104 protein-coding genes and 2 pseudogenes (1 of these 106 cut by a window edge) are annotated in these 113659 nt (G+C 72.7%); 49 read left to right on the forward strand and 57 right to left on the reverse strand.

Going from position 1 to position 113659, the window contains the following annotated elements; all coding sequences use genetic code 11:
* Both M8J74_RS11900 and nicT read left to right on the forward strand, forming a co-directional pair.
* On the forward strand, positions 1-317 hold a 317-nt coding region (locus M8J74_RS11900), incomplete at its 5' end, for a lysylphosphatidylglycerol synthase domain-containing protein (protein WP_249836337.1).
* Between the two features lie 113 nt (positions 318-430).
* Positions 431-1582, forward strand: a complete 1152-nt coding sequence (gene nicT, locus M8J74_RS11905) for a Nickel transporter NicT (RefSeq protein ID WP_249836338.1) — start codon at positions 431-433, stop codon at positions 1580-1582.
* 12 nt (positions 1583-1594) lie between these two features.
* Here nicT and M8J74_RS11910 read toward each other — a convergent pair whose 3' ends face one another.
* Both M8J74_RS11910 and M8J74_RS11915 read right to left on the reverse strand, forming a co-directional pair.
* Positions 1595-2554 carry a hypothetical protein gene (locus M8J74_RS11910; protein ID WP_249836339.1) on the reverse strand — a complete coding sequence of 320 codons (960 nt, stop codon included), beginning with the start codon at positions 2552-2554 and terminating at the stop codon, positions 1595-1597.
* A 14-nt stretch (positions 2555-2568) separates the two neighbouring features.
* Positions 2569-4041, reverse strand: coding sequence for an APC family permease (locus M8J74_RS11915; RefSeq protein WP_249836340.1), 1473 nt, complete (start codon positions 4039-4041; stop codon positions 2569-2571).
* Between the two features lie 334 nt (positions 4042-4375).
* Between M8J74_RS11915 and M8J74_RS11920 the strand changes: the two genes are divergently transcribed.
* Positions 4376-4852, forward strand: coding sequence for a DUF5709 domain-containing protein (locus M8J74_RS11920; RefSeq protein WP_058921289.1), 477 nt, complete (start codon positions 4376-4378; stop codon positions 4850-4852).
* 29 nt (positions 4853-4881) lie between these two features.
* On the opposite strand, the gene sthA is transcribed toward M8J74_RS11920, so the two are convergent.
* Positions 4882-6285 (reverse strand): Si-specific NAD(P)(+) transhydrogenase, encoded by a 1404-nt coding sequence (gene sthA / locus M8J74_RS11925; protein WP_249836341.1) that lies wholly within the window; start codon positions 6283-6285, stop codon positions 4882-4884.
* A gap of 153 nt (positions 6286-6438) precedes the next feature.
* Here sthA and M8J74_RS11930 point away from each other — a divergent pair, with 153 nt between their 5' ends.
* Complete coding sequence (locus M8J74_RS11930; RefSeq protein WP_249836342.1) at positions 6439-7566, forward strand: sulfite oxidase; 1128 nt, start codon at positions 6439-6441, stop codon at positions 7564-7566.
* Here the strand turns inward: M8J74_RS11930 and M8J74_RS11935 are convergent.
* Entirely contained in the window at positions 7563-7769 is a 207-nt protein-coding gene (locus tag M8J74_RS11935) for a hypothetical protein (protein ID WP_058921286.1), read from the reverse strand. The two genes, M8J74_RS11930 and M8J74_RS11935, sit on opposite strands and share 4 nt — an antisense overlap.
* Before the next feature lie 178 nt (positions 7770-7947).
* Here M8J74_RS11935 and M8J74_RS11940 point away from each other — a divergent pair, with 178 nt between their 5' ends.
* Positions 7948-10212 carry an MMPL family transporter gene (locus M8J74_RS11940; RefSeq protein WP_249836343.1) on the forward strand — a complete coding sequence of 755 codons (2265 nt, stop codon included), beginning with the start codon at positions 7948-7950 and terminating at the stop codon, positions 10210-10212.
* Here the strand turns inward: M8J74_RS11940 and M8J74_RS11945 are convergent.
* Together M8J74_RS11945 and M8J74_RS11950 are read right to left on the reverse strand one after the other, a co-directional pair.
* A complete protein-coding gene (locus M8J74_RS11945) occupies positions 10184-11293 on the reverse strand; it encodes a PP2C family protein-serine/threonine phosphatase (protein WP_249836344.1) in 1110 nt (369 codons plus the stop codon). The genes M8J74_RS11940 and M8J74_RS11945 overlap by 29 nt on opposite strands.
* Before the next feature lie 73 nt (positions 11294-11366).
* A complete protein-coding gene (locus M8J74_RS11950) occupies positions 11367-12260 on the reverse strand; it encodes a Gfo/Idh/MocA family protein (RefSeq protein ID WP_249836345.1) in 894 nt (297 codons plus the stop codon).
* Between the two features lie 219 nt (positions 12261-12479).
* Here M8J74_RS11950 and M8J74_RS11955 point away from each other — a divergent pair, with 219 nt between their 5' ends.
* Together M8J74_RS11955 and M8J74_RS11960 are read left to right on the forward strand one after the other, a co-directional pair.
* On the forward strand, positions 12480-13337 hold the full coding sequence (locus tag M8J74_RS11955; protein ID WP_249836346.1) for an aldo/keto reductase: 858 nt from the start codon (positions 12480-12482) through the stop codon (positions 13335-13337).
* A gap of 29 nt (positions 13338-13366) precedes the next feature.
* On the forward strand, positions 13367-15136 hold the full coding sequence (locus tag M8J74_RS11960; RefSeq protein WP_249836347.1) for an ABC transporter ATP-binding protein: 1770 nt from the start codon (positions 13367-13369) through the stop codon (positions 15134-15136).
* Positions 15137-15156: 20 nt separating this feature from the next.
* On the opposite strand, the gene M8J74_RS11965 is transcribed toward M8J74_RS11960, so the two are convergent.
* Entirely contained in the window at positions 15157-15495 is a 339-nt protein-coding gene (locus M8J74_RS11965) for a hypothetical protein (RefSeq protein ID WP_249836348.1), read from the reverse strand.
* 170 nt (positions 15496-15665) lie between these two features.
* On the opposite strand from M8J74_RS11965, the gene M8J74_RS11970 reads away from it, so the two are divergent.
* Positions 15666-15917, forward strand: a complete 252-nt coding sequence (locus tag M8J74_RS11970) for a DUF5133 domain-containing protein (protein WP_249836349.1) — start codon at positions 15666-15668, stop codon at positions 15915-15917.
* A 35-nt stretch (positions 15918-15952) separates the two neighbouring features.
* On the opposite strand, the gene M8J74_RS11975 is transcribed toward M8J74_RS11970, so the two are convergent.
* Entirely contained in the window at positions 15953-16921 is a 969-nt protein-coding gene (locus M8J74_RS11975) for a GlxA family transcriptional regulator (RefSeq protein ID WP_249836350.1), read from the reverse strand.
* 178 nt (positions 16922-17099) lie between these two features.
* On the opposite strand from M8J74_RS11975, the gene M8J74_RS11980 reads away from it, so the two are divergent.
* The gene (locus M8J74_RS11980; protein WP_249836351.1) at positions 17100-17549 is read left to right on the forward strand and encodes a DUF2269 family protein; all 450 of its coding nucleotides are present in this window, start codon (positions 17100-17102) and stop codon (positions 17547-17549) included.
* Between the two features lie 126 nt (positions 17550-17675).
* Positions 17676-17891 (forward strand): hypothetical protein, encoded by a 216-nt coding sequence (locus M8J74_RS11985; RefSeq protein ID WP_249836352.1) that lies wholly within the window; start codon positions 17676-17678, stop codon positions 17889-17891.
* 7 nt (positions 17892-17898) lie between these two features.
* Here the strand turns inward: M8J74_RS11985 and tgmB are convergent, their stop codons facing one another.
* The 3 genes from tgmB to M8J74_RS12000 form a co-directional block, all read right to left on the reverse strand.
* Complete coding sequence (gene tgmB, locus M8J74_RS11990) at positions 17899-18882, reverse strand: ATP-grasp ribosomal peptide maturase (RefSeq protein ID WP_249836353.1); 984 nt, start codon at positions 18880-18882, stop codon at positions 17899-17901.
* 17 nt (positions 18883-18899) lie between these two features.
* Positions 18900-19091, reverse strand: coding sequence for a putative ATP-grasp-modified RiPP (gene tgmA / locus M8J74_RS11995; protein WP_058921277.1), 192 nt, complete (start codon positions 19089-19091; stop codon positions 18900-18902).
* 84 nt (positions 19092-19175) lie between these two features.
* A complete protein-coding gene (locus M8J74_RS12000) occupies positions 19176-19511 on the reverse strand; it encodes a DUF1232 domain-containing protein (protein ID WP_058921276.1) in 336 nt (111 codons plus the stop codon).
* A gap of 229 nt (positions 19512-19740) precedes the next feature.
* On the opposite strand from M8J74_RS12000, the gene M8J74_RS12005 reads away from it, so the two are divergent.
* Positions 19741-20763 carry a hypothetical protein gene (locus tag M8J74_RS12005; protein WP_249836425.1) on the forward strand — a complete coding sequence of 341 codons (1023 nt, stop codon included), beginning with the start codon at positions 19741-19743 and terminating at the stop codon, positions 20761-20763.
* Positions 20764-20813: 50 nt separating this feature from the next.
* Here M8J74_RS12005 and M8J74_RS12010 read toward each other — a convergent pair.
* Positions 20814-22218, reverse strand: a pseudogene (locus M8J74_RS12010) (xanthine dehydrogenase family protein molybdopterin-binding subunit); the annotation flags it as partial.
* A gap of 45 nt (positions 22219-22263) precedes the next feature.
* Positions 22264-23439, reverse strand: coding sequence for a hypothetical protein (locus M8J74_RS12015; RefSeq protein ID WP_249836354.1), 1176 nt, complete (start codon positions 23437-23439; stop codon positions 22264-22266).
* 338 nt (positions 23440-23777) lie between these two features.
* On the opposite strand from M8J74_RS12015, the gene M8J74_RS12020 reads away from it, so the two are divergent.
* The 5 genes from M8J74_RS12020 to M8J74_RS12040 all read left to right on the forward strand — a co-directional run bounded on the left by M8J74_RS12020 (position 23778) and on the right by M8J74_RS12040 (position 27923).
* On the forward strand, positions 23778-24158 hold the full coding sequence (locus M8J74_RS12020) for a PadR family transcriptional regulator (RefSeq protein ID WP_249836426.1): 381 nt from the start codon (positions 23778-23780) through the stop codon (positions 24156-24158).
* Positions 24155-25159 (forward strand): hypothetical protein, encoded by a 1005-nt coding sequence (locus M8J74_RS12025; protein WP_249836355.1) that lies wholly within the window; start codon positions 24155-24157, stop codon positions 25157-25159. Before M8J74_RS12020 ends, M8J74_RS12025 begins: the two co-directional genes overlap by 4 nt.
* A gap of 25 nt (positions 25160-25184) precedes the next feature.
* Positions 25185-25715 carry a PadR family transcriptional regulator gene (locus tag M8J74_RS12030; RefSeq protein ID WP_249836356.1) on the forward strand — a complete coding sequence of 177 codons (531 nt, stop codon included), beginning with the start codon at positions 25185-25187 and terminating at the stop codon, positions 25713-25715.
* Positions 25716-25800: 85 nt separating this feature from the next.
* Positions 25801-26979 (forward strand): DUF2306 domain-containing protein, encoded by a 1179-nt coding sequence (locus tag M8J74_RS12035; RefSeq protein ID WP_249836357.1) that lies wholly within the window; start codon positions 25801-25803, stop codon positions 26977-26979.
* A gap of 41 nt (positions 26980-27020) precedes the next feature.
* Positions 27021-27923 (forward strand): hypothetical protein, encoded by a 903-nt coding sequence (locus tag M8J74_RS12040; protein ID WP_249836358.1) that lies wholly within the window; start codon positions 27021-27023, stop codon positions 27921-27923.
* On the opposite strand, the gene M8J74_RS12045 is transcribed toward M8J74_RS12040, so the two are convergent.
* The 7 genes from M8J74_RS12045 to M8J74_RS12075 form a co-directional block, all read right to left on the reverse strand.
* Positions 27907-28401, reverse strand: a complete 495-nt coding sequence (locus tag M8J74_RS12045; protein WP_249836359.1) for a lamin tail domain-containing protein — start codon at positions 28399-28401, stop codon at positions 27907-27909. The genes M8J74_RS12040 and M8J74_RS12045 overlap by 17 nt on opposite strands.
* A 111-nt stretch (positions 28402-28512) precedes the next feature.
* Positions 28513-29478, reverse strand: a complete 966-nt coding sequence (locus M8J74_RS12050) for a DUF1152 domain-containing protein (protein WP_249836360.1) — start codon at positions 29476-29478, stop codon at positions 28513-28515.
* Positions 29479-29506: 28 nt separating this feature from the next.
* The gene (locus tag M8J74_RS12055) at positions 29507-30667 is read right to left on the reverse strand and encodes an FAD-dependent oxidoreductase (RefSeq protein ID WP_249836361.1); all 1161 of its coding nucleotides are present in this window, start codon (positions 30665-30667) and stop codon (positions 29507-29509) included.
* 174 nt (positions 30668-30841) lie between these two features.
* Positions 30842-32206 (reverse strand): FAD-dependent oxidoreductase, encoded by a 1365-nt coding sequence (locus M8J74_RS12060; protein WP_249836362.1) that lies wholly within the window; start codon positions 32204-32206, stop codon positions 30842-30844.
* A gap of 137 nt (positions 32207-32343) precedes the next feature.
* Entirely contained in the window at positions 32344-33189 is an 846-nt protein-coding gene (locus M8J74_RS12065; RefSeq protein WP_249836363.1) for a chitosanase, read from the reverse strand.
* 154 nt (positions 33190-33343) lie between these two features.
* Positions 33344-36136 carry a SpoIIE family protein phosphatase gene (locus M8J74_RS12070; RefSeq protein WP_249836364.1) on the reverse strand — a complete coding sequence of 931 codons (2793 nt, stop codon included), beginning with the start codon at positions 36134-36136 and terminating at the stop codon, positions 33344-33346.
* 132 nt (positions 36137-36268) lie between these two features.
* Positions 36269-38866: a SpoIIE family protein phosphatase gene (locus M8J74_RS12075; RefSeq protein ID WP_249836365.1), complete on the reverse strand. Its 2598-nt coding sequence runs from the start codon at positions 38864-38866 to the stop codon at positions 36269-36271.
* Positions 38867-39311: 445 nt separating this feature from the next.
* Here M8J74_RS12075 and M8J74_RS12080 point away from each other — a divergent pair, with 445 nt between their 5' ends.
* On the forward strand, positions 39312-39947 hold the full coding sequence (locus tag M8J74_RS12080; protein WP_249836366.1) for a GNAT family N-acetyltransferase: 636 nt from the start codon (positions 39312-39314) through the stop codon (positions 39945-39947).
* A gap of 15 nt (positions 39948-39962) precedes the next feature.
* On the opposite strand, the gene M8J74_RS12085 is transcribed toward M8J74_RS12080, so the two are convergent.
* A complete protein-coding gene (locus M8J74_RS12085) occupies positions 39963-41639 on the reverse strand; it encodes a dolichyl-phosphate-mannose--protein mannosyltransferase (RefSeq protein WP_249836367.1) in 1677 nt (558 codons plus the stop codon).
* Between the two features lie 494 nt (positions 41640-42133).
* Here M8J74_RS12085 and M8J74_RS12090 point away from each other — a divergent pair, with 494 nt between their 5' ends.
* Positions 42134-45136, forward strand: a complete 3003-nt coding sequence (locus tag M8J74_RS12090; protein ID WP_249836368.1) for a glycosyl hydrolase — start codon at positions 42134-42136, stop codon at positions 45134-45136.
* Between the two features lie 159 nt (positions 45137-45295).
* Here the strand turns inward: M8J74_RS12090 and M8J74_RS12095 are convergent, their stop codons facing one another.
* Complete coding sequence (locus M8J74_RS12095; protein WP_249836369.1) at positions 45296-45829, reverse strand: DoxX family membrane protein; 534 nt, start codon at positions 45827-45829, stop codon at positions 45296-45298.
* Between the two features lie 263 nt (positions 45830-46092).
* Here M8J74_RS12095 and M8J74_RS12100 point away from each other — a divergent pair, with 263 nt between their 5' ends.
* The 8 genes and pseudogenes from M8J74_RS12100 (at position 46093) to M8J74_RS12135 (ending at position 56208) form a co-directional block, all read left to right on the forward strand.
* Positions 46093-48252 carry a DUF1996 domain-containing protein gene (locus tag M8J74_RS12100; RefSeq protein ID WP_249836427.1) on the forward strand — a complete coding sequence of 720 codons (2160 nt, stop codon included), beginning with the start codon at positions 46093-46095 and terminating at the stop codon, positions 48250-48252.
* 68 nt (positions 48253-48320) lie between these two features.
* Positions 48321-48773 carry a flavodoxin family protein gene (locus M8J74_RS12105; protein WP_249836370.1) on the forward strand — a complete coding sequence of 151 codons (453 nt, stop codon included), beginning with the start codon at positions 48321-48323 and terminating at the stop codon, positions 48771-48773.
* 58 nt (positions 48774-48831) lie between these two features.
* Positions 48832-49470 (forward strand): annotated as a pseudogene (locus M8J74_RS12110) (sodium:solute symporter family transporter); the annotation flags it as partial.
* A gap of 78 nt (positions 49471-49548) precedes the next feature.
* Positions 49549-51144 carry a serine/threonine-protein kinase gene (locus M8J74_RS12115; protein ID WP_249836371.1) on the forward strand — a complete coding sequence of 532 codons (1596 nt, stop codon included), beginning with the start codon at positions 49549-49551 and terminating at the stop codon, positions 51142-51144.
* 109 nt (positions 51145-51253) lie between these two features.
* Positions 51254-52429, forward strand: a complete 1176-nt coding sequence (locus M8J74_RS12120; protein WP_249836372.1) for a serine hydrolase domain-containing protein — start codon at positions 51254-51256, stop codon at positions 52427-52429.
* An 81-nt stretch (positions 52430-52510) separates the two neighbouring features.
* Entirely contained in the window at positions 52511-54151 is a 1641-nt protein-coding gene (gene pgm, locus M8J74_RS12125) for a phosphoglucomutase (alpha-D-glucose-1,6-bisphosphate-dependent) (protein ID WP_249836373.1), read from the forward strand.
* 137 nt (positions 54152-54288) lie between these two features.
* The gene (locus tag M8J74_RS12130; RefSeq protein WP_249836374.1) at positions 54289-55119 is read left to right on the forward strand and encodes a PP2C family protein-serine/threonine phosphatase; all 831 of its coding nucleotides are present in this window, start codon (positions 54289-54291) and stop codon (positions 55117-55119) included.
* A gap of 60 nt (positions 55120-55179) precedes the next feature.
* A complete protein-coding gene (locus M8J74_RS12135) occupies positions 55180-56208 on the forward strand; it encodes an MASE1 domain-containing protein (RefSeq protein WP_249836375.1) in 1029 nt (342 codons plus the stop codon).
* Here the strand turns inward: M8J74_RS12135 and M8J74_RS12140 are convergent.
* From M8J74_RS12140 to M8J74_RS12150, 3 genes are all read right to left on the reverse strand, one after another.
* Positions 56190-56651: a hypothetical protein gene (locus tag M8J74_RS12140; protein WP_249836376.1), complete on the reverse strand. Its 462-nt coding sequence runs from the start codon at positions 56649-56651 to the stop codon at positions 56190-56192. The genes M8J74_RS12135 and M8J74_RS12140 overlap by 19 nt on opposite strands.
* 115 nt (positions 56652-56766) lie before the next feature.
* The gene (locus M8J74_RS12145) at positions 56767-57132 is read right to left on the reverse strand and encodes an ArsR/SmtB family transcription factor (protein ID WP_249836377.1); all 366 of its coding nucleotides are present in this window, start codon (positions 57130-57132) and stop codon (positions 56767-56769) included.
* A gap of 193 nt (positions 57133-57325) precedes the next feature.
* Positions 57326-57700 (reverse strand): roadblock/LC7 domain-containing protein, encoded by a 375-nt coding sequence (locus tag M8J74_RS12150; RefSeq protein WP_142145747.1) that lies wholly within the window; start codon positions 57698-57700, stop codon positions 57326-57328.
* A 307-nt stretch (positions 57701-58007) separates the two neighbouring features.
* Here M8J74_RS12150 and M8J74_RS12155 point away from each other — a divergent pair, with 307 nt between their 5' ends.
* A complete protein-coding gene (locus M8J74_RS12155; RefSeq protein WP_249836378.1) occupies positions 58008-58421 on the forward strand; it encodes an SRPBCC family protein in 414 nt (137 codons plus the stop codon).
* A 36-nt stretch (positions 58422-58457) separates the two neighbouring features.
* On the opposite strand, the gene M8J74_RS12160 is transcribed toward M8J74_RS12155, so the two are convergent.
* Genes M8J74_RS12160 through M8J74_RS12180 form a run of 5 tightly spaced genes read right to left on the reverse strand, consistent with a single transcriptional unit; the run spans position 58458 to position 63908 of the window.
* Positions 58458-59924 carry an HAD-IA family hydrolase gene (locus M8J74_RS12160; protein WP_249836379.1) on the reverse strand — a complete coding sequence of 489 codons (1467 nt, stop codon included), beginning with the start codon at positions 59922-59924 and terminating at the stop codon, positions 58458-58460.
* 53 nt (positions 59925-59977) lie between these two features.
* Positions 59978-61054, reverse strand: coding sequence for an ABC transporter ATP-binding protein (locus M8J74_RS12165; protein WP_249836380.1), 1077 nt, complete (start codon positions 61052-61054; stop codon positions 59978-59980).
* A 3-nt stretch (positions 61055-61057) separates the two neighbouring features.
* On the reverse strand, positions 61058-61873 hold the full coding sequence (locus M8J74_RS12170; RefSeq protein WP_249836381.1) for an ABC transporter permease: 816 nt from the start codon (positions 61871-61873) through the stop codon (positions 61058-61060).
* The gene (locus tag M8J74_RS12175) at positions 61861-62760 is read right to left on the reverse strand and encodes an ABC transporter permease (RefSeq protein ID WP_249836382.1); all 900 of its coding nucleotides are present in this window, start codon (positions 62758-62760) and stop codon (positions 61861-61863) included. The genes M8J74_RS12170 and M8J74_RS12175 overlap by 13 nt, the downstream gene beginning before the upstream one ends.
* Positions 62757-63908 (reverse strand): ABC transporter substrate-binding protein, encoded by a 1152-nt coding sequence (locus M8J74_RS12180; RefSeq protein WP_249836383.1) that lies wholly within the window; start codon positions 63906-63908, stop codon positions 62757-62759. The genes M8J74_RS12175 and M8J74_RS12180 overlap by 4 nt, the downstream gene beginning before the upstream one ends.
* A 214-nt stretch (positions 63909-64122) precedes the next feature.
* Between M8J74_RS12180 and M8J74_RS12185 the strand changes: the two genes are divergently transcribed.
* The gene (locus tag M8J74_RS12185; RefSeq protein WP_058921241.1) at positions 64123-64863 is read left to right on the forward strand and encodes a GntR family transcriptional regulator; all 741 of its coding nucleotides are present in this window, start codon (positions 64123-64125) and stop codon (positions 64861-64863) included.
* A 16-nt stretch (positions 64864-64879) separates the two neighbouring features.
* Here M8J74_RS12185 and M8J74_RS12190 read toward each other — a convergent pair whose 3' ends face one another.
* Positions 64880-65521, reverse strand: coding sequence for a hypothetical protein (locus M8J74_RS12190; protein ID WP_249836384.1), 642 nt, complete (start codon positions 65519-65521; stop codon positions 64880-64882).
* Between the two features lie 21 nt (positions 65522-65542).
* The gene (locus tag M8J74_RS12195) at positions 65543-66262 is read right to left on the reverse strand and encodes an FAD binding domain-containing protein (protein ID WP_249836428.1); all 720 of its coding nucleotides are present in this window, start codon (positions 66260-66262) and stop codon (positions 65543-65545) included.
* 196 nt (positions 66263-66458) lie between these two features.
* Between M8J74_RS12195 and M8J74_RS12200 the strand changes: the two genes are divergently transcribed.
* Positions 66459-67139, forward strand: a complete 681-nt coding sequence (locus M8J74_RS12200; RefSeq protein WP_249836385.1) for an alpha/beta fold hydrolase — start codon at positions 66459-66461, stop codon at positions 67137-67139.
* Between the two features lie 9 nt (positions 67140-67148).
* On the opposite strand, the gene M8J74_RS12205 is transcribed toward M8J74_RS12200, so the two are convergent.
* Positions 67149-68474 (reverse strand): lipase family protein, encoded by a 1326-nt coding sequence (locus M8J74_RS12205; RefSeq protein ID WP_249836386.1) that lies wholly within the window; start codon positions 68472-68474, stop codon positions 67149-67151.
* A 306-nt stretch (positions 68475-68780) separates the two neighbouring features.
* Between M8J74_RS12205 and M8J74_RS12210 the strand changes: the two genes are divergently transcribed.
* Positions 68781-70256: an MFS transporter gene (locus tag M8J74_RS12210; protein WP_249836387.1), complete on the forward strand. Its 1476-nt coding sequence runs from the start codon at positions 68781-68783 to the stop codon at positions 70254-70256.
* An 849-nt stretch (positions 70257-71105) separates the two neighbouring features.
* Here the strand turns inward: M8J74_RS12210 and M8J74_RS12215 are convergent.
* Positions 71106-71531 carry an ATP-binding protein gene (locus tag M8J74_RS12215; RefSeq protein ID WP_249836388.1) on the reverse strand — a complete coding sequence of 142 codons (426 nt, stop codon included), beginning with the start codon at positions 71529-71531 and terminating at the stop codon, positions 71106-71108.
* Positions 71532-71838: 307 nt separating this feature from the next.
* On the opposite strand from M8J74_RS12215, the gene M8J74_RS12220 reads away from it, so the two are divergent.
* The 4 genes from M8J74_RS12220 to M8J74_RS12235 all read left to right on the forward strand — a co-directional run bounded on the left by M8J74_RS12220 (position 71839) and on the right by M8J74_RS12235 (position 75494).
* Positions 71839-72414, forward strand: coding sequence for a hypothetical protein (locus tag M8J74_RS12220; RefSeq protein ID WP_249836389.1), 576 nt, complete (start codon positions 71839-71841; stop codon positions 72412-72414).
* Positions 72415-72583: 169 nt separating this feature from the next.
* Complete coding sequence (locus tag M8J74_RS12225) at positions 72584-74113, forward strand: APC family permease (RefSeq protein WP_249836390.1); 1530 nt, start codon at positions 72584-72586, stop codon at positions 74111-74113.
* A 170-nt stretch (positions 74114-74283) separates the two neighbouring features.
* Positions 74284-75198, forward strand: coding sequence for an SGNH/GDSL hydrolase family protein (locus M8J74_RS12230; RefSeq protein WP_079077807.1), 915 nt, complete (start codon positions 74284-74286; stop codon positions 75196-75198).
* Between the two features lie 119 nt (positions 75199-75317).
* On the forward strand, positions 75318-75494 hold the full coding sequence (locus tag M8J74_RS12235; RefSeq protein ID WP_203237620.1) for a hypothetical protein: 177 nt from the start codon (positions 75318-75320) through the stop codon (positions 75492-75494).
* A 24-nt stretch (positions 75495-75518) separates the two neighbouring features.
* Here M8J74_RS12235 and M8J74_RS12240 read toward each other — a convergent pair whose 3' ends face one another.
* Positions 75519-75950 (reverse strand): MarR family winged helix-turn-helix transcriptional regulator, encoded by a 432-nt coding sequence (locus M8J74_RS12240; protein WP_249836391.1) that lies wholly within the window; start codon positions 75948-75950, stop codon positions 75519-75521.
* A 148-nt stretch (positions 75951-76098) separates the two neighbouring features.
* On the opposite strand from M8J74_RS12240, the gene M8J74_RS12245 reads away from it, so the two are divergent.
* From M8J74_RS12245 to gap, 3 genes are all read left to right on the forward strand, one after another.
* Positions 76099-77508 (forward strand): DHA2 family efflux MFS transporter permease subunit, encoded by a 1410-nt coding sequence (locus tag M8J74_RS12245; protein ID WP_283948084.1) that lies wholly within the window; start codon positions 76099-76101, stop codon positions 77506-77508.
* A gap of 81 nt (positions 77509-77589) precedes the next feature.
* Entirely contained in the window at positions 77590-78546 is a 957-nt protein-coding gene (locus M8J74_RS12250; protein ID WP_249836392.1) for a GlxA family transcriptional regulator, read from the forward strand.
* Between the two features lie 115 nt (positions 78547-78661).
* Complete coding sequence (gene gap, locus M8J74_RS12255) at positions 78662-79657, forward strand: type I glyceraldehyde-3-phosphate dehydrogenase (RefSeq protein WP_249836393.1); 996 nt, start codon at positions 78662-78664, stop codon at positions 79655-79657.
* 67 nt (positions 79658-79724) lie between these two features.
* Here the strand turns inward: gap and M8J74_RS44480 are convergent, their stop codons facing one another.
* The 4 genes from M8J74_RS44480 to M8J74_RS12270 all read right to left on the reverse strand — a co-directional run bounded on the left by M8J74_RS44480 (position 79725) and on the right by M8J74_RS12270 (position 82476).
* On the reverse strand, positions 79725-79859 hold the full coding sequence (locus M8J74_RS44480) for a hypothetical protein (RefSeq protein WP_283948070.1): 135 nt from the start codon (positions 79857-79859) through the stop codon (positions 79725-79727).
* Between the two features lie 85 nt (positions 79860-79944).
* Positions 79945-80508, reverse strand: coding sequence for a hypothetical protein (locus M8J74_RS12260; RefSeq protein ID WP_249836394.1), 564 nt, complete (start codon positions 80506-80508; stop codon positions 79945-79947).
* 226 nt (positions 80509-80734) lie between these two features.
* Positions 80735-81949, reverse strand: a complete 1215-nt coding sequence (locus M8J74_RS12265) for a chitinase (RefSeq protein WP_249836395.1) — start codon at positions 81947-81949, stop codon at positions 80735-80737.
* A 128-nt stretch (positions 81950-82077) separates the two neighbouring features.
* Complete coding sequence (locus tag M8J74_RS12270; RefSeq protein WP_249836396.1) at positions 82078-82476, reverse strand: OsmC family protein; 399 nt, start codon at positions 82474-82476, stop codon at positions 82078-82080.
* Between the two features lie 208 nt (positions 82477-82684).
* On the opposite strand from M8J74_RS12270, the gene M8J74_RS12275 reads away from it, so the two are divergent.
* The gene (locus tag M8J74_RS12275) at positions 82685-82984 is read left to right on the forward strand and encodes a hypothetical protein (protein WP_058921227.1); all 300 of its coding nucleotides are present in this window, start codon (positions 82685-82687) and stop codon (positions 82982-82984) included.
* Between the two features lie 55 nt (positions 82985-83039).
* Here the strand turns inward: M8J74_RS12275 and M8J74_RS12280 are convergent, their stop codons facing one another.
* The 5 genes from M8J74_RS12280 to M8J74_RS12300 all read right to left on the reverse strand — a co-directional run bounded on the left by M8J74_RS12280 (position 83040) and on the right by M8J74_RS12300 (position 91026).
* Complete coding sequence (locus M8J74_RS12280; RefSeq protein WP_249836397.1) at positions 83040-84788, reverse strand: cellulase family glycosylhydrolase; 1749 nt, start codon at positions 84786-84788, stop codon at positions 83040-83042.
* An 86-nt stretch (positions 84789-84874) separates the two neighbouring features.
* Complete coding sequence (locus tag M8J74_RS12285; RefSeq protein WP_249836398.1) at positions 84875-86383, reverse strand: glycoside hydrolase family 43 protein; 1509 nt, start codon at positions 86381-86383, stop codon at positions 84875-84877.
* Positions 86384-86633: 250 nt separating this feature from the next.
* Positions 86634-87362 (reverse strand): NPP1 family protein, encoded by a 729-nt coding sequence (locus tag M8J74_RS12290; protein WP_203237818.1) that lies wholly within the window; start codon positions 87360-87362, stop codon positions 86634-86636.
* Between the two features lie 83 nt (positions 87363-87445).
* On the reverse strand, positions 87446-89629 hold the full coding sequence (locus M8J74_RS12295) for an RICIN domain-containing protein (protein WP_249836399.1): 2184 nt from the start codon (positions 89627-89629) through the stop codon (positions 87446-87448).
* Between the two features lie 26 nt (positions 89630-89655).
* Positions 89656-91026, reverse strand: coding sequence for a chitinase (locus M8J74_RS12300; RefSeq protein ID WP_249836400.1), 1371 nt, complete (start codon positions 91024-91026; stop codon positions 89656-89658).
* Positions 91027-91238: 212 nt separating this feature from the next.
* On the opposite strand from M8J74_RS12300, the gene M8J74_RS12305 reads away from it, so the two are divergent.
* Both M8J74_RS12305 and M8J74_RS12310 read left to right on the forward strand, forming a co-directional pair.
* Complete coding sequence (locus tag M8J74_RS12305) at positions 91239-91721, forward strand: flavin reductase family protein (protein WP_249836401.1); 483 nt, start codon at positions 91239-91241, stop codon at positions 91719-91721.
* 103 nt (positions 91722-91824) lie between these two features.
* The gene (locus tag M8J74_RS12310) at positions 91825-92520 is read left to right on the forward strand and encodes a DUF899 domain-containing protein (protein WP_249836402.1); all 696 of its coding nucleotides are present in this window, start codon (positions 91825-91827) and stop codon (positions 92518-92520) included.
* A 63-nt stretch (positions 92521-92583) separates the two neighbouring features.
* Here the strand turns inward: M8J74_RS12310 and M8J74_RS12315 are convergent, their stop codons facing one another.
* Both M8J74_RS12315 and M8J74_RS12320 read right to left on the reverse strand, forming a co-directional pair.
* Entirely contained in the window at positions 92584-93039 is a 456-nt protein-coding gene (locus M8J74_RS12315; RefSeq protein ID WP_249836403.1) for a hypothetical protein, read from the reverse strand.
* Between the two features lie 137 nt (positions 93040-93176).
* Positions 93177-94208, reverse strand: a complete 1032-nt coding sequence (locus M8J74_RS12320; protein ID WP_249836404.1) for an ArsR/SmtB family transcription factor — start codon at positions 94206-94208, stop codon at positions 93177-93179.
* Between the two features lie 227 nt (positions 94209-94435).
* Here M8J74_RS12320 and M8J74_RS12325 point away from each other — a divergent pair, with 227 nt between their 5' ends.
* From M8J74_RS12325 to M8J74_RS12335, 3 genes are all read left to right on the forward strand, one after another.
* Positions 94436-95248 carry an SAM-dependent methyltransferase gene (locus M8J74_RS12325; protein ID WP_249836405.1) on the forward strand — a complete coding sequence of 271 codons (813 nt, stop codon included), beginning with the start codon at positions 94436-94438 and terminating at the stop codon, positions 95246-95248.
* 238 nt (positions 95249-95486) lie between these two features.
* Positions 95487-97058, forward strand: coding sequence for an MFS transporter (locus M8J74_RS12330; protein WP_249836406.1), 1572 nt, complete (start codon positions 95487-95489; stop codon positions 97056-97058).
* A 237-nt stretch (positions 97059-97295) separates the two neighbouring features.
* Positions 97296-98891: a hypothetical protein gene (locus tag M8J74_RS12335; protein WP_249836407.1), complete on the forward strand. Its 1596-nt coding sequence runs from the start codon at positions 97296-97298 to the stop codon at positions 98889-98891.
* Positions 98892-98921: 30 nt separating this feature from the next.
* On the opposite strand, the gene M8J74_RS12340 is transcribed toward M8J74_RS12335, so the two are convergent.
* On the reverse strand, positions 98922-99326 hold the full coding sequence (locus M8J74_RS12340) for a DUF302 domain-containing protein (RefSeq protein ID WP_249836408.1): 405 nt from the start codon (positions 99324-99326) through the stop codon (positions 98922-98924).
* A 179-nt stretch (positions 99327-99505) separates the two neighbouring features.
* Here M8J74_RS12340 and M8J74_RS12345 point away from each other — a divergent pair, with 179 nt between their 5' ends.
* From M8J74_RS12345 to M8J74_RS12355, 3 genes are read left to right on the forward strand one after another with little or no spacing between them, the layout of a single operon-like run.
* Positions 99506-100870 carry a rhodanese-like domain-containing protein gene (locus M8J74_RS12345; RefSeq protein ID WP_249836409.1) on the forward strand — a complete coding sequence of 455 codons (1365 nt, stop codon included), beginning with the start codon at positions 99506-99508 and terminating at the stop codon, positions 100868-100870.
* Positions 100871-100929: 59 nt separating this feature from the next.
* Entirely contained in the window at positions 100930-101310 is a 381-nt protein-coding gene (locus M8J74_RS12350) for a rhodanese-like domain-containing protein (RefSeq protein WP_249836410.1), read from the forward strand.
* A complete protein-coding gene (locus M8J74_RS12355) occupies positions 101307-102053 on the forward strand; it encodes a sulfite exporter TauE/SafE family protein (RefSeq protein WP_249836411.1) in 747 nt (248 codons plus the stop codon). The genes M8J74_RS12350 and M8J74_RS12355 overlap by 4 nt, the downstream gene beginning before the upstream one ends.
* A 21-nt stretch (positions 102054-102074) precedes the next feature.
* Here M8J74_RS12355 and M8J74_RS12360 read toward each other — a convergent pair whose 3' ends face one another.
* Positions 102075-102362, reverse strand: coding sequence for a metal-sensitive transcriptional regulator (locus M8J74_RS12360; RefSeq protein WP_058921210.1), 288 nt, complete (start codon positions 102360-102362; stop codon positions 102075-102077).
* Between the two features lie 79 nt (positions 102363-102441).
* Between M8J74_RS12360 and M8J74_RS12365 the strand changes: the two genes are divergently transcribed.
* On the forward strand, positions 102442-103029 hold the full coding sequence (locus M8J74_RS12365) for a rhodanese-like domain-containing protein (protein WP_249836412.1): 588 nt from the start codon (positions 102442-102444) through the stop codon (positions 103027-103029).
* An 81-nt stretch (positions 103030-103110) separates the two neighbouring features.
* Here the strand turns inward: M8J74_RS12365 and M8J74_RS12370 are convergent, their stop codons facing one another.
* The 7 genes from M8J74_RS12370 to M8J74_RS12400 all read right to left on the reverse strand — a co-directional run bounded on the left by M8J74_RS12370 (position 103111) and on the right by M8J74_RS12400 (position 111096).
* On the reverse strand, positions 103111-104832 hold the full coding sequence (locus M8J74_RS12370; protein ID WP_249836413.1) for an aminotransferase class V-fold PLP-dependent enzyme: 1722 nt from the start codon (positions 104830-104832) through the stop codon (positions 103111-103113).
* A gap of 131 nt (positions 104833-104963) precedes the next feature.
* Complete coding sequence (locus M8J74_RS12375) at positions 104964-105569, reverse strand: class I SAM-dependent methyltransferase (RefSeq protein ID WP_249836414.1); 606 nt, start codon at positions 105567-105569, stop codon at positions 104964-104966.
* 74 nt (positions 105570-105643) lie between these two features.
* Positions 105644-107065 carry an MBL fold metallo-hydrolase gene (locus M8J74_RS12380; protein ID WP_249836415.1) on the reverse strand — a complete coding sequence of 474 codons (1422 nt, stop codon included), beginning with the start codon at positions 107063-107065 and terminating at the stop codon, positions 105644-105646.
* 126 nt (positions 107066-107191) lie between these two features.
* Complete coding sequence (locus M8J74_RS12385; RefSeq protein ID WP_249836416.1) at positions 107192-108418, reverse strand: NAD(P)/FAD-dependent oxidoreductase; 1227 nt, start codon at positions 108416-108418, stop codon at positions 107192-107194.
* Between the two features lie 59 nt (positions 108419-108477).
* Entirely contained in the window at positions 108478-108804 is a 327-nt protein-coding gene (locus M8J74_RS12390) for a rhodanese-like domain-containing protein (RefSeq protein ID WP_249836417.1), read from the reverse strand.
* Between the two features lie 68 nt (positions 108805-108872).
* Positions 108873-110411, reverse strand: coding sequence for a sensor histidine kinase (locus M8J74_RS12395; protein WP_249836418.1), 1539 nt, complete (start codon positions 110409-110411; stop codon positions 108873-108875).
* Positions 110401-111096 (reverse strand): response regulator transcription factor, encoded by a 696-nt coding sequence (locus M8J74_RS12400; RefSeq protein WP_249836419.1) that lies wholly within the window; start codon positions 111094-111096, stop codon positions 110401-110403. The genes M8J74_RS12395 and M8J74_RS12400 overlap by 11 nt, the downstream gene beginning before the upstream one ends.
* A 176-nt stretch (positions 111097-111272) precedes the next feature.
* Here M8J74_RS12400 and M8J74_RS12405 point away from each other — a divergent pair, with 176 nt between their 5' ends.
* The gene (locus M8J74_RS12405; protein WP_249836420.1) at positions 111273-111956 is read left to right on the forward strand and encodes a ferritin-like domain-containing protein; all 684 of its coding nucleotides are present in this window, start codon (positions 111273-111275) and stop codon (positions 111954-111956) included.
* Between the two features lies 1 nt (position 111957).
* On the opposite strand, the gene M8J74_RS12410 is transcribed toward M8J74_RS12405, so the two are convergent.
* Together M8J74_RS12410 and M8J74_RS12415 are read right to left on the reverse strand one after the other, a co-directional pair.
* Positions 111958-112479 carry a DinB family protein gene (locus tag M8J74_RS12410; protein ID WP_249836421.1) on the reverse strand — a complete coding sequence of 174 codons (522 nt, stop codon included), beginning with the start codon at positions 112477-112479 and terminating at the stop codon, positions 111958-111960.
* A gap of 92 nt (positions 112480-112571) precedes the next feature.
* The gene (locus M8J74_RS12415) at positions 112572-113249 is read right to left on the reverse strand and encodes an ArsR/SmtB family transcription factor (protein ID WP_249836422.1); all 678 of its coding nucleotides are present in this window, start codon (positions 113247-113249) and stop codon (positions 112572-112574) included.
* Positions 113250-113340: 91 nt separating this feature from the next.
* Between M8J74_RS12415 and M8J74_RS12420 the strand changes: the two genes are divergently transcribed.
* Positions 113341-113659 carry the 5' portion of an MFS transporter gene (locus M8J74_RS12420; RefSeq protein WP_249836423.1) on the forward strand. The gene runs 941 nt beyond the window's last position, so the window shows 319 of its 1260 coding nt (coding positions 1-319); it begins with the start codon at positions 113341-113343; the stop codon falls past the right edge of the window.

The following is a 113659-nucleotide window of genomic DNA, read 5'->3' on the forward strand; positions in this document are numbered from 1 at the left end:
TGTGGGGCGGCTCGGCGGCCTTCGTCGCGCTGCACGCCCTCGTCCTCGTCGCCGTCACCCGGGCCGTCGCCCTGCCGCTGGCCGCGGACCGGGTGGCACTGCTCTACCTCGCCGCGAGCGGCGCCGCCGCCCTGCTGCCCACCCCCGGCGGTCTCGGCTCCCTCGACGCGGCCCTCGCCCTCGCCCTCACGGCCGCCGGCGCCCCGGCCCCCGCGGCCGCCTCCGTCGTCCTCGGCTACCGCCTCCTGACCGGCTGGCTGCCCCTGCTGCCGGGCCTGCTGATCCTGGGCGTGCTGGTGCGACGTCGCACGCTGTGAGACCGCGCCGGGCGTCTCCCTGGCCGCAGCCGCCCGGACCCTTTCCCCGCCCATGGTGAAGATCTGCCGCGGGCTTTACTGCAACCAATGTGCAAGTACGGGAGGATGGCATCATGTTGCCCGCCGCGACCGTCACGCACCCGGAAGAGAGAACCACCCGTATGACCTGGCACCGCGTCCGCACCTCCATGACCCGCGAGGAGTGGACCAGGGTCGGCGGCATGGCCGCCTTCGTGATCGCCCTGCACGTCATCGGCTGGTTCACGCTCGTCGGGATCGTCGCGCCCGAGCACTACAGCATCGGTGAGAAGTCCTTCGGCATCGGCATCGGCGTCACCGCCTACACCCTGGGCATGCGGCACGCCTTCGATGCCGACCACATCGCAGCCATCGACAACACCACCCGCAAGCTCATGGGCGAGGGCAAACGGCCCCTGTCGGTGGGCTTCTGGTTCTCCCTCGGCCACTCCAGCGTCGTCTTCGTCCTGGCGCTGCTGCTGTCCTTCGGGATCAAGGCGGTCGCCGGACCGGTCCGCGACGGCGGCTCGGAACTGCACGACGTCACCGGAGTGATCGGCACGACCGTCTCCGGGACGTTCCTCTACGTCATCGCGGCCATCAACCTCGTCATCCTGGCCGGCATCTGGAAGGTCTTCCGCCAGATGCGCTCCGGCCACTTCGACGAGGCCGCCCTCGAAGAACAGCTCGACAAACGGGGCTTCATGAACCGGCTGCTGGGCCGCGTCATGAAGTCGATCACCAAGTCGTGGCAGATGTACCCGCTCGGACTCCTCTTCGGCCTCGGCTTCGACACCGCCACCGAGATCGCGCTGCTCGTGCTGGCCGGCTCGGGCGCGGCCTCGGGCCTGCCCTGGTACGCCATCCTGTGCCTGCCGGTGCTGTTCGCCGCCGGAATGTCGCTGCTCGACACCATCGACGGCTCGTTCATGAACTTCGCCTACGGCTGGGCCTTCTCCAAGCCGGTCCGCAAGGTCTACTACAACCTCACCATCACCGGCCTGTCGGTCGCCGTCGCCCTGCTCATCGGCACCGTCGAACTCCTCGGTCTGCTCGCCCAGAAGCTCGGCCTGCACGGCCCCTTCTGGGACCGGGTCGCGGGAGTCGACCTCAACGTCGTGGGGTTCGTGATCGTCGGCCTCTTCTTCGCCACCTGGATCGTCGCCCTGCTGGTGTGGAAGTTCGGCCGCATCGAGGAGAAGTGGACGGCGGGCCTGGCCCGGCCGGCCGAGCAGGCCGCCGAGTAGACCCGCCGCACCTCAGCCCCGCAGCCGCAGTTCCTTGCGCCACTTGACGAACTGCTGCTCCGCGTCCCCGGTGTACGACCAGGGCGTGCGCGTCGCGCGCCGGCCCAGCATCCGCATCAACGGCCCCGCGACCTCCTTGTCGCCGGCCAGACAGGCCGCGTGCGCAAGGTAGTTGAAGTCGCGCAGCTCGCCCGGGGCGATCTCGCTCTCGACCCGCCCCATGATCCAGCGCTGCCAGGTGCGCCGCACGTCACCGACCGCACCGTCGTTGGTCCAGTGCTGCCCGAGACCCACCGCGCTGCGGCCGCTGTGACCGGCGTCCAGGGCGAAGCGGTACTCCTCCACGCGCGCGTACTGCACCAGCACCGGCAGCGCGCAGCCCGGCGGCGCCACTCCGGCGGCGTCGCGGGCGAAGTCGTACATCAGACCGTGGCTGCCGTGCCAGCGGGCCGAGTAGTAGTGCAGGACCTGCAGATGACCCTCCACGCTGTACGGGTCACGCTGGTGCAACTCGTCCCACCAGCGCGCCAGTTCCTGCCGGCGCACCCCTTGCGGGTACAGCCGCGCCACGGAGATCAGCGAGATCCACGGCGTCGGATCGTCCAGATAGGCCTCCGCCGCCTGCAGGCACGCCGTCACCGCGGTGTCGATGCGGTGCTGGTCGATCGGCGCGCCCCGGCCCGCGGCGATGGCCACGTTGAACGCCCGGGCCGTCTCCGTCGCCGCCCGCAGCACCAGCGCGTCCGCGCTGTACGGTTCGGCGGCCACCCAGGTCTCCGCGGTCGAACTGCTCGCGCAGGCCTGGGCGAGCGTGCGGACCCGGTGGCCGCGGGCGAGCCACTCGGGGCCGGTGGTCCGCAGCAGGTCCCTGAGGCCCTGCCAGCGGCCGATGACGATGTCGTGCGAGGCGTTGCTGAGGGCGGCGTCGCCGCAGTCGGGGTCGAAGTCGGGGGCGAAACGGTCGCGCGCCATCGGGGGAGTCTCCCTCAGAAGTCGGTCGGGAGACCCTCGTAGGCATGGTTGCTCGCCACCGCCAGGTCCTCGGGCACGTACTCCGCCTCCACCGTGCGGCTGGCGTCCAGCCGGGCCGGCCGGTAGTAGTCGCTGCCCTGTCTCCAGTACCAGAGCATCGGCACGAGACCGACGGCCAGGCCGCCGATGCCGATGGCGATCGCCGCGGGGTCGAGCTCGCCCAGCGACTCGACGAAGATCCAGAACATGAACAGGGCGCCGAACAGCGGCCACAGACCGCCGAGCACGAAGTTGCCCACCGACTTCAGCAGCATCTTGCGGTACGCGACCACCACGGCCAGGCCCGCGAGGCCGTAGTACACGGCGATCTGCAGACCGATCGCCGAGATCGCGTCGCCGAGGATCTCCCCCACGGAACCGAGGGCGTTGGACGCGATGAACATCGCCAGCGCCACCCCGCCGACCACGGCGATCGCCACCCACGGGGTGTTCCAGGTGCGGTGCACCTTGCCCAGCGCGGAGGGCATCGTGCGGTCGCGGCCCATGGCGAACAGCGAGCGCGTGACCTGGATGAGGGTGGTCTCCAGCGTGGCGATGGTCGACAGCATCACCGCCACGATCAGCAGCTTGCCGCCCCAGCCCGGCCAGACCTCCTCGCCGAGCACGCCCAGCACGTTCGCGTCGTTGTCCTCGATCTGCTTCGACGACAGGATCACGTTCACCGCGACGGTGAACACCTCGAACAGCAGGAAGACGATGCCGACCCCGATCAGGCCCGCGAGTCCCGTCGTACGACGGCTGTTGCGGGTCTCCTCGCTCAGGTTGCTGGTGACGTCCCAGCCCCAGTAGTAGAAGGCCGCGACGAGCGCGCCCGAGGCGAAGCCGGCCACCCCGTCGAAGTGGGAGAAGCCCAGCCAGGACCAGTCGAAGGCGCGGGCGTTGCCGGTGTGGAAGAAGGCGAGGACCGCGAACAGCGCCAGAACGGCCAGCTCCACGCCGGACATGACGAGCTGCGCGCGCACGGTGAGCCGGGCCCCGCCCAGCACCACCAGCAGCATGATCACGAACCAGGCCGCGCCGACGACCGTGGACAGCGCCGTGTTGTCGGCGAGCCCGGAGTCGAACAGGGCCAGGGTCATCGAACCGGCCGGCAGCGATCCCGCGACCATGAAGATGGTCGCCGAGATCACCAGCGCCCAGCCGCTGATGAAGCCCAGGAACGGATGAAGCGTGCGGCCCACCCAGGAGTAGCTGGCGCCCGCGTTGACGTCGATACGGCTGAGGTAGCTGAAGGCGAGGGCGATGCCCAGCATGGGTATCGCGCAGTACAACAGCGCGGCCGGGCTGGCGAGCCCGACCGCGCCGACGAGGACCGCCGTGGTGGCGGCGATGGAGTACGCCGGGGCGCTGCCCGCGACGGCCATCACCACGGTGTCGAACGTACCGAGGGCATTGGCCTGCAGCCCTCTGCCCCTGTTGATGCTCATGGTTGCGCTGCTTTCCGTATTGCGCGACGCGAGGCCGGCCCGGCCCCGACGCCGTAAGGGAGGTGGGGGGTGGTGAACCAGCTTCTGCCCGACGGGGGTTGACCTCGGGGCAGAGGCAGGCGAAAGGCGTGGTGGATCGCGCCCGGCCAGTGCGTCGCCGGGTAGTCACAGCGTGTGTGCGAGTGATGATAGCCCCACACTTTGAGCTTTCAAGATTGACCAATGGGTAATCTCATGAGCCGCACGGGGCCGGGGAGGTTGGACGGCGCACAACGGGAAACGCGGATCAGGACACCGTACGAAGCGATCCGCCGCAGTGCGCCAGGAGGTACTCATGGGCACCGACCCGATGGCCGACGACGCCTACCAGCCCACCGGAACCAACGAGGAGCAGGAGGACGCGGCGCCGCTCGACCTGCAGGACGCCCTCGACGAACGCGACTACGACACCACCCTCGACGAGGGCTACTCCCCGCCGGAGAAGCCGCTGGGCGTGAACAAGCACGGCACGACCGCGGCCGAGCAGCACGACGGCGAGAGCCTCGACCAGCGGCTCGCCGAGGAGGTCCCCGACGTGACGGCGCCGCCCGGCGACGAGATCGGCGACCTCCCCGGCGGCGAGGGCGAACCGCTCGACCCCGAGGCCGGCACGGACCGCGCGGGCCGGCTGGTCGCCCCCGACGAGGGCGCCCACCCCGACACCACCAAGGAGACCATCGCCTCCGACGTGGGCATCGACGGCGGCGCCGCCGGCGCCGAGGAGGCCGCCGTCCACGTCGTCGAGGACGACACGGAGCTGCCGGGCGGCTGACCCGGAGCCGGCGGCGGCCGGTCCGGCGCTCAGTCGCCGATGTGGTCGATCTGCCGCAGCCGGTTGGTGGCGTCCAGGGCGGCGACCTTGTACGACTCCGCCAGCGTCGGGTAGTTGAACACCGCGTCGATCAGATAGTCCACGGTGCCGCCGCAGCCCATCACGGTCTGCCCGATGTGGATCAGCTCGGTGGCGCCGGTGCCGAAGCAGTGCACGCCGAGCAGTCTGCGGTCCTCGGGGGAGACGAGCAGCTTCAGCATGCCGTGCGAGTCTCCGATGATCTGGCCGCGGGCCAGTTCGCGGTAGCGGGAGATGCCCACCTCGAACGGCACGCTGTCCTCGGTGAGCTGGTCCTCGGTCCGGCCCACGAAGCTGATCTCGGGAATCGTGTAGATGCCGATGGGCTGCAGGCCGGCCATCTGCCCGACCGGCTCCCCGCAGGCGTGGTAGGCGGCCGAACGGCCCTGCTCCATCGACGTGGCCGCGAGCGCGGGGAAGCCGATGACGTCACCGACGGCGTAGATGTGCGGCACCTCGGTGCGGTAGTGCTCGTCGACCGTGATCCGGCCGCGCCGGTCGGCCGTCAACCCGGCCTTGTCGAGGTCGAGTTCGTCGGTCAGGCCCTGCCGGCCGGCCGAGTACATCACGGCGTCGGCGGGGATCTTCTTGCCGCTCTCCAGGACGGTGAGCGTGCCGCGCGCATGACGCTCCACCGCGGCGACCGTCTCGCCGAACCGGAAGGTCACGGCGAGGTCCCGCAGGTGGTACTTGAGCGCCTCGATGATCTCGACGTCGCACATGTCGAGCATCCCGGGCCGCTTCTCCACCACCGTCACCTTGCTGCCCAGCGCGGCGAACATGGAGGCGTACTCCATGCCGATCACCCCGGCGCCCACGATGACCATGGAGCGCGGGACGCGTTCGAGCTCCAGGACGTTGTCGGAGTCCATGATCGTACGGCCGTCGAACTCGACGCTGTCCGGCCGCGCCGGCCGGGTGCCGGTGGCGATGATGATGTTCTCGGCGCTGAGCAGGCGTTCGTTGCCGGTCACCTCCCGCAGCGCGACGGTGTGCGGGTCGACGAAGCGTCCCGTGCCCGCGAAGAGGTCGACCTGGTTGCGGGAGAGCTGGCTGCGGATGACGTCGACCTCGCGGCCCACGACGTGCTGGGTGCGGGCGGTCAGGTCGGCGACGGTGATGTCCTCCTTGACCCGGTAGCTCTGCCCGTACAGATCCCGCTGGGTCAGGCCGGTCAGGTACAGCACGGCCTCGCGCAGGGTCTTCGAGGGGATGGTGCCGGTGTGGATGGAGACCCCGCCGACCATGTCGGGGCGGTCGACGACGGCGACCCGGCGGCCGAGCTTGGCCGCGGCGATGGCGGCCTTCTGGCCGCCCGGGCCGGATCCGATGACGAGTATGTCGAAGTCGGGCACCCTCGGGAGTCTGTCAGTCCGAAGGCCCTCTTAGAAAGGGCGAACGGTCAACGGATGTCCTTTGATCGATCCGAACCCCGCCCGACCGTCCGGCAGTTGCCCGCCGGCATCCGAGGAGGTGCCGATCCGCCCGGCGAGCGCGAGAATGCGCCCATGGGCCATCGACTCGCCGACACAAGCAGCCCCGCCCGGCTGGCCGCCCCCGACGAGGGCATCGGCCGGGACGAACTGGCGCTGGCCACCCGCAACCACGGTCTGCCGCTGGAGGCGCTCCGCTACGACGTCACCCCGCCCGGTCTGCACTACGTGCTGACCCACTACGACATCCCCTATGTCCCCGACGACACGGCCTGGGAGCTGACCGTCGCGGGCCGCGTCCGCCGTCCGCTCAGGCTGAACCTGGCCGACCTGAAGGCGTTTCCCCAGGTCACCACCCGGGTGACGCTGGAGTGCGCGGGCAACGGCCGCGCGCTGCTGACGCCCCGCCCGGTCAGCCAGCCCTGGCTGGTCGAGGCGGTCGGCACCGCCGAGTGGACCGGCGTACCGCTGCGGCTGCTGCTCGCCGAGGCGGGAGCGGACGCGGACGCCGTCGACGTGGTCTTCACCGGCGCCGACCACGGCGTGGAGCGCGGGGTCGAGCAGGACTACCAGCGGTCCCTGCCGCTCGACGTGGCCACGGGCACCGAACCCGAGGTGCTGGTCGCCCACGCGATGAACGGCGCCCCGCTGCCGCCGCAGCACGGCCGCCCGCTGCGGCTGATCGTGCCCGGCTGGTACGGCATGGCGCACGTGAAGTGGCTGCGCGAAGTCACCGTCACCGACGCGCCGTTCACCGGCTTCCAGCAGGCGGTCGCCTACCGGTTGCGCCAGGAGTCCGGCGAGGACGGCGAGCCGGTCACCCGGATCGTGCCGCGCGCGCTGCTCGTCCCGCCCGGCTTCCCCGACTTCATGTCCCGGGCCAGGGTGGTGCGGCCCGGCCCGGTGCCGCTGGAAGGGCGCGCCTGGTCGGGACGGGCCCCGGTGACCCGCGTCGAGGTCAGCACGGACGCGGGACGCAGCTGGCAGGAGGCCGAGCTGGACCCGGAGGACGGCGGGCCGTGGGCGTGGCGCCGCTGGCACCTCGTGTGGACGGCCACCGAGGGCGAGCACGAACTCAGCGCCCGGGCCACCGACGCCGAGGGCCACACCCAGCCGCTCCAGCAGCCCTGGAACCGGGGCGGGTTCGCCAACAACCTGGTCCAGCGGGTCCCGGTGCTGTGCCTGGCGAAGGACACGCCTTAGGGCAGCAGCTTCTCCATGGCGGCCTCGCCCTCGCTCTCCAGCTTGTGCCTGGCCCATTCCAGGCTGCGGGGCGTGATGTCCTTTCCTGCCGCGAGGACGAGGTCCTCGGGCGAGACCTCGGTGCCGGTGCGGGTGTGGAGCAGGGCGTCCGGGGTGACGCGGTCCTCGGACGACGCGGACGCGTCGGGCTGTGACATCGGCATGATCTCTGCTCCTCGTGTCCGGGGCTGTTGCGCGGTCCCGGTGCTGTACCCGGTTCCGATATCACCATTCAACGCCCGGGCCTCTTGTGCATCCGGAAGGTGACCCGAGATGCCGGAGTGACGGGGCGGGCGTCTAATGATGAGGACGATTGTCTGGCCCACGGGAGAGACCAAGGCCATGCCACCGAGGCACACCACGAGGGGGGAAACGGGGACCGCCCGCGGAGGCGTCCTGCGGCGGCTGGGGGAGTGGTGCGCCCGGCATTTCCTGATCGTGATCGTGGCCTGGCTGGTCGCCCTGGTCGTCCTGCAGGTCCTCAACCGGACCGTGGGCGGCGGCTTCTCCGACAACTTCTCCCTCCCGGGAGTCCAGTCCCAGCAGGGTCTGAACGTCCTGAAGAAGCACGATCCCGCGGCGGGCGGGTACAGCAGCCAGATCGTCCTGCACGACGGCGACAAGTCCTTGAACGCCCTCAACTCGCAGATGTCGAGCACCGTCGGCGACCTGCAGAAGCTGCCGCACGTGCTGTCCGCGCAGAACCCGCTGTCCACCCCCGCGTCCGAGGTCGGCCCGCTGTCCTCGGACGGCAGGACCGCCTACATCACCGTTCGCTTCGACACCCAGCCCTCCACCCTCGGCGACAGCTACCTGAACGGCGTCGACAAGGCGGTGCAGCCGCTGCGCTCCGCCGGGGCGCAGGTCGAGTACGGCGGCCCGCTCGGCGAACTGGCCCGGCCCGCACCCGACGACCGGGTGAGCGAGCTGATCGGCTTCGGCGTCGCGATCGTCGTGCTCCTCATCGGCTTCGGCAGCGTGGTCGCCGCCGGCCTGCCGCTGCTGACCGCGCTGGTGGGCGCGGTCGGCGGCCTCGCCTGCCTGGGCCTGCTCGCCGCGGCGTTCGAGTTCGCCACCGTCTCGCCGACCCTGGCCACGATGATCGGTCTCGGCGTGGGCATCGACTACGCCCTGTTCCTGGTCACCCGGCACCGCCAGAACCTCATGAACGGCGCCGACCCGGTGCGCGCCGCCGGGCACGCCACCGCCACCAGCGGGCGGGCCGTCCTCGTCTCCGGCTGCACCGTGATCATCGCGCTGGGCGGCCTGTACGCGTCCGACGTGAGCTTCATCGGCAAACTCGGCCTGGCCGCCGCCGTCACGGTCGTCTCGGCCGTCGCCGCGGCGCTGACCCTGGTCCCCGCCCTGCTCGGGCTGCTCGGCACACGCATCGACCGCTACCACGTGCGCCGGCCCGTCGCCGAGACCGACGCCGAGCCCGGCGCCACACCGCACGGCACCTGGCACCGCTACGCGCAGCGCGTGGAGCGCCGGCCCTGGCAGTTCCTGGCGGTGGGCGTGGCGACCGTCGTCGTCCTCGCCATCCCGGTGCTGTCCCTCCAGCTCGGGCACATCGGCGACGGCGCCGACCCCACGTCCTTCACCGACCGGCGCGCCTACGACCTGATGACCGACGCCTTCGGTCCCGGCTCCAACGGCCCGCTCACCGTCGTCATCGACCAGAGCACCGTCCCCTCCTCCCAGCGCTCCGGCCTGTCCTCCCAGGCACAGAAGACCCTCGACGGCGTCTCCGGAGCCTCCACGGTCACCCAGCTGACGCCCACCAAGGACGGAGACGTCCTGGTCGGCACGGTGTACTCCAAGGAGTCCCCGCAAAGCGCCACCACCACGGACCTGACCAACCGGCTGGTCCACCACACCCTCCCCGACGCCGTCTCCGGCACCTCCGCCAAGGGCTACGTCACCGGCACCACGGCGGCCCAGGTCGACTTCCGCGACATCGTCGCCAGCCGGCTGCCGCTGATCATCGCCGTCGTCGTCGGGCTGGCCTTCCTGATCATCCTGGCCGTCTTCCGCGGCCTGCTCGTCGCGGTGAAGGCGGCCGTCCTGAACGTCCTGTCGATCGGGGCCTCGTACGGCGTCGTGGTGGCCGTCTTCCAGTGGGGCTGGGGCGGGCCCGCGCTGGGCGTCAACGGCAAGGTGCCCATCGAGAGCTATGTGCCGATGATGATGTTCGCCATCATCTTCGGGCTGAGCATGGACTACGAGATCTTCCTGCTCTCCCGCGTCCACGAGGCCTGGCTGCGCACCGGGGACGCCAAGGCGTCGGTCGCCCACGCCCTCGAGATCACCGCCCGGGTGATCACCTGCGCGGCCCTGATCATGGTGAGCGTCTTCGCGGCCTTCATCGTCAGCGACAACATCGTCGTCAAGATGCTCGGACTGGGCCTCGCGGTGAGCGTGCTGATCGACGCGACCGTGGTGCGGCTGCTGATGGTGCCGGCCGTGATGACGCTGCTGGGGCCGCGTGCCTGGTGGACACCGCGCTGGCTCGACCGGATCCTGCCGCACATCGACGCCGAGGGCGACCAGGAGCAGGCCGCCGCCCGGGGCGACGTCAGCGGCCGACCGGTGACGCGGGCGTGAGCACCAGCATCGTCACGTCGTCCACGACGGCGGGGCAGTGGCGCAGAAGGTCCGTCCAGACCCGCTCGGCCAGTACGGCGGGGTCGCTGTCGGCCAGCGCCGCGAGGCGGTCGGGCAGCGGGTAGAAGGCGCCGTCCCCGTCCCGTGCCTCGCTGACGCCGTCCGACGCCAGGAATAGACTGTGCCCGGGCTCCAGCCGCAGGGTGAGCCCGGCGGGCGGGCCCCCGCCGGGCAGGCCGAGCCCGAGCGGCAGGCAGGCCGTCAGCTCGACCTCGGTGGCCTCCCGGCCGCGCAGCAGCAGGGGCGCCGGATGCCCGCAGGAGACCAGCCGCACCGAGCGCGCGTCCGGTGAGAACTCCAGCAGGACGGCGGTCGCGAACAGTTCGGGGTACCGCGACGACGCGGAGTCCGTCACCAGCCTGCGGTCGAGCCGGGCGGCGACCGACTCCAGGTCCGGCTGGTCCAGGACCGCCTCCCGGAAGGCCCCCAGCAGGGAGGCCACCGTGGAGATCGCGGACAGCCCGTGCCCCTGCACGTCGCCGAGCACGGCCCGTACGCCGTAGGGCCCCTCGCGCACGTCGAAGAAGTCGCCGCCGACCAGGGTGCCCCGCTGCGCGGCCCGGTACAGGCCTGCGCAGCGCACCGCGCCGACGCGCTCCGGCAGCGGCGGCACGACCGCGCGCTGCGCCGCCTCGGCGACCGTGCTCTCCAGGTCCAGCTGGGCGTCGCGGTGACTGCGCACGTAGGACACGAACACGCTCAGCACCGCGACGAAGACGATGGTCAGCAGGTCGGTGTTGCCGGGGCTGTCCAGGTGGAAGGCCGGCACGTTGAGCACGGCGACCACGGCGACACCGAGGAGCGCGGTCGCCCAGGGGCCGTACGAGAGAACGGCCAGCGGCGGGATCGCGCCCAGCAGGAAGCCGATGTCGAGCGGGTCGGGGCTGATCAGCGTCGCCGTGCACACGCCCGCGATCAGGACGACCGGCAGAGCCCTCACCCACCACGGCGGCGGCGCCCCCCGCAGCCAGCCGCGCCGGCCTCGGTCCCGGCGCGCCGGCTCGACGGTCACCCTGTTCACACCACCACGCTCCTACGGCGGGCCGGTGCGCGCATGCCGGAGGAGCGGGGCAGGGGTCGGGCCGCCGCGCCCCTCAGCCGGTGCGGCCCTCCAGCAGGGCCTCGGCCTCGGCCAGGATCTCCGTGACCCGCAGCCCGAACGCCGCGTCGCAGGCGTGCGGCCGCCCGGTGCCGACGGCCGTCAGCAGGGCGTCGGCGGCGTGGGCCAGAGCGGTGACGGCGTCCTCGTCACTGGTGGGCAGTACGGCCACGCCCGGCTCGCCGCGCAGTTCGACGGCGGCTCCCGCCGCCGCGGGCGGCGCCGAGAGGCTGAGCGTGAGGGTGCTGGACGCGCCGCCGGCGTGGGCGAGGACCAGGTGGACGGTGTCGCCGGGGCCGGGTGCCGCGGCCGTCACCGCGCGGGCGTCGCCGAGGACCGGCAGCAGCACGGACAGCGCGTGCGGGCCCACGTCCCACAGCGCGCCCTTCTCCCGCCGCCACGGCGAGTCGGCGAACGGGCTGCCGCTGTCGTGGCCGAACAGCGCCCCCAGCCACTGCGCGCGCCCGGTGAACCAGCCCCGCGCACCGGCCTGTTCGGCGATCCACGCCGCGGGCTCCGTCTGGAAACGGGTGGTGAAGAAGACCACCGACGCCACTCCCGACTCCCGCACGGCGTCCACCACGGCCCGCCCCTGCTCCACCGTCGTCGCGAGCGGTTTGTCCAGCAGCAGATGACGCCCCGCCCGCGCCGCGCGCACCGCGAGTTCCGCCTGGACGGCCGGCGGCAGCGCCACGGCCACGGCGTCCACCTCGGCGAACAGCGCGTCGACGTCGTCGTAGGCACGCGTGCCGAACCGGTCGGCGAGTTCCTTCGCGGCCGACGGACGGCGCCCCCACACCCCGGCGAAGTCCACGCCGGGATGCGCGCCGAGGGCGGGCGCGTGTGCCATGGCCGCCCAGGGGCCGGTACCGAGCAGTCCGATGCGCATGCCGCCGCCTCTCCGCCGTGCCGCCCCTCGCGGCGGCCGTCCGGCAGTGAGCGTCGCACACCGGCCGGCGCCGCGCGCAACCGCGCCGGCGGACGCCCTGATTCAGCGCCCCGGCTGCTGAATCCGTTCTCGTTCCTCTATTGGACCTCCGACCCGCGGGCGGTCCAGGCTGGAGGAGTTCCGGTACCCCCACGCCCAGGCGAAAGAGGTCACGACCACATGCACACCCGCCGCATCGGGGACGTAGAAGTCAGCGCGATCGGGCTGGGCGCGATGCCCATGTCGATCGAGGGCCGGCCGGACGAGGCGCGCTCCCTCGCCACCCTCCACGCCGCCCTGGACGCCGGTGTCACCCTGATCGACACCGCGGACGCCTACCACCGCGACGCCCACGAGGTCGGCCACAACGAGACCCTGATCGCCAAGGCCCTCGCCTCCCACGACCGGGGCAAGGACGTCCTGGTCGCCACCAAGGGCGGTCATCTGCGGCCCGGCGACGGCAGTTGGACCCTCGACGGCAGCCCGCGGTACCTCAAGGAGGCCTGCGAGGCGTCCCTGCGCCGGCTGGGCGTCGAGGCCATCGGGCTCTACCAGTTCCACCGCCCCGACCCGAAGGTGCCCTACGCCGAGTCCGTCGGCGCGATCCGCGACCTGCTCGACGAGGGCAAGATCCGCATGGCGGGCATCTCCAACGCCGACCCCCAGCAGATCAGGCAGGCCCAGGAGATCCTCGGCGGGCGGCTGGTCTCCGTGCAGAACCAGTTCTCCCCGGCGTTCCGCTCCAGCGAGCCCGAGCTCGACCTGTGCGACGAGCTCGGCATCGCCTTCCTGCCCTGGAGCCCGCTCGGCGGCATCTCCCGGGCGAGTGAACTGGGCTCCGCCTACGCGCCGTTCGCCCGCGTCGCCGACGCGCACGGGGTGAGCCCGCAGCGCGTGTGCCTGGCGTGGATGCTCGCCAAGTCGCCGGTCGTCGTGCCCATCCCGGGTGCCAGCCGCCCGGAGACGATCCTCGACTCCCTCGCCGCCGCCGACCTGGAACTGAGCTCGGAGGAACTCGCCCAGCTGGACGCCGTCTGACACCCCGTCACCCCGGAGGACCCCCGCCGATGGCGTCGTCGTCGGAAAGACCCCTCGACCACCGCTACCGCGACGAACACCCCGTCCGCACCCTCGGCTACCTCTTCCGCGCCGACCGCCGCCGCCTGTGGGCGGCGGTCGGCGTGTTCACCGTCAAACACAGCCCCGTCTGGCTGCTGCCCCTGATCACGGCGTCCATCATCGACACGGTCGTCCAGCACCAGCCGATCGAACACCTCCTGCTGAGCACCGGGATCATCCTGTTCATCCTGGTGATCAACTATCCGCTGCACGTCCTCTACGTCCGCCTCCTGTACGGCAGCGTCCGCCGCATGGGCACCGCGCTGCGCTCGGCGCTGTGCACCCGCATGCAGCAGCTGTCCATCGGCTACCACTCCCGCGTCAGCGCCGGCGTCCTGCAGGCCAAGGTCGTCCGGGACGTGGAGACGGTCGAGCAGATGGTGCAGCAGACCGCCGAGACGGGACTCGGTGCCCTCACGGTCCTGACCGGCGGACTGGTCATCATCGCCGTGCGCACACCGGAGTTCGTCCCCGTCTTCGTGATCGTCGTCCCGGCCGCCGCGCTCGTGGTGGCCCGGCTGCGGGCCCGCCTGCGCACGCACAACGAGCGCTTCCGGCACGAGGTCGAGACCCTCTCCTCGCGCGTCTCGGAGATGACCCGCCTCATCCCGGTCACCCGGGCCCACGGTCTGGAGGGCAAGGCGCTGCACCGCATGGACGGCACCCTGAGCAGGCTCCTGACCTCCGGAATGCGCCTCGACCTCGTCAACGGCCGCTTCGGCTCGCTGGCCTGGGTCGTCCTCAACGTGGTCGGCGTGCTGGTCCTCGCGGGCGCCGCGCTGGTGTCGTACTACGACGTCTGGGGCGTCACCCCGGGCGACGTCGTGATGCTCAGCGCCTTCCTCACCACGCTCACCAACTCCACGACGACGCTGGCGGGCCTGGCCCCCGTCATCACCAAGGGCCTGGAGTCGGTGCGTTCGGTCGGCGAGGTGCTGCAGGCGCCCGAACTGGAGGACAACGAGGGCAGGGCGGAGGTGACGTCGGTGCGCGGCGCCGTCGTCTTCGAGAACGTCGCGCACGCCTACGAGGACGGCGACCGGCCCGCCGTACGGGACTTCGGCCTGTCCGTCCGGCCGGGCGAGACCGTCGCCCTGGTCGGCGCGTCCGGGGCCGGCAAGTCCACCGTGCTCAACCTCGTCATCGGCTTCATCCGGCCGACCGCCGGCCGGCTGCTGCTCGACGGCACCGACATCAACACCCTCGACCTGCGCACCTACCGGCGCTTCGTGTCGGTCGTACCGCAGGAGTCGATCCTCTTCGACGGCACGATCCGCGAGAACGTCGCCTACGGCATGGACGACGCCGACGAGGAGAGCGTGCGGGCGGCGCTGCGCGACGCCAACGCGCTGGAGTTCGTCGACCGGCTGCCGCAGGGCCTCGACACCCTCGTCGGGGAACGCGGGGCCCGGCTGTCGGGCGGCCAGCGCCAGCGCCTCGCCATCGCCCGGGCCCTGATCCGCGATCCCCGGGTGCTGATCCTGGACGAGGCGACCTCGGCGCTCGACACCCGCTCGGAAGCCCTGGTCCAGCAGGCGCTGGTCCGGCTGCTGCGCGGCCGGACCACGTTCGTGGTGGCGCACCGGCTGTCCACGGTGCGCGGCGCGGACCGGATCGTGGTGATGGGCGAGGGCCGCATCCTGGAGACCGGGACGCACGAGGAACTCCTGCGCCGGGGCGGGGCGTACACGCAGCTGCACGGCGGACAGGTGGCCTGACACGGGCGGCGCCGCCCGTCTCAGGCGGCGCTGCTGCGCGGCACCCGGTGCGGGCAGACCGCGTCGTGGGCGGTGCCCAGGCTCGTCCACCAGCGTTCGCAGCACGCCGCCTCCAGCTTCTCGCGGACGATCTCGTCGGCGGCCGAGCGCGCGGGCCGGCGCCGCCCGGCAGCGGCCGTGCGCAGTTCGCCGATGAGCGTCTCCCGTACGACCGCGATCACCGGAACCAGGGTCGCGGCGGCGCACAGGAACACGGCCCACAGCGGACCGCCGCCGCGGTACTCGAGGGCCGTGGTGCAGGCGAGCCCGCCGCTGGTGGCGAGGTACAGAGCGCAGAGGAGGCGGCCGGATCCGTCCATGATGGTCACCCTTCGTGCCGAGACCGTTGCTCTGCGTACAACGACCCAGAGGGGCTGGAGACTCGGATTGAGGGCGATATTGCGTCAATTGTGATGCGAGTGACGGTGGATGGGATTGAGACGGCTCTGCCCGGGAACACGAGGCGAAAACCGAGAGAAGGGGCGTTTTCGTGCTCAGTGCGGACCCGAAGGCCGTCAGATCGCTGCTCACCCGCTACGCGTCGCTGCGCATCGCGCAGGCCGAACGCAGCACACCGCGTACGACGAAGGAGCTGGCGGACGTCAGCCGCAGGCTGTGCGCCATGACCGGGGCCACGGACGTGCGGGACGCGATCGAGCGCGCCGACTCCCTGCTGAGCGCGGCGCGCCGGATGGGGACGAAGACCGCCTGCGGCGACGACTGCGTGTCGCGGGCCGCCTGACGGAGACCGGCCGTCTGACGGAGCCCGGCGCGGCCTCAGGGCCGTGCGCCCGCGAGGGCCGCGCGCCCGTGGAACGCGGCGCGGTACGCCTGCGGAGTGGTGCCGACCACCCGGCGGAACCGCTCGCGGAACGCCGTCGGTGAGCCGAACCCCGCCTGCTGCGCGATCCGTTCGATCGGGCGGTCGCTGTTCTCCAGCAGGTACTGGGCCCGCCGCACCCGGGCCCGCAGCAGCCATTGCAGCGGCGTCGTGCCCGTCTGCTCCCGGAAGCGCCGGCTGAAGGTGCGCTCGCTCATGCCGCAGCGCGCCGCCATCGCGCCCAGGGTGATCTCGCCCGCGAGGTGGTCCTCGATCCACTCCAGGACCGGTTCCAGGGTCGAGCCGCGCGGCACCGGGGGCTGCTCGTGGACGATGAACTGGGCCTGCCCGCCCTCCCTTTCGAGGGGCATCACACACATGCGGGCCGCGTCCGCGGCCACCGCCGAGCCGAGGTCCCGGCGGATCATGTGCAGGCACAGGTCCAGTGCCGCCGCGGCGCCGGCCGAGGTGAGGATCTGGCCGTTGTCGACATAGAGCACGTCCGGCTCGACCTTCACCTCGGGGTGGAGGCGCGCGAGCTCGGGGGCCGCCATCCAGTGCGTGGTGGCCCGCAGGCCGTCCAGCAGGCCCGCCTCCGCCAGCACGAACGCGCCGGCGCACACCGACGCCACGCGGGTGCCCGCGGCGGCCGCCCGGCGCAGCGCCGCCAGCACCGGCTCGGGGGTCGGCCCGGCTCCCGGCGCCCGGCCCGGCACGATGATTGTGTCGGCGTCCGCCAGCGCCTCCAGCCCGCGGTCCACCCGCAGCACCAGACCGTCCCCGAGCACGTCCGGCGACTCGGCGCACACCCGCACCCGGTAGGGGCGGCGGCCGTCCGGCAGCCGTGCCCAGTCGAAGACCTGCAGGGGGGCCGCCAGGTCGAACGGCACCACCTGGTCGAGTGCGAGGATCGCGACGGAGTGCATGGAGGCCACCCTAGGCGGATTCACGCCACGGCCCTGACCTGGGCACCGATTGGAAACCACTGGCGACGGCTTTGGCGAGAACCCGTTGGAAGCTGTCGATTCAGCCTCTGTGGGGCGGACCTGAAGATCCTTAGCGTGAGCGCGGACCCGGCCCCCGCACTCCTTCGAAAGGCCCCCGATGACCAAGCTGCTGCTCACCCTCCATGTCCTGGCCGCCATCGTGGCCGTGGGGCCGGTGGCCGTCGCCGCGAGCATGTTCCCGCCCGCGGCCCGCCGGGCCGACGGGGAGGCGGTGCACACGGTCCGGCTGCTGCACCGCATCTGCCGGGTCTACGCCGGCATCGCGGCCGCCGTGCCCGCCCTCGGGATCGCCACCGCGGCCGCGATGGGCGTCCTGGGCAGCGGATGGCTCATCGCGTCCCTCACCCTGACCGCCGTCGCGGCCGGCCTGCTGATCGCCTTCGTGCTGCCCCGCCAGGACGAACTCCTCGCGGAACTGGACGCGGGGCGGCCCGTCGAGCGGCCGGTCACCGTGCGACTGGCCATGTTCACCGGGGTGTTCAACCTGCTGTGGGCAGCCGTGACCGTGCTGATGATCGTCCGCCCGGGCTCCACCACGGGAGCCTGACCCCCGGCCCGGCCCGAGAGCCGTGGCCCGGGCGCTCCGGGGAATTCACACCGCGGTCTGCCGAGACGCTTACACTCGACAACTGTGCCCATACCTATGGGCCGGCATACGAAAGGCGCGTCGAGGGTGTTTCAGGATTCCCCCATCTACGACCGGCTCGTCGCCGAACGCGGCGACATCCCCCTTCAGACCCGCAGGGAGGCCGAGCGCGTCAGCCGCGAACTGGAGTACGCGATGCGACCGTTGTCGTCCTTCGGCGCGGGACTGACGCCCGAGCGGCCCGCCTCGCCGGGCGCGGGATGGCAGCGGACGGCGCTGCTGCCCGGCTCGCTGCCCCACTGACCACCCGTCAACACACCGAGGCGTCCGCGTCGTCGACCCGGTCGCCGGATTCCGGACCGGGCCTGGCGAGCCACTCCGCGACGGCACGGGCGATCGGCTGGCCCGTCTCCACCTCGACGAAGCCGAACTGTCCCGACTGGTTGCACTCCAGGAACCACCACGTCCCGTCGGCGTCCTCGGCGAAGTCGAAGGCGCCATAGGCCAGTTGCGCCCGGTTCAGGTAGGAGCGGACGGCTTCCGCCACGCGCGGCGGCACCTCGGTGGCCCGCCACGGCACGTCCCCCGGCGCGAAGCGCACGTCCACCGCGTCCGGGTCGGCGCCCGCGGGCGTCTCCTTGCGGGCCGCCAGCATCCGCCCGCCCACCACGGTCAGCCGGATGTCCGCCCGTTTGGCGACGCGCCGCTGCAGCAGCGTGGGCCCGAAGGCGACGGCGGAGAAGTCCGTGTCCGGCGCCACCCTGCTGGTCGGCACCGCCCGGGGCGGATCCTGCGGGTGCGCCCCGGAGACCGGCTTGACCACCAGGTCCGGGAAGCGCTCCGCGAACTCCCGCGCGGCCTGCGGGAACGTCGTGATCAAAGTGGCCGGCACGGGCAGCCCGCAGTCCTGCGCCAGCCGCAGCTGCCACGGCTTGTGGCGGGCCTGCCGGGCCGCGTCCGGATGGTTCATCCAGCGGGCCCCGCTGCCGCGGAGCATGCCGTACAGCGCCTGTGAGGACTCCTCGGTCAGCCAGCCGGAGGACTGCGGAGCGCGCGCGGCCGGGGCGCCGGGCCTGCGCACCCAGATGGAGCGCAGGCCGGCGATGCTCACCAGCCGGCCCGCGGACTGCAGGTGTCCGCGGAAGGCCCCGTGCACATACTCGCCCGACAGCGCGACACCGCCCGGGAGGTCCGCCGGGTCCAGGCGGACCACCGGGACCCCGGACGCGTTGAGGTGCACCACCACCATGTCGGCGGTCACATCCTCTTCACAGGTCAGGATCAGGACGGTCATCGTGGGCGGTTCCGCGTTCAGTCGTCGAAGTGAGTCTTGGAACCGGCCGTCGAGGTCGTGGTCCCCAATTCCCTCAGCAGAGCGAGGTCGCTCGCGGCGACCCGGCCGTCCATGAGCACGTTCAACTGCAGCGCGCCGTCGTAGGCGTACGGAGTCGTGGCCTCCAACTCCACCGCCGGACGTGCGTAGTTGAGCGCGAACGGTTGCATCGTGTCTCCCTCGTCGGTGCTGCGCCGACCGGGCCGTCCCCCCTCCGGGACGGCGCCGGTCCGCCGACTGCCTTGCCCTTCCAGTCACTTATACGAATCGAACGGGTGATTGGTTTCCTTACTCTGCGTAGTCAAGGGGGATTTGTGACCATAGATCCCGCGAAGTGGCGCACGCAGATGATGCAGGGCGAGGAGAAGGACGCCGATGTCGTCCAGATAGACGGGGTCGGGCAACAGGTCGACGGGCAGGACGAAGTAGAGGACGGCCCCCCAGAAAACCCAGCGCGGCCCGGTCGGCAGGCCCGCTCTGCTCAGATCGCGCCGCGTCCGCACCAGGCGGACCAGCACGGCGACGGCCGCCGCGAGCACGAGTGCCGCGAGGACCGCGGCGATGACGATCACGGTCGTGGTCGTATCCACGGATCTTCCTCCGTCCGGCGCGCCGAGCGGCCCGCCACTGGACGGATTCCCGCATCCGGCCGTCGTACGTCCTGCCGCCTTACCCGTGGCACGCGCGGCCCGCACCCCCGGGTCACCCGAGTGACACGGTGCGGTGGTGACAGGTGGTAGTTGCACGTAACGTCGCGTCAACCGTGTCGACGGCCCGAGAGCTGCCGAACCACGCCCTTTCTTGCATGGAGCACAGCACATGAGCGTCCGCTCGTCGTCCCCCGAACCCAACGGCACCTCCATAGCCGCCCCCCACAGCGACCCGGTCGGCGCTCTGGTGCACGCCGCGGTCGCCGACCGGCCACTGGAGGAGGTCGCCCATCTGATCACCCTCCTGGAGCAGTCCCCGCAGTACGCCCAGGCCACCGTCGACGCCCTGCGCGCGGTCGGCACCGACCGCTCCGTGGAGGACGTCACCCGTCTGGTCGCCCTCCTGACCCGGCCGCCACGCGATCCCGACAGCGCCGACGAGGCGATCCGCGCCGCCGCCGGGTCCCGCCCGGTGGAGGAGGTGACCCGGCTGATGGCGCTGCTGCACCGCACGCCGGTCGAACCGCACTGCGGGCAGGAGGCGGCACGCGTGGCCGCCACGGCGCGGCCGGTGGAGGAACTGGTCGAACTCATCGGCCGCCTGAGCCAGGAACGCGACGCGCGGGCGGCCCTGCCCGAGGCGGAACCGCGGGACGCGCCGGAAGCCGACACGGACGGCGCGCCGCCCGGCCCCGATCCCGAGATCCCGGACACGCCCCACGAGAGCGGGACACCGCGCCGGTTCACCCCCACACCGCCCCGGCCCGCCGCGCGCCACGCCTGGCCGGCCTTCGCCGCCGCCACCGCGCTCCTGCTGTGCGCGATGCTCTGGTTCCCCGTCCACCGCGACGACGTGACACCGCGCACGTACGGCATCGCGCTCGGCGTCTCCGCCCTGTGCGCGGTGGTCGCCGCACTGCTGATCCTGCGGCCCACGTTCGCCGTGCTCGTGGTGGCCGTCGTGGTGCCGGCGGTGCTGGCCGCGGGCCAGCTGTACGAAGGACGGTTCCGCTCGGACCAGTTGTCCCGGGCGCTCGGCCTCACGCTCGCGCCGGGCTGGATCGCCGGCCTGGCCGCCGTCTGCGCCTGCCTGACGGCCCTTATGGCACTGGGCGTACGGCTGGCCTCCTCCCAGGCGCCGCTGCTCGACGCTGCGGTGCGGCCGCTGGAGCCGGCCCGCCGGGCGGAGTGAGCGCGCCGGGGCGACTTCGGCCGCGCCGGACCGGCCGACCACGGCCGGCCCGACGCGGCCGCGCGCAGCACCCGGTCCGGTGTGAGCGGCAGTTCGCGCAGCCGCACACCCGTGGCGTGATGGACGGCGTTGCCGATGGCGGCGGCCGTTCCGACGATGCCGATCTCCCCGATGCCCTTGCTCCCCATGGGGTTGAGGTGGGGATCGTCCTCGTCGATCCAGTGCGCCTCGATGTCGGGCACGTCGGCGTGCGCGGGCACGTGGTACGACGCCAGGTCGGACTCGGTGAAGTCGCCGAAGGCCGCGTCCACGGTGCTGCCCTCGGTCAGCGCCATGCCCAGGCCCATCGTCATGCGAGCGTCGGCCGCGACCTGCGCGAGCATCGTGCGCGAGCCGGTGCCGATGTCGGTGGCGTTGATCCGCACCGGAACGTCCCGTCGGGCAGTGCCCTGGCCGCCGCCGTGGACGGCTGCGTGAGGACCGGGTAGACGGCGGCGGCCACGCCCGTGCCGAGGAGCAGCGGACCCGCGCGGCGGGAGCGCGGGCGAGGGTCGCGGCGCGCCCAGTCGAAGCGGCGGGCGCCCTCGCGCAGACACTCGACGAGATGCCTGCTGCTGAACGGCTTGCCGCTGTCCGGTTCGGTCTCCGGCTTGTTGACGATCCGCAACTCCACCGGGTCCATGCCGAGTTCGGACGCCAGCTCGTCCATGGCGGACTCCAGCGCGTACATCCCGGGGGCCTCGCCCGGCGCCCGCATCCACGACGGCGTGGGCACGTCCAGGGGCGCCACGCGGTGCAGGGTGCGGCTGTCCGGCGCGGCGTACATGATCCGTGCGGGCACGGCCGCCTGCTCGACGAACTCCTTGACCCGGGAGGTGTGCGTGGTGACCTCGTGGATCAGGGAGGTGAGCCGGCCGTCGGCGCGCGCCGAGGCGCAGCCGGTTGCAGCGTGGGAGCCCGGTGCCCGACCACGGCCGGCAGGTACCGGCGCGGCAGGGCCACGGTGACCGGGCGGCCGGTCCGCCGTGCCGCGGCGAGCACCACGTCGGGGCGCGGAGTGCCCTTGGAGCCGAAACCGCCGCCCACGTGCTCGGCGACGACGGTGACCCGCTCCTCGGGAAGGCCGAAGAGGGCGGCCAGCGTGGCACGGACGACGTTCGAGCCCTGACTGGAGGTGTGCACGGTCAGCCGCTCACCGTCCCACAGGGCGGTGCTCGTGTGCGGCTCCATGGGGTGGTTGTGCAGCGGCGGCACCCGGTAGCGGACGTCGACGCGGACGACCGAGGAGCCGAACGCGCCCTCGGGGACGCCGTGTTCGCGGCTCGCCGGGTGGCCGCCGTTGGCCTTCTCGGGGACGTAGGCGCCGGGATGCGTCTCGGTGAGCGTGACGTCGTGGTCCTCGGTGTCGTACGAGACCCGGACCGCGGCGGCGCCGGCCCGGGCCGCCTCCCGGGTCCAGCCTGCGCCGCCTGACACGTGCGTCCCGGGAGGTGACGCGGGTCAGCCGTCCGTGGGCCGGGGACGCTCGTCCGTGCCGTCCCCGGCAGGGTCCCCGGCCTCGCGGTCGCCGCCGGCCGCGGGCCGCAGTGCCTTGGCCGAGAACTTCAGGCGCTCGAAGGTCCGGGTGAGCTGCTGCAGGGGGGAGCCGGCCGGCGGGGTCGCGGGAGGCTGCGGCTGTGCGGGGATCTCGACACCGGCCTCCCGGTAGACGGCCAGCGCCTCGTGCGCGCGCTCGGCGGCCTCGCGGTACAGGTCCCGCGACTTCGTCATGGCCTCCAGTGCCTCCGCGTACATGGCGACGAGCCTGCGCTCGTGGTCGAGCTGCTCCTCCAGCGTCATCAGCCGCCACTCGTCGCGCAGTTCGGCGACGGCCCGCTCCGCGTCCTGCGGCAGCGGCTGGGGCAGCGCGGCGTAACGGATCAGCGCGTCGACGAGCTCGTCCGGGCGCGAGCCGTCGAGGAAGACGGTACGGATCGAGAAGTCGTCCGCCTCGAAACCCTCGGGCGCGGGGTCCGGCGGCAGCACGACGGCACCGCCGCGCGGGACCTGCACACCGAACTCGCGCAGCGCGCGGTTGACGATGCGCAGCTGCTCCGGTGCGGCGCGATGCTCCACGACCCGGTGGCGCAGACCCGGCGGCAGGAAGGTGCCGAGCGGACGCCGGCCGCGCTCGTCGGGCGTCATCGCCTCGTGCACGACGAAGTTCACGCTCCAGCCGCCGCGCACCGCGCTCCTCAGCAGCCGCCGGATCTCCTTGTCGTCGTCCGCCGGCAGATGGGTCGCCTCGCGGAAACGCACTCCGGTGCCGGGCTCGTGGTCCCAGGCGACGTCCGGGTCGTCGGGCCAGAACATCGTGGCGGGCGAGGGCCAGCCCTGGTCCCAGGCGGCTTCCGCCTCCGCCGCCAGCACCCAGTCGCGCCCGTCCTCGGCGGGCGGGGCCAGCGTCAGCCGGGCGCGCACGGTCACCGTCCCGGCGACCTTCCAGCGTGCCTCGAAGACCTGCCGCGCCTCGCCGTCGGCCTGGGGCACCTCCATGTGGTCGTCGAGGACCTCGTCGCTCTTGAGCCGCTGGAGGGTGCGGCGTACGACGTCTGCCGCGTCGGGGCCGGTGTGCCGGCCACGGGCCAGCCACAGGGTGGTCGAGGGGGTCGGGCGTGCGGTCGGGGAAGTGCGCATGAGTCCATCTGAGGGCGGGGGCATGTGCGGACACCAGTATCTCTGCGCCGCTCGGCCGAGATCATGCGGGGTCGGGCACTCGGGACGCGGGCCGCGCACTCGGGGTGCGCGCGGTCCACGTCAGGCCCCGGTGCTTCACACGTCCCCCGGCGGCACCGGCCCGGCCACAATGGCGCCGCGAACAGGACCCGCCCACCATCCGCTTAGGGGCGGGTCCTGTTCCGCACGCGCCGTTGCCGCGACTCGCCTCCGCACCCGCCACCCCGACACGCCGCCATGCTCGCCGCCGCGCTATATATCGGAAGGCGAGATATCATGGCCGTATGGCATCGAGGAACATGACCCAGGCGGCGTTCTTCGTCCTCACCGCCCTGGCCGACCAGCCCCGGCACGGCTACGGCATCCTGCGCGAGGTCGAGGAACTGTCCGGCGGCGACGTGCAGTTGCGCGTCGGCACCCTGTACGGCGTGCTCGACCGGCTCACCGCCGACGGGCTGATCGCACCGGACCGCGAGGAGGTCCACGACGGCCGGCTCCGGCGGTACTACCGCGTCACCGACGACGGGACACGGGCCCTGGCCGCGGAGGCGGAGCGGATGGCCGCCGGAGCGAGCGCCGCCAGGCAGCGCATCGCCGAGGGCCGCAAGGCCCCCGCGCAGCCGGTGAACCCGGCCGCGAACCCCTCCACCGGTCCCGGACTCGCAGGAGGCATGGCGTGACGACCCTGCTCGAAACCCGCTACCGCGCCGTGCTGCGCCTGCTTCCCGCCTACTACCGCGAGGAGCGCGAGGAGGAGATGGTCGAGGTCTTCCTGTGGGACGTCGACCGCGACACGCAGGACCAGAGCAGGCCCACCCTCGGCGAGATCGCGAGCGTGGCCGCCCTGGCCGTGCGCAGCAGACTGGCCGCCGCCGGCGCGCCGCGGCCGTACGCCCTGCTCGGCTCGGCCGTGCGCCACTTCGCGCTGTTCGGCGTCCTGCTGCAGGCGGCCGCCGTCGTCGTCGACCGGATCATGAACTTGACCTGGGCCTCGACGCACGGCGCGCGCCAATGGGACATGTTCCTGTCGGGATTCACCGGTCGCGGAGCGCCGCTGGGCGCGGTCGCGGTCGCGCAGTGGGTGCTGCCCCTGCTGTGGACGGTCGGCTTCTTCGCGCTCGTCCACGACCGCCGGCGCCTTGCCCGCACCGCCGTGCTGCTCGCCGCGCTGCCCACCCTGTGGCCGCTTCTCGAGCCCCTCGTGAGCGCATGGGCGCCGTCGGAACCGTGGTTCGCCGTCGCCGGCGCGCTGCTGGCCTGGCTGCCGGCGGTCGCCCTGTGCGCCGCGTTCCACCGGGACGCCCCGCCGGCCGCCCTGCCCGCGGGTACCCCCGGCCTGCTCTACACGGCCTGCTGCGTGGTGATGGGCGGATCGCTCGTGCTGCTGCCCGCGCTGGCCGACGCGGCCTGGGCCCCGGCCACCTGCTTCGTCCTCGGCGCGCTGGGCTGGCTGCTGCTGCGGGCCCGCCGCGCCGACGCGGCGAGCACCGGCTCCGGCGCCGTGGCCCTCGCCGCGCTCGGCCTGCTGCTGCTGGCGCTCAGGGTGGCCGCCCTGTTCCCGTGGCTCGGCGTTCCCCTGCCCGTCGCCTTCGTCGGCGGCGCGCTCGCGCAGACGGCCGCGCTCACCCTGCTCGTCGTCGCCCTCGCCCTCGTGGCCAGGCGCGACCTCGCGGCACGCTGACCGAAGGGGGCGATACGGTCGCCCCATGTCTGACCCCCGGTTGACGACCTCCTCGTACCTCGTGCTCGGCGTCATCGACAAGCTGGGCGAGGCCAGCCCGTACGACGTGAAGGTGGAGGCGGCCCGGACCGTGGCCCCCTTCTGGACGGTGCCGCACGCGCAGGTCTACGCCCAGTGCGACCGCCTCCTCGACGCCGGACTGCTGTCCCAGGTGCGGCAGGAGAGCGGCCGCAACCGGCGCGTGCTGACCCTCACCGAGGCCGGCCGCGCCGCCCTGCGGCGGTGGCTCGACGACCCGGAGTTCGTGCCCGTCGAGGCCCGCGAGCGCGGCATCCTCAAGCTCTGGTTCGGCGGCCGCCCCGAACTGCTCGCCCCGACCCAGCTGGAGGAGCACGTCCGCACCCTGGGGGAGTACGAGGAACTCGCCGACGACGTCGGTGAGTTGCTGACGCCGGGGCAGCGCGAGGCCCTGGAGTTCGGGATCCGCTACGAGCGGATGATGGTCGACTTCTGGCAGTGGGTGGAGCGACGCGGGGAACGCACGACGGACCGTTGACCGCGGCCGCGGTCCGGCCCTACCGTCTCGATAGTCCAGAAGAGACTATCGAGCGGCCGGAGTGCCGCCCCGGCAGGGGGTCGTCGTGCGTCGTGTGACGAAGGGCGGTTGGCGGCGGGGCGCCGCCGTCGCCGTGACGGTCCTGTGCGTGGCGTACGCGCCGATCGCGATGACCGAGCTGTGGCCCTACGCCCGCCCGGGAGCACCCGCGTTCGGCGAGTGGCTGCTGGGCCGCGCGGTCTCCCCGCGCTACGTCGCCGACGCGCTGGCGACCCGGATCGGGCCGTACCGGCACAGCCTCGTACCGATGATCGTGCACTCCGTGCTCGGCGGGGCGCTGATGCTCCTCGGTCCCGCGCAGCTGCTGACGGCGTCGCGCCGGCGCACCCGGCTGCACCGCGTCCTCGGCGTGGTCTTCGCCGTCACCGTGTACGCCTCGATGGCCGGCGCCGCCCTGTACCTGGCGCGTACCGCGCCCGAGGACGCCTTCAGCGGGGCGGCGTTCTGGATCGTGCTCGCCACCATCCTGGCCGGCACCGTGCTCAGCGTGACCTTCGGCGTCCTCGCCGCCGTCGGCGGCCACCCCGACCTGCACCAGCGCTGGATGCTGCTGTGCTACGGCTACCTGCTGACCGCCCCGCTGCTGCGCCTGGAGTGGGGCGCCCTGCCCTGGCTGCTGCCGGGCCTGCCCATGACGGAGATCAACCTGGTCGCCATCCAGCACCTCGGCTCGCTGGTGGTGTTCGGCGCGCTGATCGCCTCGCGCGCCCTGGACCGGCGGGGCGAGGTGCGCGGGGTGACGGGCTCCTGGGCGCCGCTGCGCGTCCTGGTCGCCGCCCAACTCGCGGGCGCGGCGGCCCTGGTGTGGATCGTCCGCGCCTACCTGGACCTCGGCGCGCGGGGCGACCGTCTGCTGGTCGCCTATCTCCTGCCGTACGCCGTCGCCTACGCGGTGATGGCGTACGGCGCCCGGCGGGCGGGCCGGGAGGGGCGCGGCTGGGCCCGTGAGGAGTGGCGGCTGCATCTGACGGGCCTCGCCCTGGCGCCCGTGCTGTCCGTGGGCGCCGTCTCGGTGCTGCAGCGCGGCCTGGACCTCGACCGGGGCACCGCGCTGTCCGCGGGGGTCGCCGTCGGCTGCGGAATGCTGGCGTTCGCCGCGACCGCCGTGGTCAGTCTGCGCGTCCTGTACGCCCGCGAAGTGCTCAAGCGCGCGGTGCCGTCCGGACGCGCCCCCGCCGTCGACGTCACGTCCCCCGTCGCCTAGTTCGCCTCCGTGTCATCTCCCGCCCGGGAAAGGGAAAGGCCATGTCCCCCACGTCCGAGGTTCCCGAGTCGGCCGCACCTGCCGCCGTCGCGGACACGTCCGGCGGGCGCCCGCTCACGGCCGGGACGGCGATGCTGGCCACCGCGGTCGCGGTGATCAGCCTTCCGGTGGGGGGAGTGCTGACGGTGGTGAACCTCACCGGGCACGTCTTCGGCGCCTGGCCCTCGCCGGACTCGCTCAGCCAGGGGCTCGTCGGCGCCGCCATGCTCGGCACCGCCCCGGCGCTGTTCACGGTCCACCGGGCCCGCCGGTGGCAGGAGGCGCGAACCCTGCTGTATCCACTGGCGGTCGTGCTGGTCGGCCTGTTCGGGGTCAGCGTCCTGCACGCCGGCGACCTCTTCATCGCCCAGGGCGGGTCCATCGTCCCCGTCCTGTTCAGCGTGGGCTGGCTGCTGACGACGGGAGTCCTGGCGGTCGCCGCCGTCGCCCTGCTCGCGTGGCAGCACCTGGCCCCCGCGACGCCGCTGCCCGCGCGCACCGCCCCGCTGCCCGGCTGGTCGAAACCGGCGCTCGCCGTGCTCGGTTCGTCCTGGCTGGGTATCGGGGCGGGCCTGCTGACCCGCCCCGGCTTCTGGTCCGGCTTCGTCCCCTGGAGCACGAACCGCCTCGACGCCCAGGCCCTCGGCGTGTGGGCTCTCGCCCTCGGCGTCGGGGTGCTGGGCGCCCTCGCGGAGGACGACCTCGACCGCACCCGCCCGGCCCTGCTCGCCCTGCCGGGGACCGGGGCCGCCCTGACGCTCGTCCTGGCCTGCCGGGCCACGAGCGTCGACTGGTCCTCCGGTCCCGCGGCAGCGCTCGTCTGCATGGTCGCCGGGCTGCTGTTCGCCGGCGCGAGCGGGCGGGTGCTCCTCGCCCGCTCCTCCACCGTCACCCGTGGAACGTGATGTACCCGTTGCCGTCGCCGTCGTTGCCGCTCTTGGTGTACGCGTGCGAATCGGCACCGCTGCCCGAGGGCTTGTACACGTAGATCGTGTCCTTGTCGTTGTTCCACATGAAGTTGCAGTTGTTGCGGTACACGACGTTGCGCGCGTCCGAGTCGGTGCCGTGGCCGCCCCGGAGCTTCACGTAGTCGCCCGGCTGGAGGTAGTGGTTGCGGGTGAAGGTGAACTTGTTGCCCGCCTTGTCCTTGACCACGTACCCCTTGAGGTTCACGGTCGTGCGGGACGAGTAGTTCTTCAGCGTCAGGTACTCCTCGTCCGTGTTGCCGGTGGAGCAGCTGTTGGAGTCCCGGCCGGGCGCGTCGTACTGGACGCCCTTGATCTTCAGCGCGGACTGGTACTCGGTGGCGTGCGCCGGGACGGCGGCCAGAACGGCGAGCGTGCCCGCGGCGGTGGCGGTCGCGGCGACAAGACGTATACGCATGGAGAAGTCCCCCCCTGTGTGCATGTTTCGTGAAGAATCTGGAGCGTATGCGACGGGGCGGAAGTGTGTGGTCGGTTCACCGAAATCGCGTCGTCCGGTTGCCCGGCCGTGTCAGTGGGGATAGGCCCGCGGTGGCCGCTGACGCGCCAGTCCGTCGCGGAACTCCGCGACGGCGGTGCTGATCTGACGCATCAGCGCGGTGTTCTCCAGCCGGTCGAGATAGAGGTTGCGGCGGGCCAGGGCGACGGCGTCCGCACAGAAGTACACGGACATCAGCGGATTGATGAACAGCTCGCTGTCCTTGGTCCGTTCCGTGAAGCGGACGTCACCGAAGTCGCCGCGCACGGCGGCCGCGACCGAGCCGTTGACGATGCTCGGATACGCGGGCGTGGCGCGCTGGGCGTGGGCCACCGCGTCGAGGTAGAGCGCTCCTTCGCGGCTCTCGCGCGGCAGGGAGAACGCGCCGAGATAGCCGCCGTCGCGGTCCAGCGCGGCCAGGTTCTCCAGCACCAGGGAGTGGTTGACGCCGTGGTGGGCGTCCACCCCGAACCCCAGGCAGGCCACGAGCCGTTGGGGTATCTCGTCCATGCCGTGCACGGCGGCCAGGCTCGCCATGTCCTCCTCCGGCGTGCCCAGTCCGTGCTCGTCGCCCCGCATCAGGATGTCGGTGCCGCCGTCCACCAGCACCACGGCGTCCACTCCGCCCAGATGCTCCACGAGCGCGCGGTAGGCGGCGCGCAACGGCTGCACGCCCGTCTGCGGGAACGCGTACACCGTGGCCGGCAGCCCCTGCTCGTCGAGCCAGCGCGCGAGGGTGCGTTCCGGGAAGTAGTCGCCGCGCGCCGGGGTGTCGGGCCGCACGGCCGCCACGTCCGCCTCCAGCCACACGTCCAGGTCGAGGCCGTACAGGTCGGCGAAGGAGAGGTTGGCCAGATGGACCTCCTTGCCCGCCGACCGCAGCGCGAGGGCCAGCGGTAGCCCGGCGTACACGTCGAATCCGCCGCCCGCGCCGGCGACGAGGATGCGCCGCGCCTCGCGCAGACGAGTGAAGAAGGGGGGTTCTGTGAGGGTGAACACCGGGGGACGGTAACAGGCTGAGGGAATTTCAGGGCCGTGCGCTCAGGTCGGCCGTCCAGTCCAGCAGACGCGCGAGTTCCTCCTCGCCGGGGCGTGAGGGCGCGGCGCCGGTGCCGGCCGGGGACGGGGAGCTCACGCCTCGGGAGATGTTGCCGCTGACGGTGATGTTGTGCTCCACCCGCGGCCGGCGCAGCTCCTCGTAGCGGGCGAGGGCCGCGTCCGTGCCGGGGAGGTCGCGCAGGCACTTGGCGAGGACCACCGCGTCCTCCAGCGCCATGGACGCGCCCTGGCCGGTGGCCGGGGAGGCCGCGTGCGCGGCGTCGCCGACGAGCAGCACGCGGCCAGAGCGCCAGGGGCTGCCGGGCGGGATCTCGGTCGCCCGGGTGACCAGGACGTCGTCCCCGGTGGCCGCGACGATGTCCGCCGCCGGGGTGTCGTCCTCGCGCAGCAGCGGAAGGAGGGTCTCGCGCCATCCGGCGGAGGTGCCGTCGCCGATCTCCGAGGCGGGCAGCGGGTCGCCGCTCACGCGCGCGAACCAGTACGTCTCGCCCTCGGGGGAGACCGCGAAGCCGAAGGCCGCAGCGCTGCCGCGCACCATCGTGATGCAGGCGTCCCCCGCGGGCAGCCCCACCGCGGACGCGTAGCCGTAGAAGACCTGCTGGCCCGCGTAGCGCGGCCGGACGGCGGGCGCGAAGGCCGCGCGGACGGCAGAGTTCAGGCCGTCGGCGCCGATCAGCAGGTCGCCGCTCGCCGAAGTGCCGTCGGCGAAGCGGGCGGTGACGCCATTGGTGTCCTGCTCGACGGAGGCCAGCCGAGCGCCGTGCCGGACGGTGACGCCGCGGCGCACCGCCTCCGCCTGCAGCGCCGAGCCGAGGTCGCCGCGGCGCAGGCAGCGGTAGCGCAGCAGCGGGTCGGCCGCCTCGCCGAGCGGCACCTGCGCCACCTGCGTGCCGGCGCCGTCCAGGACCCGCATCGAGGTCAGCGGGAAGCCGAGGGCGGTGACCGCGGCGGAGGCGTCCAGCGCCGCCAGGGCGCGCATCCCGTTGCTCGCCAAAGTCAGGAAGGCGCCCAGGTCCTCGGCCGAGTCCGGGTGCGCCTCGTAGACACGGGCGTCCAGCCCCGCCCTGTGCAGTGCCAGAGCCGTCGCCGCGCCCGCGATCCCGCCGCCGATGACCAGCACCCGAGCCACGCCCACCCCCGTGTGTCGGTACGGCCCCCGTGGTCGTACGCGCACCGGTATGAACGCTCCCTCGGCGGCGGAGGTTCCGCGGAGGGCGGCGAACGGGCCGGTTCACACACCGGACACGCCGAAGCCGGTGGAGTCACGCCGTTCGTCCGCGTGGCCCCACCGGCTTCCGTGAGGTCAGGCGCCGCTCTCGCGGAGCATGTCCTCGCGCTCGACGATCTTCACGCGCTCGCGGCCCTGCGGCTCGCCCAGCGCCTTCTCCGCCGCGTCCAGCCGGTACCAGCCCTCCCAGGTGGTGAAGCGGACGTTCCGGTCGGCGAGGAAGGCGTCCACGGCCGCCGGCTCCGGCGCGGCGGGGGTCTGCAGACGCCCGCCCGCGTAGTCGGCCAGCAGGTTGGCCACCGTCTCGTTGGCGTCGCCCTTGGTGTGGCCGATCAGGCCCACCGGACCGCGCCGGATCCAGCCGGTGACGTACGTCGACTGCAGGTGCTCGCCGGACTCCTGGACGACCCGGCCGCCCTGGTCGGGGACCGTGCCCGAGTCGATGTCCCAGGGCAGCTTGGGGAGTTTGTCGGACAGGTAGCCGACCGCGCGGTAGACGGCGGTGACGTCCCAGTCCTTGAACTCGCCGGTGCCCTTGACGTTGCCCGTGCCGTCCAGGGCGGTGCGCTCGGTGCGCAGCCCGACGACCTTGCCGTCCTCGCCGAGGACCTCGACGGGCGACTCGAAGAAGTGCAGGAACAGCTTGTGCGGGCGGTCACCGACGTCGCGGATCGCCCAGTTCTCCAGGGTCTTGGCGACCATGTCGGCCTGCTTGTTGCCGCGCCGGGTCTCGATCGAGCCCGCGTCGTAGTCGATGTCCTCGGGGTCGACGACGACCTCGATGGTGGGGGAGTGGTCGAGTTCGCGCAGCTCCATCGGCGAGAACTTCGCCTGCGCCGGGCCGCGGCGGCCGAACACGTGGATCTCCAGCGCCTTGTTGGCCTTCAGGCCCTCGTAGACGTTCGGCGGGATCTCCGTCGGCAGCAGCTCGTCGGCCGTCTTGGCGAGGATGCGGGCCACGTCGAGGGCGACGTTGCCGACGCCGAGCACGGCGACCTTCTCGGCCTCCAGCGGCCAGGTGCGCGGCACGTCCGGGTGGCCGTCGTACCAGGACACGAAGTCGGCGGCGCCGTGGGAGCCGTCGAGGTCGATGCCGGGGATGCGCAGCTCACGGTCGGCGGTCGCGCCCGTGGAGAAGATCACGGCGTCGTAGAAGGCGCGCAGGTCGTCGAGGCTGATGTCGTTCGGGTAGTCGACGTTGCCGAACAGCCGGATCTGCGGCTTGTCGAGCACCTGGTGCAGGGCCGTGACGATGCCCTTGATGCGGGGGTGGTCGGGGGCGACGCCGTAGCGGATCAGCCCGAACGGCGCGGGCATGCGCTCGAAGAGGTCGATGGACACACCGGGCTCGGCGGCCACGTCGGACTTGAGCAACGCGTCGGCGGCGTAGATCCCGGCGGGGCCGGCACCGACGATGGCTACCCGCAGGGGGCGGGGCATGATCAGGTTCCCTTCGAGCGGCGAAAAGATCGACTCGAACAGGAAGCCTAAGCTAAGGCAAGCCTAAGTCGGTACGCGGGTCCGGTCTATGGGCTCATAAGCCGGGCTTATGAGCCCACAGAGTCCCTCCGGCGGTGTCAGCCGATGTGGTAGCTGTCGCCGTAGACCTTCCAGTCCAGCGGGGTGTTCAGGCACAGGTTGCCCTTGCGCAGGAAGACGCGCTGCTCGGTGTCGACCCGGGTGGTGTCGCTGTGGGCCTCCTCCTGCTTCATCGCCCACACCCGGGCGTCCAGGAAGGCGTTGAGCCACGCCGTCTCGTCGCCGCCCTGCGCCGGCGGCTTCGCCTTGTTCAGGGCGCGCTTGCGTATGTTGCGGAAGCTGGTCGGGTCGTTGCCGTCGCCGTGCATGACGATGGCGTCGTAGTACGCGAACTGCCCCAGCGTGCCGATCCCGTCCGCCTTGCCCTGCTTGACGGCCGGGTTGAAGTACACCCGGTCCCGCTCGTCGTTCTGCGCCTGCTGGAACGCGCTGTCCTGGGCCGCCTTGCGCCAGTCCTTGGGGAAGTTCGGGTCGAGGCCGTCGTGGGAGTCGGAGCCGTTCACGTCGCGCAGGGCGGGCAGGTACTTGGCCAGGACGTTGCCGGGCTTGCGGTCGGTGTAGAGCTGGACGAGGTCGAGCATGTCGCCGGTGCCCGAGCAGAAGCCGATGATGCCGGCGGTGTAGCCGCGCCCGTCGCCGATGTCCTCGATGTACTTGTACTGCGCCTTCCAGTCGAGCGAGGAGTTCTCCGCGCTCGACACCAGCTGCATGGCGATCTCCTTCTTGGCGGGGTCGTCCAGCCCCACGCAGCCCGCGGCCGCCGGGGCCGCCGAGGCGTGGGAGGGGCGCAGCAGCAGCGGGGCCGCGGCCAGGGAGGCGCCGAACAGGGCGAGGAGCGTACGGCGCGAGGTGTGGACGGCGGTGGAGTCGGAAGCGTCTGTCACGGGTGCTCCAAAGGGGAGTGGGGGGTGGGGAGTTGGCCGTGCTTCACTCTGATAGGAAGGTTTCCTATCAGAAGCTGGCCGCGAGGGACACCCACTGCGGAGAAGTTCGCGGGAAACGGGGAGAACTTCGTAGGGAACGACGAAGCCCGTGCCGTCAGGGCAGCGGCTGCTCGGCCCAGATGACCTTGCCTGCCGGCGTGTACCGCGTGCCCCAGCGCTCGGCGAGCTGGGCCACCAGGAACAGCCCCCGGCCGCCCTCGTCCGTCATCGCCGCGTACCGCAGGTGCGGCGAGGTGCTGCTGCCGTCGAAGACCTCGCAGATCAGGGTGCGGTCGAACAGCACGCGGACGTGGATGGGATCGGCGCCGTAGCGGATCGCGTTGGTCACCAGCTCGCTCAGGATGAGCTCGGAGCCGAATCCCAGCTCCTCCAGCCCCCACAGCTCCAGCTGCCGGATCAGCGCGGCCCGCACCCCGGCGACGGCCGCCGGATCCGGCGGTACGTCCCACTCGGCGACGCGGTCGGCGGGCAGGGCCCGGGTCCGGGCGACGATCAGCGCGACGTCGTCGCTCGGCCTGGACGGCAGCAGCGTCTCGAGCACGGACCGGCAGGTCTCCTCCGGCGACTTGCCCGCCCGCTCCAGCGCGTCCCGCAGCAGGTCCAGCCCCTCGTCGATGTCCCGGTCCCGGTCCTCGACCAGCCCGTCGGTGTACAGCACCAGCCGGCTGCCCTCCTGCAGCTCCAGCTCGGCCGTCTCGAACGGCAGACCGCTCAGCCCGAGCGGCGGACCGGCGGGCACGTCGGGGAACGTGACACTGCCGTCCGGCCGGACCACGGCCGGCGGCGGGTGGCCCGCGCGGGCGACCGTGCAGGTCCGGGCCACCGGGTCGTAGATCGCGTACAGACAGGTCGCGCCGGTCACCGGGGAGCTGCCGTCGTGCGCCGCCTCGTCCTGGTCGATGCGGGCGACCAGCTCGTCCAGGAGCGCGATCAGTTCGTCGGGCGGCAGGTCCAGCGCGGAGAAGTTGTGCACCGCCGTGCGCAGCCGTCCCATCGTGGCGGCGGCGTGCAGCCCGTGCCCCACGACGTCGCCCACGACGAGCGCGACCCGCGCGCCCGACAGCGGCAGCACGTCGAACCAGTCGCCGCCCACCCCGGCCTGCGCGGGCAGATACCGGTAGGCGATGTCCAGCGCCGACTGCTCGGGCAGCCGGCGCGGGAGCAGACTGCGCTGCAGCGTCACGGCCATGCTGTGCTCGCGCGTGTAGCGGCGCGCGTTGTCGATGGAGACCGCGGCGCGGGCCACCAGCTCCTCGGCCAGGGCCAGCTCCTCGGGATCGAACGGCTCGGGCTTCTCCGAGCGCCAGAAGCTGACCACACCCAGCACCAGGGACCCGGCCCGCAGCGGCACCGTGATCAGCGAGTGGATGCCGTACTCCACGACCTGCGCGGTCCGCTCCAGGTCCTGGGCGTGCCAGCCCGGCGCCAGGTCGAGGTCCGGTTCCAGCACGGGCTGCTCGGAGCGCAGGCTGCGGGCCTGCGGCGAGGTGTCGACGAACCTGATCTGCCGGCCCACCGGATACAGCGGCGCGTCCTCCCGGATCCCGCTGACCGCGGTACGGCGCAGCGGCGTCACCGCCTCCGGCTGGCCGCCGCCGAGCACCGCGTCGAACAGGTCGACCGTCGCGAAGTCCGCGAACCGGGGCACGGCCAGCTCCGCCAGCTCCTGCGCGGTGCGGGTGACGTCCAGACTGGTGCCGATGCCCACACCGGCGTCGTACAGCATCTCCAGGCGCTCGCGGGCCGCCTCCGCCCGGCCGGACAGGGCGCGCAGCTCGGTGGAGTCGCGCAGGGTGGCGACACTGCCGGGCGGGCCGCCCTGGACGTCGGTGGGCCGCTGGTTGACCGCCAGCAAACGGTCCTTGACCAGGTGGACCTCGTCCGTCGCGACGCGGCCGGAGGCCAGCAGGTCGGCGGTGTCCGCGGGCAGGCCCAGCTCCAGGACGTGCCGGCCCTCGGCGTCCTCCGGCAGGTCGAGCAGCCGGTGCGCCTCGTCGTTGGCGAGCAGCAGCCGACCCTCGCCCGTGGCGATGAGCACGCCCTCGCGCACGGCGTGCAGCACCGCGTCGTGGTGTTCGTACATCCGGGTCATCTCGTGCGGCCCGAGCCCGTGCGTCTGCCGCAGCAGACGTCTGCTCACCAGCGCCGTGCCGCCCGTGGCCAGCGCGAGGCCCACGGCCGCGGCCAGCAGGACGAGCGGCAGCTGCCGGTTGGCGGCGCCGCCGATGTTGTGGGTGGTGACGCCGGCCGACACCAGGCCCACGACCTTGCCGTCGGGCGCGGTGATCGGGACGACCGCCTGGTCCAGCCGCCCGATCGTGCCGTTGATCTCCTCGACCACGGTCTTGCCGGCCAGCGCGGGCCCGATGGTGCCGACGAACTTCTTGCCGATCCGGTTCGGCTTGGGGTGGGTGTAGCGGATGCCGTCGGTGTTCATGACGACGATGAAGTCCACGCCGGTCGCCTTGCGGGCCGCCTCCGCCCGCGGCTGCAGGATCACCGTGGGCCGGGGGCTGCTCAGCGCCTCGCGGGTGCCCGGCGCGTTGGCGAACGCCTGGGCGACCGCGACCGACCGTCTGCGGGCCTCCTGGGTGCTGTCGTGCCGTACCTGCAGGTACAGCGAGACCACCGCGGCGACCACCAGCAGCAGCACGATCACGACCTGCAGGACGAACACCTGCCCGGCCACGCTCCGCCCGGTCAGCGCCGACCGCAGTCTGCCGGTCCGCTGCGGCTCCTCGGGGTCGGTGCGCCCGCCCGGGCGGAGGGCCGCGCCCCGGGTCCGCCGTCTGTGCGTCGTGCGGGCATGGTCGGCCACGTGCCGGGCACGGGGACCGCCGGGACGCCGGGTGGACCGGGTCCCGGAGCGGTCCGGAAGTCGGACCATGTGCCCATGTCTACACTGCCGGGCCCCAGGAGGCGAGAGGCGTCACAGACGGTGACAAAGCCTCGTTCCGGCGGAAAGCGGTCTCACCGGCGTGCCGTGCGGGCTGCCGCCGTGATCCTCGGAGAGGGTTCGTCAGCTCGGCGGCGCCGGCGGATGGGCGCCGCGTCGGCTGTTGCGCGCCGCGACCCGCCGCGTGGCCAGGAGCAGGGCGATGTCGTCGGGCCGGTCGGCGGTGTGCCGGGCCTTGGCGGTGAGCCGGTCGGCGACCCCGGCGAGCGGCCGCCGGCCCGGACGCGCGGCGGAGGCCCCCGCTCTCGCCAGGGCCACACGCAGGGCGGTGATGCCGTCGTCGATGTCCACGCCGGGCCGTTCCACGAGCCCGTCCGTGTACAGCGCGAGCACGGCGCCCGGCTCGATGAGCAGCTCGGTGACCGGGTAGCGGGCCTGCGGGTCCACCCCGAGCACGACACCGCCGGGCAGGTCCACGACCTCCGTGTGACCGTCCGGGCGGCGCAGCAGCGGCGGCGGGTGGCCCGCGTTCGCGGCCCGGGCCCGTCCCGAGACCGGGTCCAGCCGGATGTAGCAGCAGCTCGCGAACTGCCCCGGGTCAAGGTCGATGAGCAGGTGGTTGATGCCGCTCAGCACCTCGTCGGGCGGCCGGTCGCCGAGTGCGAACGCCCGCACCGCACTGCGCAGTTGCCCCATGGTGGCCGCCGCCGACACCCCGTGCCCCTGCACGTCGCCGATCACCAGCGCCAGACCGTCACCGGCCTCCACGACGTCGTACCAGTCGCCGCCCACCTCCATGCCCTGGGTGCCCGGCAGATACCGTCCGGCGGTGTCCACCTGCGGGTGGACGGACAGCCGGCGGGGCAGGAGGGCCTGCTGCAGTCCGCGGGCCAGCGCGGCCTCGCTCTCGTAGCGCTGCGCCTTCTCCATCGCGTGGGCGATCAGTCCGGCCAGCGCGGTCAGCACCGCCCGCTCCTCGGTGCTGAAGGTGCGCGGGACGTCGAAGCCCAGGATGCAGGAGCCCACCGGCCGGCCGGAGGCGATCAGCGGCAGGAAGGCGCGCGCTCCGCGCGTGGCGTCCAGCGGGATGCCGGGGTAGGCGTCCGTCAGCTGCTGCATCGAGTCGAAGAACAGCGGCCGTCCGCTGGTCAGCGTCTCCACACCGGGCAGATGGGCGTCCAGCCCCACCCCCTCGAAGGGGGTCAGGAACCCCTTGGGGAAGCCGGACTCCCAGGCGAGGTACAGATGCCGGTCCTGCAGCAGGTAGATGGCGAGGCGGCGGCCGCCGAACGCGGGCAGCAGCTCCCGCATGACCACGGCCGCCACCTGGCGCGCCGTGACCGCCTCGGTGAGCGCGATGGCCAGCACGATGGGCCGGTACAGCGGCGCCAGCGACGCCGCGCGGGGCGCCGCCTCGGGGACCGACTCGTCCGGCTCGGACGGGGGAGGCAGCCCGGCGGCCTCGGCGACCCGGCTCGCCGGGCGGAGGGTGCACGCCAGGACGTCGGGCCCCGGGAAGACGCACACGTCGAGCCAGGCGCCCTCGTACAGCGCCCCGTCGGCCCCGCCCTGCTGCGGTGGCCCGGCGCCGCCGGCCGGGCGGGCCACGTGGAAGCGCACGGGCTCCGGCGACAGCAGGGCACCGCGCAGGTGGTCCTCGCAGGTCGGCTGGTTCAGCCAGGGCACGCCCTCCCACAGCGAGCGGCCGAGCAGCTCCGCCCGGGGGCGCTGCAGGAGCTGCGCGGCACGCGGGTTGGCGTAGTGGATCACGCCCAGCCGGTCCAGGCACAGGACGCCGTCCGGCAGCAGGTCGGCCGCCGCGTCGGCCGCCGCTCCGGGGCCCGGATCGACGACGAACCCCCGGACGGGGTGGGCGCCCGACGGTGGGCCGGGCAGGGAGGGCGCGGCGTACGGGCTCCACAGCTCCACCAGCCGCAGCGCCTCGTCCTCGGCCCGCACGTACAGCGGCAGCGGCGGCGGTCTGCCGGCGGCCGTCTCCCGCAGCGCGGCCAGCACCTGTGACGGGTCGGCCGGGGCCACGGCCGCGGCGAGCGCGTGCACACCGGAGACGAATCCCTCGGCCGGCACCCCGAGGAGCGCGGGCAGCCGTTCGTCGACGGTCACCACGTCGGTCACCGGATCCCAGGCGAATCCCCCGGCCCGCCCGGCCGGGGGGCGGGTGCCGGGCGGCCGTGCGCTCAGGGGTTCGCCGTCCCAGGCCAGGGGCGGGCCGCCGCCGCTCTTCTCCAGCCGCAGCAGAGCCGCGCCCAGCTCCTCGGCCAGCGTCATCATGCGGTCGCGGTGATGCATCAGCTCGGCGGCGTCGGCGGCGGAGGGGCGCAGCACGGTCAGCACACCGTAGGTGATGCCCCCGCCCACCACCGGGACGTACAGTGAGCCGAACTGGAACGGCAGCCCCGCGGCGAACTGCGGATAGCGGCGCATCGTCTCGGTGGCGTTCGGCAGCACGACCTGTACGCCGAGCCGGTAGGCGTCGGCCACCGGGAACGGCCGGTCGACGTGCATCCGCCACCAGGGCCGGAACAGCGGCCCGGGCAGTCCGGCGAGGACCGCCAGCCGGAGCAGTCCGGGCGTGCCGGAGCGCAGGTAGACGCCCCCGGAATGGCCGCCGGCCACGCTGATCGCCTCTGCCGAGGCGTCGATCAGCAGCGCGGCCAGCTGCCCGGACGTCTGTTGTGCGTCCTCCGCGCTCCCAGTCATCGGCCCTTCCTCGTCCGTGCCGCCCAGCGGATGACACAGCAAGAATGCGCCACCAGGGGCCTCGGGCGCACCCGGGCGGACGGTGTGGAATCGGCGACGGAAGGGAGACAGGCGGTACGGGGGACTGGGCCGGGCGCCCGGAAAACCCTCCCGGGCGCCTCCGACCAGGGCTTTTCCCGCCGCCCGCGCACATCCCGGGCAGCCTTGCCCGGCGCGTCCGGCGGGACCTTTCGAGCGACCGGCGCCCCGGAGCCGGGAGGGCGGGGACGTCGGCGTGGCCGGAATGTGGTTCCCGCGGAGGCGACGATCATGGCTGAGCGGCACCCCGTGGACGGCCTGCGGGACCGATCGGCGCGCAGGCGTCGGCCGGGGCGGTGACGCCCGAGCGGACAGATCCGGCTCCCACGGGCTTGTGGGAGCGCTCCCAAGAGGCCAGGATACTGCGATGACCTCGACGACTCCCACCGTCCGCCCCTACCGGCCCGAGGACCGTGCTGCCCTCGACGACATCTGCGTCCGCACCGCCCACGTCGGCCAGGACAGCCGGGGCGTGTACGAGGACCCCTCGATCTTCCCGGCGACGTTCGCGGCGCCGTACGTCCATCTCGAACCCGAGCTGGCGTTCGTCCTCGACGACGGGCACGGGCAGGCGGTCGGCTACATCCTCGGCACCGCCGACACCCCGCGCTTCGTCGCGGAGTTCCGCGCCAAGTGGCTCCCCCTCGTGGCGGACCGCCACCCGGAGCCCGCCGGGCCGCCGAAGACCCCCGACGAGGCGATCGTCCTGCTGCTGCACCACCCCGAGCGGATGATCGTCCCCGAAGTGGCCGCCTACCCGGCCCACCTGCACATCGACCTGCTCCCCGACTGGCAGGGGCGCGGCCACGGCCGTGCGCTGATGCGGGCCTTCCTCGATGCGCTGCGGGACCGGGGCGTGGCGGCGGTCCACCTCACCATGGTCACGGCCAACACCCCGGCCCGGGCCTTCTACGACCGCATGGGCTTCCACGAGATCGCGGTGCCCGACCCCGGCCCGGTCACGTATCTCGGGCGCACGACAGGCGACTTGGACGCCCTGTGAGGTGCGATACGGCCGTCAGATCCACGTGTCCAGCCACATCCGCGCGTGCCAGTCGGCGTAGGGGATCGCCCGGCCCGCGTACAGAGGGAAGAAGTAGATGAAGCTCCAGGCGATGAGCAGCACCAGGGCCCCCGCCGACACCGCGCCCACCACGCGCCGCCCCTCGCGCGCCCCCGGCGGCCCGAGCAGCGCGCCGACCAGCATCGCGACGGCCAGGCACAGGTAGGGCACGAACGCCACGGCGTAGAAGGAGAAGATCGTCCGGTCCTGGAAGCCGAACCACGGCAGATAGCCGGCCGCCACCGCGCACAGCACGGCTCCCGCCCGCCAGTCGCGGCGCAACGCCCACCGGAAGAGCAGGTAGACCAGCGCGGCGCAGGCCGTCCACCACAGCAGCGGCGTGCCCAGCGCGAGGATCTCCTGGGAACAGGGGGAGGTGCCGTGACAGCCCTCGCGTCCGGGCTGCGGTGTCTCGTAGTAGAACGACACGGGCCGGCCGAGGACCAGCCAACTCCACGGATTCGACTGGTACTTGTGCGGCGAGTGCAGGTTCACGTTGAACTGGTAGACCAGGTACTCGTAGTGCCACAGGCTGCGCAGCGGGGCCGGGACCCACGACCAGGGGCCGCCGCGGCCGTCCGCCCAGTGCCGGGCGTAGCCCTTGTCGGACAGGAACCACCCCGTCCAGGTCGCCAGATACGTCACCACGGCGACCGGTATCAAAGACAGCACCGACCAGCCGAGGTCCCGGCGCAGCACCGCGCCGTACGGGCGGTCCGCGCCGGCGACCCGGCGTGCGCCGACGTCCCACAGCACGGTCAGAGCGGTGAAGAACACCAGGAAGTACAGGCCGTTCCACTTGCCGGCGGCCGCCAGCCCCAGGAACACACCGGCCGTGAGCCGCCACGGGCGCAGCCCCAGGCGCGTGTACGTACCCGTGTCGTGGTCGGGCCCGGCCGAACCGTCCGCGCGCGGCGGCAGCGCGGCCGCGAGCCGGGCCCGGGACCGGTCGCGGTCGATCAGCAGACAGCCGAACGCGGCCAGCGCGAAGAACATGACGACGATGTCGAGCAGCGCGGTACGGCTCATCACGAAGTGCAGGCCGTCGATGGCCATCAGCGCCCCGGCCAGACAGCCCAGCGCCGTCGACCGGAACAGCCGGCGTCCGATGCGGCACAGCATGAGCACCGACAGGGTGCCGAGCAGCGCCGTCATGAACCGCCAGCCGAACGGGTCCAGCCCGAACAGCTCCTCCCCGAGGGCGATCACCCACTTGCCCATCGGCGGGTGCGCGACGAAGGAGGGGGTGTCGGAGAGCGGGATCACCTGGGGATGGGCCAGCAGCTGCGGATCGGTGACCTTGCGGTCCGGCCAGGTCCCCTCGTAGCCGAAGCGCAGCATCGACCAGGCGTCCTTGGCGTAGAACGTCTCGTCGAAGACGACCGCCCGGGGCTGCCCGAGCCGCCAGAAGCGGAGCACCCCGGCGAGGACGGCGACGAGGACCGGCCCCAGCCAGCCCGCCGCGGCGCCCGCCCGCCCTCTCGGCCGGGGGAAGGGCGGCACGAGACGCTCGCGGATGTCGGTGCGGGGTAGGGCCAGGTAGCCGAAGCGCCGCAGCCGCTCGGCCCACGCGGTGGCCTCGGGCACGACGGCCGCGCGCACGTCTTCGTCGACGCCGGTGTCACTCGTCATCCGATCATCGTAGGGAACGCGCGTACGAGCCGTGACGACCTCCCCGGCAGTGACCGGGCCATCCCCAACCGCCCGTGCGCGTAACCGGTTTCGTTGGCGCGTGCCCTCCCGCCCCGCCCTGATGCGGCCGACCCGAAAGCCGCCGTGCGTGACGGGCGGCCGTCGTCGTCCCCGGCTTCACGGCGGCCGCCCGTGCCTCCGCCAGGTGAAAGGGGAGAGTCGGGCAGGTCGGCCTGGTGAAGGCGGGGTGAACGGTGCGGCGCCGCGCGGGTGGTGGACGCGGGGTGACGCGGCGCTGCTGCAACTCCGGCTCCGGCGCGCGGGGTTCTGGCTCAGGGCGTAGCCCGCAACCCAGGTCGCGCGGCACGTGTCCGGTCGCGCTGCTCGGGATCACTTGCCGCCGACCTCTTGACCTTCGACGAGCGAGCGACCTAACGTTCCGGCGTTTACATCGCTTTGAAACGATTCAATCCATCGACTCCAGGGGCACAGCCATGCACGAACTCGTCTCGCGCGGCGGGATGTCACGCCGTACGGTCCTCGCCACGGGCCTCGCCGTGGGGGCCGTGGCCGCCCTCGGCACCATGGCGCCCGCCGCGGCCGCGCTGCCCGCCGGTGCCGAACAGCGGCCGGACGCCGACTGGTTCGCCCGGCCCGCGCGTTCCGTGCGCCCCCGGTTCCGGTGGTGGTGGCCGGACGGCCTCGTCGACCCGGACGAGATCGCCCGCGAGATCGACCAGATCGCCGACGCCGGCTTCGGCGGCGTGGAGATCGCGGGGGTGCACCACAGCATCAAGGACAAGTCCGTCCTCGACACCGAGCACCACGGGTGGGGCAGCAGACCGTGGCTCGACGGTGTGGAGGCGGCGCTGCGCCGGGCCGCGCGACGCGGCCTCACCGTCGACCTCACCCTGGGCCCGAGCTGGCCCGTGGCCGTCCCCGGCGTCACCCCCGACGACGAGTCCGCCGCCCAGGAACTCGCCTACGGACGCGTGTCGTTGGCCGCCGGAGCGACCTACCGGGGCCCGGTCCCGCCGCCCGCGCACGCCCCCGCCTCCGGCGTCACGCGCCGGCGGCTCCTCGCCGTCCAGGCCGCCCGTGTCGCGCCGGCGAACTCCACCCGCAAGGAGACCGGCCTCGACCCGTCGACGGTCGTAGACCTCACCGCGACCGTCGCCGACGACGTCCTGACCTGGACGGCGCCCGCCGACGGCGACTGGGTCCTGATCTCCTACTGGCAGCGCGGCTCGGGCCAGCAGCCCGAGTCCGGCCCGCACACCGCGCCCGCCGCCTACGTGGTCGACCACTTCAGCCCGGCCGGCACCGCCGCCGTCACCGGCCACTGGGACGACATGCTGAACCGTGACCTGCGGCTGCTCCTGAAGGCCGCGGGCGGTTCCTTCTTCGAGGACTCCGTGGAACTGGAGACCGACGGGCTGACCTGGACCTCGCGCCTGCCCGACGCCTTCGAGGAGCACACCGGCCGAGCACTGCTGCCGTACCTCCCGGCACTCGTCCTCGACAAGAGCAACCAGGTCTTCGCCTTCGACGCCCAGCTCACGCGGCAGATCCGGCACGACTTCTGGGAGACCGTCTCCGGCCTCTTCAACCGCCACCACCTGGGCGCCCTGCGGGACTGGGCGCACTCGCTGGACATGACCCTGCGGTCGCAGCCCTACGGCCTGCAGACCGACGCCATCGCGTCGGCGGCGCTCCTGGACATCCCCGAAGGAGAGTCCCTCGGCTTCAAGAACCTGGACGACTTCCGCTGCCTGGCCGGCGGCCGCGACATGGCCGGACGGACCGTGCTGTCCTGCGAGGCGGGCGCCTACAACGGCTCGGCCTACAGCACGACTTGGGACCGCTTCCTGCGCACCATGGGCGGCGCGTACGCGGCCGGCGTGAACCAGACCGTCGTGCACGGCTTCTCCTACGCCACCGCCCCGCAGGTGAGCTGGCCCGGCTTCGCGGCCTTCAGCCCCTACAACGGCACACCAGGCTACGGCGAGTCGTGGGGACCCCGGCAGCCCACCTGGAAGCACATCGAGGACATCTCCGGATACCTCGGCCGCGTGCACCGCGTGCTCCAGGCCGGCACGGCCAGGGCGGACGTCGCCGTCTTCCGGCAGACCGGCTACACCGCCACCGGCATCGGCGCCTCCTGGTTCACCTCGACCGGCATCCCGCGGGGCTGGACCCACCAGTTCCTCAGCGGCCCCCTGCTGGACCTGCCCGGCGCCACCGTGGCCGACGGCCGCCTCGCCCCGGACGGCCCCGCCTACAAGGCACTGTTCGTCGAGGGCGACTTCTTCTACGGCTCCACGCCCACGCTCGCCCTCGCCGACGCCCGCAAACTGCTCGCCCTCGCCCGGCAGGGGCTGCCCATGGTCCTGCTCGGCGTCTTCGACCAGGCCCTCACCCCCGGCGTCCCCGGCGACGGAGAGACGGCCCAACTGCAAGACGTCATCGACGCGTTGCTGGCAGTGCCGCACGTCACCCGGATCACGGACAAGACCGCGGTCGGCGACGCCCTCACGGGGCTCGGCGTCAGCCCCGACGTCCGGTACGCCACCTCCTCCACCCTCCTCAACGCCCACCGGGCCACGGCGGAGGCGGACTTCTACTACCTGTGCAACGGCAAGCACGCCGAGACCGTCAAGCCGCCGGTGGCCGCGATCGACCACGACGTGACCCTGCGCCGCACCCGGGGGAGGAAGTCGGTGCCGTACCTCCTCGACGCGTGGACGGGCGAGGCCGTGCGGCTGGCCCGCTACACCGAGGACGGCGACGACGTCACCGTGCGGGTCACGCTCCAGCCTGGCGAGACGATGATCGTGGCACTCGGACGGCCCGGCCTGTTCGGCGACCGTGACGGCGACCGCCCGCACGCCGTCACCTCCGACGCCGACACCGTGCTGTTCACCGAACGCGGCCTGACCGTGCGGGCCGGCGCCGCGGGCACGTACACCACGCGGCTGTCCCAGGGGCGCACGGTCACCACCACGCTTCCGGCCGTTCCCGACCCGATCGTCCCGAGCCGTTGGCAGCTGGACGTGGACGACTGGACCCCCGGCTCCACCCCGACGCGCACCGAACACGTCCGGCGCACGGTGACCCTGGACGCGCTCGCCCCCTGGTCGCGCATCCCCGAGCTGGCCGACTCCGCGGGCATCGGCCGGTACCGCACCACGATCGCCCTGCCGCGGCGGTGGAGTTCGTCCTACGGCGCCGTACTGGAACTCGGCCAGGTCAGCGACACCTGCCGGGTGACCGTGAACGGCACGCTCGTGCCCCCGGTCGACCGGCTGCACCCCGTCGTCGACGTCGGCCGGTATCTGCGGGGCGGTGACAACGTCATCGAGGTCGAGGTCGCGACCCCGCTGATCAACCGGCTGCGCGTGGCGCAGCCGGCGGTCTTCGGCACGACGGCGCGTCAGGACCACGGCCTGGTGGGTCCCGTGCGACTGGTGCCCTACGCGCAGGAGGTCGTCGCCTGACGACGTCCGGGGCGCACCCTTCCGCACGGTGCGCCCCGGACGCCGTACGCCTCGTACCGGACAACAGCGGTCCTGTTCGGCCCTGTTGACGCTCCCGGCCATGTCTTCTCGCGTGGGACTCGCGCGGGCCTGACCGGGCCTGACCGGGCCTTCCGTCCGTCAGCGGGGCAGCTTGGCCCGCAGAGTGCCGGCGACGGCCGCCGGACGGGCGGTGGCACGGGCGGTACGCCGCACCAGGTGCGCTTCCCGGCGCACGTCCCGCGCGGCGTGCCGTCCGCGCCACAGCAGGGACGGGGCGCCGGCGGTGTCGTCGGCGGCGATCAGCAGACCGCCCAGCATGGACAGGTTCTTCAGGAAGTGGATGCGCTGCTGCGCCCGGTCGGCGGGGTCCTCGGCCTCCCAGAAGCGGTGGCCCGCCAGCGTCGTGGGCACCAGCGTGGCCGCGAGGGCCAGCGAGGACAGCCGGGGCAGCCGGCCCAGCCCCAGCAGGACGCCTCCCACCACCTGGACGGCACCGCTCAGCCGTACGACCTGGTCGGTGCGGTCCGGCAGTGCCGAGACACGCTCCGTGACCGGCCGCACCACCGGTTCGGCGGCCGGGGCGACCTCCTCGGGGGCCCGCAGGCTGTTCAGGCCGCCTGCCACGAACATCGAGGCGAGCAGGGGACGGCCGGTCATGCGCAAGAGACTCATGGCGCTCTCCAGACGTGTCGATGCGGACGGCCCCTCCCGGGTTCCCGGTCCGGGCGTCCGCAATCGGCACCCCGTACCACCAGCGGGATCGAACAACTTCTGAGAGGTTTCTATGAATCCGTGAGGCGGTTGAACACTCGGGCGCCGTCATCCGTATGGGGCGAGGGATTTCCATGCCGACCGCCGAAAGCAGTAGGAGAACACTCGTGGGACGCAACTCGCGCAGACGCCCGACAGGCCCACGCCGGGCCACCTTCGCGGCCATGGCCCTGATGCTGGGCGGCGGAGGACTGATCGCGGCCAACGTCTACGCCTCGGCGACGGAGGACTCGGGGGCCCAGCAGGGATCGACGTTCAGTGCCGCCGGCGGGACGATCGACTGCCCCGACGTCGGCAGCAAGCTGACCGAGGTGCCGGAGAAGGCCAGGCCGGACGTCGACAAGGACCTGGCCGCGCTGGACCAGCAGATAGCGCAGGCCTACCAGCAGTTGCAGGCGGCGACGCCCGAGCAGCGCCAGGACAGCGGCTACACCGACGACAAGGTCATGAAGCCGCTGGAGGAGCAGCGGGGGCAGACCCTCGACAGCATCGGCGCCGCGATGGACCAGGCTGGCGGGAAGTCCGACGGGCTCGACGCGATGGCCAACTGCCAGATGCGCACCTGGAACGGTCAGGACGGCGGCCAGAACGCGGGCGACTCCCAGGGCGGCGGCCAGAACAACGGCCAGAACAACGGAAGTTCCCCGAGCGGCCAGCCGCAGGGAGGCCAGCAGAACGGCAACGGCGGCCAGGCCGGCAACGGTCCGGTCGCCGCCGACTACCAGGACATCAACTCCGTCCAGCCCAACTCACCGGCCCCGGACCTGAGTTCCTTCGACTCCAAGGGCACCTTCACCACCAGCTGCGGGGTCAATGCGAACGGCCTGCGCAACTCGGACAACGTGATCGTCGCCCCGGGCGTCAGCAACGGCGCCCACCACTTCCACGACTACATCGGCAACCAGTCCAACACCGCCTTCGCCAGCGACGACGACCTTGCGAAGGCCGACACCAGCTGCGAGAACAAGGGCGACAAGTCCACGTACTACTGGCCCGTGCTGCGTCTGCAGAACGGCACCCAGGAGCAGGACGCGGACAAGCCGGGCGGCGGCACCGAGGGCAACGCCGGGCAGATCGTCACGCCCAAGCAGGTCACCATGACCTTCATCGGCAGCCCGCGCAGCAAGGTCGCGGAGATGCCCCGCCTGCTGCGCATCATCACCGGCGACGCCAAGGCCTTCGTCAACGGGCCGGCCAACGCCAACGCCTCCTGGAGCTGCACCGGCTTCGAGGACCGGCAGCTGAAGGACAAGTACCCGCTGTGCCCGCAGGGCAGCGACGTGGTGCGCACCTTCCGCTTCCAGAGCTGCTGGGACGGCCGCAACATCGACAGCGCCAACCACCGCACCCACGTGGCCTTCGCCGACGCCTCGGGCGCCTGCCCCAACGGCTTCGAGGCGATCCCGCAGCTCGTCCAGCGCATCGTCTACGACGTCAAGGCACCGAGCCTGCAGGACGGCGGCCGGACCACCCCGCTGTTCGCGGTGGACTCCTTCCCCGAGAACCTGCACAAGCCGGTGACCGACCACGGCGACTTCATCAACGTCTTCGACGCGGGCCTGATGAAGGAGATGGTCTCCTGCATCAACGACGGACGGAACTGCGGCGCCGGCACCGGCGAGGACCCGGGCGGCTCGGGCGGTTCCGGTGACACGGGCGGCAACGGCGGCGGTGACAACGGCGGCAACGGCGGCAACGGCGGCAACGGTGGCTCGGGTGACAACGGCGGTTCCGGCGGGGGCGCGACCGAGTCGCCGTCCGCGCAGCCGACCGACGCTCCCTCCGCCACGCCTTCGCAGGAGCCGACCGCCCAGCCCACGCAGGACCCCGGCAAGGGCAACGACGGCAAGGGCAACGACGGCAAGGGCAACGACGGCAAGGGGTCGGGCGACAACGGCGGTTCGGGCAACGGCGGTTCGGGCGCCGGCGACCAGGGCGGCTCCGGTGGCGGGGCGACTCAGCCCACGACCGCCGCGCCGCAGACCGACCAGCCGGGCGGCGACGAGCCGAGCGTGTCCAGCACCTCCGTGCCCAAGGTCTACGGGAAGTCCTCGTCCTCCAAGAGCGCCTCGGCCGCACCGGCGAACAGCGCCCCGGCGGACAACGGCGGCGGCTCCGGCGGCTCGGGCGGCGATTCCGCGCAGTCCCAGGCTTCCGGCGGGAACGACGCGGCGGCCGCGGGACAGACCGAACCCCAGGCGGTCCAGGGCAACCTGGCCGAGACCGGCACGAGCCTGTGGCCCGCTGCGGCCGGCACCGTCCTGCTGATCGCGGGCCTGGTCGTGCTCGCCCGCTCGAAGCGCACCTTCCTGCGGCAACGGTGAGGACGCGCTAGCGCGGGTGACCCGCCCGCGCTTGCGCGGGTGCGGCGCGAGAGGGCAGGGTGCGGGATGTGCCCACCCTGCTGATCGTGCACCACACGCCCTCGCCGAACTGCCAGGCCATGCTGGAGGCCGTCGTCTCCGGTGCCACCGCGCCGGAGATCGACGGCGTCGACGTGGTACGGCGGCCGGCGCTGTCCGCCTCCGCGGCGGACGTGCTGGCCGCCGACGCGTGTCTGCTGGGGACCCCGGCCAACATCGGGTACATGTCCGGGGCCCTCAAGCACTTCTTCGACCAGATCTACTACCCGTGCCTGGACGCCACCCAGGGCAGGCCCTACGGCTGCTACGTGCACGGCGGCAGCGACGTCACCGGCGCCCTCCGCGCCATCGACACCATCACCACGGGCCTCGGCTGGCGACGTACCGCCGCGCCCGTGACCGTGACCGGTGAGCCCGGCAAGGCCGACATCGAGGCCTGCTGGGAACTGGGGGCCACTCTCGCGGCCGGACTGATGGGCTGACCCCGGCCGCACCGTCCGAACCTGCTCCGCACGCCGCTGCCGTGCGCAGTATTGCGGAACCATCGAGCGGACGGACCGCAAGGGCGACTCGGCCGTCCTGCTCCTGGCGCACCAGCTCGGCGGCGGGGTCCTGACGGCCCTGCTGTCCTGCCTGGCCTTCGTCACCCTCCTCGCCGTCGCCTCCGGACTCACCCTCGCCGCGGCCTCCTCCCTCGCCCACGACCTGTGGGGCGAGGTCGTCCGCAAGGGCAGGGCGGAGCAGACCGAGGAACTCGTCGTCGCCCGCCTCTCCGCGGTCGTCATCGGGGTCCTCGGCATGCTGCTGGCCCTGGTGTCCTGGGGCGCCAACACCGCCACCCTGGCGTTCCTCGCCTTCGCCACCGCCGCCTCCGCCCTCCTGCCCACCCTCGTCCACACCCTGTTCTGGCGGCGCTTCCACGCGACCGGCGCCCTGCTCAGCCTCTGCGGCGGCCTGCTGTGCTCGGTGCTCCTCGTCGTCTTCTCCCCGGTCGTCTCCTCGACCCCGGCCTCCTTCTACCCGGACGCCGACTTCGCCTGGTTCCCGCTGCAGAACCCGGGCATCGTCTCGATCCCGGCCGGGTTCGTCCTCGGCCGGCTCGGCACCGTCTTGGCGCGCCGCGAAGAGCCCGACGCCTTCGACGAGTTCCAGGTCAGAGCGCTGGTCGGCGCCGAGTAGCAGGCAGGCGCCCGCCTCCCCGCACCGGACCCCGGTGCGGGGCACGGACTGTCCGAGGCGTCCCTTAAGCTCCTCGCCATGAACGACGGGGACAGCGGCAGACGCATCGTCGACGACCGCTTCGAGTTGCAGACCAGGCTCGGTGGCGGCGGCATGGGCACGGTCTGGCGCGCCCGTGACCTGCTGCTGCATCGCGCCGTGGCCGTCAAGGAGGTCCGTCCCGCGGACCCCGACCTCGCCGAGTACGACCCGGACAGCGCGCGCATGCTCCGCGAGCGGGTGCTGCGCGAGGCCCGCGCCCTGGCGAGGGTCCAGCACCCGAACGTCGTGACGATCCACCACATCGTCGACGGCGGGCCGGGCACCTATCCGTGGATCGTCATGGAGCTCGTCGAGGGCGGCTCGCTCGCCGACCGGCTGGCCCGCGGTCCCATGGCGCCCGCCGAGGCCGCCCGCATCGGCCGCGGGGTGCTGGACGCCCTGCGCGCCGCCCACGCGGCGGGCGTCCAGCACCGCGACGTCAAACCCGCCAACGTGCTGCTGCGCACCGACGGCCGCCCCGTGCTCACGGACTTCGGGATCGCCGCCGTCCGCGAGGCCACCGCCCTGACCGCCACCGGCTCCATCATCGGCACCCCGGACTACATGGCCCCGGAACGCGTGACGGGCGGCGACGGCGGCCCCGCGGCGGACCTGTGGTCGCTGGCGATGATGCTGTACGTGGCCGTCGAGGGCCACCACCCGCTGCGGCGCGGAACGACCCTGGCCACGCTGGCCGCCGTACTCCACGAGGAGGTACCGCCGCCCAAGCAGGCCGGGCCGCTGACGCCCGTACTGGGACGCGTGCTGGTGCGGGACCCCGCGGCGCGGCCGGACGCGGCGACGATCGACGCGCTGCTCGCCGCGGTGGCGCAGGACGCCGGCGGTTCCGGCACGACCTCCTACCCGCTCGCGCCGCCGCGGCCCCAGGCGCCGCCGTCGGCCGAGACCGTCGTGGCCCGCCCCGGGCGCTCGCGCCGTGCCCTGATCGCCTCCGCCGCGGCCGGAGCGCTGCTGGTGGGCGGCGTGACCTGGGTGGCCCTGTCCGGCGGCGACAAGGGCGACAGCCCGTCGGGCTCCGCGGGACCGAGCAGGCACACGACGGTGGGACAGAGCCCGACGCCCACGAAGCCGTCGCCGTCGCCGTCCGCGGCGCAGGACACGACGTCGCATCACGGCACCGGCATGCTCACCCCCACAGCCATCCGCACGGCCCTCAAAGCCATCGAGGACGAGACGGGCAGGAACACCTTCGGCGACTTCAAGGTGTACCCCACGTACGTGTCGGCGGACGCGGTGGTCCCGGGCAGCCGGACGCGCTACGACACCTACACCTACCGTTCCGGGGGCGGAGTGGAGAAGGGCATCATCAAGGGCACCCTGACGAGCGGCGACACCCCGGTGAGCCTGAAGAACTACAACTGGGACGCGGTGCCCGACCTGCTCGCCCTCGCCCGGAAGAAGCTCCATGTCGACAAGCCGACACTGACCTACCTGTTGGTGGAGCCCCCGAGCACCCTGTGGGGTGAGCCCGCCTCGATCAGGGCCTACCTCACGAACGACTACGGCGAGACCGGCTACCTCGTGGCCACCCCGCAGGGCAAGGTCACGAAGCTGTACCCGGCCGGCGCCTGACGGCGGGCGGGGCGCCGTTCGGCCGGATGCAGCAGCACCGCGGGGCGGGGGCGGCGGCGAGCGGCAAGGCTGGGCCTGCACCGCAGTCCCGCCCCCGCCTGGAGTGCCCATGCCCCTCCGCCTCACCGACCGTTCCCGTCTGCTGATCGCCGGCTGCCTCGCGCTCTGCGTCACGGCCCTCGGCCCCGCCGCGACCGGCACCGCCGCGACCCCAGCCCCGCACCAGGACGACCTGTGGCGCCAGGCCGAGCAGCTCACACACGAGCCCGGCGGGCCGCCCGCCGTCATCGCCGTGCTGCGCCGGGACCGGGACACCCGGGTGATCCGGGCGGGCGTCGCCGACCTCGCCACCGGCCGCCGCCCGAGTCCCGGAGACCACATGCGGATCGCCAGCACGGCGAAGGCCTTCAGCGGCGCCGTCGCGCTGACCCTGGTCGACCGGCACGTCCTGCGCCTCGACGACACCATCGGCCGACGCCTGCCCCGACTCCCGCGCGCCTGGGCGGCGGTGACGCTGCGTCAGCTGCTCGCCCACACCAGCGGTCTGCCCGACTACACCGCCTCGCCCGCCTTCCGCAGCATCCTCGCGGCCGACCCGCACCACCAGTTCGACTCCCGGCGGCTGCTCGACTTCGTCGCCGACCGGCCCCTGGAGTTCCCCCCGGGAAGCCGCTACCACTACTCCAACTCCGACAACATCGCCGTCGCCCTCATGGCCGAGGCCGCCACCGGCACCCCGTACGAACAGCTCCTGCGCGAGCTCGTCCACCGTCCCCTGCACCTGCGCGACACCAGCCTGCCCCAGGGCTACCGCATCCCCGAGCCCTATCTGCACGGCTACGACGTCACCCCGCCCGCGCCCCCGCAGGACGTCAGCGAACTCCTCGGCGCCTCCGGCTCCTGGGCGTCCGGAGGGATCATCTCCACCCCCGCCGACCTGACCCGCTTCATCCGCGGCTACGCGGGCGGACGCCTGTACGGCCCGGACGTCGTACGGCAGCAACGGCACTGGATCGACGGCGCCTCCGAGCCCGCCGGTCCCGGGAGCAACTCCGCCGGACTCGCCCTGTTCCGCTACAGCACCCGGTGCGGCGTCGTCCTCGGGCACACCGGCAACTTCCCCGGCTACACCCAGCTCATCGCCGCCACCCCGGACGGCCGCCGCTCCCTGACCTTCTCGGTCACCACCCAGATCAACGAGGCCCTGAAGCCAGACCTGTTGAAGCGGCTGCGCGCCGTTCAGGAGAACTTCGTCTGCGCGCTGCTCGGCCGGTCCGGGCACTGACCCGCTCTCGCTGCGTGCCGCCCCGGCGAGGGAAGATGGGGCGGCAAGCAGTTTGGACAACCGATGTGGAGGAGCGGGCACATGCAGCACGAGCGAGCGGGCCGCCCGGCCGGCCCCGAGGACCTCGTCGACGTCGCCCGGCTGGTCACCGCGTACTACGCGCTGCACCCGGACCCGGCCGACCCGGGGCAACGGGTCGCGTTCGGCACGTCAGGGCACCGCGGATCGTCCCTGACGACCGCGTTCAACGAGGACCACATCGCCGCCACCAGCCAGGCGATCTGCGAGTACCGCGCCGGGCAGGGCACCGACGGGCCGCTCTTCCTCGGCGCCGACACCCACGCCCTGTCCGAGCCGGCCCGGGTCACCGCCCTGGAGGTGTTCGCGGCCAACGGCGTCACCGTGCTCATCGACAGCGCCGACGGCTACACGCCCACCCCCGCCGTCTCGCACGCCATCCTCACCCACAACCGCGGCCGTACCTCCGGCCTCGCCGACGGCGTGGTGGTCACCCCCTCGCACAACCCGCCCGCCGACGGCGGCTTCAAGTACAACCCGCCCAGCGGCGGACCGGCCGGCTCGGACGCCACGTCCTGGATCCAGGACCGCGCCAACGAGATCATCGCCGGCGGTCTGAAGGACGTGAACCGCATCCCGTACACCCGGGCGCTGGCGGCCGAGACCACCCGCCGCCACGACTACCTCGGCGCCTACGTCGCCGACCTGCCGAACGTCCTCGACCTGGACGCCGTCCGCTCCGCCGGCATCCGCATCGGCGCCGACCCGCTCGGCGGGGCGTCCGTCGCCTACTGGGGCCGCATCGCCGAGCAGCACCGCCTCGACCTGACCGTGGTCAACCCGCTCGCCGACCCCACCTGGCGGTTCATGACCCTGGACTGGGACGGCAAGATCCGCATGGACTGCTCCTCGCCCTACGCGATGGCCTCGCTCATCGAGCAGCGCGACCGCTTCCAGATCGCGACCGGCAACGACGCCGACGCCGACCGGCACGGCATCGTCACTCCCGACGCCGGGCTGATGAACCCCAACCACTACCTCGCCGTCGCGATCTCCTATCTCTACAGCCACCGGGAGCAGTGGCCCGCGCAGGCGGGGATCGGCAAGACCCTGGTGTCGTCGGGCATGATCGACCGGGTCGCCGCCGACCTGGGGCGACGGCTGGTCGAGGTGCCCGTCGGGTTCAAGTGGTTCGTGGACGGGCTGGTCGACGGCTCCATCGGCTTCGGCGGGGAGGAGTCGGCGGGCGCGTCCTTCCTGCGCCGGGACGGCTCGGTGTGGACCACCGACAAGGACGGCATCATCCTGGCGCTGCTCGCCTCCGAGATCACCGCGGTCACCGGGAAGACGCCTTCGCAGCACTACGCCGCCATGACGGACCGCTTCGGCGAACCCGCCTACGCGCGCATCGACGCCCCGGCGACACGGGAGGAGAAGGCGCTGCTGGGCAAGCTCTCCCCGGCGCAGGTCACCGCCGACACCCTCGCCGGGGAGGCGGTCACCGGGGTGCTCACCGAGGCGCCCGGCAACGGCGCGTCCATCGGCGGCATCAAGGTGACCACCGAGAACGCGTGGTTCGCGGCCCGGCCCTCCGGCACGGAGGACGTCTACAAGATCTACGCCGAGTCCTTCCGCGGTCCAGAGCACCTCGCACAGGTGCAGGACGAGGCGAAGGACGTGGTCATGGCGGCCCTGGGCGGCTGACGCGACGGGTGTGCACCGGGGGTGGACCGACGGAAGGCCGTCGGTCCGCCCCTTAATGTCGCTATCATCCTCTTAGATGTGAATTCGGGGGTTTCGCCCTGAAGGGGCCACGGCCCACGGCCCCGCCGGAGTGATCGATGCCCACCACGCGCGACACGGAGGACGGCGACGAGCTGCTCGCCCGACTCGGTTCGCTCACCGCCCAGGCGCGCGAGCTCGCCGAGGTCCAGCGTTCCCGCGTCGAGCTGGCCATCGCCCTCCAGCGCGGGATGCTGCCCCGGGACCTGCCCCTCGCCCGCGGCTTCCACCTGGCCGTCCGCTACGCCCCCGCCTACCACGGGCTCAACGTGGGCGGCGACTGGTACGACGTCTTCACCCTGCCCGACGGGCAGATCGGCCTGTCCATCGGTGACGTCCAGGGCCACAACATCGAGGCCGCCGCCTTCATGGGCCAGGTCCGGGTCGGGCTGCGCGCGCTGGCCTCCGTGACCAGCGAGCCCGGAGAACTGCTGTCCCGGACCAACGACCTGCTGCTGTCCCTCGGCACCGACCTCTTCGCCACCTGCACCTTCATGCGGCTCGACCCGTCCACCGGCGTCCTGGAGAGCGCGCGGGCCGGGCACATCCCGCACATCTGGGCCACCGCGGACGGCCGCTCCGGCGTCGCCGACGACGAGGGCGGCCCGCCGCTGGGCGTCGTGGCGGGCGTCGACTTCCCGGTCACCCTCTCGCGCCTGACCACCGGCGGTGTGTTCGTCCTGCTCACCGACGGCGTGGTCGAAGGGCCCTCGCTGAGCGTCGACGAGGGCCTCGACCAGGTGGTCCGCCTCGCCGGCCTCGCCGCGGTCGCCGGCATGGAGGCGGGCGCACTCGCCGCCGCGGTGATGAAGGTCGCCGAGCGGGTGGGCCACGAGGACGACGCGGCGGTCCTCGTGGTGGGCCACGACGGGGTCGCGACGCGGCCGTAGGCGCCCGCAAGCGGGCGGGAGACGCCGCTCGCCTCGCCAAGACGGCCCGGCCGGTGTGTGATGGCAGATGTGGTGGGTACCGATGATCTGCGCCGAGGGGGCGGCTACGCCCTCCAGGTGACGGCCGTCGCCGCCTGCTACTTCGCGGCCGGACGGCTGGGGCTGATGCGGCAGCTGGTCGTGGACGGCGCCGTCGTCACTCCCGTGTGGCCGCCCACCGGCCTCGCGGTGGCCTGCCTGCTGCTGTTCGGGATGCGCTCCTGGCCCGGTATCGCCCTGGGCGCCCTGCTGGTCGTCATGTCGATCAGCTCGATCCAGCCCGCCGTCATCGGCACCCTGGTGGGCAACACCGCCGCCCCCGTGTGCGCCTACTACCTGCTGCGCAGGGTCGGCTTCCGCACCGACCTCGCCCGGCTGCGGGACGGCTTCGCCCTGGTGTTCCTCGGGGCGCTGACCGCCATGCTGGTCAGCGCGACGGCCGGTGCCGGTCTGCTGGTCCTCACCGGCAAGCTCGCCACCGACGGCTTCTGGCTCGTCTGGTCGACCTGGTACGTCGGCGACGCCATGGGCGTCCTGATCGTCACCCCCGTCCTGCTGGTGCTGTGGCGGGTGCACCGGCTCCCGCGCACACCGCGCTGGAAGGAGGCCGTGGGTCTGGCCCTCGTCGCCGGGTGCGTCATCCCCTTCGCCACCCGGAGCGACGTCAGTCTGCTGTTCCTCGTCTATCCGCTGGTGATCTGGGCCGCGCTGCGCTTCCAGCTCGCCGGCAGCATGCTGTGCGCCGCCCTGGCCTCCGTCATGGCCACGGTCGCGGCCACGGACCAGATCGGCCCCTTCGACCGGATGTCCCGCATCGAGGTGATGGTCAAGCTCCAGGCCTTCAACGGCGCGATGGCCCTGACCGCCCTCCTGCTGTCGGCGGTGATCACCGAACAGCTCCACACCAGGCGCTCGGTGGAACAGGCATGCAGGGAACTGGTCGAGGTCCTGGAGCACCTCACCGCCGGTGAGTCCGTCCAGGGCCGGTCGCCGCTGGACACCGGCGACCGCGGCTCACGCGGGGAGAGGGATCAGTCCCACAGCGGATAGACCACGGTCTGCGGGAAGGAGCGCGGCCGGTCGGCGTTGTACACGAGGGTCATGCGCGTGTAGTGCCGCAGCCGCGGGTGCTTCTTCCAGGGCCGCGCGTGGTCCAGCCGTACCACCACGGGATAGGCGTGGAACCGGCCGGCCGCGCAGTACGGCTTGCAGTCGTTGACCCAGTTCACGCCCTGCGCCCTCGCCCCGTCCCGGCCCCATGTCGTCCAATGCAGCGACGCCAGGCGGCTGTTGCCGTCCCCGCAGGCGAGCATGAAGTTCGCCGGGCGGACCCGTGCGTGCCAGAAGCAGTCGACGAGCACCGGAGCCGGCCGTGCGGCCCGTGTGGCGGGCTCCGACGCGGGCCGTGCCGCGGAGGGAGGTGCCGCTGCCGCCGCCGTGAGCGACGCGGCGAAAAAGAGTGCGACCGCCGTGCTGATTACCTGTCCGCGCATGACCGCTCCCGAGCGCGAGCCACCATCGTCCGTCCCGAGTTCGACGCTACGGCCGGGCGCGCGGATCCACCACTCGGGCGGCGCAACACGCCGGTCGCGGTTTCTCCGCCCGGCGTCACAGGCGGCCGCTCGTGGACACCGGCGGGGGAGTGGTGTCGGCCTGCCGCAGCTCGGCGAGGAGCTCGTTCTGCCCGGCGAGCAGCTCGGTCAGGATCCGGCGGGCCGCGCGCAGCAGTTCGGCGACGTCACCGCCGGCGAGGGCGTAGGTGACGGTGGAGCCCTCCCGGATGGACACCACGATCCCTGAGCGGCGCAGCACGGCCAGCTGCTGCGAGAGGCTGGACGGCTCGATCTCGATGTCCGCCAGCAGGTCCCGTACCGGGACCGGACCGTGTTGGAGCAGCTCCAGGACCCGGATGCGCACGGGATGCCCGAGCATGCGGAAGAAATCCGCCTTGGCCTGGTAGAGGGGGACCTGCATCAGTGCTCTCTCCCTGCCGGGTCGGGTGCGGTTGCCATGGGGCGGCGGCCCCGAGGTCACCGCCGCGGCTGCCCTTCGGAACCGATCCTGGCCGCCCGGGGCCGTGCGCAGGCACGAATTGGGATCATGCTGATGTGGTGAGTTGAAGAAGTCTTCACATCGTGGGCGCACGACACCCGGACGGCGGAGGGATCTAGACCTCGAGTTGTTCCTCGACGCGCTTGAGCTGGTGGCGGGCCATCGCCAGGTTGGAGCGCTCCTTGTCGAGTACGAGGTACAGGAACAGGCCGTTGCCGTTGCGGCCCGCGACCAGACGGATCAGGTGGTACTGCCGGTCGAGCGTGATCAGGATGTCCTCGATCCCGCTCTTGAGCCCCAGCTGCTCCATCGTGCGCACCTTGGCCCGGATCACATCCGTGTTGCCGGCCGCCGCGACCGTCAGGTCGAGGTCCTTGCTGCCTCCCAGTGTGCCCAGGGCCATTCCGCTGGTGTAGTCGACGACCGCGGCCCCCACCGATCCCTCGACACCGGCCATCATTTCCTTCAGTGACACTTCCACGCCCGCCATGGCGCCCACCCCTTCGAATGTGTTGTCGGCTGCGACGGACCGACGGCCCGCCCGGTCCTCGGAAGGTAGGCGCGGAGCCGGGGCGCGGGACGCGAGTCTCCGGGACTGACGGATGATGGACGGGAATCGACGTCGTAAGACCGTTCGGACAGCGGTAACTGGCGTACGAGAGAGACAACTTGTCGTCCGGCGCCCGGCCCGGAGCTTTTCGGCCGCCCTGGCCGGCCGATGCCGAGACCGTGGGTTCAATCACCTCAAAAAGGGCACGCGTCGTGATGCTGTGCCACAACCGCGGAGGTGACGCTTGATGACCGAGTACGAACGCTCCCGCACGATGCCCGCCCTGCCGGAGCACGTCTTCGACCAGGCGGCCAACGTCGGCCGGCTGGACGGCTGGCTGCCGGCCGCGCTGCACGTCCGCCCCGACGACCCGCCGGCGGTCACCGTCCACGAGGACGGCAGCGACCACGACACGCCCGCCCTCCTGCGGCCGCGCCCCGACCAGATGCGCCTGGAGTGGGGCACCCGGGAGGACGGCGGCTACGCCGGCTGGCTCCAGGTCGCCGGCATGGACACCGGCACCAGCGAGGTGACCGTGCACCTGTCCTTCTTCGAGGACGCCCACGATCCGGGTGAGGCGGCCGCCTGCGAGGCTCTCGACCACAGTCTGGAGCGGCTGGAGGAGCAGGTGCGGATGCGGGTCGACAACGCCGCCGGGTGACGGCGGCCGGGCGGCCGGCCCCGGTCAGTCCGGCGTTCAGTCCGGCGGGTTCAGCTCGAACGTCGTGAGCACCGCCGCGTGGTCGGAGGGCCAGTCGTTGCCGGCGACGTCGGGCCAGGCGCGCGGGACGCCGGTGACGACCGTGCGCGCGTCGAGGACGCTGAGGCCGCGCCCGTTGTGCAGCACGTAGTCGATCCGGTCCTGCGGCTCCGGGAGCGCGGGGTCGTCCTCGTGCCGCGGGTGGACCGGCGACCAGGTGCGGCCGGGGTCGCGCACCGGGTCCGGACGGGCCTCCCGGTAGGAGTCGCGCAGCCCGGCCTCCTCGGCCGCCCGGGTCACCGGCCAGGCGACGTCCGTCCGGTCCAGGTGGGAAGGGCAGTTGAAGTCGCCGGTGAGGACGACGGGTGTCGTCGGGCCGGCCGCCTCGGCGATCTGCCGCAGGGCCTGCCGCATCTGGGCGAGCCGCACGTCCTCGTGGGCGATCAGCTCGGCCGGCGAGAGCCCGTCGAAGGCGGCCTCGTAGGGCCCGTACGGCGTGTAGTGCAGGTGGGCCGTCCACACGTCCAGCTCGCGCGTGCCGTCGAGGCGGATGCGGGCTCCGGCCGCGCCGTAGAAGCCGACGGCCGGGTCGCCGAGGCGGGCCGTGATGGGGTGGCGGCTGATGATGCCGAGGTTCTCGCCGGCCTGGTGGTGGTGCCAGCCCAGCGCCTCGGCGAGTTCCCGGGCCGCCGTGCCGGCCGTCTCCTGCAGGCCCACCACGTCGGCCTCGGTGTCGAGGATGACCTTGAGCTGCTTGGCACGGTGGTCGTCGACCTTCGCGCCGCCGTGCCAGAGGTTCCAGCTGAGCACGCGCAGCCGCGGCCGGACCAGGCTGCGCAGCCGCTGCGCGGTCACCTCCTCCAGGCTGGCCACGACGGTCCGCCCGGGCGCGGCCTCGATGGGGGCGAGCGAGGGCACGGCGAGGACGGCGCAGCCCGCCGCCTCGGCGGAGCTGACGCCGGTGGGGGTGTCCTCGACGGCCACGCAGCGGGCCGGTTCGACGCCGAGGGCGCGGCAGGCGGCGAGGTAGGGGTCGGGGGCGGGCTTGGTGCTGGCGGTGTCGTCGGCGGTGACCGACACCCGGAACCGGTCGGCGCCCAGCACGGCCAGCACGCTGTCGGCGACCGACCGCGGTGAGGCGGTGACCAGGGCGGTGGGGACGCCGTCGCGGGCGAGGGCGTCCAGCAGGGCGAGCGCGCCCGGGCGGGGCACGATGCCGGTGCGGACGCGGTCGGAGAACTCGCGGTGCAGCGGGCCGGCGAGCCCCGGCGTGCCGGTGATCCGGCCCAGCCAGTCGGCGGTGTGCTCGACGGGCCGGCCGAGCACCTCCGGCTGGTCGGCCTCGGTCAACGGCCGGCCGAGGCCCGTGGCGACCTCCTGCACCGCCTCCCACCACAGCCGCTCGGTGTCGACGAGCGTGCCGTCCATGTCGAACAGGACGGCCTGGAGCGGGGGTCGGGTCACGGTCTCTTCTTTCGTGCGTGGGGGGATGGGCCGGGAGCCGGGCTCGGGTGTGCTCAACGTGCGCGTTCGGCGACCAGCACCGGCCGCTCGGGCAGCGACACCCGGACGGCGGCGCCGGCGCCCAGCGGGGCCGCCTCGTGCGTGGGCAGGTCGGCCTTGACCTCGGTGCCGTCGGCGAGGCGCACGGTCAGCCGGGTGGCGGCGCCGAGGAAGGCGGTGGCGATGACCGTCGCCGAGCCGGTGGCGTCGGCTTCGACGCGTACCGCCTCGGGCCGCACCAGGACGTCGACCTCCGACGCCTGCGGCACGGTCCCCTCCACGGGCAGCCGCATGCCGAGGACCTCGACCGTGTCCTCGGCCAGGTGCCCCGGTATCCGGCTCATGGTGCCCACGAACTCGGCGACGAACGCCGTCGCGGGCCGTTGGTACAACTCGGCGGGTTCGGCGCACTGTTCGAGCCGGCCCGCGTGCATCACGGCGACCCGGTCGGCGATCGACAGGGCCTCCTCCTGGTCGTGCGTGACGAACAGGGTGGTGATGCCCAGTTCCTGCTGCAGCCGGCGGATCTCCTCGCGCAGCGTGAGGCGCACCTTGGCGTCCAGCGCGGACAGCGGCTCGTCCAGCAGCAGGACCCGGGGCCGCAGGGCGAGCGCGCGGGCGAGCGCGATGCGCTGCTGCTGGCCGCCGGAGAGCTGGTGCGGGAACCGCAGGCCCTTGTCGGCGAGGCCGACCAGCTCCAGCAACTCGGCCGCGCGGGAACGGCGTTCGGCGGCGCCCACCTTGCGCATGCGCAGCCCGAAGGCGACGTTGTCGAGCGCGTTCAGATGCGGGAAGAGACTGTACGACTGGAAGACCATCCCGGCGTCGCGGCGGTGGGCCGGCACGTCGGTGACGTCCTTGCCGTCGACCAGCACCTCACCGGCGTCGGGGTGTTCGAACCCGGCGAGCATGCGCAGCGCGGTGGTCTTGCCGCACCCGGACGGGCCCAGCAGCGCCAGGAACTCCCCGGGGCGCACGGTCAGGTCGAGGCCGTCCAGGGCCACGGTGGGCCCGAACTCCCGCCGCAGACCGCGGAATTCGACGGTGGCGGCCTTGTCGACGGCGGCCTTCTCAAGCGTGGTGGCGGTCATGGTTCATCCCCGGGACGAAGCGGTACGGGTGCGGCCGCCGACACCGGCGAGCGCGAGGAGCAGGGCCCATGTGACGAGCAGGCTGAGCACGGACACGGCGACGGACAGCTGGGCCTGCGAGCCGCCGACGCTGTAGATCCACACGGCGAACGGCTGGAAGCCCAGCAGCTGGGCCACGGTGAACTCGCCGAGGACCAGGGCGAGGGTCAGGAAGGCCGCGTTGAGCAGCGCCCCGCGCAGATTGGGCAGCACGGTGCGCAGCAGGGCCTGCGGCCAGCTCGCGCCGCAGCTGCGGGCGGCCTCGACGAGGGTACGCACGTCGATCGCGCGCAGCCCGGCGTCCAGCGCCCGGTGCACGAACGGCAGCGCCATCACGACGTAGGCCATGACCAGCACGAACGGGAAGCTGGGGTTCTGGATCGCCACGAACGTCTGGAACAGCGGGGTGCGGGAGAGATGGTCGGGGCCCCACTTCAGGACGGTGGAGATGCCGGCGACGAAGGCGATCGGCGGGACCACCAGCGGCAGTTGGCAGATCACCTCGACCACGGGCCGCAGCCGGGGCGCGCCGAGCCGCAGGGCCACCATGGCGGGCACCATCAGCAGCAGCACGATCGCGATGGTCGCCAGCGCCAGTTCCAGCGAGAGCAGCAGGCTGGAGACGAAGCCGTCGGTGGAGACGATCTGCGTGTAGGCGTCGAAGGTGACGCCCTGGCCGGGTACGTCCACGGTGAAGATCACCGAGGAGGCCAGCGGCACCAGGAAGTACAGCGCGGCCAGGCCGAGGACGACCCAACGCCACGGGTTCAGGCGAGCCATCGCGCACTCCGTCGTTGCAGGGGCAGGTACACGGCCATGACGAGGCCCGCGACCAGGACCATGTCCAGGCTGAGGGCGAGGGCCACGTTCTCCTGGCCGACCAGGACGTTGCCGGAGATGGCGTCGGCGATCTGCAGGGTCACCAGCGGCACCGAACTGCCCACCATCGCCGCGGCGGTGGCATAGGCGGCGAACGCGCTGCCGAACAGCAGCACGAACCCGCCCAGCAGCGACGGCAGCAGCACCGGCAGGGCGACGTGCAGCCAGTACTGCACGGAGGTGGCCCCGTTGTTCTGCGCCGCCTCCCGCCACTGGGAGCGCAGGCCCTCCAGAGCCGGGGTGATGGTGAGGACCATCAGCGGGATCAGGAAGTACAGGTAGACGATGACCAGGCCCCAGAAGCTGTAGAGGTCCCAGCCGGCCTTCGTCAGGCCCAGGTGCCGGGTCAGCACACCGGCGTTGCCGAGCGTGGCGACGAAGGCGAAGGCCAGCGGGATGCCGCCGAAGTTGGCGAGCACGCCGGAGGCGGTGAGCACGGCGTCGCGCAGCGCCCGGAAGCGGGAGGTCACCACGACCTGGGCGAGCGGCAGCCCGAGCACCGTGCCGATGCCCGCGGAGACGGCCGACAGCTTGACGCTGCCGAGCAACGCGGTCAGGTAGGCGCCGTGCAAGGAGGTGGTCAGGTTCTCGGCGCTGTACGAACTGGCGCCGGTGGCCTGGTCCTTGACGCTGAAGGCGCCGTCCAGCATGGCGATCGCCGGCACCCCGAAGGCGATCGCGGTGAACACGAGCAGCGGGACGACGGCCAGCCAGCCGGGGGCACGGCGCCGCCGCTTCACCGAGGTGACCGGCGGCGCCACGTCCACGCCCGTGAGGGTCGCCGTCATCCGCTGACGGCCTTCGCCCAGCCCTGCGCGATGACCGTCTTGGCCTTGGACTGCTGGGCCTCGGTCGGGAAGGAGGGCGTGCCGGAGACCTCGGGAAGCTTGGCGGCGGCCTCCTTGTCGAGGGTGCCGGCCTTGTCCATGGCCGTCATCAGCGCCGGGCGGGCGTAGCCCTTGAGCCACAGGTTCTGGCCCTCGGCGCTGTAGAGGTACTCCTGCCACAGGCGGGCGGCCGCCGGGTGCGGGGCGTCCTTGTTGACGGCCTGGGAGTAGTACTGGGAGAACTTGCCGTCGGTGGGCACCGCCACCTTCCAGTCGACGCCCTTGGACTTGAACTCGTCGGCGTAGCCGGCGTTGAGGTAGTCCCAGTCGATGCTGATCGGCGTCTCGCCCTTCTCGACGGTCGCCGGAGTGGACTCCACGGGCGTGTAGTTGCCGTTCTTCTTCAGCTTGGCGAAGAAGTCCAGGCCGGGCTGGATGTCGTCGAAGGAGCCGCCGTTCGCGAGCGCGGCCGCGTACACGCCGCCGAAGGCCGAACCGGACTTGGTCGGGTTGCCGTTGAGGGCGACCTGGCCCTTGTACTGCGGCTTGAGCAGGTCCGCGAAGGTGGTCGGGCAGGTCTTGACGCGCTTGGCGTCGCAGCCGATGGAGATGTAGCCGCCGTAGTCGTTGTACCAGCGGGCCTGCGGGTCCTTCTGGCCGGCCGGGATGTCGGCGTAGGAGGCCACCTTGTACGGCGCGAGCAGGCCCTGCTGGGCGGCGCTGAGGGCGAAGGAGGAGCCGAGGTCGAGGACGTCCGGGGCGCGGTCCTGGCCCTTGCGGGAGGTCACGGCGTTGATCTCGTCCTGGCTGGAGCCGTCGGGGTTCTCCACCTGGATCTTGATGCCGTACTTCTTCTGGAAGCCGTCGATGAGGGCGCCGTAGTTGGCCCAGTCGCGGGGCAGCGCGATGGCGTGCAGCGTGCCCTCCTTCTTCGCCGCGGCCACCAGCTTGGACAGGCCGCCGAAGTCGGCGGCGGAGCCGGCGGTGGCGGCGCTCTTGCCGTCGGCGGTGGTCGACGCGTTGTCGGGTGCCGCGCCGCAGGCGCTCAGGGCGAGCGCGGCGACGACGGCGAGGGAGGAGGCCAGAGCGGCTGTTCTCGGCTGGGACACGGGGACTCCAGGAGGGGCGCAGGGGAGGACGCACAAAGACTGAGAACTTGTCTGAACAAGTTGGCCTCAGTAATCCTGCCTGTGGTGACGCCTTCGTAAACAGTGGCGAAATTGTGACCTCCCATTCCCTGCACAGTTCGGGGAAAGCGCGATCGGCCGTCGGCCTCGTTTAGGGTGGTCACGCTGTGCACAGCGGCAGACTCGGAGGGGCACGGTGGCGACGCGACACGAGGAGATCGCCGACGAACTGCGGCGGGCGATCGACCGCGAGCAGTACACGGTGGGGAGCAGGCTGCCGCCCGAGACGGAGCTCGCCGCCCACTACGGCGTCTCGCGCGGCACCGTCCGCCAGGCCGTCGCCGCGCTGACCGCCGAGGGACTCATCGGCTCCCGGCAGGGCGCCCGCCGGGTCGTCCTCGCCAGCCGCCGCAGCCAGAGCTTCGCCGAACTGCGCAGCTTCGCCCAGTGGGCCCGCGCGATGGGCCGCGAGGCGACCGGCCACGTCGTGTCCCAGGCGTACCTGCCCGCCACCGCCCAGGACGCCGCCCGCCTCCAACTGCGTGAGGGCACACCGGTGTTGCACGTGCTGCGGGTGCGCGGGCTGGACGGCGAGCCGGTCCTGGTGGAGCGGACCGTGTACGCCGACTGGATCTCGCCCGCCGTCGAGAGCGTCGACCCCGACGCGGCCTCCGTCACCCAACTGCTGTACGAGAGCACCGGTCTGGTCTTCGCCTACGGCGAGCACGTCATCGACGCCGTCGCGGCGAGCGCGCAGGACGCCGAACTCCTCGGCATCCGCCGCACCAGCCCGCTGCTGCGCGTGCGCCGCGTGACCACCACCCGCGAGGGGCGCCCCGTGGAGTGGTCGGACGACCGCTACCGCTCGGACGCCGTCAGCTTCAGCGTGCACAACTCCATCGACAACAACGCCCTCGCCCGCAAGACGGCCGACTGACGAGCGGGCCGGCGGCTCACCCGGTGGGCCGCACCCCCGCGGGCAGGACCGGACGCCGCCACCACCGCCGTACCGCCGGGGTCACGCGTTCGCGGGCGTATCCGGTGTGGGTGACGAACGCCTCGATGACCTGCGGGGCGGGCCGGTGCGGGGCGACGGCCATCAGCGCCGCGTCGCCCGTGCCCGACGACGGCGGTGCGATCAGGGCGACCTCGTCGCCGGAGCGCAGCCGCAGCAGGGTCGCCCGCAGCTCGTGCTCGTCCCCGGGCACCGGCCGCAGACGGGAGAACAGCGGGTCCTGGGGCGGCGGGTACAGCCGCACGTGCGCCAGCAGCCGGCCCGTGCGGTACTCCTCCCAGCGGTTCGACTCCAGGCTGCGGAACGGCGGTTCCCGCCACGGCCGCAGCGCGTCCAGGCGCTGGAGCAGCCGTCGCAGGAAGTCCCGGACGGCCGCCTCGGCGTGCGGCTGCCAGGACAGGTCGTCCTCCCAGTCCGGCGCGGCCAGCACCGCCTCGATGCCGGCGTACTCCTCCTCGACCGCGAGGTCGTAGAAGGGCCGCTCCAGAACCATGTCCGCGATGCGCTCGACCTCGGCGTCGTTCAACTCCGGGCTGAACTGCACGCAGTAGAGGATCGCGGTGACCACCCCGAGACGCATGGGCCCAGTATGCCGCCGCCGCTACGGCGTCGGCCGCGCCAGCAGCTCGGTGACGTGCCCGCGCACGACCTCCCAGCCGGTCTCGTGCAGCGTGCCGACGGCCGTCTCCCGGAGGCGGTCCAGAATCCGCCCGGCGCCGTCGCCACCGGCGATCTCGGCGGCGAGGACGTCGTAGCCGTCGCGCACCGCGACGCGCAGCCGGGGCGGTCCCTGCTGCCCGGCGTGCACCGCGGCTGCGACGACCAGCGGCGGGGGACCACCCGCCTCGCCCTCCACCTTGCGGTAGGCGCTGACCAGCGGCTCGGGCCAATGGAGGCTGAGCAACAGGTGCTGTTTGGCGAGGAGTTCGGCCAGATCGGTCTCGAAGACCCGGTCCCGCTCCAGGACCGTCGCGCGGGCGTCCAGCACCAGGGCGGCGGGCAGCAGACAGCGCAGCGTGCTGCCGACGATGTTGCCTCCGACGGTGGCCGTCCGGCGCACGGCGCCGGTCCCCACCCGGGCGGCGGCCTGCCGGAGCACTTCCGGGACCCGCTCGTCGATCCGGTTCAGCACCACGGCGGCGCCCAGCCTGCCGCGCTCGACGACGTTGGCCTCCGGCACGTTGCGCAGGGACATGGCCCGCTCGGGGAAGCCGTCGCGTTGCCAGCCCGCCCACACCAGCGTGGCCCCGCCGACGGGCACCGCCCCCTCGGCGACGCACTCCTGAGCTTCGGACACGGACTCGGGCAGACGCAACAGCACGGAGCCGACCTGCTTTCTCGACGAGGTGAAGCTCGGGTACGCGATGTCCCGGCCGAGCGGCCGAAGACACGGCACATCCTCCCCGCCGAGGTGCGGGCGCATGCAGGGCTCACCGGCCTGTGCGTGCGCCCCCTGCCGTGCGGAGGTGCGGGCACCGGGTGGCCGGGCGCCCGGGGCGATGGGGCATGGTGGGAGGGTGCCACGCAATGAGTCCGCACTGATCGTGCGGCGCGCCCCGCAGCAGCCCGTCTCCGCCGCGATCGTGACCCTGCACGGCGGCCAGGAGGTCAGCCGCCGCGCGGTGCGCCCCTGGCAGCCGGCCGCGCTCCGCATGCACCCGGTGCTGCGCGCGGCCGCCGCGACGGCACCCCCGGACGCCCTGCTCGGACAGGTCCGCTACCGCCACCGGGGCTGGAACACCGGCGACCCGGCCGACGACGCCCTGCGCGCGCTCGACGAGCTCGCGGAGCTGGCCGAGGCCGCGCGCGTCGTCCTCGTCGGACACTCGATGGGAGCCAGGGCTGCCCTGCGCGCCGCCTCCCACCCCCTGGTGCGGGGCGTGCTGGCCCTGGCGCCCTGGTGCCCGCCCGCCGACCCCGTCGCCCACCTCGGCGACGTGCGGATCGTGCTCGTGCACGGCGACCACGACCGGGTGTGTGCGCCCGCCGAGTCGGCGGACTTCGTGCGCCGGGCCCGGGCGGCGGGCACGCCGGCCGGCCTGGTGACGGTCCGGGGCGGGGACCACGCGATGCTCCGGCGCAGCGGCGCGTGGCACCGGGCCACGGGCGAGCTGGTCGCCCAGATGCTCCGCCCGGACCCCGGCCCCGGCGGCCTGGCCGCCGAGGCCTGCGCCGCGAACGGCGCCGTACAGCTCTAGTCTTCTGAGTCAGGAAAGGCCCGGCAGGGCCGCGCAGTTGGAGGTCGCGGGCTCGGCCTGAAGCCGGTCGGTCAGCCAGGAGATGGCGGCGCCCTGGTCGGTGAGCAGCGGGGTGACGTGGTTGAGCAGGGCGCTGCCGAGGTCGAGCTGGGAGATCGGCTTGTACGTCACGTCGGCGCCCTTGGCGCACCAGTCGGCGGCGAGCCGGCGTGCCTGGGCGTGCGGGACGAGGTTGTCCTTGGTCCCGGTGGCCACCCGGACCGGCGAGGCCGGCCTCATCGTGCCGATGCGCTGGTCGGCGAGGAAGTTCCGCAGAGCCGGCTCCGAGGCGATGATGTCGCTGAGGGACGAGCCGTCCGTGGTCCACCTGGTGCTGTGAACGCCGCCGTAGGAGAACAGCGCGTCCCCCACGCACATCGTCGACAGGTCCTTCAGGGCCGCCCGTCCGGCCGCGTTGAGATGGGCGTCGGCGATCGGCACCAGCGCCGGGTCGGACTGCAGGAAGCCGTTGACCGACCAGCCGAGCGCGCCCGCGAGTTCGCTGCCGTCGATGGCCTTGGTCACCTGGACCAGGTCGGCCGGCGGGGCGCCCGCGTAGGTGCCGGAGAGGGTGACGTCGGGGGCGTAGGAGGGCTGCAGTTCGGCGGCGGCCGCGGTCGCCCCGCCGCCCTGGCTGTAGCCGTACAGGCCCACCCGCGACGCCGCGGTGATCGACGCCGCGGGCAGGGAGCGGGCCGCGCGGACGGCGTCGAGCACGGCGTGGGCCTCGTCGACCCGGTTGACGTAGGTGTGCAGCCGGTCGGTGGCGCCGAGCCCGGCGTAGTCGGTGACGACGACGGCGACGCCCTCGGACAGCAGGCGGTAGGCCGCCAGGTCCTCGTAACCGACCGACAGCGTCTGGCCGTTGAGCAGCAGCGGGTGCTCCAGGCCGAGGGAGGCCGAGCACTGGTCGCCCTGTCCCAGGGTGCCGGGCGCCAGGACGACCAGCGGCCGGTCGCCGCCGCCCTTCCAGGCGGCCGCCGGTTCGATGTAGGCGCCGGTGACCGCCATCGGACGGCCGGTGGAGTCCGTCGACTTGTACATCAGCCGGGTCGCCGTGCCCGGCAGCGGTCCGTCGACGCCCGGCAGGCTCAGCGCGAGGGGGAGCGGTTCGCTGCGCACGAGCGCGCCGTCGGCCGACGGCAGCTCGGCGGGCGGGTTGTAGAACTCCGGGATCGTGACACCACGGGAGACGACGGCGTCGGTCTGCGACGCCGACGCGGCGGGCACGGCGGTGGCGCCGAGGCACGCGGCGGTGGTGACGGCCACGGCGAGCTGGCGTGCGGAAACGGGCATGACGAGCCTCCGGTGCAGGGGGAGGCCGAGCCTCGGGCTGCGGCTCGGGCGGCGGCTGATGACCTGGTGGGGCAGGTGCCGACGGCACGAGAGCGCGGTCGTCCCACCGCACCTCGCGCCGTTCTTAGACGAAGTGTCAGGACCGTACCGAGGCGGGTGTTACCGGGGGTACCCCTCGGTAGGTTACGTTTCAGTAATATGGATTTGGATCAACTGCACCGGCAGCACGTGGCCGAAAGCCGATGATTCGTGGCGTATACGGGAACCCTCACCGGACCGGGTAAGTGATCGGGCGAAGGAGGCACCGTGCCGAGGAATGCGGACGGCGGGAGCGACCCCCGGCGGTGGAAGGCTCTGTGGGTCACCCTGGTGGCGGGGTTCATGAGCCTGCTGGACGTCACGATCGTCGCCGTGGCCCTGCCGTCCATGCAGCGCGACCTGCACGCGAGCGCGCCCGCCATCCAGTGGGTGGTCTCCGGCTACGCCCTCGCCTTCGCGCTGGTCCTGGTGACCGCCGGGCGCATCGGCGACGCGCTCGGCAGACACCGCATCTTCCTGCTGGCCCTCACCGCCTTCGTGCTGTGCAGCGCCGCGGCCGGCGCCGCCCCCACCATCACGTTCCTGGTCGTCGCCCGCATCGCCCAGGGCGTCGCCGCGGGCTGCCTGGCCCCGCAGAACTCCGCACTGATCCAGCAGATGTTCCGCGGAGCCGAACGCGGCCGCGCCTTCGGGCTGTTCGGCGCGACCGTGGGCATCTCCAGCGCCGTGGGCCCCGTCGTCGGCGGACTCATCCTCACGCTGGCCGACGGCCCCCAGGGCTGGCGCTGGATCTTCTACGTCAACGTCCCGGTCGGCGCGGTCGCCCTGCTGCTCGGCATCCGCCTGCTGCCCAGGGCGGTCCCCGGCCGCCGTGAACGCCTCGACCTCGGCGGCGTCGCCCTCCTCGGCTGCGGCGTCCTGGCGCTGATGCTGCCGCTGGTGCTGGCCGAGTCCGGCGGCGTACGACGGCTGTGGTGGCTGTTCCTCGTGGGACCCGCGCTGCTGGTGGCCTTCGCCCGGTGGGAACGCCGGGTCGCGGCCCGCGAGGGCCAGCCCCTGCTGGACCCCCGGCTGCTGACCGAGACCCGCGGCTACGCCGTCGGCGCCGCCATCGCCACCCTCTACTTCGTCGGCTTCAGCGGCGTCTGGCTGGTCTTCGCCCTCTTCTTCCAGAACGGCCTCGACTTCTCGCCGCTGCGGTCGGGCCTCGCGGTGACGCCGTTCGCGCTGGGTTCGGCGCTGGCCGCGGCGGTGGCGGGCCGGCTCGTGGACCGGCTGGGCCGGCTGCTGACCGTCTGCGGACTCGCCGGCGTGGCCCTGGGCCTCGGCGGGACCGCGCTGATCCTGTGGCTGGCGCCGAAGGGCCTGGCCGTGTGGCTCACCCCGCCCGTCCTGTTCGTCGGTGGTCTGGGCAGCGGCTGCGTCATCTCGCCCAACGTCACCATGACTCTGCGGGACGTGCCGGTGCGCATGGCGGGCGCGGCCGGCGGCGCCCTGCAGACCGGACAGCGGCTGGGCGGGGCCGTCGGCACGGCCGCGCTGCCCGGCCTGTTCTACGTCGTGCTGGGCGCGCGCGGCCACGACTACCACCTCGCCGTGGCGACCGCCGTCGGCCTCGGCGTGCTGCCGGTGCTGTGCTCCCTGGCCCTCGCCGTGCACGACTGGCGGCGCGACCGCCGCGGCGAGGACCCCCCATGCCCGCCGGAGGTGTCCCACAGCCATCTGCACGCGGGGCACGGGTGACGTCTCCGAGGGCGGGGGCTACGTGCGGAGCCCTACGGGGCGGCCACAGCCGCGCGCCTCCATGAGCCGCTGCCGCGTACCCGGGCAGTCGCCGAGGCGCACGACGGGGCCGCCGCAGCCCGAAACCGCTGCAACGCGGAGCGGGGGCGGGTCGTGGCCCGCGGGGGCCGTGCGTGGCGCGCGTACCCGTGCGACCCTGTGAGCCGCCACCTCACGGCCCGGTCGGTCACCGGGCTTCCGCTCATGGGCCGCCGCCCGCCCGACGAAGGGGCCGCCGCAGCCCGCACCTGCTGCAAGGCGGAGCGGGGGCGGGTCGTGGCCCGCGGGGGCCGTGCGTGGCGCACGCATCCGTGCGACCTCGTGAGCCGCCACCTCACGGCCCGGTCGGTCACCGGGCTTCCGCCCATGGGCCGCCGCCCGCACGACGCAAGGGCCGCCGCAGCCCGCACCTGCTGCAAGGCGGAGCGGGGGCGGGTCGTGGCCCGCGGGGGCCGGGCGTGGCGCACGCATCCGTGCGACCTCGTGAGCCGCCACCTCACGGCCCGGTCGGTCACCGAGCTTCCGCCCATGGGCCGCCGCCCGCACGACGAAAGGGCCGCCGCAGCCCCGCACCTGCTGCAACGCAGAGCGGCCGGCCGCGCGGTCGAAGCCGCCGGGTGGTGGTCTCCGTCGGCCAGGGCCCGTCGGCCGGATCAGGCCGACAGGCGGGGGCAGTGCGTCATGGCCCGCCCGAGCGGGGTCTGGTGCGTGCGGCTGCAAGGCGAAGGGGCGAGTCGGCGAGTGACGGCGACGCGGCACATGCGCGTGCCGCGCGCGGCTCGCCGAGCTGATCCGGACGGCAGGTTCGGGCTAGGCGGGAAGGGCCAGGACGGCCCGCACGCGCTTGCCGCCGCCGGTGACCGACCGGACGTCCAGGTGCTGGGCGAGGCAGCGCACGATGGCCAGGCCGCGCCCGCTCTCGCCCTCGGCGGTGAACGCACGGACCCGCGGCGCGACCGGGTTGTCGTCGTAGACCTCGACGGTCACCTGGCCGTCCGTCACCTGCAGGCGCAGGCGGCAGCCGCTCTTGCCGTGCTCGGTGGCATTGGCGACCAGCTCGGACACGACGAGCTTCACGTCGTCGATCCGCTCGGCCGTGACCCGCGTCGCCCGATGACGGGAGTGGGTGAGGAATCTCGAGGTCAGCCCCCGCGCCCGGCCGGCCGACGCGGCCTCGTCGGGCAGGAGGTACTCCACTCGTACGGAACGCCGATGGGTACGCCCCTGCGCACGCATGGCGGATCACATCCCCTCCAGGCGCATCCGGTATCCCCGCGGTCTGTCCGCCCACCGGGGCCGCGGCACCTCGCGCGCGGCCGGCCCTGTCCAGTCCTGATGCCCCGAGCGGGAGATCGTCAATCTCTCTCGGCGCGGCGCCCTCAACCCCAGTCGCCTCCTGGAAAGTTGACGGCTCCTTTTCGGACGGCCGACGAGCCCCGGCGATCCGGTCGGTTGCCGTGAATCCCCGCACGCGCGCGGACGGCCTGCGGCATCCTCGGACCTGCGGGGGCGCGGGGCGGCCCCAGGGGGAAGGGGAGTGGCCGTGGGGTGGCGCACCGAGGAGTTCGGCGACGCGCACGAGGGCATCGTGGGCGCGGTCCTCGCGGACGGCGCCGAGCCCGCGCCGGTGTCCTTCGACATCGGCGGGGGAGTCGCGGGCCGTGAGACCCGCGAGCTGTGGGCCTACGACGGGCGACTGGGCCGGCCCCGGGCGGCCGCCTTCCGCGCCGCCTGCGCGTGCGGCTGGCGGGGCGTGAGCCACCCCCTCGACGGGCGGCGGATCGAGGACGACCCGCTGGACGACCTCGACACCTCGCCCGCCTTCGAGGACTGGCGCGCACACGTCCGGGCGGTCGAGCGGCAGACGGTGCCCCTGCCCGAGGAGGTCACCGACCTGCTGCGGCGGCTGGACGAGCGGCTGACCGTCCTCGCGGACCAGGCGCCGGTCGCCGCCCTGAAGTCGGTGGCCGCGCTGGAGCGCCTCGCCCGCCGCATCGGCCAGGAGGCCGCCTACGCCGCCCGGGCCGACGAACTCGCGCCGGAGGCGATCGGCAGGGCGCTCGGCATCAACGCGGCCGACGCCGAGGCGCGCCTCTCCCGCTACCTTCTGCCGGGCTGACCGACACCCCGCCACAGGCGGCGTCCCACGCGCTGTTTCCGTGCGGTTTCCGCCGTATTGATACGGCGAAGCAATGGTCAAAACTTGTACAGCCGCGCTTGTGCGGTCCTGGGGTGCCACGGATCATTGGCCAAATCTCGCCCCCGGCACAAGCACACAGGAGCGTCCGGTGACCGCTGGCCCCATAGCACCCGAATCGGCCGGCACGCCGGCAGCCGCGCAGGCGGAACGCCAGAAGCTGCGCAAGCACTTCGGCCGCTTCGACATCCTCTTCTTCCTGCTGTGCACGATCGTCGGCGTCGACACCATCGGCACGGTGGCCGCGTCCGGGGCCGAGGCGTTCACCTGGCTCATCGTCCTGGCCGCCGTGTTCTTCGTGCCCTCCGCGCTGCTGACCGCCGAACTCGGTGCCGCCTTCCCCGACGAGGGCGGCCCCTACATCTGGACCAGCCGGGCCTTCGGCCGCCTGGCCGGCGCCGTCAACAACTTCCTGTACTGGATCACCAACCCCGTCTGGCTCGGCGGCACCCTCTCCGTCTCGGCCGTCACCGCGTACACGACCTTCTTCAACGACGGCAAGGAGCTGAGCACCCCCGCCTTCTACGCCTTCACCCTGGTCTTCGTGTGGGTGGGCGTGCTCGCCGCGATCCTCTCCTTCGACATCGGCAAGTGGATCCCCACCATCGGCGCCTGGAGCCGCTTCCTCCTGCTCGGCCTGTTCACCGTCACCGTCGTGATGTACGGCGTGAGGCACGGCCTGCACGGATTCGGCCTCGGCGACTTCGCGCCGTCGTACGCGGGCTTCGTCGCCCTCGTCCCCGTGCTGATGTTCAACTACGTCGGCTTCGAGTTGCCCAACACCGCCGGCGACGAGATGACCGACGCCCAGAAGGACGTCCCCTTCGCCATCTTCCGCAGCGCCGGCCTCGCCATCGCGCTGTACGCCCTGCCGATCCTCGGCATCCTGCTCGTCCTGCCCGTGAAGGCCATCACGGGTCTCGGCGGGTTCATCGACGCGATCCGCCAGGTCTTCACCGTCTACGGCGGCCATGTCGCCGCCGACGGCACCGCCACCCTCAGCGGAGCCGGCAGCCTGCTCGGCGACCTCGCCGCGATCATGTTCATCCTCACCGTGCTGTCCTCCGGCGTCACCTGGGTCATGGGTTCCGACCGGGCCCTCGCCGTCTCCGGCTACGACGGCGCCGCGCCGCGCTTCCTCGGCGTCATCTCCAGCCGGTTCGGCACCCCGGTCCGCGTCAACGTCCTCAGCGGCCTGGTCTCCACCCTGGTGCTGATCCTGGCCCACGAGCTCACCCACGGCAGCGCCGCGAAGCTCTTCGGCGCCGTCCTCGGCCTCGCGGTGTCCACCACCCTCGTCAGCTACCTGGGCATCTTCCCGGCGCTCGCGGTGCTGCGCCGCAAGGCCCCGGACGTGCACCGCCCCTACCGGGCTCCCTTCCCGCTCGCGATCAGCGTGGTGCTCACCGCCCTCGTCCTGTTCGCCACCGTGCAGCTGATCGCCCCCGGCGCCGGCGACCACTGGTTCGGCTCCGCCTACGCGCCGGACGGCTGGACGCACGGCGAGCGCTGGCGGTACCTGCTGACGGAGGCCGTCCCGCTCGCCGGATTCATGCTCCTCGGCGTGCTGTTCTGGGCCCTGGGCAGGCCGACCCGTACCGCCGCGGCCAAATCCCTTTAGCACCGTCCGCGTTCGCGAACTCCTCCTCGCTTCGCGAGCCGTCCCCGGAAATTGGTCGTTGTACGGCTCTGGCCCGAATGCGCTACTCGCGGGTATACAGGCGCAGTTGAACCGGTGACGGCCGTACCGGGGTAGGCCCCGCAGTGACGGCCGCGAGGAGGAGGCTCTCGATGACGCGTGACACGCAACCGGCCGCCGAGCCGCGAAGACGTCGACGGGCGAGGGCGGCCGCGGCGGCGGTCAGCGGCTGTGCGCTGGTCCTGGCCGCGGGCACACCGGCGGTGGCGCACGGCTCCCACGGCGGACACGAGCGCCAGTACGTGGCCCTGGGGGACTCCTACACCTCCGGACCGCTCATCCCGACCCAGGTGGACGCCAACTGCGCCCGCTCCGACCACAACTACCCCTCGCTGGTGGCGGCGCAGCGGACGGCGACCGAGCTCGAGGACGTGAGCTGCGCCGGGGCGACCACCGAGGAGATGTGGAAGCCGCAGGGCACCAACCCGCCCCAGCTCGACGCGCTGGACCGGGACACCGACCTGGTGACGGTCCAGATAGGCGGCAACGACGTCGGGTTCGGCTCCATCATCGCCACCTGCGCCCAGCTCGCCGCGCAGGATCTCGCCGGCAACCCCTGCCAGACCCACTACCAGGCATCCGGTTACGACGAGTTGGCGCTGGCCGTCCTGAGGACGGCCCCCAAGGTCGCCCAGGTGCTGCGGGCCGTCCACCACCGGGCACCGCACGCGCGCGTGGTCGTCGTCGGCTACCCCGACCTCCTGCCCGACGACGGCAGCGGCTGCTACCCCTCGGTGCCCTTCGCCGCCAAGGACTTCCCCTACCTGCGCGACACCGAGAAGCGCCTCAACCTGATGCTCCGTCTGACGGCCGCGCTCAACCGCGCCGAGTACGTCGACACCTACGGCCCCACCCGCGGCCACGACATGTGCAAGGCCCCCGCCGACCGTTGGATCGAGCCGCTGCGGCCGGCCTCGCCCGCGGCCCCGGCCCACCCCAACGCCAAGGGCGAGGCGGCCATGGCGCAGGCGGTGCTCGACCGCCTGGAGAGCGGGCGAGGCCACTGAGACACCGCGACCGCCGTCGCACCCGTCGCCGAGGCGTCCGCCCCGTGTGCACGGCCGAGTTGGGGGCATCCGGACCTCACATCCCGCGGGGGACCCCACCGGTCGAAAGGACGCACCTCATGCTGGCCATCGTCTCGGCGATCCTGTTCTTCATCGCCTTTCTCATCAATGCCGCCGACATCTCGACGAACGCCACCTTCAGCTCGACCAACGTGATGCTGCTCGGCCTCACCGCGCTCGCCCTGCACCTGGCGGGCATCGGCAGCGGCTGGAACGTGCGGGGCCGCAGACGCTGATCCGGGCCGCCAAGCGGGCCGGCGTCAGGAGGTCGCGTTGCGGATGCGCGCCAGCAGGGTGCGCATCCGCTCGCGGTCCTCGTCGTCGAGCCCGGCCGTCGCCTCCGCGAGGGCGAGGCGGTCGACCTCCTCGGCCTCGCGGTGGCAGCGCAGCCCCTCGTCGGTCAGGCGCAGCAGGAACGCGCGTCGGTCGTGCGGATGGCGCAGGCGCTCGACGAGGCCGTCGCGCTCCAGCGCGTCGACGATGCTGGTCACGGTCCGCGCCGCGACGCCCGTCATCTCACTCAAGTCCCGCATGCGCAGCGGCTGTTCGGCACGGGCGAGCATCCGCATGGTGCGCAGCCGGGCGACGGAGGCCCCGCCGGTCCGCAGCCGCGCCTCCACGAAGTTGCGCAGCTGGTGGGTCGTCTCGTAGAGCTCGTCGATCAGGACGTCGCTGCTGCCCTGCACTGCCATGCCGCTCCCCGTCTTCACGCTGCACCGGAAAACCCAATTCTATGAGCACGCACATAGTGAGTATGCTCAGCATGTGCTGTCGTTCCCCCGCCGAACCCGTCTGTCCGCCCTGTCCGCCCGTCTGGACCAGCGTCTCGTCGTCCCCGTGATGTGCGTCAGCGTGACGTTCATCGCCATCGTCGACGGAGCGATCACCACGGTGGCGCTCCCCTCCATCGCCCGCCAGTTCCGGCTCACCACGGCCGCCCTGGACGGCGTGGTCGTGGTCTACCCCGTCTGCCTGGCCATGGCCATCCCCGCCTCCGCCTGGCTGGTCGAACGCTTCGGCGGCAAACGCGTCCTGCTCACCGCCCTCACCGCGTTCCTCGCTTCCTCCCTGCTGTGCGGTGCGGCCGCCGACCTCGCCCAACTCGTCGCCGCCCGCGCCGTCCAGGGCCTCTCCGCCGGCGTCCTCTTCCCGGCGTCGGCCGCCCTGCTCTACTCCACCTTCAGCTCCGCCGAACAGGTCCGCATAGCCCGCTACATGATCGTCCCGCAGCAGATGGCCCCGGCCGCCGCCCCCATCCTCGGTGGCCTGCTGGTGGACCACCTCTCCTGGCGCTGGGTGTTCTACGTCAACCTGCCGGTGGGACTGCCCGCCGTGCTGTTCGGGGCGCTGTTCCTCGCCGGGCACCGCGGCCACCGGCCGCCCCGCTTCGACCTGCCCGGCCTGCTGCTGAGCGGCGCGGCACTCGGGACCACGATGTTCGGCGTCTGCGAGGGCCCCAACCGCGGCTGGTCCTCCACGGCCGTGGTCACCTCCCTGGCCGTCGGCGCCCTCCTGCTCGTGGCCGCCGCCGTCCATCAACTGCGCACCCCGGCACCGCTGTTGAAGCTGCGCCTGTTCGGCAACCGGCTGTTCCGGGACACCAACCTGATCAACCTCGTCGGTCTCGTCCCGATCCTCGGCGCGATGTTCCTCGGCCCGCTCTTCCTCCAGGAGGCACAGGGCCGCACCGCCCTGGAGTCCGGCACCAGCACCTTCCCCGAGGCCTTCGGCGTCCTGCTCACCGTGCAGGTCGCCGGCATCCTCTACGCCAGGGTCGGTCCCCGGATCATCGTCGGCTGCGGCCTGGCCGGCGTGACCCTGGTCCTGCTGCTCTTCTCCACCTGCGACCAGCACACCGGCCTGTGGACCTTCCGCGCCTACATGTTCCTGCTCGGCGTCGCCATGGGCGGGGTCTTCATGCCCACGACGGTGGCCTCGCTCGCCACCGTGGACCGGAGCGACCTGGCACAGGCCTCCACGCTCAACACCGTCGTACGGCAGACCGGAGGCGCCCTCGCCCCGGCCATGGTGATCACGGCCCTGGTGCTGAACACCCCCGCGGCCGCCGCCGCGCACCCGCCCGTCAGCGCCTACCAGCACGCCTACCTGGTGCTGGCGGCCCTCGCGGCGGTGACCGCCGTCTTCGCCTTCACCCTGCCGGACGCCCCGGCCCGCGCGGCCGCGGGCGGCACGACCACGATCTCCAGGCGCTCGGTGCCCCCGCGGTCCCGCACGGCACGGACGCGCTGACCACCGGGCGGACCGCGCCCGCCGACACGGCCCGTACGGCCTCGTACGGGCCGCACGTCGTGTGCTGCGTATCGTGTCCGGGTGTCAGCCTCCCGTCTGCGCCGTGTCGCCGTCCTCGTGCTCGAAGGAGCCAAGCCGCTCGACGTCGGCATCCCCGCGCAGGTGTTCACCACGCGCGCGAGCATGCCGTACGAGGTGCGGCTGTGCGGCGCGGCGCCCGGCCTGGTCACCGGGGGCGACGGGCTGTCGTACCACGTCGCCCACGGCCTGGAGGCGCTGGAGTGGGCGGACATCGTCTTCGTCCCCGGCTACCGCTTCCCCGACCGCGAGGACCCGCCGCGGACCGTCGTCGCGGCGTTGCGGGCCGCCCACGCCCGGGGCGCGAGGCTGGCCGCGATCTCGACGGGCGCCTTCGCGCTCGCGGCCACCGGCCTGCTCGACGGCCGGCGGGCCACCACCCACTGGCACTACACGCGCGCGCTGGTGGCCAGGCACCCGCTCGTCCGGGTCGACGAGAACGTGCTGTTCGTGGACGAGGGCAGCGTGCTGACCTCGGCCGGTGCGGCCTCGGGCATCGACCTGTGCCTGCACATCCTGCGCGGCGACCTCGGAGTCGCCGCGTCGAACCACGCCGCCCGGCGCCTGGTCGCGGCCCCCTACCGCAGCGGCGGTCAGGCGCAGTACGTGCCGCGCAGCGTGCCCGAACCGCTGGGCGAGCGGTTCGCCGCCACCCGGGAGTGGGCACTGCACCATCTCGACGAGCCCCTCACCCTGGAGACCCTGGCACGGCAGGCGGCGGTCTCCCCGCGCACGTTCTCGCGCCGCTTCGTGGAGGAGACCGGATACACGCCCATGCAGTGGGTGATGCGGGCCCGCATCGACATGGCCCGCGCCCTGCTGGAGCGGTCCGAGCGCAGCGTCGAGCAGATCGCCGCCGACGTCGGTCTGGGCACCGGCACGAACCTGCGACTGCACTTCCACCGCATCCTCGGCACCACACCCAGCGAATACCGGCGCACCTTCGCCCAGGGCGAGTAGCCGGGCCAAGCGCTTCCCGAGCCTTGGCGCGATCCTTTTGAACCATGGCGATCGCGCCACTGTCAGCGGCCGCCGCAGCGAGCGAGCCTGGGGGTGAACGAAAGGGACACAGCTCATGACTCGCATCGCCATCAACGGATTCGGCCGCATCGGACGCAACGTGCTGCGCGCGCTGCTGGAGCGCGACAGCGGCCTGGAGATCGTCGCCGTCAACGACCTCACGGAACCCGCCGCGCTGGCGCGACTGCTGGCCTTCGACTCCACGGCCGGCCGGCTCGGCCGCCCGGTGAGCGTCGACGGGAACACCCTGGTCGTGGACGGCCGTCGCATCACGGTGCTCGCCGAGCGCGAGCCGGCGCAGCTGCCGTGGGCGGAACTGGGTGTGGACATCGTCCTGGAGGCCACCGGCCGGTTCACCTCGGCGAAGGCGGCTCGTGCCCACCTGGACGCCGGCGCCAAGAAGGTCCTGGTCAGCGCGCCGTCGGACGGCGCCGACGTCACGCTCGCGTACGGGGTCAACACCGACGCGTACGACCCGGCCGTGCACACGATCGTCTCCAACGCCTCCTGCACCACCAACGCGCTGGCACCGCTGGCCTCGGTGCTCGACGAGCTCGCCGGCATCGAGCACGGCTTCATGACGACCGTGCACGCCTACACGCAGGAGCAGAACCTGCAGGACGGGCCGCACCGCGACGCCCGCCGGGCCCGGGCGGCCGGGGTCAACATCGTGCCGACCACGACGGGCGCGGCGAAGGCCATCGGCCTCGTGCTGCCGAACCTGGACGGCAAGCTGTCCGGCGACTCGATCCGCGTGCCCGTCCCGGTGGGCTCGATCGTGGAGCTCAACACCACGGTGGCGCGCGAGGTGACGCGCGAGGACGTGCTGGCCGCGTACCGCAAGGCGGCCGAGGGCCCGCTCGCCGGCGTCCTCGAGTACTCGGAGGACCCGCTGGTCTCCTCCGACATCACGGGCAACCCGGCGTCGTCGATCTTCGACTCGGCCCTCACCCGGGTCGACGGCCACCACGTGAAGGTCGTCGCCTGGTACGACAACGAGTGGGGTTTCTCGAACCGCGTGATCGACACCCTCGAGCTCCTGGCCGGCTGACCCGGAGCCGTTTCCGCCGCGGCGGCCCGGGAGACGACCGCCTCCCGGGCCGCCGCGGCGTCTTCTCTCACCCGACCGCGCCGGGATCGGCGCTCAGCCAGTGCTCCGGCCGCATCCGCACCACGACGTGATCGGCCGGCTCGGCCTCCGCGTACGTCGCGAAGCCGTCGAGCGCCTCGCCGGACAGACACCGTCCGGCCATCTCCCGGTGCAGCGCGCCGCTTCCCTCCGCACATGGCCATACGCCGACTGTAGGCCGGGCCACCGACCACGGACGCGGCGACGGTTCACGACCCGGGGAAGAACAGTTCGCCGAAGTACGTCCCCTCGGCCCAGCGCCTGAGGGCGGGGCCGTCGAGGAGGCGGGTGTTGCCCTGGCGGCGGGCCCACTGGATGTCCCGCGCCCGGAAGCTGCCCCGGTGCACGATCAGCTGGACGGGCTTCTGCGTGTGTCCGCGATGCCGGTGCGGATGCGGCGGGTCCTCGTCGGGCAGGGGTTCGGCCACCGGCCGGAAGACCACGTCCAGTTGACGGCCGCCACGGTCCTCCGCGCATAAGCGCGGCCGGTCCGCGGCCGGCAGCAGGCGGACCCGCCACCCGTCCCGGCGCAGCATGCGCGCGACGGCCAACGCAAGTCCCTGGGTGTCGAGTTCGAGGAGTTCGTCCGGGGTGTAGTACCCGAGGCGGCGTCGCATCCCGGGGCGTCTGCGCCGCAGCACCACCGTGGTGATCAGGAGCAGGAGGACGACACCGGCGAGGGGCACGCCGATCCCGGCGGCGCGGTAGCCCGCGGCGAGCGCGGCGGCCAGGGCGCACACCGCCAGGACGACCACCGCGAGAGCGGGAAGCACCTCGCGGAACGTCGGTCCGGACGTGCTCGATCGGCGCGCCACAGTGTTCGCCCCCTCAACACCGCCTGCAATCAACCGTGTTGAAGAGATACCCAGCGGGGGACCGGTTGTTCGATCCCGGCGAGCGATTCGGCCGCATGCGCGGGCGCACGGAAGCACGGGCCGGGGGGCGGAAAGGTCCGCGCTCCCCCGGGGGAGCGCGGACCGCGGTGCCTGAGGGGCTGCCTCAGCAGGCCCCTTCGTCCTGCCACGGACCCCAGTCGGTGGCGCTCGGCGTCTCGTTCTGCGTCCACCACTTGGCCTTCCAGTTGTGGTGGTTGTACGAGGCCTCGTCACCGGCGGTGTAGACGGCGCTGGGACTCCAGGCGGTCTTGCACCCCGCCGGCGTCGGTGTGGGGGTGGGTGTCGGGGTGGGGGTGGTGGAAGGCGGGGTGGCCCCTGCGAACCGGACCGAGTACTTGGCGAAGTCCCAGGGGTTCTGGGCCACGCTGGAGCAGGTGCCCGAGGTCCGCCCGCCGTTGTCGACCGGCGTGCACGGGCGGTCGCGGTTGAGGGACCAGAAGGTGAACCGGTCCATGTTGTGGCTGGTGGCGTAGTCCAGGACGGTCTGGAAGTCGGCCTGGGTGAAGACCTCGCCGGTGTCGCTGCGTCCGTTCATGCCGGAGAAGCCCTCGTGGGCGTAGGCCGTCGCCTGGTCCCAGCCGAACGTCGACTGCAGGATCGCGTTGAAGTTGGTCAGCGCGCTTGTCTGCGAGGCCGCTCCGCCGAAGCCGCCGTCGAACGGCATGATGGAGAAGTTGTCGGGCGTGAAGCCCTGCGACTTGGCCTCCAGCAGCATCTGCTTGCCGAACCAGCCCGTGCCGTCGGCCGTGCCGGCGGTGGTGACGGAGACGTACAGGCCGGGGTTGTTCTGCTGGAGTATCTTGGCCGCCCCGATCTCGTTCCTGATCGCCGCGGTGTTCTCGTACTCCGGCTCCTCCAGGTCGAAGTCGATCGCGTGGAGACCGTACTTGGTGATGACCTGCTGGTAGGCGGCAGCGGTGGCCGACGGGTCCGCGCAGGTCTGCCCGAGCTTGGTGCCGCCGTAGCCGCCGACGGAGATCGACACGTCGCCGCCCTTGGCGCGGACGGTGTCGATGACGGACTGGACGGCGGTGTCCGAGGAGACCGGGGCGGTGCCGCCCCAAGTGGGCGAGCAGCCGCCGCCGTTGGGGGCGAGGACGAAGGCGAGCTGGAAGGCCTTGAGGCCGGTCGCGTCCATGATGGCGGCCGGGTCCGGCGGGTCGTTGTCGAGGGGCATCAGATAGGGCGCGGCCGCGTACCAGCGGTTGCTGAGCGCGGTGGTCGCGCCCGAGGCGTTGCCCGCCACGAGCGCCGTGGCCCCTGCGGCGGTGAGTCCGACGGCAGCGGCTGCGCCGAGACATGCGCGAAGACGTCTCACGGTGTGCCTCCGGTGGGGTGGGGGAAGAGCCCAAGCTTCGGGCCGCCGCCCCGCCCGCGTCCACGCTTCGGTCTAGACCAAACCTCTTTTTGGTCTAGACCATACGAGCTCTTTGCGTGACGCGCGGCTCACCGCGTACGACGGCCGACGGACGCGCCCGCGCGTAGCGCCCTGGGGATCTCGGCGACCTCGTCCACGACGTCGAGCAGCCGGTCCAGGTCCGCGGCGGGGGCGGCCGAGTCCAGCGTCACCGAGTAACCGATGCCGGTCGACTCCCAGTTGCCGGTGTCGAACCCTCCGGACGCGGTGACCCGGGCCCCGTCGAGGGTGATCCCCAGCCCGGCCGCCTCGCGGTACAGGTCGTTGAGCACACAGCCCGCCGCTGCCAGATGCAGCAGGTGCGCCCCGGTGAAGTCGGCCTCGACGGTGACACCCTCGGGCGTCCAGCGGTGCGGGAAGCGCACCGCGTGCTCGTCGCCGGAGCGCAGGCTCCCGGCACTGACCACGACGCCGAAATCGTCAGCCATGGGCGGTCCTTCTGGTGAGCGTCGGACGGCGCTCCCGGCGGAACGCCGCTGTGGGCCCATTGAAACAGCCCGTGCCGAGGCTCGCAGGCCCGTGCGCCGGGCGTGAGGGGACGCGGGCGGGCCGCGGCGCGACCCGGTGCGCTCTACGCCGGTGGCGCCCTCGGGCGGGACGATGCCTGAGCTCGCAACACGACGAGAGGGGTGGGGCATGGCTGTGGTGCTGTCGATGAGGTGGGCGGGGGTCACTCCGGAGCAGTACGACCTGGTGCGGGACGCGGTGAACTGGGAGGAGGCCGCGCCGGCCGGCTCCGAACTGCACGTCGCCTGGTTCGACGCGGCGGGACTGCACGTGCTGGACGTGTGGGAGTCGGAGCAGGCCTTCCAGGCCTTCTTCGCCGAACGGCTCGCCTCGGCGGTCGAGAAGGCGGGGATCGCGGGTGCGCCCGTGAGCGAGTTCACCCCGCTGCACAGGCGTTTCGTCGCTCCGGGGGTGACCGGCGCCGCCTGACCTCGTGTCCGACCCGGCTCCCCGGGTGCCGGCCGTGCGGCACCCGGGGCGGCCGTCAGGCGACGGTGCCCGTCACCGAACTTCCGGACCTCGTCACGTGGTACGTGACGGTGGCTCCGCTCCAGAAATGGAAGGTGAGCGTCGCCTGCGCGCCGTCGCGCAGGGCGTTGAGGTAGTCGGAGGTCAGGGTGATCGCGTTGCCGGGGTAGTCGGGCGAGAAGGCCACGTCGAACTCCTGGTACGGCGTCCAGCCGGTGTTGCCGGCGTTGCCGCCGTCGGCGTAGGTGGACTCCATGGTCGCCAGCAGGTCACCGTTGAACCGGGTCGGGACGGTCAGCCCGCCGGTGGTGCCGGTCGCGTCCGACAGGACCGGTGTGTCGTACGTGGTCACGTAGATCTTCCAGGGCAGCCCGGCGGAGAACCGGGCCTCGACGGTCGCGTTGGTCCCGTAGGCCCGGTCGCCCGCCAGCCGGGTCAGCGCGGAGGCCGTCAGCGTGAGCTCGTTGCCGGAGACGGTGTAGTCCCTGCCCTGGGCGAGTTTCGTGCCGTCCTGCCACATGCCCTTGAAGGTCAGGCCGTTGGGGTTCAGGGTGAGGGTCCTGGCCGTGATCGCTTCCGACTTCGCCAGGAACACCCGGTCCGAGGACGCGGTGCCCGAGCGGGTGGTCCAGGCCGACTTGATCTGGTCGATCAGGGCGGGGTCGCGCCACTGCAGGGTGGTGCGGTTCAGGAAGTTGAAGGCGTCCCACAGGGCCGTGGTCACACCGTTGGTGCGGGCCTCGTGTCCGAGCATCTCGAAGTACTTGAGGGCCTCGCCCTGTTCGACGCGCGGGGGGTGGTTGAAGTCGGGGTAGCTGAGAAGGCCGTACTCGCCCATGTAGACCGGGATGCCCTTGGCGATCAGCGTGTTGTGGATCGCCGTGAAGGTGTCGGTCATGTCCTTCTGCGAGGTGGCGTCGAACCGCGTGCCGCCGGCGATGTTGACGCTGAACGGATACCAGCCGTAATAGTGCACCGTGGCCACGAGATTCGGGTCCTTCAGCGCGCCGATCTCGTCGACCAGCGGGTTCATGCGCTCCTGGGAGGGTGTGGAGCCCAGGCTGGGCAGCACCAGCAGCCGGGTCGCGTTGTTGCCGCCGGACTGGCGTACCACCGTGTGGAACGTGGTGTTGAGTTCGTCGAGGTACTGGCTGCCCTGGGTGTCGGTGGTGTTGTCGAACTGCGGTTCGTTGATGCTCTCGAACAGCAGGGTGCGCGGCGAGTCCCTGAACTCGGCGGCGACCTGGGTCCAGGTGGCCTTGAAGCGGGCCAGGACGTTGTCGTGGTCGGTCGGCATCGAGGAGATCCACTGCCACGAGTCGTGGTGGACGTTGATCACCACGTACAGACCGTCGGACAGGGCCCAGTCGACGACCTGCCGGACGCGGCTCAGCCAGGCCGCGTCGATCGTGTAGGGGGCGGTGGCGGACTGGTGGCCGCTCCAGGTGACGGGGAAGCGGACGCTGCGGAAGCCCTGGGCCCTGATGGTGTCGAACAGGGCCTTGGTGGCCGGCGGATTGCCCCAGGAGGTCTCGTCCGGGATGGCGTCCAGGGTGTTGCCGAGGTTCCAGCTGGGCTGCATCGCCGCGACGACGCCCTTCGGGCCGAGCACCCGTGCGGTGGCCGCCGCGGAGGTGCCGGCGTGGCCCGGTGCGGCGAGCGCGGTGGTGCCGGTCAGCGCGACGACGGCGACCAGTGTCAGGAGCAGAGCGAGCACACGGCCTGGGCCGCGTCCGCGGTGACCGGGGTCTTTCGTTCCCTTCATCTCCGACCTTTCTCTGTTGGCCGAGCGGGGTTCCGCCCGTGGGGGGGGGGTGAGGACAGGGGGCCGAGTAAGGGGGCGGGCCGGTGTCAGGGGTTGAGGGGCTCGTAGTCGAACCAGTCGAAGTGGACGGTGCCGGCCGCGGCGTACATGCCGATGACCCGGCCGGTGAAGCCGCCGGCCACCTCGGTCGACAGATAGCGCCCGTCGAGGGTGCCGAGCCCGGTGAACGTGCCGTCCGGCTCCTCGACGCCGAGCGTGACGACGTCCGGGCCGGTCCTGGCGTCCCGCAGCGGGGTGCCGGAGACCCTGACGGCGAGGACCACGGGCCCGGCGGGCACCGCCCGGGACGCCACGACGGTGCGCAGCGGGCCGATGCGGCTGAGCAGCCGCACCTGTGTCCCGGACGCCTCGATCTCGTAGTGGTGCTCCTCGTCCAGCCGGACCGCGAGCCCGCCGCGCCCCTGCGCCGCGTCGATCAGGGTGCGGGCCTCGCAGGTCGGGTGCTGCTGGCGGCGGCCGACGAAGACGACGTCCGGCTCGTCGAGGGAGTCGCCCCGGGCGTGCAGCGTGAGCCACCCGGACCGCTCCGTGGTGGTGCAGTGTTCCGCCGGACGGTCCCGGAGGGAGATCCATTGCGGCCGCAGTCCGCCGAGGTCGAAGTCGTCCCGGACGGGCTCCGTGGGACCGGGCACGAGCGGCCAGGGGGGTGCGGGCAGGTCGAGTGTCACCTCGCCGACGACCGGCCAGTCGTCCACCCAGGTCACCGGTGTCAGGAAGGTCTCGCGGCCCAGGACGTGCCAGCCGGGGGTGCCGCCGCCGGGACGCACCCCGAGCAGCACCATCCACCACGATCCGTCGGGCGCCTGGACCAGGTCGGCGTGGCCGGTGTTCTGCACGGGACGGTCGGTGCCGCGGTGGGTGAGGACCGGGTTCGCCGGGCAGGGTTCGAACGGGCCCTCGGGCGTGCGCGCGCGGGCGACGGAGACCCCGTGGCAGCGCTCGGTGCCGCCCTCGGCGATGAGCAGGTACCACCAGTCGCCGATCCGGTACAGGTGCGGCGCCTCCGGGGCCTTGGCGCCGGGCATGCCGGACCAGAGCCGCCGCGCGGGGCCGAAGGTCTCACCGGTGCGGGGGTCGAGGCGGATCTGGGAGACTCCGGCGACCGTGCACCAGCACGTTCCGTCCGCGTCCCAGGCCAGGTCCGGGTCGATGCCCCGCACACCGGGCAGCAGGACCGGATCGGACCAGGGGCCGGCCGGGTCGGTGGCCGTGACCAGCAGATTGCCGTCGGCGCTGACGTTGGTGACGATGAGCCAGAACCGGCCGTCGTGGTGGCGCAGGGTGGGGGCGTAGATGCCGCCCGAGGAGGGCGAGTCCGGCGGCAGGCGCAACTGCTCCGGCCGGTCCAGGGCGTTGCCGATCTGCGTCCAGTGCACCAGGTCCCGGCTGTGGAAGACGGGCACGCCGGGGAAGTACTCGAAGCTGGAGCAGGCGAGGTAGTAGTCCTCGCCGACCCGGCAGATGCTGGGATCGGGGTGGAAACCGGGGATCACGGGGTTGGACACGGTGGTGGGCGACGGCTGTGTGTCTGACACTCGGTCGATTCCGTTCTGGATCGGCGAAGCGATCGTCGAAGCGCTTCATCTGCCCGCGAACGGTAATGACATGTTTCTGGCGAAACAAGAGCCGCAGCACCGCGAAACTTTCTCATCGGCGGGCTCATTGACCGTGCTGGGCCGCCGATGAGATCGTCGAAGCGCTTCAACAATCGCCAATACGTCCCCTGCCTCCGGACACGCGAAGACCGCCGGTCCGTGGGGGACCGGCGGTCGTCTCGGGCGGGGATCAGGCGTTGGGATCGAAGGGGATGCCGGACGGCATGGAGTGGGCCAGCGCGTACGGGAAGTCGCCGTCCTTGATCTTGATGGTGGCGGCGCCGAAGTCCGCGCTCAGCAGCTTGTCCCGGTAGCCGGCGGGATAGCCGTTCCAGCCCACCAGACGCGGATAGAACCAGCCGCCCGTGACGTTCTCCGGCGGGTCGTCATTGCCGCCTGCGAAGCGGAAGTCGTGGGTCGAGACACCGTCCTTGTGGTAGACGATCTTCGGGTGCGTGCCGTCGAAGCGGACGGACGAGGCGGCCGCGACCTGGTAGCCGCTGTGCTGGGACACGGACACGTAGCGCACCTGGTCGTCGTTGATCCACACGACCACGTGCTCCCAGTCGTGGCGGTGCCCGATGGCCGCGGGGCCCAGGGTGGCCTGGTCCTTCTCGAAGTAACTGGCGTACATCACCGCGCACCAGCCGTTGTTGCACTTCTCGCGCGAGTACGTGTTGGCGTTGGCGAGTTGGGCGTAGTCGTGGCAGTGCCCGTTGACGTCGCCGCCGAGCTTCAGGCCGGGGTTGATCGTGCCGTCCGCGCCGATGGCGGCCGTGGCGTAGCAGCCGTCGCCGTCGTAGTCGTAGGCGGGGGAGAAGGTCTGCTCCAGGCCGTCGGCGTTCTGCGGCAGCAGCGTGAGGACGTCGGCGTTCGCCTGGGCGGGCAGGGCGACGACCAGGGCCAGGGCGCCGAGCACGGCGGCGAGCGCGGACCTCCCCGACGAGGACCTTCCCGACGAGAACCTTCCCGACCGGGAGAAGGGATGACGCACATCGACTCCTACGGGTAGCTGGTCAGATTGGCCACGTTGGTACCGGAGTTGGACGGTCCTCCGGTGTTGTTGACGACGTGGCTGATGGTTCCGGTGCCGCCGAGGGAGACGGTCACCATGCTGGTGAAGCGGACCCCGGAGGTGTTCGGCGCCTCGATGGCGTGGGCGGCCACGACCGAGGGGTTGACGTTGAAGTAGCAGTAGCTGCCGAGGCCGTAGGCCTGGTGGCTGGTGACACCGGAGGCGACCTTGTAGGCGGCGTAGCCCTGCGTCGAGCCGTTCATCCAGGCGGACTGGCTGGGCGGGTCGTACGGCATCTCGTTCTGGAAGAAGTACGTGCGGCCGCCGTTGCCGTTCCAGATGGTCTGGTACTTCTGGAAGTGCTCCACGAACAGGCCGTACATGGTGACGTCGTCACCGTTGACGATCAGCCCGGTGTCCGCGGTGTTGCTGGTCCAGCCGACGCCGCTGCCGTGGTCGGCGCGCCAGATCCACATGTGGTCGCCGATGACGTTGTCGCTGTTGACGACCAGGCTGGTGGTGGCCTTGCCGACGCCCGCGCCGCCGACGCGGAAGTAGACGTCGTGCAGGGAGGTCGGGTCGGCCGCGTGGGAGGCGGTGGAGCCGGACGGCCCCACCTCCAGCAGGGAGGGCGAGTTGGTGGTCCCGGCGTCGAACAGCAGGCCCGCGATCTTCACGCCGTCGACGTCGGCGACCTTCATCGCGGTGACGCCGTTGTCGGGCACGAGGGTGGCCAGGCCCAGGCCGAGGACGACCGTGTCGGCGCGGTTGACCTGGAGCGTCTGGTCGAGGTGGTACACGCCCGGGGTGAAGAGCAGGTTCTTGCCCGCCGAGAGCGCGGAGTTGATCTGGGCGGCGGTGGCGCCCGGCTTGACGACGTAGAAGGTGTCGAGCGCCAGGGAGGAGCCCGAGGGGCTGCCGCCCGCCCAGCTGGTGCCGGTGGAGTTGGACCGCACGGACGGGACGAACACCTGGTAGGCGCCGTTGCCGTCGACGTACAGGAAGGGCTTCTCCCGCGTCACCGGGCTCTGCGCGACCGTCGTGTACGGCGGGCTGGGGAAGGTGGTGGAGGGGACGCCCGTGCTGCCGGTGAAGACCATGTTCCAGTTGGAGCCGGTCCAGTTGCCCAGCTGGGAGTTGCGGGTCAGCCACTGCTGCTGGCTGCCGGAGTTCACCTGTCCGTCGATCTTGCTGTCGGCGAGCAGGCCGCCACTGGACCAGCCTCCGTCGTCGAGGGCGAGGCCGCCGCGCAGGTGCATGCGGCGGTACGGCGCCGCCTGCGAGACCGCCCAACGGTCGCTGCCGCCGGCCGGGTTGACCGACAGGTTCTCCGCGCCGCGCCAGAAGTTCTGGGTGGCGTTGCCCTGGAACCAGTCGGCCTCGGCGTGCACCGCGCCGTTGACGGTCACCGCGTCGGGGGACAGCCCGAGGCCCAGCACCTGGGTGTAGAAGCCGACGTTGACATCGGCGTCGTAGGAGCCCGGCTTGAACAGCACCGCGTAGCGCTGGGAGCCGAACTGGTTGGTCTCCTGCTGCTGGAAGATCGAGTTCAGCCTGCTCTGGATCGTCGAGGACGACATCGAGGGGTCGAAGACGACGACGTTCGGACCGAGGTCGGGGGCGGCCGTCGACTGGTCGACGGGGACGACCTGGAAGCGCTGGGCTGCGGTGCCGTTGCAGGTGTACTGCACGAACTGCACGCTGTCGGCGGTCGAGGCGCCCGGGTCGTCCAGGCATTTGCCGCTGTTGCGGTTGACGAAGTGGTAGGCGCCGCCGCCGTCGGCCACGGGCAGCCACTGCTGGTTGGCGCCGCCGCCGTAACTCCACAGGTGCACCTGGGCGTTGTCGGCGGTGGAGACGTCGGCCACGTCCACGACCTGGCCCGTGTCGTTGGCGTTGTTGATCCGTACGTATCCGCTGTCGGTGGCGGTGAAGCTCCACCTCTGGGCGTTGGTGCCGTTGCAGGCGTACTGCTGGACGGCGGTGCCGTTGGCGGTGGCGGCGGCCTTGGCGTCCAGGCAGCGGCCGCTCGCGGCGTTCATGACGGTGGCGAAGCCGGTGGGCAGGGCGGAGGCGGCCGCCTGCGCGGGCGCTGTGCCGAGGAGGGACGCGGCCGTCACGGCCACGAGTGCGGCGGCGAGGGATCTGCCACGGCGCGGTAGGGAAAGCATGGGTTCTCCTAGCCGGGGGTGGGGTTTCAGCCGGTGTACTGCGCGAAGACGCGGGTGTAGTCCCAGTCGGACTGGCCGACACCGGAGCAGCTGTCGGCCGGGCCGCCGGTGCAGGGGCGGTCGCGGTTGGCGGACCAGAACGTCAGACGGGCCAGGTGGTGCTGCTGGGCGTAGGCGAGGATGGTGCGGAAGTCCGCGACGGTGACCGTCTCGTTGTCGTCGGTCACGCCGTTCATGGACGAGATGCCCATGTCCCGGTAGGCCTGGTCGTCGCTGTAGCCGTAGGCGTTCCTCAGCGCGTTCTTCAGCCCCTCGGCGGCCTGGACGGTGAGGTTGCCCATGTTCTGGCCGGCGCCGCCGAAGTCGAAGGGCATGATGGCCCAGGCGTCGACGGCGAGGCCCGAGGAGGCGGCCCTGTTGATCAGGCTGGTGTCGGGGCCGCTCTGGCCGGTGCCGATCGTGATGTACACCTTCAGGCCCGGGTTGCCGGCCTTGACGGTCTTCAGCGCGTCGACCGTGCGCTGCTGGACGGTGGGGTTGCTGTAGGCGTCGGCCTCGATGTCGATGTCGATCGCCTTCAGCCCGTAGGCGTTGATCACCTTCTGGTAGGCGGCGGCGAGTTCGCCCGCGCTGGAGCATGAGCTCTCCAGCTTGTTGCCGCTGTAGCCGCCGAACGACGGGATGATGTCACCGCCGCCCGCCCGCACGGTGTTCACGGTCTGCTGGTCGACTCCGCCGGTCAGCGGGCGGCTGCCGTCCCACTGCGGGTTGCAGTAGCCGTTGCTGAGCACGAAGGCGAGCGTGAACCACTTCACGCCGGTCGCGCTGGTGATGGTGGCCGGGTTCGGCGGGCTGCCCCAGCCGTTGTACAGGTATGGCGCCACCGCCATGGGGGAGGACGGGGTGCCGCCGTTGTCGGAGGCGGGCGCGTTCCACTTCTGGTTGGCCGCGCCCGTGCAGCTCCAGATCTGGGCGCGGGCGCCGTTGGCGGAGGAGTTGTCGGTGACGTCCAGGCACTTGTTCGCCTGCGGGTTGACGATGTCGTGCGCGGCGGTGACCGTCCACTTCTGGTTCGCGCCGCCGGTACAGGTCCACAGCTGCGCCTTGGCGCCGTCGGCGGTCGAATTGCCGGTCACGTCCAGGCACTTGCCGAGGGCGCGGACGGTGCCGTCGCTGCCGACGGTCCACTGCTGGGCGGCGGTGCCGTTGCAGTCGTAGAGCTGAACGGCCGTGCCGTCCGCGGAGTTGGCGCCGGCCACGTCCAGGCACTTGCCGGCGAGACCGGTGATGGTGCCGGTGGCGGCCTGCGCGGGGGAGGCGGCGAGGAGGCCGCCGGAGAGGGTGAGGACGGTGACGGCGAGGACGGCGGACGCGGGCAGGGGGAAGCTTCTGGCCATGGCGGGCGCCCTTTCGTGGGGGGTGGGTCGCCCGGTGAAACTAAAGGTACGGACCACTTCCGTCAAGATGTGAAGTAAGAGTTGAGGGAAGTGAGTTGCCGCCTGGGGGTATGGCGCCCTCCGCTTCGGGAACTGAAGGGGCGGGAAGGCAGGACACACGTGTGGTGAGCTGGTGGGGCGGAGTCCGCACCGCAGGACGGGAGTGATGGCAGGTGGACGGGGCCGACGCGTTCACGGACCGGCTCGACCCGGAGGTGTGCGTGGTCACGGCCGCCGCCGAGGGGCGGCGGGCGGGATGCCTGGTGGGCTTCTTCTCGCAGTGCTCCATGCGGCCGGTGCGGTTCATGGTGTGGCTGTCCACGGCCAACCACACCTACGAGGTCGCCCGCGCCGCGGACTTCCTCGCCGTCCACCTCCTCGACCGCGAACAGCACGACCTCGCCGAGCTGTTCGGCGGGGAGTGCGGCGCACGGACCGACAAGTTCGCTCGCGTGCACTGGCGGAGCGGCCACGGCGGGGCGGTCCTGCTGGAGGACGCCGCGGCGTGGTTCGTCGGCAGCGTGGTACGCCGCGTCGAGGACGGTGACCACACCGGGTTCGTCCTGGAGCCCGTGGCGTGGGGGGGCCGGACCGAGGGGCACCTGCTGCGGCTGCGCGAGGCCCTCGACATCGCCCCCGGGCACCCGGTGGAGTGATCCCGCATCGGAGAAGTCGTGGTGCGGTAGGCCGATGAGTTTCGCGGCCGGCCGGGGTCTACCGCCCTGGAGAACGAGCGCCTACGAGTTCTGTGAGGGAACCATGACAGCCCAAGCACTGCCCCCGGTCGTCGACGCCGCGACATGGGAACGCCGCCTGCAGGCACTGCGTGCCCGTGAGAAGGCGGCGACCAGGGAACTCGACGCCATCGCCGCCGAGCGCCGGCGGCTGCCGATGGTCGAGATGCCCGACTACGTCCTGCGGGGCGAGGAGGGACCGGTCCGGCTGGTGGACGTCTTCGACGGCAAGAGGCAGCTGATCGTCTATCACCACATGTGGTTCGCCGGCCAGGAATGGCAGTGCCCGGGCTGCACGGGATTCACCTCGCAGTACACCCGCCTGGAGTTCCTGGACGCCTACGACGCCCGGTTCGTCGTCGTCACCCAGGGCCCCATCGAGGAGGCGCTGGCCTACAAACGGCGCGTCGGCAACCGTATGACCTGGTACTCCACCGCCGACAGTCCGTTCGGCACCGACGTCGGCGCCCCGCCCGGCGGCGGATTCGCGGTCAACGTCTTCCTGCGCGACGGCGACCGGGTCCACCGCACCTGGCACACCGACGGCCGGGGCACCGAGCAGCTCAGCCACACCTTCGCGCTCATCGATCTGCTGCCCTACGGACGGCAGGAGGAGTGGCAGGACTCGCCCGAGGGCTGGCCCCAGTCGCCCACCTACAGCCGCTGGGCGGCGTCGAAGGACATCGCGGCGCTCTACGGCCCCGCGAGTGCCGGCGCCTGATCCGCGACGGCCGGTGCGCGGGACGAGAGGTCGCCCCGCGCACCGGCCGCCCCCCGGCCCCCCTCAGCCGGCGTACACCTTGCCCTGCTTCACCACGTAGTGCGCCGGGCCGGAGCAGCCGATGGACGGTGTGACCAGCAGGCTGACCGCGACGGGCGCGGGCTCGGTGCTCGCGGTCGAGAACTCGCACACGGCGCCGTCCCCGGTGAGCGGGTACCAGAACCAGCCGTCCGCCTCGCCCACGGTGACCCGGTCGGACTCCTTCCAGGCGCCGGTGGTGTGCGTGTACACCTGCATCCGCACGGAAGCGGCGTACTCGTCCTGCGTCGACCGCACCGCCGTGAGGGTGATCTTGTAGGTGCTGCCGAGCACCGACGAGGCGATCTGCCGCGTCTGCGGCGCCGCGGTGTCGGCGCTGGACGCGGTGGCTCCGGCGGTCCCCAGGGCCGCGGCCGTCAGAAGGGTGACGCCCGCCGTCGCGGCGCGACGGGCCAGGCGGTGTGCGCGGATCAGGCTCATGGTTCCCCCGTGTGGTCTGCGATGCGCGCGGTACGGGTGCTGCCGTGCCGCGTCCCGTCGGTGATGATGGCCCGTCCCCCCGGCGGGGCCGAAGCCTTTCGAACCTGCTCGAAACGTGGAGGGCCGCGACCCGGTCCTCAAGACCGGCCGGGCCCCGAGGCGACGCCCGTCTCCTGCAGTCTGTTCGCGTCCCCGTCCAGGAGCCGGTGGCCCATGGGCGTCACCGAGTGACGGACGTACTGCCCCTCGCGTCGGCTCGCCACCAGCCCTCCGTCCCTCAGCACGGTGAGCTGGTAGCTGGCGCTGGGCAGGGCGATGCCGACGGCGGAGGCGACTTCGGAGGTGGTGCGGGCGCGTCCGCGGGCGACCTCCGTGAGGACCGAGGCCCGGGTGCGGCCCAGCAGGCGGTCCAGGCCGCCGTGGCGCAGGCCCGTCACGTCGAGCGGCCGCGCGGTGACGGGGTAGACGAGGACGGGGCCGAGGGCGGGATCGGCGAGGGCGGTGGGCCGGCGCCAGCAGAAGTAGGACGGGACGAGGTGCAGGCCGCGGCCCTCCAGATGCAGGTCGCGGTGGGTGGGGTAGTCCACCTCCAGGACGGGCGCCTTCCACTGGGCGTGCGGACGCAGACTCTCCAGCAGGGCCAGGACGCCGCCGTCGAGGAGGATCCGGGACCGCACGTCGATCTCGTCGTGGATGGCCCTGCGGACGTGCGGCCAGCGGGGTTCGAGCAGCGCCCTGGAGGAGATCTCCAGCGCCTTCACCAGGGAGCGCATGCCGTGGCCTTCCGGCCGGCCGAGAGCCGTGGTCCACGCTGGCAGCGGCCGCGCCGTGCCCAGCCTGGTCAACTCGTGCCGCAGACGCCTCGCGGGCGTGGCCCCCACCACCTCCAGGGCCGCGGCCAGACCTCCCTCCGGGACGGACGACGGGGTGAGGAAGTCGGGGATGTATCCGACGGGTGGGACGAGCGTCTGCAGGGCGAGCACGGCGCGCTGCGACATCGGGTCGCCGGCCAGCCGTTCGCGGACGGAGTGGCGCCAGGCCCCGAACTCCAGCGGTCCCTGATGCGTGGTCAGCCGGCAGGTCGCGCAGATAAGTTCCCACAGGGGATCGGGGCGACGGGAGATCCGGATGTTCTGTAAGTCCTCGGGCGTGAAGTGGATGCGGAGCATGCGGCCTCTTTCGTGGACTGTGGGGGGTTGGCCGAGGGCGGAACTGCGTGAAAGCGGTACACGTCGTCATGGGTGACGACTGACACGGACGGAAGGTTGGTTGCGCCCTCGTGACCACCACCTCCACCGTGCCCGCCGGAAAGGCCGAACCCGAAGGCGATCGGGGCGTGTTGGGGCGTAGGTTGTGCTGTGACTCGATCACGACGCGGTGAAAGGCGGACCGGCAGATGACCGATCCCGGGGCGACGCCCGACAGACTGAGCCAGACGATCGACACGTCGGTCCCGCACTCGGCACGGATCTGGAACTACTGGCTCGGCGGCAAGGACAACTACCCCGTCGACGAGGAGGCCGGCGACGCCTACACCGCCGTCTTCCCCGGCATCGTCACCATCGCCCGCAGCAGCCGGGCCTTCCTGCGCCGCACCATCACCCATCTGGTGTCCGAGGCGGGCATCCGGCAGTTCCTGGACGTCGGCACCGGCCTGCCGACCGCCCAGAACACCCACGAGGTCGCCCAGGGCATCGCCCCCGAGGCGCGGATCGTCTACGTCGACAACGACCCCATGGTCCTGGCCCACGCCCGCGCCCTGCTCTACTCCTCCCGCGAGGGCGCGACGGCCTACATCGACGCGAACGTGACGGATCCGGAGCGCATCCTCGCGGCGGCCGCGGAGACACTGGACTTCGAACGCCCCACCGCGCTCATTCTCAGCAACATCCTCGGACACGTCGCCGACTACGACCAGGCCCGCGCCATCGTCGGCCGCCTCATGGACGCGCTGCCGTCGGGCAGTTACCTGTGCATCAACGACGGCTCGCGCGGCATCGACCCCGTCTTCGAAGAGGCCCAGGACGCCTACAACGACAGCGGAGCCGTCCCGTACAACCTGCGCACCGTCGAGGAGATCACCCGGTTCTTCGACGGTCTGGAGCTGGTCGACCCCGGCGTCGTGTCGGTCACCCAGTGGCGCCCCGAGCCCGGCTCACCCGCCCCCGAGGTCGTCGCCGAGCACGGGGGTCTCGCCCGCAAGCCGTGACCGGCGGCGGCCGTCCGCGACGACGGCACCCACGCCCCCGGGGCTGAACTCCGCGCGATCCCGCACCCGCCCTTTGCGCACCTGCAGTGCGCCAGGGCGGGGCGCGGAGTCGCCCCGGGCGGCGATCTCACACGTATGACCTCAGTGATCACGGGCAGAAGCCTGGCGTGCGGCGGGTTCGCGCCTGCCGCAGAATTCGCCTCAGCGAAGCAGCACGTGGTCGAAAGAGGGTGGAAACGTGACCGGGGCCGTGTCCGACGGAGCGTCCGATCCGAGGCCGGCGCAGGTGCCGAAGGCGGTCGCGGAACTGCCCCGGCAGGTGCGCGAGGACCTCACGCGCCGGCTGCGGCGCAAGAAGCACGCCTTCGGCGCCGACGACGTCCAGGTCGTCGAGCCGCCGCTGCTGCGGCGCGCGGTGGGCGCCTCTGCGCTCGGCAACTGCATGGAGTGGTTCGACTTCGGCGTCTACAGCTACCTGGCCGCCACCATCGGCAAGGTCTTCTTCCCGGGCGCCTCTCCCGGCGCCCAGGTTGTGTCCTCCTTCGCCACGTTCGCGGCCGCGTTCGTCGTCCGGCCCCTCGGCGGGCTCGTCTTCGGCCCCCTCGGCGACCGCCTGGGCCGGCAGAAGGTCCTGGCCACCACGATGATCATGATGGCGATCGGTACCTTCGCCATCGGCCTCATCCCCAGCTACGCGACGATCGGCATCGCCGCGCCGATCCTGCTGCTCGTCGCCCGGATGGTGCAGGGCTTCTCCACCGGCGGCGAGTACGGCGGCGCCACCACGTTCGTGGCCGAGTACTCACCGGACCGGCGCCGCGGATTCCTCTCCAGCTGGCTGGATTTCGGCACCTTCGTGGGTTACGCGCTCGGCTCCGCGCTGGTGACCGTGCTGAACCTGGCGCTCACCGACGACCAGATGCTGGCCTGGGGCTGGCGTCTGCCGTTCCTGATCGCCGGCCCGCTGGGCGTGATCGGCCTCTACATGCGGCTCAAGCTGGAGGAGTCGCCGGCGTTCCAGCAGCAACTGGACGAGCACGAGAAGAGCATGGCCCAGGAGTCGGCGGGCGGTGAGCTGAAGTCGATCGTCACCCGCCACTGGCGGCCGCTGCTGATCTGCATGGGGCTGGTGCTCCTCTACAACGTCACGAACTACATGGTCACCGGGTTCCTGCCGACGTACCAGACCGAGACGCTCAACCGGTCCAGCAGCTCCGCCGACGTGCTGGTGCTGACCGGCATGGTGTGGATCGTCGTGCTGATCACCTTCATCGGCCGCCTCAGCGACCGGATCGGCAGGCGTCCGGTCTACGGGGTCTCCGCGGCCGCGATGATCGTGCTCGCGGTGCCCTCCTTCCAGCTGATCAAGATGTCCGGAACGTGGCCGCCGATCCTCGGCGTGCTCATCCTCTCCACCCTGCTGGCCTGCTTCGCCGCGCCGAGCGCCGCCACCCTGCCCGCCCTCTTCCCGACGGCCGTCCGGTACGCGGCGATGGGCATCGGCTTCAACATCGCGGTCGCGGCGTTCGGCGGCACCACCCCGCTCGTCACCGAGGCACTGGTCAACGTCACCGGCGACGATCTGATGCCCGCTTACTACCTGATGCTGGCCGGGGTGATCGGCCTGGTGACGGTGAAGTTCCTGCCCGAGACCGCGCAGGTCCCGCTCAACGGCTCGCAGCCCATGGTGGGTTCGGCCGAGGAGCGGCAGGAACTGATCAGCACCTCGCAGGAGTTGTACCGCGTCTCCGCCCGGCAGGGCGAAGGCGGCTCCCGACCGGAGTCCTCGGCCCGCTCTCGCCGGCCCTGACGCGTACCGCGCGCCGTGGCCACCGCAAATTCGCCGCGTCGTCCACACTCGTGCGGCACAGCCGATCCGGACGGCACCAACTGAATCCTTCTTGCTCACCGGCGACTTCAGGTCGCCGGTGACCCGCCTGCCGCGTTGCCGGACGTTCGTTTCGTTGGCAAAGAGCTGTGAGTTGTCCACGTATGCGCTGTTAACGTCGCTGGCCCACGGGTGGGAAGCGCAGTGAGGAGCAGAACAGTGCCCCGGAACAAGTCGCAGGCGCCGCACGCCGTACGGCGCGAGCACGCCCGGCGCCGTGCGCGGTCCAAGTGGTCGCTCGCCGTCGTCGGGGGGCCGATGATCCTGGCCGTCGTCGCCGGCTCGGTGTTCGCGGCCGGCGGTCACCACCGGCACCAGCCCGGCGGGGGAGCCGCCGCGCAGCCGGCGCAGGCCGCCGAACCGGACCCGAACTGCACGCTGGTGGTTCCGGAGCACCCCCTCACCGCCCGGGGGCTGGCCACGCCCTACCGGCTCGTCGCGACGGACCCGCGCCAGGGCCCCTGCTACGAGGCCGATCCCGGCCAGGCGGCCTTCGTCGAGGCCGCGATCCTGACCAGGGACGGCGAACTGACCGTCTACGACCCGCTGGTGATCGACCGGGGGACGAGGCCGGCCGCGAGGACCGTCCGGCCCAGGGTGCCGAAGGGCTCGACGGTCGGCATATGGTTCGGGTTCAACGCCGCCCAGCTCACCCTGAAGTCGAGCGGCGGCTCGCACAGCCTCGCGCAGGGCAGGTGCGTCAACGGCGCGCCGGGCTCCGTCTTCGGCCAGTTCGCGTACTGCAACGCACCCGCCTTCTTCCGCGCCGCCGACGTGCAGAAGGCCCGGAAGCACCTGAGGATTCCCGCACTGGGGACCGCCAAGGACGGCCTGCCCTGTCCGACCACGCGGGACTTCTCGGTCGTGGACCAGGACGGCAGCGACAACGTGGTCACCCACTACCTCGCCGACGCCCACGGACGCACCGCCCAGAACAACGCCGCGAGCCGGGCGGTCCTGCGCAGGACGGGCGCGAAGCCCGCGGACCTCACCAACGGCAGCGACAACCTGCTGCTGACCCACTTCATCGACCCCGCGCTCGGCTGCACGCCCTTCACGGCGCCCGACCAGTCCGGCGACCGGCGGGCCTCGTCGGCGCTGCCCCTGGACGAGTTGTCCGCCGCGGCCCGCCAGCGGGCGCCGATCGCCCTGATCCCGCAGAACGACCCGATGACGCTCGTCGACGGCCACGCCAGTGTCCGCAAGACCGACCTCTACCGCGCCGGGGTCGGCATGCCCCCGGTCGGAGCGGGCGACGACGGCAACGGGGCCGCGTACTGCAGGAGGCTCTTCGCCGGTCCGTCCGGCATCCACCGCGTCTTCAAGGACCGCTCGCTCCTGCGGACCGCGCCCTCGCCGGACCCGGCGACCGCACCGAACCTCTTCGCTTTCCTGGCCTCACGCGCCAACCAGACGTTCACCAACCTCGGCTGCGACCGGCTGCTCGGCTCCGGCAACCCCGTGGTGCTCACGACGGACGGTCAGGGCCTGGTGACCGACGCGGTCCTGAGGCCGCTCGGCCGGGTGCCCGCGTCACCCACCCCCACCGGAGCGGCCGGAAGCACCTCGCCGTCCGCGACGCCTGCCACCTCGTCGCCCGCCGTGAGCGACGGACCGTCGTCGCCGACCGGCGGGCCCGGTTCCGCGCCTTCCGCCTCCGGTGAGGTCTCGACGAGCCCCAGTGCGGGCGCACCCGACCCCTCGGTCGGCAGCGTTCCCCCGCCGTCGCCGAGCACCCCGCCCGTGGTGGGGTGACGGATCCCGGACCCCGCGCCCCGCGCGGGGTCAGTTCTGCCCGTTTGCCGCGGCGAGCGCGGCGAGCGCGGCGTCCAGGCGGCGGGTGGCCTCCTCGGCGACCGGGCGCAGGGCGTCGAGTTCGGTGAGCGCGACCATCGTGTTCGGATCCAGGGCCTGGACGACGGTGCCGTCTCCGTCACGGCGGACGACCACGTTGCAGGGCAGCAGCAGCCCGATCGAGCGGTCGGTGTCCAGGGCGCGGTGCGCGAGGGGCGGGTTGCAGGCGCCGAGGATCACGTAGTCCTCCATGTCGTGGTCCAGCTTGGCCTTGAGCGTGGCGGTGACGTCGATCTCGGTGAGGATGCCGAAGCCCTGCTCGGCCAGCGCCTCCCGGGTGCGGGAGACGGCGGTGGCGAAGTCGGCGTCGAGGCGGACTGTGCGGTCGTAGCGCATGGCGGTGATCCGTTTCTTCTCGTCGTTCGCGCGGCGCGGGACGGGTGTCCGGGCGCGGGCGAGGTACTCGGGTCGTGATGAATGGGGTCTGTCTGCCCTCAAAAATACCCCCCGGGGTACTCATGCTACCGTCGTAGGTATACCCCCAGGGGTAAATCTTCACTGGAAGGGAGTACCTCGTGTTCTTCGTCGACGCGATCGAGGTCGCCGGGCTCGGCAACCGCAGCTATCTCGCGGGGGGTGAGCGGACCGCGGCGGTGGTGGACCCGCCTCGCGACATCGACCGGGTGATCGCCGCGGCGGCCCGGCGCGGGGTGCGGATCTCGCACGTGGTCGAGACGCACGTCCACAACGACTACGTCACCGGCGGCCTCGAGCTGGCCCGGGTCGTCGGAGCCGCCTACCTGGTGCCCGCCGCCGCCCGTGTCTCCTTCGCACGGGTGCCGGTGGCCGACGGCGACCGGACGGAGATCGACGCCGCGGCCGGCCTGGCCCTGCGCGCGCTGGCCACGCCCGGGCACACCCCGCACCACACCTCCTATGTCCTGGAGGAGAACGGCGCGGCGATCGCGGTGTTCACCGGCGGTTCGCTCCTGATCGGCACCGTCGGCCGGCCCGACCTGGTCGAGCCCCGGCTGACCGAGGGCCTGGCCCGCGCGCAGCACGCCTCCGCCCGCCGCCTGGCCGCCGAGCTGCCCGACGAGACGGCCGTCCTGCCCACCCACGGATTCGGCAGCTTCTGCTCGTCCACGCAGTCCGAGGGCGGTGACACGACCATCGGCAAGGAGAAGGTGTCCAACGAGGCCCTGAACCGGGACGTCGACTGCTTCGTCGCCGACCTGCTGGCCGGCCTGGACGACGTCCCCGCCTACTACACGCACATGGGACCGGCCAACGCCGCCGGTCCGGCGCCGGTCGACCTGACCCCGCCCGCCGTCGCGGACGCCGGCGAGATCGCCGCCCGGCTGGCCGCGGGGGAGTGGGTGGTGGACCTGCGCAACCGGGTCGCCTTCGCCCAGGGGCATGTCGCCGGCTCCTTCAACTTCGAGGCGGAGGGCCAGCTCGCCACCTACCTGGCCTGGCTGATCCCCTGGGGCAAGCCGGTCACCCTTCTCGCCGAGTCGCCCGAGCAGCTCGCGGCCGCACAGCGCGAGCTGGTGCGGGTGGGCATCGACCGGCCGGCGGCCGCGGCCACCGGCGGACCGGCCCAGTGGCTGCGCGAGGGCGAGGAGCCGGCCGCCTTCGCGCGGGGCACCTTCGCCGACCTCGCCGGACGGGCCGGGGACGACGTGGTCGTCCTGGACGTGCGCCGGGCGTCGGAGCGGTCCGACGGGTACATCGAGGGCTCGGTGCACATCCCGATCCACACACTGCCCCGCCGCCTCGGCGAGATCCCCGACGGCGAGGTGTGGGTGCACTGCGCCGGCGGCATGCGCGCCGCCGTCGCGGCCTCCCTGCTGGACGCCGCGGGCCGGCACGTCGTCGCCGTCGACGACTCCTTCGACGCGGCCGGCAAGGCGGGCCTCACCGTCCGGACCCCCTGATGCCGTACCGGCGTACCGGACTTCCGAACCACAGGCGAGAACAGGAGCCAGAAACCGAGATGAGCATCTTCCGACGGGACCGGGGCGGTCCGGGCCGGGTGAGCGTGCAGGTGGCCGCCGAACGCACCGGACACGGCGACGGCGGCGCCGACGCCGTACTGCTGGACGTACGGGAGCCCCACGAGTGGCAGGCCGGGCACGCGCCGCGCGCCGTGCATCTGTCGCTGTCCGCGCTGGCCGCCGGGGCGGGACTGCCCTCCCGCGCGCAGGCCCGGCCCCTGATCGTGATCTGCCGGTCCGGCAACCGCTCCCGGCAGGCCGCGGAACTGCTCGTGGCCCGCGGCTCGGAGGCCGTCGACGTGATCGGCGGGATGCGGGACTGGGCCGCGGCGGGCCTGCCGGTGGTGGACGCCCGCGGCGGCAACGGCGCGATAGCGTGAGCGCGGTCGTCCTCGCCCTGGCCGCCGGAGCCGTGATCGGCCTGGCGCTGGGCGCGCTCGGCGGCGGCGGGAGCGTCCTGGCCGTCCCCGCGCTGATCTACCTGCTGGGCTTCAGCCCCGTGGGGGCGACGACCGCCAGCCTGGTCATCGTCACCCTCACCTCGGTCACCGCGCTCGTCGCGCACGCCCGTGACGGCCATGTGCGCTGGCGTACCGGACTGCTGTTCGCGGCGGCCGGGATCGGCCCGGCGATGCTGGGCGGCGCACTCGCCTCCAGCGTCCCGGCGGCTGTCCTGACCTCCGCCTTCGCCGTGGTCGCGGGTGTGGCCGCCGTGCGCATGCTGCGCTCCCGGCCGGCCGCGGAAGGCACCGTGACGGTGCGTCCCGGGCGGGCCGCGGCGGCCGGCGCCGGCCTCGGCGCGGTCACCGGGGTCCTGGGTGTCGGCGGCGGTTTCCTCGCCGTTCCCGCGCTGGTGGGAGTGCTCGGGATGCGCATGCGCAACGCCGTGGGCACCAGCCTGCTGGTCATCACCGTCAACTCGCTGGCCGCCCTGTCGATGCGCGCCGGTACGGTCGAGACCCTCGACTGGACGGTCGTCGGACCGTTCATCGCGGCCGCCGTGCTGGGCGCCTGGGACGGCAAGCGGCTGTCCGCGAAGGTCTCCGGTCGCACGCTCCAGCGGATCTTCGCGGTGGTGCTGCTGGCCGTGGCGGTCTTCATGCTCGTCGACGGGCTGCTGTGAGCGACCGCGCGGCGGGCCTCCTCAGGCCAGGGACAGGAACAGCTTCTCCAGGCGGGCGCGCATCGCCTCGGGGTCCTCGCCGTTCTTGCGCCCCGACTCCATGTCCGTCACGCACTGCTGCAGCCCTGTGGCGATGATCGCGAAACCGGCGCGGTCCAGCGCTCGGGACGCGGCGGCGAGCTGCGTGACGACCTCCTCGCAGTCACGGCCTTCCTCGATCATCCGGATCACTCCGGAGATCTGACCCTGTGCGCGGCGCAGCCGGTTCAGCACGGCCTTGAGATCCGCACCCTCGAGTTCAAGTTCCACGATCACTCCTAGAAATACCCCTAGGGGTACTGTACGTCCCGGTTCGGGACGGCGTCGACCATTAAGGATCACACCTGTCATGACCCACCCCGCCTCCCCCCTCTCCCTCGGCCCCGACCAGGCCCGCACCCGGCTTCAGGAGTTCACCGTCATCGACGTGCGCACGCCCGCCGAGTACGCCTCCGGTCACCTCCCCGGCGCGCTGAACATCCCACTGGACCACGTCCGGCGGGCGCTGCCGGAGATACGGCACGCCGCAGGGCGCGGCGACGTCCTCGTCGTGTGCGCCTCCGGGGCCCGCTCCGAGAACGCCTGCAAGCTGCTGGCCGAGGAGGGCATCGCCACGGCGACCCTGGCCGGCGGCACCGGTGCCTGGGCGGCCGAGGGACACGACCTGCACACGCCCGCGGCCTGCGCGACCCGTTCCGCCTGGAGCATGGAGCGCCAGGTGCGCTTCACCGTCGGCACGCTGGTCCTCCTCGGTCTCGCCCTGGGCCTGCTCGTGCATCCGGCCCTGCTGCTGATCTCGGCCGCCATGGCTGGCGGTCTGGTCTTCTCCGCCCTGACCAACACGTGCGGCATGGCGGTCGTGCTGGGCAAGCTGCCCCACAACCGCCCGCGCGCGGCCGACCTGGACGCCGCCCTCTCCGTCCTGCGCACCCGCTGAGGCCGCGCACCCGGGGCACCTCACGCGGGCCGCGTGAGGTGCCCCGGACCGTGCTGACGTCGGGCAGGGTGTTCGCTCGGCTCAACCGGCCCCTGGCCGGGTTTGTTCCAGGCAGACGGGCGGCAGCGGGAACCAGCGCATGCGCTCGAAGTCGGCGGGCAGTCCGGTCGGACCGGCGTCGAGACGGCCGGGGCGGGCGGCCAGCGCCTCGCGGGCCCGCTCCAGCTGGTCGGCCAGTGCCTCCTCGCCCAGGTGCGGGCGGCGGACGGCGGGGACGGTGATCCGCCCGTCGGCGCCGAAGCGCACGTCCGTCAGCCGCAGAGGGGGTTCGGCGGGGCCGTGGTGGTGGCGCCACTGTCCGGTGTGCGGATCGAAGCGGTAGTCGGGCAGGAGCCGGTGGCCGTGCGTGGCGATCAGGTCGACCGCGTCGACGAGGTAGTCACGGACGGTGTCGCTGATGAAGTAGTTGAAGTTCAGGCGGACCCAGCCGGGCTTGATGCCGTCGCAGCCGCGGGTGATCTCGTCCAGCAGGGCGTGGGAGGTGACCGTGTCGATGGCCAGCAGGCGGTGGCCGTAGGGGCCGGCGCAGGAGCAGCCGCCGCGGGCCTGGATGCCGAAGAGGTCGTTGAGCAGGGCGACGACGTAGTTGTGGTGCAGATACGCGTGCGCGCCGTGGCGGATGCGGAAGGAGACGATGGACAGCCGCCGGGCGTGGTGGTCGCCGAGGATCTCGATGCCGTCGTTGCGGTCCCAGCGGGCCAGGGCGTAGCGCCAGTGCCGCTCCTCGGCGGCCTGGATGGTGTCGGTGCCGACGGCCTGCTTGAGCGCGAAGACCAGCCCGGCCCTGACGGACTCCACGATCGCCGGCGTACCGCCCTCCTCCCGGGCGACGGGGTCGTCGAGGTAGCGGTGGCCGAGGGGATCGACGAAGGCGACCGTGCCGCCTCCGGGGGCGGTGGGCACCGCGTTGCGCACCAGCTCGCGGCGCACGACGAGCACGCCCGGGGTCTGCGGGCCGCCGACGAATTTGTGCGGGGAGACGAACAGCGCGTCCTTGTGGTCCCCGGCGCCCGGCGTGCTCTCGCGCATGCGCATCGGGATGTACGGCGCCGCCGCGGCGTAGTCCCAGAAGGACAGGGCGCCGTGCGCGTGCAGCAGGGCGGCGACGCGGTCGGTGTCGGTGAGGATGCCGGTGACGTTGGACGCGGCGGAGAAGCTGCCGATCAGCAGCGGACGCCCGGCGTGGCGCAGCAGCTCCGCCTGTAGGTGGCCGAGGTCGATGTGGCCGTCGGCGTCCGCGTCGATCACCACCACGTCGGCGACCGACTCGCGCCAGGGCAGTTCGTTGGAGTGGTGCTCGTACGGTCCGACGAACACCACCGGGCGCCGCTCCGGCGCGGGCCGGTCCGGGCCGCGCAGGCCCAGGACGCCGACCAGCTTGTTGACCGCGGCGGTCGCGCCGGAGCCGCAGAAGATCACCAGGTCGTCCGGTGTGCCGCCGACCGCGTTCCGGATGATCCGGCGGGCGTCCTCGCGCAGCCGGGTGGTCTGCAGGCCGGTGCTGGAACTCTCCGTGTGCGTGTTGCCGTAGCGCGGCAGCACCTGCTCGCGGATGAAGTCCTCCACGAAGTCCAGCGAGCGGCCGGAGGCCGTGTAGTCGGCGTAGACGAGGCGTTTGGGGCCGTAGGGCCCCTCCAGCACCTCGTCGTCGCCGACCAGACCGGCTCTGATCCGTTCGACGAGTGTCGGCGCGGCCGGTGCGGCCAGATCCGTGCCGACGGTCAGCGGGGTGGTGTCGCTCATCGTCGGGTCCCTTCGCCGAAGCCGGCCACTGCGCCCCCCATACCCTGCAGGGTATTTTCGCACAGCCGGCCGGTCGGCGCCCGGGCCGGGACGGTTCTGGCCGGAGTCCGTCGACGGGCCCCGGGCGGGAGTCATCTCCGCACGGCGCGCACGAGTGCGTCGAGGGCCGTACGGCCGACCCCCTCGGCGTCGGTCACCGGCCGCGCGAGGGTCTCGGCCCGCACGATGTCGGCGTGGGGCCGCCACACGTCGGCGACCTGCTGCGGTGTGTACAGCACGTCCGGGTCCTGCGGGCCGCCGTGGCCGCGCGCCGGGTTGGCCGCGTCGTGGCCCACCAGCAGGAGGGTGCCGCCCGCGCGCACGCTGGCGGCGGCCCGGGACAGCACCGGAACCATCTGCGGCCACGGCAGGTGCAGGTAGGAGATCAGCGCGAGGCCGTACGTCGCCTCCGGGGCCGTCCAGGCCGTGAGGTCGGCCTGGACGGTACGCAGCCGCACGCCCCGGTCGGCGGCCAGCCGCTCGGCCTTCTCGAGGGCCACGCCGGAGAAATCCACGGCGTCCACCTCCCAGCCGCGCTCCGCCAGCCAGACCGCGTTGCGTCCCTCACCGGCCGCGAGGTCGACCGCCCGCCCGGACGGTTCCAGGTCGCGCAGTTCCTCCTCGACGAACCGGTTGGGCTCGGCCCGCCACACCAGTTCGCCGACCCGATACCGCTGGTCCCAGTCCGCTGCGTCCACCGTGGCACCTCGTTCCTCGGTCGTGTGGAAACCCCGTTCCCACTGTCGCCGACACCGGGGCCATCGCGCCGGATTCACACGTCGGCGGATGGGGATCCCCCCGCGCGAGCGAAGCCGAGCGTGGGGGAAGGCAGGGCGAGCCAGGCGCCGTAGCCGCCGAGGAGGTCGGAGACGTCGGTGCGGCCGGTGTGGCGCAGCAGGCTGGCGGCGATGGAGGAGCGGTGGCCTCCGGCGCAGTGCACGACCAGGGGACGGTCTGCAGGGATCTCCTCGGTGCGGCGGGCGAGTTCGGCCAGCGGGATGTGCAGCGAGTCCTCGATGTGGCCCTCTTCGCGCTCGGCGGTGTTGCGCACGTCCAGGACGAGCGGCGGTTCGGCGCCGTCCAGCAGTGCGTGCAGCTCGTCCGCGGTGAGGCGGCTGGCCTGCTCCAGCTCGTCGGCCAGGGTGGGGAAGGCGCCCTCGGGCTCGCGCAGGTAGCCGCCGACCTTGTCGAAGCCGATCCGGGCGAGCCGGGTGACGATCTCCTCCTCGCGGTCCTGCGGGGCGATGACCACGACGTCCTGTTCGGGGGCGACGACCATGCCGGCCTGCTCGGCGAAGCGGCCGTCGGCGGGCACGTTGACCGAGCCGCGCAGATGACCGGCGGCGAAGTCCTGCGGGGAACGGGCGTCCAGGACGACCGCGCCGTCGGCGCGGCGCCGCATGAACTCCTCCACGGACAGCGGCAGGGGCGCGGCGGCCGCGTCGAACAGGCCGTGCTCCTTGCGGTTGAGGATGGCGTCGTAGACGAAGTAGGCCGGCGCGGACGGCTGCCCGGCGGTCACCAGCTCGACGAACTTCTCCCGGCTCATGGGCCGGCAGGCGTAGTTGGTGGCGCGCTGCTCGCCGATGGTGGACTGGCGCTGGGTGGAGAGGTTCTTGCCGCAGGCGGAGCCCGCGCCGTGGGCGGGGAAGACGCGGACCGCGTCCGGCAGGTCCATCAGCTTGTGCTGGATGGTGTCGTAGAGCATGGTGCCGAGTTCGTCGGCGGTCACGCCGATGGAGGCCAGCAGGTCGGGGCGGCCGACGTCGCCGATGAACAGGGCGTCGCCGGTGAGCACCCCGTAGGGCACCGCGTCCTCGGCGTGCTCGTAGACCAGCACGCTGATCGACTCGGGCGTGTGACCCGGGGTTTCGAGGATCTGCAGTTGCACGTCGCCGAGGTCGATGCGCTCGCCGTCGGTCAGTTTGCGGATGGGGTACTCGGCCTCGGCGCGCTGCCCGTAGCCGATCCAGGCGCCGGTGCGGTCGGCGAGTTCGAGGTGGCCGGCGAGGAAGTCGGCGTGGAAGTGGGTGTTGACGACGGCCTCGATGGTGAAACCGTGGGCGGCGGCGTCGGTGAGGTACTCCGAGACGTCACGGCGCGGGTCGACGACGACGGCCCTGCCCGTGCTCTCGTCGGCGATCATGTAGGACGCCTGGGAGAGGCAGTCGAGGTAGTACTGGGCGAAGAACATGGTCGGGTGACCTCCAGGAAGAACGGGTTGGATACCCGAGGGGGTATATAAGAGCGTCTGGTGCGCCCTTGGTAGAGAGCTTGCGGGGGTGGCCGGCCCGGGCCGGGGGATGCCCGGGCCGACCGGTCACAGACGGCCGGTGAGCATGCCGCGCCAGTAGACGGGCGGCAGTCCGTACCGCTTGAACAGCCACATGGTGCGCCGCTCCTTGAACGGGTCGAGGAGCGGGAACGTCGGGGTGGGCCTCAGGTCGTAGTCGAACTCGGCGAGCAGCATCCGGTCCCGGGCGGTCACCAGCGGGCAGGACGTGTAGCCGTCGTAACGGTGGGACGGGGAGCGGCCGTTCATGACGTCCAGCAGGTTGCCGGCCACGACCGGGGCCTGCTTGCGCACGGCCGCGCCCGTCTTGGAGGTCGGCAGGTTCGCCACGTCGCCGAGGGCGAAGACGTTGCCGTGGACCGGGTGCCGCAGGGTGTGCTTGTCGGCCGCGACGAAGCCCTGTGGACTGGCCGGGTCGGCGAGCGGGCTCTCCTTGACCCAGTCGGGGGCGCTCTGCGGGGGAACGGCGTGCAGGAAGTCGTAGCCGAGGGTCTCCTTGGTGCCGTTCGCGTGGTCGGTGACGGTCAGTTCGCGGGCGTCGCCCTCGACGGCCGTCATCTCGGAGCGCAGCCGCACCTCGATGCCGTAGCGGGCGGCGACCTGCTCCAGGACCTGCGACCAGGCGGGCACCTTGAACAGGGCGGGGTCGGGGATGACGAGGACGACGCGGATGTCGCCGAGGACCTTCTTGCGCCGCCAGTGGTCGGCGGCCAGGTAGGCGATCTTCTGCGGGGCGCCGCCGCACTTCAGCGGGGTGGCCGGGTGGGTGAACACGGCCGTGCCGGACCGCATCCGCTTGATCAGGTCCCAGGTGCGCGGGGCGTACTCGGGCAGGTAGTTGCTGCTGACCACGTCGTGCCCGACCGCCTCGGCCAGGCCCGGCACGCCGTTCCAGTCGAGCTGGATGCCCGGTGCCATGACCAGGTACTCGTAGGTCAGCTCGGCGCCGCCGGACAGCCGCACCGTTCGGGCCTCGGCGTCCACGGCCACCGCGCGGCGGCGGATCCAGCGGACGCCGTCGGGTACGACGGAGCCCTCGGGACGCCGGGTGGTGCTGAGGGGTGCCTGGCCGCCGCCGACGAGGGTCCACAGCGGCTGGTACCAGTGGGTGTCGGACGGTTCGATCAGGGTGATGTCGGTGACGCCGGCGCGCCTGAGGCGGGCCGCGACGCTGATCCCGGCGCTGCCTCCGCCGATGACGGCGACGCGGTGACGGCCGTCGAGCGGTGCGTCGGACGAGGGGATGGCGGCCAAGGCGGTGCTCCTTTCCGATGGGCCGGTGGTGCGGGTTCGGTGCGGGTCCGGGGCGGGTGTCAGGCCGCGCGTTCGGCGGGGCCGACGGCGATCGGGCGGCCGCCGCGGGCCCAGGCGGCGGTGCCGCCGGCCACGGAGTAGGCGTCGATGCCGCGGGCGGTCATCCAGTCGGCGGCGCTCTTGCTGCGGTTGCCGCTGGCGCAGATGACGAACACCGGGCAGCCGAGGGGCAGTTCGTCGCACCCGGCGGGCACGGTCCGCAGGGGCATCAGCAGGGCGCCCGGGACGTGCCCGGCCGCGTACTCGTCGGGCTCTCGTACGTCGATGACGAGCCCGCCGCCGTCCCAGGCGGCCGCCAGCTCGTCGACTGTTGCCTCACGGGCCATGTCGTTGCCTCCTCAAATACCCCCGGGGGTGTCTTGTCGGCGAGAGTACGGGGCTCCGATGGGGAGCGTCAAATACCCCTGGGGGTATTTGCCCGGGAGGCAACCCGCGGCTCGGCGGGCCCGCGGGGGAGTCGCGAGCCGCTCCGGGGCGCGACCCTGGGCAGCCGAAGGGTCATCCGCGTCCCGCCGTCCGGGCCGGAGGCCGCGGCGACGGTGCCGCCGTGGGCGGTGACGAGCTCCTTGACGACGGCGAGTCCGATCCCGCTGCCCCCGCCGGCGCGAGCGCGCGCTCCGCGCCAGAGGCGGTCGAAGACATGGGGCAGTTCGTCGGCGGGGATGCCCGGCCCGGTGTCGGCCACCTCGACGACCGCCTCGGCGGGCGTGGCGGAGGTCCTGACGGTGACGGTGTCGCCGGGACGGCAGTGGCGGGCGGTGTTGCTCAGCAGATTGCCGAGGGCCTGGTGCAGCCGGTCGGCGTCCGCGCGGACCGGCAGGGGAGAGGGGCCCGGGTCGGTGCGGACGGTCAGTCCGGCGGTGCGCAGTTCGGCCTCCCGCTCGGCCACGGCCTCCAGGGCCAGCGCGGTCAGGTCCACCTCGGCCGGCCGCAGCGACAGCCGGGCCGACTCGGCCTCCGCCAGCTCTCCGAGATCGCCGACGATCCGCCCCAGGCGCAGTGCCTGGTCGTGCAGGGAGGCCAGGCGCCGGGCCGAGGGGTCGGCGTAGCCGTCGCGCAACTCCTCCAGCCCCGCCTGCAGGGAGGCCAGAGGCGTGCGCAGCTCGTGGGCGACGTCCGCGGCGAGCCGGTGACGGGCCTGCTCGGCGTGGGAGACGTCGTCCGCCATGGCGTCGAAGGCGGCGGCGAGTTCGCCGAGTTCGCCGGGCGCATCGACGTGGGTGCGCGCGGCGCGGTCCCCGGCGGCCAGTGCCCGGGCGGTCGCGGCGACCCGTACCACGGGCGCGGTCAGGCGCCGGGTGACGAACCAGCTCACGGCCAGCGCCAGGACCAGCGCACCGGCGGCCGCCGCGGCGACCCAGCCCCACGCGACGGACAGGCCGGCGGACCCGGAGCCGGCCGGGAAGACCAGATGCACCGAGCCGACGGTGCGGCCGTCCACCACGACGCTCGCGCTCGCGCCGGGTCCCGAGCCGCTGCCCTGCCCGTGCCGCCCGTGCCCCGAGCCGGTCATGCCGTGACCGTCCTCGGACCCGGCACCGGTGCGGGAGCCGTCCCCGTTCCCGGTGCCGGAGCCGTCCCCGTTCCCGTTGCCGGAGCCGTCCCCGGCGCCGCCGGGCATCATCTCGCCCTCCGTGTCGCGGACCGTGAGCACCGCTCCCGCGCCGGCGGCGATCGAGCGCGCCGCCGACAGGTCCGCCGTGGACCAGTCGCCCGAGGCCCGGTAGGCGTCGGCGGCGGTAGCGGCGACGCGGGTGGCGGTGCGCTGCCGGTCGGCCTGATGGGCGCTGCTCAGTCCGCGCCCGGCGCCGACCACCGCCGCGGCCGTCAGCAGGGCCACGGACGCCAGCGCGACCACGGCGAAGGCGGCGAACAGACGGCGGCCGAGGGGGCCGAGCCCGCCCGAACCGGCGGTCGAGGGCTCACGGGTCACGGGACCACCCCAGCCGGTAGCCCACGCCCAGCACCGTCTCCACCAGCTCGGGACCGCGGGCCCCGAGCTTGTGCCGGAGGTTCTTCACATGCGAGTCGATCGTCCGCTCGTACCCGGCGAACTCGTAACCCCGCACCCGGTTGACCAGTTCGTAGCGCGAGTACACCCTGCCCGGCACGGCGGCCAGCGTGGTCAGCAGGCCCCACTCGGTGGGCGTCAGTTCCACGGCCGCGCCGTCCAGGACGGCCTCGTGCCGGGCCTCGTCGATGCGCAGCCGGCCGCCGCCGTACGACGGGACCGGTGCCGCCCCCGCGGCCGTCCCGCGCGCCCGCTGCAGCACCGCGCCCACCCTCAGCACCACCTCGGTCGGGCTGAACGGCTTCGTCACGTAGTCGTCGGCGCCCAGCCGGAGCCCGTGGATGCGGTCCTCGACGCTCGTGCGCGCGGTCAGCACCACCACCGGCACGCCACCCAGGCCGTGGGCCTCGCGCAGCACCTCTTCCCCGTCCACGTCCGGCAGCCCCAGATCGAGCAGCGTCAGGTCGACGCCCCGCTCGCCGAGCAGCCGTACGGCCTCGGCGCCGGACCCGGTGGTCAGCACCCCGTAGCCGGCGCGCTCGAGATAGCGGCGCAGCAGCTCGCGGATCTCCTTCTCGTCCTCGACGACGAGCACCGTGGCGGCCATGTTCCACACCTACGTGCCGGGCCCCCCTTCCGGCGAGGGGCCGAACAGCCCCAACCGGCCCCGGGCGGCGTCTCCATACCGTCTCCACGCGCAGCGCACGGCGGCTGCAGGGCCGGGCGCGACGGTGACGGTGCGGGAACGCCAGGGACGTTCCCGCGGAGTCGAGGAGGTTCGCCATGAAGCGCAACACGAGGATCGCCACGGTGGTCACCGCGGGCGCCCTCGCCGTCGGCGGCGTGCTGGCGGTGGGGCCGGTGACCGCGGACGCCGGCGGGGGGACCGTACCGGTGGCCGCCCGGACCATGTCGCCCGGCGGGCCGGGGTACGGCGGGCACCGGACGCTCGGGCACGGCGACGACGCCCTCGGCATGCGGCGCCACGACGGGACGTGCACCGGGACCGGCCTGGCGGCGCGAGGCACGCTGACGGCCGCCCAGAAGACCACGCTGGCGGGCATGGCCGAGGAGGAGAAGCTCGCGCACGACCTGTACACGGCGTTCGCCGGACGCTACGACGCGCGGGTCTTCGCGCACATCGCGGCGGCCGAGACCCAGCACCTGACCGCCGTGCGCACCCTCCTGGACCGCTACGACGTCACCGACCCGACCGCGGGACACCAGGCCGGCGTCTTCGCCGACCCGGCGGTCCAAGCCACCTACGACCGGCTCCTGAAGGAGGGCGACCACGGCCTGGACGCGGCCCTGAAGGCCGGCCGCACGGTCGAGGACGACGACATCGCCGCCCTGACCAAGGCCCTGCCGGGGCTCACCGCACCGGACGCGCGCCAGGTGTACGGCCGGCTGCTCGCCGCCTCGGAGCGGCACCGGGAGGCCTTCGACCACTGGATCGCCGACGAGTGAGTCAGGAGGGGGAGTCCAGGGTGAGCTGGGCGCGGTGGAAGTCGAAATGCCGGGTGGGATACCGGTAGACGTCCTCGATGGTCATGGTGTCCGCGAAGAACGGGTCCCACCGCACGGGGAAGTGCATCGTCCGGGCCGGCTCCGTGTCCCGCTCGGCATCCAGGCGGCGGGCGAGGGCCGCGACCGTGCGGTCGAACTTCGCGCCCATGCGGCGGTGGCCGTACACCCGGGCGCCGACCACGGACCCCCAGTAGTTGATCACGTCGAACGGGCGCGTCGCGGCGTTCAGCAGACGCGCCCAGGCGCGGCTCGCACCCGCCGGAAGGCGGCCGAACAGCCGTACCAGGGGCAGCAGGGCCAGGACGACGAGATAGCCGAAGAGCATGTGGTAGAGCAGCTGCTCATTGGTCCAGCGGGTCCCGTCGCTGCGGCGGCGCAGGTCGTCGGCGCTCGCCGAATCCAGCAGCGCGTGGAACGCCGCGGCGGCCTGCCGGAGCTCCGCGTGCACGACTTCCCGGTCCATGGCACCTCCCGGACATCTCCGCCGAGCCCCCATGATGGCGCTCGCCGGGGCGTCGCTCATCCCGCTCGACGAGACTCGGAAGAACTCACGGGTCAGACCGGATGCCCCGACTCGACGGGCAGGTCGGCCAGCCGCCATTCCAGCATGCCGTCGGCGAGGCGGATCGCCCGCCGTCCGCGCTCGGCGAGCAGCCGTACGGCGTCGTGGGCCAGCACGCAGTACTCGCCCCGGCAGTACACGACGATCTCCGAGTCCTCGGGCAACTCGGCGATACGGTCGGTCAGTTCGCCGACCGGGATGGAGCGCGCGCCGGGGATGTGCCCGGCGAGGTACTCCTCCGGCGGCCGCACGTCCAGCACCACCACCTCTCCCACCGGCCCGAGGGCGCGCAACTCCTCGCGGCTCATCTCCCCGGCTCCGTCCGCACCCAGGTAGTCGTCCCGGGCGGCGGGTACGGCGGGCTGATGGCGCTCGGCGACCTTGCGCAGCAGCGCGAAGAGCCGGGCCACGTCGTCCCCGGCCAGCCGGTAGTGAATGCGGACGCCCTCGCGCCGGGTGGCGACGAACCCGGCCTGCTTGAGGATCTGCAGATGCGCCGAGGCCGTCGTGAGGTGGAGTCCGGCGGCCTTCGCCAGGGCGTCGACGGTGCGCTCGCCCTGAGCCAGCAGATCGAGCAGTTCCAGGCGCTTCCCGCTGGCCAGCGCCTTGCCGCTGACCGCGAACGCGTCGTAGAGCCGCGCCTTCGAACCCGTCGTCGTCTCGTCCGCCATCGGCATCCTCCATTGTTCCATGGAATAGTGTAGATGAGGTCGAGGCGACGCCCGCCTCGCCACACCCCCTGACGGCCCCTGGAGGACTGCCGTGAGCCGCACCGCGACCGGCCCCGTACACCTCGGGCTGCGCGAGAACCGGCTGCAGTTCACCCTGCTCGTCATCGTCAACGTCTGCGTCGGCGGCCTGGTCGGGCTGGAGCGCACCACCGTCCCGCTCATCGGCGCCCGCACCTTCGGACTGACCAGCGACCTGGCCGTCTTCTCCTTCATCATCGCCTTCGGGCTCACCAAGGCCCTGACCAACCTGGCCGCCGGAGCCCTGACCGCCCGCTTCCGCCGCAAGGACCTGCTGGTCGCCGGCTGGCTCCTCGGCATCCCCGTCCCCTTCGCGCTCGCCTACGCGCCCT

This window comes from Streptomyces panaciradicis (assembly GCF_023516615.1).
Classification (GTDB): domain Bacteria; phylum Actinomycetota; class Actinomycetes; order Streptomycetales; family Streptomycetaceae; genus Streptomyces; species Streptomyces panaciradicis.

Excerpts from the sequence above, each read along its gene's own strand:
- nicT (WP_249836338.1), top strand. The coding sequence starts at position 431 with ATGTTGCCCGCCGCGACCGTCACGCACCCGGAAGAGAGAACCACCCGT.
- M8J74_RS11910 (WP_249836339.1), bottom strand. The coding sequence starts at position 2,554 with ATGGCGCGCGACCGTTTCGCCCCCGACTTCGACCCCGACTGCGGCGAC.
- M8J74_RS11915 (WP_249836340.1), bottom strand. The coding sequence starts at position 4,041 with ATGAGCATCAACAGGGGCAGAGGGCTGCAGGCCAATGCCCTCGGTACG.
- M8J74_RS11920 (WP_058921289.1), top strand. The coding sequence starts at position 4,376 with ATGGGCACCGACCCGATGGCCGACGACGCCTACCAGCCCACCGGAACC.
- M8J74_RS11930 (WP_249836342.1), top strand. The coding sequence starts at position 6,439 with ATGGGCCATCGACTCGCCGACACAAGCAGCCCCGCCCGGCTGGCCGCC.
- M8J74_RS11935 (WP_058921286.1), bottom strand. The coding sequence starts at position 7,769 with ATGCCGATGTCACAGCCCGACGCGTCCGCGTCGTCCGAGGACCGCGTC.
- M8J74_RS11940 (WP_249836343.1), top strand. The coding sequence starts at position 7,948 with ATGCCACCGAGGCACACCACGAGGGGGGAAACGGGGACCGCCCGCGGA.
- M8J74_RS11950 (WP_249836345.1), bottom strand. The coding sequence starts at position 12,260 with ATGCGCATCGGACTGCTCGGTACCGGCCCCTGGGCGGCCATGGCACAC.
- M8J74_RS11955 (WP_249836346.1), top strand. The coding sequence starts at position 12,480 with ATGCACACCCGCCGCATCGGGGACGTAGAAGTCAGCGCGATCGGGCTG.
- M8J74_RS11960 (WP_249836347.1), top strand. The coding sequence starts at position 13,367 with ATGGCGTCGTCGTCGGAAAGACCCCTCGACCACCGCTACCGCGACGAA.
- M8J74_RS11965 (WP_249836348.1), bottom strand. The coding sequence starts at position 15,495 with ATGGACGGATCCGGCCGCCTCCTCTGCGCTCTGTACCTCGCCACCAGC.
- M8J74_RS11975 (WP_249836350.1), bottom strand. The coding sequence starts at position 16,921 with ATGCACTCCGTCGCGATCCTCGCACTCGACCAGGTGGTGCCGTTCGAC.
- M8J74_RS11980 (WP_249836351.1), top strand. The coding sequence starts at position 17,100 with ATGACCAAGCTGCTGCTCACCCTCCATGTCCTGGCCGCCATCGTGGCC.
- tgmB (WP_249836353.1), bottom strand. The coding sequence starts at position 18,882 with ATGACCGTCCTGATCCTGACCTGTGAAGAGGATGTGACCGCCGACATG.
- tgmA (WP_058921277.1), bottom strand. The coding sequence starts at position 19,091 with ATGCAACCGTTCGCGCTCAACTACGCACGTCCGGCGGTGGAGTTGGAG.
- M8J74_RS12005 (WP_249836425.1), top strand. The coding sequence starts at position 19,741 with ATGAGCGTCCGCTCGTCGTCCCCCGAACCCAACGGCACCTCCATAGCC.
- M8J74_RS12015 (WP_249836354.1), bottom strand. The coding sequence starts at position 23,439 with ATGCGCACTTCCCCGACCGCACGCCCGACCCCCTCGACCACCCTGTGG.
- M8J74_RS12020 (WP_249836426.1), top strand. The coding sequence starts at position 23,778 with ATGACCCAGGCGGCGTTCTTCGTCCTCACCGCCCTGGCCGACCAGCCC.
- M8J74_RS12030 (WP_249836356.1), top strand. The coding sequence starts at position 25,185 with ATGTCTGACCCCCGGTTGACGACCTCCTCGTACCTCGTGCTCGGCGTC.
- M8J74_RS12040 (WP_249836358.1), top strand. The coding sequence starts at position 27,021 with ATGTCCCCCACGTCCGAGGTTCCCGAGTCGGCCGCACCTGCCGCCGTC.
- M8J74_RS12045 (WP_249836359.1), bottom strand. The coding sequence starts at position 28,401 with ATGCGTATACGTCTTGTCGCCGCGACCGCCACCGCCGCGGGCACGCTC.
- M8J74_RS12060 (WP_249836362.1), bottom strand. The coding sequence starts at position 32,206 with ATGCCCCGCCCCCTGCGGGTAGCCATCGTCGGTGCCGGCCCCGCCGGG.
- M8J74_RS12070 (WP_249836364.1), bottom strand. The coding sequence starts at position 36,136 with ATGGTCCGACTTCCGGACCGCTCCGGGACCCGGTCCACCCGGCGTCCC.
- M8J74_RS12075 (WP_249836365.1), bottom strand. The coding sequence starts at position 38,866 with ATGACTGGGAGCGCGGAGGACGCACAACAGACGTCCGGGCAGCTGGCC.
- M8J74_RS12080 (WP_249836366.1), top strand. The coding sequence starts at position 39,312 with ATGACCTCGACGACTCCCACCGTCCGCCCCTACCGGCCCGAGGACCGT.
- M8J74_RS12085 (WP_249836367.1), bottom strand. The coding sequence starts at position 41,639 with ATGACGAGTGACACCGGCGTCGACGAAGACGTGCGCGCGGCCGTCGTG.
- M8J74_RS12090 (WP_249836368.1), top strand. The coding sequence starts at position 42,134 with ATGCACGAACTCGTCTCGCGCGGCGGGATGTCACGCCGTACGGTCCTC.
- M8J74_RS12095 (WP_249836369.1), bottom strand. The coding sequence starts at position 45,829 with ATGAGTCTCTTGCGCATGACCGGCCGTCCCCTGCTCGCCTCGATGTTC.
- M8J74_RS12100 (WP_249836427.1), top strand. The coding sequence starts at position 46,093 with ATGGCCCTGATGCTGGGCGGCGGAGGACTGATCGCGGCCAACGTCTAC.
- M8J74_RS12115 (WP_249836371.1), top strand. The coding sequence starts at position 49,549 with ATGAACGACGGGGACAGCGGCAGACGCATCGTCGACGACCGCTTCGAG.
- M8J74_RS12120 (WP_249836372.1), top strand. The coding sequence starts at position 51,254 with ATGCCCCTCCGCCTCACCGACCGTTCCCGTCTGCTGATCGCCGGCTGC.
- pgm (WP_249836373.1), top strand. The coding sequence starts at position 52,511 with ATGCAGCACGAGCGAGCGGGCCGCCCGGCCGGCCCCGAGGACCTCGTC.
- M8J74_RS12130 (WP_249836374.1), top strand. The coding sequence starts at position 54,289 with ATGCCCACCACGCGCGACACGGAGGACGGCGACGAGCTGCTCGCCCGA.
- M8J74_RS12135 (WP_249836375.1), top strand. The coding sequence starts at position 55,180 with ATGGCAGATGTGGTGGGTACCGATGATCTGCGCCGAGGGGGCGGCTAC.
- M8J74_RS12140 (WP_249836376.1), bottom strand. The coding sequence starts at position 56,651 with ATGCGCGGACAGGTAATCAGCACGGCGGTCGCACTCTTTTTCGCCGCG.
- M8J74_RS12145 (WP_249836377.1), bottom strand. The coding sequence starts at position 57,132 with ATGCAGGTCCCCCTCTACCAGGCCAAGGCGGATTTCTTCCGCATGCTC.
- M8J74_RS12150 (WP_142145747.1), bottom strand. The coding sequence starts at position 57,700 with ATGGCGGGCGTGGAAGTGTCACTGAAGGAAATGATGGCCGGTGTCGAG.
- M8J74_RS12155 (WP_249836378.1), top strand. The coding sequence starts at position 58,008 with ATGACCGAGTACGAACGCTCCCGCACGATGCCCGCCCTGCCGGAGCAC.
- M8J74_RS12165 (WP_249836380.1), bottom strand. The coding sequence starts at position 61,054 with ATGACCGCCACCACGCTTGAGAAGGCCGCCGTCGACAAGGCCGCCACC.
- M8J74_RS12170 (WP_249836381.1), bottom strand. The coding sequence starts at position 61,873 with ATGGCTCGCCTGAACCCGTGGCGTTGGGTCGTCCTCGGCCTGGCCGCG.
- M8J74_RS12175 (WP_249836382.1), bottom strand. The coding sequence starts at position 62,760 with ATGACGGCGACCCTCACGGGCGTGGACGTGGCGCCGCCGGTCACCTCG.
- M8J74_RS12190 (WP_249836384.1), bottom strand. The coding sequence starts at position 65,521 with ATGCGTCTCGGGGTGGTCACCGCGATCCTCTACTGCGTGCAGTTCAGC.
- M8J74_RS12205 (WP_249836386.1), bottom strand. The coding sequence starts at position 68,474 with ATGCCCGTTTCCGCACGCCAGCTCGCCGTGGCCGTCACCACCGCCGCG.
- M8J74_RS12215 (WP_249836388.1), bottom strand. The coding sequence starts at position 71,531 with ATGCGTGCGCAGGGGCGTACCCATCGGCGTTCCGTACGAGTGGAGTAC.
- M8J74_RS12230 (WP_079077807.1), top strand. The coding sequence starts at position 74,284 with ATGACGCGTGACACGCAACCGGCCGCCGAGCCGCGAAGACGTCGACGG.
- M8J74_RS12235 (WP_203237620.1), top strand. The coding sequence starts at position 75,318 with ATGCTGGCCATCGTCTCGGCGATCCTGTTCTTCATCGCCTTTCTCATC.
- M8J74_RS12240 (WP_249836391.1), bottom strand. The coding sequence starts at position 75,950 with ATGGCAGTGCAGGGCAGCAGCGACGTCCTGATCGACGAGCTCTACGAG.
- M8J74_RS12245 (WP_283948084.1), top strand. The coding sequence starts at position 76,099 with ATGTGCGTCAGCGTGACGTTCATCGCCATCGTCGACGGAGCGATCACC.
- gap (WP_249836393.1), top strand. The coding sequence starts at position 78,662 with ATGACTCGCATCGCCATCAACGGATTCGGCCGCATCGGACGCAACGTG.
- M8J74_RS44480 (WP_283948070.1), bottom strand. The coding sequence starts at position 79,859 with ATGGCCGGACGGTGTCTGTCCGGCGAGGCGCTCGACGGCTTCGCGACG.
- M8J74_RS12270 (WP_249836396.1), bottom strand. The coding sequence starts at position 82,476 with ATGGCTGACGATTTCGGCGTCGTGGTCAGTGCCGGGAGCCTGCGCTCC.
- M8J74_RS12275 (WP_058921227.1), top strand. The coding sequence starts at position 82,685 with ATGGCTGTGGTGCTGTCGATGAGGTGGGCGGGGGTCACTCCGGAGCAG.
- M8J74_RS12280 (WP_249836397.1), bottom strand. The coding sequence starts at position 84,788 with ATGAAGGGAACGAAAGACCCCGGTCACCGCGGACGCGGCCCAGGCCGT.
- M8J74_RS12295 (WP_249836399.1), bottom strand. The coding sequence starts at position 89,629 with ATGCTTTCCCTACCGCGCCGTGGCAGATCCCTCGCCGCCGCACTCGTG.
- M8J74_RS12300 (WP_249836400.1), bottom strand. The coding sequence starts at position 91,026 with ATGGCCAGAAGCTTCCCCCTGCCCGCGTCCGCCGTCCTCGCCGTCACC.
- M8J74_RS12310 (WP_249836402.1), top strand. The coding sequence starts at position 91,825 with ATGACAGCCCAAGCACTGCCCCCGGTCGTCGACGCCGCGACATGGGAA.
- M8J74_RS12315 (WP_249836403.1), bottom strand. The coding sequence starts at position 93,039 with ATGAGCCTGATCCGCGCACACCGCCTGGCCCGTCGCGCCGCGACGGCG.
- M8J74_RS12320 (WP_249836404.1), bottom strand. The coding sequence starts at position 94,208 with ATGCTCCGCATCCACTTCACGCCCGAGGACTTACAGAACATCCGGATC.
- M8J74_RS12325 (WP_249836405.1), top strand. The coding sequence starts at position 94,436 with ATGACCGATCCCGGGGCGACGCCCGACAGACTGAGCCAGACGATCGAC.
- M8J74_RS12340 (WP_249836408.1), bottom strand. The coding sequence starts at position 99,326 with ATGCGCTACGACCGCACAGTCCGCCTCGACGCCGACTTCGCCACCGCC.
- M8J74_RS12350 (WP_249836410.1), top strand. The coding sequence starts at position 100,930 with ATGAGCATCTTCCGACGGGACCGGGGCGGTCCGGGCCGGGTGAGCGTG.
- M8J74_RS12365 (WP_249836412.1), top strand. The coding sequence starts at position 102,442 with ATGACCCACCCCGCCTCCCCCCTCTCCCTCGGCCCCGACCAGGCCCGC.
- M8J74_RS12370 (WP_249836413.1), bottom strand. The coding sequence starts at position 104,832 with ATGAGCGACACCACCCCGCTGACCGTCGGCACGGATCTGGCCGCACCG.
- M8J74_RS12380 (WP_249836415.1), bottom strand. The coding sequence starts at position 107,065 with ATGTTCTTCGCCCAGTACTACCTCGACTGCCTCTCCCAGGCGTCCTAC.
- M8J74_RS12390 (WP_249836417.1), bottom strand. The coding sequence starts at position 108,804 with ATGGCCCGTGAGGCAACAGTCGACGAGCTGGCGGCCGCCTGGGACGGC.
- M8J74_RS12400 (WP_249836419.1), bottom strand. The coding sequence starts at position 111,096 with ATGGCCGCCACGGTGCTCGTCGTCGAGGACGAGAAGGAGATCCGCGAG.
- M8J74_RS12405 (WP_249836420.1), top strand. The coding sequence starts at position 111,273 with ATGAAGCGCAACACGAGGATCGCCACGGTGGTCACCGCGGGCGCCCTC.
- M8J74_RS12410 (WP_249836421.1), bottom strand. The coding sequence starts at position 112,479 with ATGGACCGGGAAGTCGTGCACGCGGAGCTCCGGCAGGCCGCCGCGGCG.
- M8J74_RS12415 (WP_249836422.1), bottom strand. The coding sequence starts at position 113,249 with ATGGCGGACGAGACGACGACGGGTTCGAAGGCGCGGCTCTACGACGCG.